The organism is Neisseria sp. Marseille-Q2251, assembly GCF_940793045.1.
Classification (GTDB): domain Bacteria; phylum Pseudomonadota; class Gammaproteobacteria; order Burkholderiales; family Neisseriaceae; genus Neisseria.
On record NZ_CALNWV010000005.1, the window covers coordinates 1 to 115,343 of the forward strand.

98 protein-coding genes, 7 tRNA genes and 1 pseudogene (1 of these 106 running past the window's edge) are annotated in these 115,343 nt (G+C 51.9%); 52 read left to right on the top strand and 54 right to left on the bottom strand.

The window, feature by feature from the left end; genetic code table 11:
• Positions 1-176: 176 nt before the first annotated feature.
• The 6 genes from guaA to AAG834_RS03270 all read right to left on the bottom strand — a co-directional run bounded on the left by guaA (position 177) and on the right by AAG834_RS03270 (position 4,791).
• On the bottom strand, positions 177-1,742 hold the full coding sequence (guaA, locus tag AAG834_RS03245; RefSeq protein ID WP_003740869.1) for a glutamine-hydrolyzing GMP synthase: 1,566 nt from the start codon (positions 1,740-1,742) through the stop codon (positions 177-179).
• Positions 1,743-1,868: 126 nt separating this feature from the next.
• On the bottom strand, positions 1,869-2,207 hold the full coding sequence (locus AAG834_RS03250) for a hypothetical protein (protein WP_003760104.1): 339 nt from the start codon (positions 2,205-2,207) through the stop codon (positions 1,869-1,871).
• 333 nt (positions 2,208-2,540) lie between these two features.
• Positions 2,541-2,996: an SsrA-binding protein SmpB gene (gene smpB, locus AAG834_RS03255; RefSeq protein WP_283118487.1), complete on the bottom strand. Its 456-nt coding sequence runs from the start codon at positions 2,994-2,996 to the stop codon at positions 2,541-2,543.
• A gap of 93 nt (positions 2,997-3,089) precedes the next feature.
• A complete protein-coding gene (locus AAG834_RS03260; protein WP_342031244.1) occupies positions 3,090-3,734 on the bottom strand; it encodes a hypothetical protein in 645 nt (214 codons plus the stop codon).
• Positions 3,735-3,822: 88 nt separating this feature from the next.
• Positions 3,823-4,308, bottom strand: coding sequence for a DUF4189 domain-containing protein (locus AAG834_RS03265; protein WP_342031245.1), 486 nt, complete (start codon positions 4,306-4,308; stop codon positions 3,823-3,825).
• A gap of 126 nt (positions 4,309-4,434) precedes the next feature.
• Positions 4,435-4,791, bottom strand: coding sequence for a winged helix-turn-helix transcriptional regulator (locus AAG834_RS03270; RefSeq protein ID WP_342031246.1), 357 nt, complete (start codon positions 4,789-4,791; stop codon positions 4,435-4,437).
• Between the two features lie 163 nt (positions 4,792-4,954).
• Here AAG834_RS03270 and AAG834_RS03275 point away from each other — a divergent pair, with 163 nt between their 5' ends.
• Together AAG834_RS03275 and tpx are read left to right on the top strand one after the other, a co-directional pair.
• Complete coding sequence (locus AAG834_RS03275) at positions 4,955-5,827, top strand: pirin family protein (RefSeq protein ID WP_342031247.1); 873 nt, start codon at positions 4,955-4,957, stop codon at positions 5,825-5,827.
• A gap of 383 nt (positions 5,828-6,210) precedes the next feature.
• A complete protein-coding gene (tpx, locus tag AAG834_RS03285; protein WP_308025864.1) occupies positions 6,211-6,705 on the top strand; it encodes a thiol peroxidase in 495 nt (164 codons plus the stop codon).
• A 69-nt stretch (positions 6,706-6,774) separates the two neighbouring features.
• On the opposite strand, the gene AAG834_RS03290 is transcribed toward tpx, so the two are convergent.
• From AAG834_RS03290 to miaA, 4 genes are all read right to left on the bottom strand, one after another.
• Positions 6,775-6,939: a hypothetical protein gene (locus AAG834_RS03290; protein ID WP_019270923.1), complete on the bottom strand. Its 165-nt coding sequence runs from the start codon at positions 6,937-6,939 to the stop codon at positions 6,775-6,777.
• Complete coding sequence (gene hemF, locus AAG834_RS03295) at positions 6,939-7,844, bottom strand: oxygen-dependent coproporphyrinogen oxidase (protein WP_342031248.1); 906 nt, start codon at positions 7,842-7,844, stop codon at positions 6,939-6,941. Before hemF ends, AAG834_RS03290 begins: the two co-directional genes overlap by 1 nt.
• Before the next feature lie 161 nt (positions 7,845-8,005).
• Positions 8,006-8,728: a tRNA adenosine(34) deaminase TadA gene (gene tadA / locus AAG834_RS03300; protein WP_342031307.1), complete on the bottom strand. Its 723-nt coding sequence runs from the start codon at positions 8,726-8,728 to the stop codon at positions 8,006-8,008.
• Positions 8,729-8,743: 15 nt separating this feature from the next.
• Positions 8,744-9,685 carry a tRNA (adenosine(37)-N6)-dimethylallyltransferase MiaA gene (gene miaA, locus AAG834_RS03305; RefSeq protein ID WP_342031249.1) on the bottom strand — a complete coding sequence of 314 codons (942 nt, stop codon included), beginning with the start codon at positions 9,683-9,685 and terminating at the stop codon, positions 8,744-8,746.
• Between the two features lie 264 nt (positions 9,686-9,949).
• Here miaA and AAG834_RS03310 point away from each other — a divergent pair, with 264 nt between their 5' ends.
• A complete protein-coding gene (locus AAG834_RS03310) occupies positions 9,950-10,531 on the top strand; it encodes a superoxide dismutase (RefSeq protein ID WP_003777725.1) in 582 nt (193 codons plus the stop codon).
• A 178-nt stretch (positions 10,532-10,709) separates the two neighbouring features.
• Here the strand turns inward: AAG834_RS03310 and AAG834_RS03315 are convergent, their stop codons facing one another.
• Positions 10,710-12,083 (bottom strand): DEAD/DEAH box helicase, encoded by a 1,374-nt coding sequence (locus AAG834_RS03315; RefSeq protein WP_342031250.1) that lies wholly within the window; start codon positions 12,081-12,083, stop codon positions 10,710-10,712.
• 337 nt (positions 12,084-12,420) lie between these two features.
• Here AAG834_RS03315 and AAG834_RS03320 point away from each other — a divergent pair, with 337 nt between their 5' ends.
• The 7 genes from AAG834_RS03320 to AAG834_RS03355 all read left to right on the top strand — a co-directional run bounded on the left by AAG834_RS03320 (position 12,421) and on the right by AAG834_RS03355 (position 22,924).
• On the top strand, positions 12,421-13,368 hold the full coding sequence (locus tag AAG834_RS03320) for a class I SAM-dependent methyltransferase (protein ID WP_342031251.1): 948 nt from the start codon (positions 12,421-12,423) through the stop codon (positions 13,366-13,368).
• Between the two features lie 166 nt (positions 13,369-13,534).
• Positions 13,535-14,374: a KPN_02809 family neutral zinc metallopeptidase gene (gene ypfJ / locus AAG834_RS03325; RefSeq protein ID WP_342031252.1), complete on the top strand. Its 840-nt coding sequence runs from the start codon at positions 13,535-13,537 to the stop codon at positions 14,372-14,374.
• A 120-nt stretch (positions 14,375-14,494) separates the two neighbouring features.
• Positions 14,495-15,877 (top strand): phosphomannomutase/phosphoglucomutase, encoded by a 1,383-nt coding sequence (locus AAG834_RS03330; RefSeq protein ID WP_342031253.1) that lies wholly within the window; start codon positions 14,495-14,497, stop codon positions 15,875-15,877.
• Positions 15,878-16,467: 590 nt separating this feature from the next.
• Positions 16,468-18,378 carry an amylosucrase gene (locus AAG834_RS03335; protein ID WP_342031254.1) on the top strand — a complete coding sequence of 637 codons (1,911 nt, stop codon included), beginning with the start codon at positions 16,468-16,470 and terminating at the stop codon, positions 18,376-18,378.
• 386 nt (positions 18,379-18,764) lie between these two features.
• Entirely contained in the window at positions 18,765-20,183 is a 1,419-nt protein-coding gene (locus AAG834_RS03340) for an MFS transporter (protein WP_342031255.1), read from the top strand.
• A gap of 255 nt (positions 20,184-20,438) precedes the next feature.
• Positions 20,439-21,962 (top strand): phospholipase D family protein, encoded by a 1,524-nt coding sequence (locus tag AAG834_RS03345; protein ID WP_342031256.1) that lies wholly within the window; start codon positions 20,439-20,441, stop codon positions 21,960-21,962.
• Positions 21,963-22,387: 425 nt separating this feature from the next.
• Positions 22,388-22,924: a C40 family peptidase gene (locus tag AAG834_RS03355; protein ID WP_342031257.1), complete on the top strand. Its 537-nt coding sequence runs from the start codon at positions 22,388-22,390 to the stop codon at positions 22,922-22,924.
• Positions 22,925-23,209: 285 nt separating this feature from the next.
• Here AAG834_RS03355 and clpP read toward each other — a convergent pair whose 3' ends face one another.
• The 6 genes and pseudogenes from clpP to AAG834_RS03385 form a co-directional block, all read right to left on the bottom strand.
• A complete protein-coding gene (gene clpP / locus AAG834_RS03360) occupies positions 23,210-23,830 on the bottom strand; it encodes an ATP-dependent Clp endopeptidase proteolytic subunit ClpP (RefSeq protein WP_003742152.1) in 621 nt (206 codons plus the stop codon).
• 87 nt (positions 23,831-23,917) lie between these two features.
• Positions 23,918-25,228: a trigger factor gene (gene tig / locus AAG834_RS03365; protein ID WP_342031258.1), complete on the bottom strand. Its 1,311-nt coding sequence runs from the start codon at positions 25,226-25,228 to the stop codon at positions 23,918-23,920.
• Positions 25,229-25,578: 350 nt separating this feature from the next.
• A pseudogene (locus AAG834_RS03370) lies at positions 25,579-27,927 on the bottom strand (DNA translocase FtsK); the annotation flags it as partial.
• Between the two features lie 271 nt (positions 27,928-28,198).
• The gene (locus AAG834_RS03375; RefSeq protein ID WP_342031260.1) at positions 28,199-29,035 is read right to left on the bottom strand and encodes a phosphatidylserine decarboxylase; all 837 of its coding nucleotides are present in this window, start codon (positions 29,033-29,035) and stop codon (positions 28,199-28,201) included.
• A 104-nt stretch (positions 29,036-29,139) separates the two neighbouring features.
• Positions 29,140-29,907, bottom strand: a complete 768-nt coding sequence (gene aroD / locus AAG834_RS03380; RefSeq protein ID WP_070514946.1) for a type I 3-dehydroquinate dehydratase — start codon at positions 29,905-29,907, stop codon at positions 29,140-29,142.
• Entirely contained in the window at positions 29,904-30,599 is a 696-nt protein-coding gene (locus AAG834_RS03385) for a TIGR02117 family protein (protein ID WP_009311526.1), read from the bottom strand. Before AAG834_RS03385 ends, aroD begins: the two co-directional genes overlap by 4 nt.
• Positions 30,600-30,978: 379 nt before the next feature.
• Here AAG834_RS03385 and AAG834_RS03390 point away from each other — a divergent pair, with 379 nt between their 5' ends.
• From AAG834_RS03390 to AAG834_RS03405, 4 genes are all read left to right on the top strand, one after another.
• Positions 30,979-32,397, top strand: coding sequence for an SLC13 family permease (locus AAG834_RS03390; RefSeq protein WP_308905590.1), 1,419 nt, complete (start codon positions 30,979-30,981; stop codon positions 32,395-32,397).
• A gap of 107 nt (positions 32,398-32,504) precedes the next feature.
• Positions 32,505-33,014: a peptidylprolyl isomerase gene (locus AAG834_RS03395; protein WP_003743061.1), complete on the top strand. Its 510-nt coding sequence runs from the start codon at positions 32,505-32,507 to the stop codon at positions 33,012-33,014.
• A gap of 238 nt (positions 33,015-33,252) precedes the next feature.
• Positions 33,253-33,591: a hypothetical protein gene (locus AAG834_RS03400; protein WP_003759680.1), complete on the top strand. Its 339-nt coding sequence runs from the start codon at positions 33,253-33,255 to the stop codon at positions 33,589-33,591.
• On the top strand, positions 33,591-33,830 hold the full coding sequence (locus AAG834_RS03405) for an NF038104 family lipoprotein (protein WP_070514942.1): 240 nt from the start codon (positions 33,591-33,593) through the stop codon (positions 33,828-33,830). Before AAG834_RS03400 ends, AAG834_RS03405 begins: the two co-directional genes overlap by 1 nt.
• Positions 33,831-33,948: 118 nt before the next feature.
• Here the strand turns inward: AAG834_RS03405 and AAG834_RS03410 are convergent, their stop codons facing one another.
• The 3 genes from AAG834_RS03410 to AAG834_RS03425 all read right to left on the bottom strand — a co-directional run bounded on the left by AAG834_RS03410 (position 33,949) and on the right by AAG834_RS03425 (position 36,673).
• Positions 33,949-34,728 carry a ferredoxin--NADP reductase gene (locus tag AAG834_RS03410; RefSeq protein ID WP_342031261.1) on the bottom strand — a complete coding sequence of 260 codons (780 nt, stop codon included), beginning with the start codon at positions 34,726-34,728 and terminating at the stop codon, positions 33,949-33,951.
• Between the two features lie 235 nt (positions 34,729-34,963).
• A complete protein-coding gene (locus AAG834_RS03420; protein WP_342031262.1) occupies positions 34,964-35,422 on the bottom strand; it encodes an META domain-containing protein in 459 nt (152 codons plus the stop codon).
• Positions 35,423-35,515: 93 nt separating this feature from the next.
• The gene (locus AAG834_RS03425) at positions 35,516-36,673 is read right to left on the bottom strand and encodes a trans-sulfuration enzyme family protein (protein ID WP_070514938.1); all 1,158 of its coding nucleotides are present in this window, start codon (positions 36,671-36,673) and stop codon (positions 35,516-35,518) included.
• 181 nt (positions 36,674-36,854) lie between these two features.
• On the opposite strand from AAG834_RS03425, the gene folE2 reads away from it, so the two are divergent.
• From folE2 to AAG834_RS03440, 3 genes are all read left to right on the top strand, one after another.
• Positions 36,855-37,628: a GTP cyclohydrolase FolE2 gene (gene folE2 / locus AAG834_RS03430; RefSeq protein ID WP_049227827.1), complete on the top strand. Its 774-nt coding sequence runs from the start codon at positions 36,855-36,857 to the stop codon at positions 37,626-37,628.
• A 392-nt stretch (positions 37,629-38,020) separates the two neighbouring features.
• A complete protein-coding gene (gene dsbD / locus AAG834_RS03435; RefSeq protein WP_342031263.1) occupies positions 38,021-39,826 on the top strand; it encodes a protein-disulfide reductase DsbD in 1,806 nt (601 codons plus the stop codon).
• Positions 39,827-39,942: 116 nt separating this feature from the next.
• Entirely contained in the window at positions 39,943-40,791 is an 849-nt protein-coding gene (locus AAG834_RS03440) for a hypothetical protein (protein ID WP_342031264.1), read from the top strand.
• A gap of 105 nt (positions 40,792-40,896) precedes the next feature.
• Here the strand turns inward: AAG834_RS03440 and AAG834_RS03445 are convergent, their stop codons facing one another.
• The 14 genes from AAG834_RS03445 to ccoG form a co-directional block, all read right to left on the bottom strand.
• Positions 40,897-41,286, bottom strand: a complete 390-nt coding sequence (locus tag AAG834_RS03445; protein ID WP_342031265.1) for a hypothetical protein — start codon at positions 41,284-41,286, stop codon at positions 40,897-40,899.
• Positions 41,287-41,674: 388 nt separating this feature from the next.
• The gene (gene pflA / locus AAG834_RS03450; protein WP_342031266.1) at positions 41,675-42,487 is read right to left on the bottom strand and encodes a pyruvate formate lyase 1-activating protein; all 813 of its coding nucleotides are present in this window, start codon (positions 42,485-42,487) and stop codon (positions 41,675-41,677) included.
• 292 nt (positions 42,488-42,779) lie between these two features.
• On the bottom strand, positions 42,780-45,065 hold the full coding sequence (gene pflB / locus AAG834_RS03455; protein WP_342031267.1) for a formate C-acetyltransferase: 2,286 nt from the start codon (positions 45,063-45,065) through the stop codon (positions 42,780-42,782).
• A gap of 394 nt (positions 45,066-45,459) precedes the next feature.
• Positions 45,460-45,549: transfer RNA gene (locus tag AAG834_RS03460), tRNA-Leu, on the bottom strand.
• A gap of 23 nt (positions 45,550-45,572) precedes the next feature.
• A tRNA-Cys gene (locus AAG834_RS03465) sits at positions 45,573-45,650 on the bottom strand.
• 10 nt (positions 45,651-45,660) lie between these two features.
• Positions 45,661-45,734: transfer RNA gene (locus AAG834_RS03470), tRNA-Cys, on the bottom strand.
• Positions 45,735-45,761: 27 nt separating this feature from the next.
• Positions 45,762-45,837 (bottom strand) — tRNA-Gly (locus AAG834_RS03475).
• Between the two features lie 22 nt (positions 45,838-45,859).
• A tRNA-Gly gene (locus AAG834_RS03480) sits at positions 45,860-45,935 on the bottom strand.
• Between the two features lie 26 nt (positions 45,936-45,961).
• A tRNA-Gly gene (locus AAG834_RS03485) sits at positions 45,962-46,037 on the bottom strand.
• Between the two features lie 39 nt (positions 46,038-46,076).
• Positions 46,077-46,152: transfer RNA gene (locus AAG834_RS03490), tRNA-Gly, on the bottom strand.
• 86 nt (positions 46,153-46,238) lie between these two features.
• Positions 46,239-46,799 (bottom strand): CDP-diacylglycerol--glycerol-3-phosphate 3-phosphatidyltransferase, encoded by a 561-nt coding sequence (gene pgsA / locus AAG834_RS03495; RefSeq protein ID WP_003744331.1) that lies wholly within the window; start codon positions 46,797-46,799, stop codon positions 46,239-46,241.
• 105 nt (positions 46,800-46,904) lie between these two features.
• Positions 46,905-47,450: a type IV secretion protein Rhs gene (locus AAG834_RS03500; protein WP_342031268.1), complete on the bottom strand. Its 546-nt coding sequence runs from the start codon at positions 47,448-47,450 to the stop codon at positions 46,905-46,907.
• A gap of 347 nt (positions 47,451-47,797) precedes the next feature.
• On the bottom strand, positions 47,798-48,367 hold the full coding sequence (locus AAG834_RS03505; protein WP_342031269.1) for a FixH family protein: 570 nt from the start codon (positions 48,365-48,367) through the stop codon (positions 47,798-47,800).
• A gap of 3 nt (positions 48,368-48,370) precedes the next feature.
• Positions 48,371-49,882, bottom strand: a complete 1,512-nt coding sequence (ccoG, locus tag AAG834_RS03510; protein WP_039408519.1) for a cytochrome c oxidase accessory protein CcoG — start codon at positions 49,880-49,882, stop codon at positions 48,371-48,373.
• A 520-nt stretch (positions 49,883-50,402) separates the two neighbouring features.
• On the opposite strand from ccoG, the gene tkt reads away from it, so the two are divergent.
• From tkt to AAG834_RS03605, 19 genes are all read left to right on the top strand, one after another.
• Positions 50,403-52,382, top strand: coding sequence for a transketolase (gene tkt / locus AAG834_RS03515; protein ID WP_342031270.1), 1,980 nt, complete (start codon positions 50,403-50,405; stop codon positions 52,380-52,382).
• 290 nt (positions 52,383-52,672) lie between these two features.
• Positions 52,673-54,685, top strand: a complete 2,013-nt coding sequence (locus tag AAG834_RS03520) for an LTA synthase family protein (protein ID WP_342031271.1) — start codon at positions 52,673-52,675, stop codon at positions 54,683-54,685.
• A gap of 244 nt (positions 54,686-54,929) precedes the next feature.
• On the top strand, positions 54,930-55,367 hold the full coding sequence (locus AAG834_RS03525) for an acyl-CoA thioesterase (protein WP_040668630.1): 438 nt from the start codon (positions 54,930-54,932) through the stop codon (positions 55,365-55,367).
• A gap of 67 nt (positions 55,368-55,434) precedes the next feature.
• On the top strand, positions 55,435-56,025 hold the full coding sequence (locus tag AAG834_RS03530; RefSeq protein ID WP_003759132.1) for a LolA family protein: 591 nt from the start codon (positions 55,435-55,437) through the stop codon (positions 56,023-56,025).
• Positions 56,026-56,342: 317 nt separating this feature from the next.
• The gene (locus AAG834_RS03535) at positions 56,343-57,251 is read left to right on the top strand and encodes a flavodoxin family protein (protein ID WP_342031272.1); all 909 of its coding nucleotides are present in this window, start codon (positions 56,343-56,345) and stop codon (positions 57,249-57,251) included.
• Between the two features lie 37 nt (positions 57,252-57,288).
• On the top strand, positions 57,289-57,708 hold the full coding sequence (locus tag AAG834_RS03540; RefSeq protein ID WP_039850824.1) for a nuclear transport factor 2 family protein: 420 nt from the start codon (positions 57,289-57,291) through the stop codon (positions 57,706-57,708).
• Between the two features lie 115 nt (positions 57,709-57,823).
• The gene (locus AAG834_RS03545; protein WP_342031273.1) at positions 57,824-58,069 is read left to right on the top strand and encodes a GNAT family N-acetyltransferase; all 246 of its coding nucleotides are present in this window, start codon (positions 57,824-57,826) and stop codon (positions 58,067-58,069) included.
• Positions 58,070-58,138: 69 nt separating this feature from the next.
• Positions 58,139-59,296, top strand: coding sequence for a beta-ketoacyl-ACP synthase III (locus AAG834_RS03550; protein WP_342031274.1), 1,158 nt, complete (start codon positions 58,139-58,141; stop codon positions 59,294-59,296).
• 27 nt (positions 59,297-59,323) lie between these two features.
• Positions 59,324-59,722 (top strand): hypothetical protein, encoded by a 399-nt coding sequence (locus AAG834_RS03555; protein WP_342031275.1) that lies wholly within the window; start codon positions 59,324-59,326, stop codon positions 59,720-59,722.
• Positions 59,723-59,924: 202 nt separating this feature from the next.
• Positions 59,925-60,917, top strand: coding sequence for a BtrH N-terminal domain-containing protein (locus AAG834_RS03560; protein ID WP_342031276.1), 993 nt, complete (start codon positions 59,925-59,927; stop codon positions 60,915-60,917).
• An 81-nt stretch (positions 60,918-60,998) separates the two neighbouring features.
• Positions 60,999-61,742, top strand: a complete 744-nt coding sequence (locus AAG834_RS03565; protein WP_342031277.1) for an SH3 domain-containing protein — start codon at positions 60,999-61,001, stop codon at positions 61,740-61,742.
• Positions 61,743-61,787: 45 nt separating this feature from the next.
• Positions 61,788-62,531, top strand: a complete 744-nt coding sequence (locus AAG834_RS03570; RefSeq protein ID WP_342031278.1) for an SH3 domain-containing protein — start codon at positions 61,788-61,790, stop codon at positions 62,529-62,531.
• 45 nt (positions 62,532-62,576) lie between these two features.
• A complete protein-coding gene (locus tag AAG834_RS03575) occupies positions 62,577-63,320 on the top strand; it encodes an SH3 domain-containing protein (RefSeq protein ID WP_342031279.1) in 744 nt (247 codons plus the stop codon).
• A 28-nt stretch (positions 63,321-63,348) separates the two neighbouring features.
• Complete coding sequence (locus AAG834_RS03580; protein WP_342031280.1) at positions 63,349-64,263, top strand: ABC transporter ATP-binding protein; 915 nt, start codon at positions 63,349-63,351, stop codon at positions 64,261-64,263.
• Positions 64,260-65,513 carry an ABC transporter permease gene (locus AAG834_RS03585; RefSeq protein ID WP_342031281.1) on the top strand — a complete coding sequence of 418 codons (1,254 nt, stop codon included), beginning with the start codon at positions 64,260-64,262 and terminating at the stop codon, positions 65,511-65,513. Before AAG834_RS03580 ends, AAG834_RS03585 begins: the two co-directional genes overlap by 4 nt.
• Positions 65,514-65,592: 79 nt before the next feature.
• Positions 65,593-65,883: a phosphopantetheine-binding protein gene (locus AAG834_RS03590; RefSeq protein ID WP_342031282.1), complete on the top strand. Its 291-nt coding sequence runs from the start codon at positions 65,593-65,595 to the stop codon at positions 65,881-65,883.
• Entirely contained in the window at positions 65,880-66,914 is a 1,035-nt protein-coding gene (locus AAG834_RS03595; protein ID WP_342031283.1) for a beta-ketoacyl synthase N-terminal-like domain-containing protein, read from the top strand. The genes AAG834_RS03590 and AAG834_RS03595 overlap by 4 nt, the downstream gene beginning before the upstream one ends.
• On the top strand, positions 66,896-67,630 hold the full coding sequence (locus AAG834_RS03600) for a hypothetical protein (RefSeq protein ID WP_342031284.1): 735 nt from the start codon (positions 66,896-66,898) through the stop codon (positions 67,628-67,630). The genes AAG834_RS03595 and AAG834_RS03600 overlap by 19 nt, the downstream gene beginning before the upstream one ends.
• A gap of 199 nt (positions 67,631-67,829) precedes the next feature.
• A complete protein-coding gene (locus tag AAG834_RS03605; protein ID WP_342031285.1) occupies positions 67,830-70,175 on the top strand; it encodes an MMPL family transporter in 2,346 nt (781 codons plus the stop codon).
• Between the two features lie 240 nt (positions 70,176-70,415).
• On the opposite strand, the gene pyrC is transcribed toward AAG834_RS03605, so the two are convergent.
• From pyrC to AAG834_RS03620, 3 genes are all read right to left on the bottom strand, one after another.
• Positions 70,416-71,450, bottom strand: coding sequence for a dihydroorotase (gene pyrC / locus AAG834_RS03610; RefSeq protein ID WP_342031286.1), 1,035 nt, complete (start codon positions 71,448-71,450; stop codon positions 70,416-70,418).
• 173 nt (positions 71,451-71,623) lie between these two features.
• On the bottom strand, positions 71,624-72,226 hold the full coding sequence (locus AAG834_RS03615; RefSeq protein ID WP_342031287.1) for an NMCC_0638 family (lipo)protein: 603 nt from the start codon (positions 72,224-72,226) through the stop codon (positions 71,624-71,626).
• Positions 72,227-72,239: 13 nt separating this feature from the next.
• Positions 72,240-72,464 (bottom strand): sulfurtransferase TusA family protein, encoded by a 225-nt coding sequence (locus AAG834_RS03620; RefSeq protein ID WP_009311572.1) that lies wholly within the window; start codon positions 72,462-72,464, stop codon positions 72,240-72,242.
• Between the two features lie 108 nt (positions 72,465-72,572).
• Here AAG834_RS03620 and AAG834_RS03625 point away from each other — a divergent pair, with 108 nt between their 5' ends.
• Positions 72,573-73,184 (top strand): CNP1-like family protein, encoded by a 612-nt coding sequence (locus tag AAG834_RS03625; protein WP_342031308.1) that lies wholly within the window; start codon positions 72,573-72,575, stop codon positions 73,182-73,184.
• A gap of 79 nt (positions 73,185-73,263) precedes the next feature.
• Here the strand turns inward: AAG834_RS03625 and fumC are convergent, their stop codons facing one another.
• The 7 genes from fumC to AAG834_RS03665 form a co-directional block, all read right to left on the bottom strand.
• Entirely contained in the window at positions 73,264-74,652 is a 1,389-nt protein-coding gene (gene fumC / locus AAG834_RS03630; RefSeq protein WP_342031288.1) for a class II fumarate hydratase, read from the bottom strand.
• A 261-nt stretch (positions 74,653-74,913) separates the two neighbouring features.
• A complete protein-coding gene (pta, locus tag AAG834_RS03635) occupies positions 74,914-76,416 on the bottom strand; it encodes a phosphate acetyltransferase (protein WP_342031289.1) in 1,503 nt (500 codons plus the stop codon).
• Positions 76,417-77,005: 589 nt separating this feature from the next.
• Entirely contained in the window at positions 77,006-78,412 is a 1,407-nt protein-coding gene (locus AAG834_RS03640; protein WP_342031290.1) for a dihydrolipoyl dehydrogenase, read from the bottom strand.
• Between the two features lie 251 nt (positions 78,413-78,663).
• On the bottom strand, positions 78,664-79,401 hold the full coding sequence (locus AAG834_RS03645) for a redoxin family protein (RefSeq protein ID WP_003740760.1): 738 nt from the start codon (positions 79,399-79,401) through the stop codon (positions 78,664-78,666).
• A 188-nt stretch (positions 79,402-79,589) separates the two neighbouring features.
• Positions 79,590-80,360 (bottom strand): 1-acylglycerol-3-phosphate O-acyltransferase, encoded by a 771-nt coding sequence (locus AAG834_RS03650; RefSeq protein WP_070514923.1) that lies wholly within the window; start codon positions 80,358-80,360, stop codon positions 79,590-79,592.
• Between the two features lie 100 nt (positions 80,361-80,460).
• On the bottom strand, positions 80,461-81,288 hold the full coding sequence (gene mutM, locus AAG834_RS03655; protein WP_049231242.1) for a bifunctional DNA-formamidopyrimidine glycosylase/DNA-(apurinic or apyrimidinic site) lyase: 828 nt from the start codon (positions 81,286-81,288) through the stop codon (positions 80,461-80,463).
• Between the two features lie 351 nt (positions 81,289-81,639).
• Entirely contained in the window at positions 81,640-82,299 is a 660-nt protein-coding gene (locus tag AAG834_RS03665; RefSeq protein ID WP_049230743.1) for a class I SAM-dependent methyltransferase, read from the bottom strand.
• Between the two features lie 209 nt (positions 82,300-82,508).
• On the opposite strand from AAG834_RS03665, the gene AAG834_RS03670 reads away from it, so the two are divergent.
• Positions 82,509-84,638 carry a LysM peptidoglycan-binding domain-containing protein gene (locus AAG834_RS03670; RefSeq protein WP_070514926.1) on the top strand — a complete coding sequence of 710 codons (2,130 nt, stop codon included), beginning with the start codon at positions 82,509-82,511 and terminating at the stop codon, positions 84,636-84,638.
• Between the two features lie 186 nt (positions 84,639-84,824).
• Here the strand turns inward: AAG834_RS03670 and yciA are convergent, their stop codons facing one another.
• Together yciA and AAG834_RS03680 are read right to left on the bottom strand one after the other, a co-directional pair.
• Entirely contained in the window at positions 84,825-85,262 is a 438-nt protein-coding gene (yciA, locus tag AAG834_RS03675) for an acyl-CoA thioester hydrolase YciA (protein WP_003759083.1), read from the bottom strand.
• Positions 85,263-85,418: 156 nt separating this feature from the next.
• On the bottom strand, positions 85,419-86,291 hold the full coding sequence (locus tag AAG834_RS03680) for an NAD(P)-dependent oxidoreductase (protein ID WP_342031291.1): 873 nt from the start codon (positions 86,289-86,291) through the stop codon (positions 85,419-85,421).
• Positions 86,292-86,837: 546 nt separating this feature from the next.
• Between AAG834_RS03680 and AAG834_RS03685 the strand changes: the two genes are divergently transcribed.
• Positions 86,838-88,127 carry a DUF2931 family protein gene (locus AAG834_RS03685; protein ID WP_342031292.1) on the top strand — a complete coding sequence of 430 codons (1,290 nt, stop codon included), beginning with the start codon at positions 86,838-86,840 and terminating at the stop codon, positions 88,125-88,127.
• Positions 88,128-88,256: 129 nt separating this feature from the next.
• Here the strand turns inward: AAG834_RS03685 and AAG834_RS03690 are convergent, their stop codons facing one another.
• The 4 genes from AAG834_RS03690 to AAG834_RS03705 all read right to left on the bottom strand — a co-directional run bounded on the left by AAG834_RS03690 (position 88,257) and on the right by AAG834_RS03705 (position 93,354).
• Positions 88,257-89,555 (bottom strand): adenylosuccinate synthase, encoded by a 1,299-nt coding sequence (locus tag AAG834_RS03690; RefSeq protein ID WP_342031293.1) that lies wholly within the window; start codon positions 89,553-89,555, stop codon positions 88,257-88,259.
• 105 nt (positions 89,556-89,660) lie between these two features.
• Positions 89,661-90,812, bottom strand: coding sequence for an ATP phosphoribosyltransferase regulatory subunit (locus AAG834_RS03695; protein ID WP_342031294.1), 1,152 nt, complete (start codon positions 90,810-90,812; stop codon positions 89,661-89,663).
• 425 nt (positions 90,813-91,237) lie between these two features.
• The gene (locus AAG834_RS03700; RefSeq protein ID WP_342031295.1) at positions 91,238-92,086 is read right to left on the bottom strand and encodes an RnfABCDGE type electron transport complex subunit B; all 849 of its coding nucleotides are present in this window, start codon (positions 92,084-92,086) and stop codon (positions 91,238-91,240) included.
• A gap of 146 nt (positions 92,087-92,232) precedes the next feature.
• Positions 92,233-93,354 (bottom strand): porin, encoded by a 1,122-nt coding sequence (locus tag AAG834_RS03705; RefSeq protein WP_342031296.1) that lies wholly within the window; start codon positions 93,352-93,354, stop codon positions 92,233-92,235.
• Positions 93,355-93,956: 602 nt separating this feature from the next.
• On the opposite strand from AAG834_RS03705, the gene AAG834_RS03715 reads away from it, so the two are divergent.
• The 9 genes from AAG834_RS03715 to AAG834_RS03760 all read left to right on the top strand — a co-directional run bounded on the left by AAG834_RS03715 (position 93,957) and on the right by AAG834_RS03760 (position 105,183).
• A complete protein-coding gene (locus tag AAG834_RS03715) occupies positions 93,957-95,093 on the top strand; it encodes a polyamine ABC transporter substrate-binding protein (RefSeq protein ID WP_342031297.1) in 1,137 nt (378 codons plus the stop codon).
• Between the two features lie 117 nt (positions 95,094-95,210).
• Positions 95,211-96,176 (top strand): IS30 family transposase, encoded by a 966-nt coding sequence (locus tag AAG834_RS03720; protein ID WP_342031298.1) that lies wholly within the window; start codon positions 95,211-95,213, stop codon positions 96,174-96,176.
• Positions 96,177-96,676: 500 nt separating this feature from the next.
• Complete coding sequence (locus AAG834_RS03730) at positions 96,677-99,037, top strand: 4Fe-4S binding protein (RefSeq protein WP_446740441.1); 2,361 nt, start codon at positions 96,677-96,679, stop codon at positions 99,035-99,037.
• A gap of 120 nt (positions 99,038-99,157) precedes the next feature.
• A complete protein-coding gene (nosZ, locus tag AAG834_RS03735) occupies positions 99,158-101,128 on the top strand; it encodes a TAT-dependent nitrous-oxide reductase (protein ID WP_070511758.1) in 1,971 nt (656 codons plus the stop codon).
• Positions 101,129-101,337: 209 nt separating this feature from the next.
• On the top strand, positions 101,338-102,693 hold the full coding sequence (locus tag AAG834_RS03740) for a nitrous oxide reductase family maturation protein NosD (protein ID WP_070859418.1): 1,356 nt from the start codon (positions 101,338-101,340) through the stop codon (positions 102,691-102,693).
• Positions 102,660-102,872: a hypothetical protein gene (locus tag AAG834_RS03745; RefSeq protein ID WP_342031299.1), complete on the top strand. Its 213-nt coding sequence runs from the start codon at positions 102,660-102,662 to the stop codon at positions 102,870-102,872. The genes AAG834_RS03740 and AAG834_RS03745 overlap by 34 nt, the downstream gene beginning before the upstream one ends.
• Before the next feature lie 96 nt (positions 102,873-102,968).
• Positions 102,969-103,865 (top strand): ABC transporter ATP-binding protein, encoded by an 897-nt coding sequence (locus tag AAG834_RS03750; RefSeq protein ID WP_070511763.1) that lies wholly within the window; start codon positions 102,969-102,971, stop codon positions 103,863-103,865.
• A complete protein-coding gene (locus tag AAG834_RS03755; RefSeq protein ID WP_342031300.1) occupies positions 103,862-104,692 on the top strand; it encodes an ABC transporter permease in 831 nt (276 codons plus the stop codon). Before AAG834_RS03750 ends, AAG834_RS03755 begins: the two co-directional genes overlap by 4 nt.
• The gene (locus AAG834_RS03760) at positions 104,689-105,183 is read left to right on the top strand and encodes a nitrous oxide reductase accessory protein NosL (protein ID WP_003759050.1); all 495 of its coding nucleotides are present in this window, start codon (positions 104,689-104,691) and stop codon (positions 105,181-105,183) included. Before AAG834_RS03755 ends, AAG834_RS03760 begins: the two co-directional genes overlap by 4 nt.
• A 251-nt stretch (positions 105,184-105,434) precedes the next feature.
• Here the strand turns inward: AAG834_RS03760 and cysE are convergent, their stop codons facing one another.
• Positions 105,435-106,253, bottom strand: a complete 819-nt coding sequence (gene cysE / locus AAG834_RS03765; protein WP_003759048.1) for a serine O-acetyltransferase — start codon at positions 106,251-106,253, stop codon at positions 105,435-105,437.
• 171 nt (positions 106,254-106,424) lie between these two features.
• On the opposite strand from cysE, the gene grpE reads away from it, so the two are divergent.
• Positions 106,425-106,988: a nucleotide exchange factor GrpE gene (grpE, locus tag AAG834_RS03770; protein ID WP_342031301.1), complete on the top strand. Its 564-nt coding sequence runs from the start codon at positions 106,425-106,427 to the stop codon at positions 106,986-106,988.
• Positions 106,989-107,291: 303 nt separating this feature from the next.
• Positions 107,292-109,223: a molecular chaperone DnaK gene (gene dnaK / locus AAG834_RS03775; protein WP_342031302.1), complete on the top strand. Its 1,932-nt coding sequence runs from the start codon at positions 107,292-107,294 to the stop codon at positions 109,221-109,223.
• A gap of 370 nt (positions 109,224-109,593) precedes the next feature.
• On the opposite strand, the gene alr is transcribed toward dnaK, so the two are convergent.
• The 3 genes from alr to AAG834_RS03800 all read right to left on the bottom strand — a co-directional run bounded on the left by alr (position 109,594) and on the right by AAG834_RS03800 (position 113,067).
• The gene (gene alr / locus AAG834_RS03785) at positions 109,594-110,652 is read right to left on the bottom strand and encodes an alanine racemase (RefSeq protein ID WP_342031303.1); all 1,059 of its coding nucleotides are present in this window, start codon (positions 110,650-110,652) and stop codon (positions 109,594-109,596) included.
• Between the two features lie 252 nt (positions 110,653-110,904).
• Positions 110,905-111,654, bottom strand: coding sequence for a hydroxyacylglutathione hydrolase (gene gloB, locus AAG834_RS03790; protein WP_070511774.1), 750 nt, complete (start codon positions 111,652-111,654; stop codon positions 110,905-110,907).
• 285 nt (positions 111,655-111,939) lie between these two features.
• Positions 111,940-113,067 (bottom strand): PilT/PilU family type 4a pilus ATPase, encoded by a 1,128-nt coding sequence (locus AAG834_RS03800; protein ID WP_003742946.1) that lies wholly within the window; start codon positions 113,065-113,067, stop codon positions 111,940-111,942.
• Between the two features lie 187 nt (positions 113,068-113,254).
• On the opposite strand from AAG834_RS03800, the gene AAG834_RS03805 reads away from it, so the two are divergent.
• Positions 113,255-113,956 carry a 5'-methylthioadenosine/adenosylhomocysteine nucleosidase gene (locus AAG834_RS03805; RefSeq protein WP_342031304.1) on the top strand — a complete coding sequence of 234 codons (702 nt, stop codon included), beginning with the start codon at positions 113,255-113,257 and terminating at the stop codon, positions 113,954-113,956.
• A gap of 141 nt (positions 113,957-114,097) precedes the next feature.
• On the top strand, positions 114,098-115,343 hold the 5' portion of the coding sequence (gene lepA / locus AAG834_RS03810; RefSeq protein ID WP_036490455.1) for a translation elongation factor 4. 548 nt of this gene lie beyond the right edge of the window; only the first 1,246 of its 1,794 coding nucleotides appear in the window; its start codon is at positions 114,098-114,100; its stop codon lies off the right edge, out of view.

A 115,343-nucleotide genomic window follows, 5' to 3' on the forward strand; every position in this document is an offset into this window, starting at 1 on the left:
GTTGGCTGCGTATGTGCAGGTAGTGGAGTACGGCTTGGTATTTGAAGTGTAATGTATATTTGGTCATAAAAAAACCGCACCTTGTGAGTTGGAGGGGGGATGCCCAACTTTTGGGGTGCAGTTCAGTCGTCTGAAACCATTTCAGACGACCTTTTTATGCGTTTATATCTTTACTTTTATTCCCACTCAATCGTGGCGGGCGGTTTGCCGCTTACGTCGTAAACCACACGGTTGATGCCTTTGACTTCGTTGATGATGCGGTTGGAGACGCGGCCGAGCAGTGAGTATGGCAGTTCTGCCCAGTGTGCGGTCATGAAGTCGCTGGTGATGACTGCGCGCAGTGCGACGACGTAGTCGTAAGTACGTCCGTCACCCATTACGCCGACGGATTTGACGGGCAGGAACACGGCAAAGGCTTGGCTGGTCAGGTCGTACCAAGATGTGCCGTTTTCGTCGGTGGTGTTGCGCAATTCTTGGATGAAAATGTCGTCCGCTTGACGCAGCAAATCGGCGTATTCTTTTTTCACTTCGCCCAAGATACGCACACCCAAACCAGGACCGGGGAACGGATGGCGGTACACCATTTCGCGCGGCAAGCCCAAAGCAACGCCCAGTTCGCGCACTTCGTCTTTGAACAAGTCGCGCAGCGGTTCGAGCAGCTTGAGCTTCATGTTTTCAGGCAGGCCGCCGACGTTGTGGTGCGATTTGATGGCGTGGGCTTTTTTGGTTTTCGCGCCTGCGGATTCGATTACGTCGGGGTAAATCGTGCCTTGCGCCAGCCATTTGGCATTGGTCAGTTTTTTCTCTTCGGCATCAAATACTTCGATGAATTCTGCGCCGATGATTTTGCGTTTTTTCTCAGGATCGGTAACGCCGGCGAGTTTCGCCATGAATTGCTCTTCGGCATCGACGTGAATCACTTTCACACCCAAGTTGCGGGCGAACATATCCATCACCATTTTGCCTTCGTTCAGGCGCAAGAGGCCGTGATCGACGAACACGCAAGTCAGTTGGTCGCCGATGGCGCGGTGAATCAGCGCGGCGGCTACGGAAGAGTCCACGCCGCCTGACAGACCCAAAATCACTTCGTCGCTGCCGACCTGTTCGCGGATTTTGGCAACGGCTTCTTCGATGTAGTTCGGCATTGTCCAGCTCGGTTGCGCGCCACAGATGTCCAGGACAAAGCGGTTCAACAGGGCGCGGCCTTGTTTGGTATGGGTCACTTCGGGGTGGAATTGGATGCCGTAGAATTGTTTTTCAACGTTTTCCATCATGGCAATCGGGCATGACGGGGTATCGCCGATAACGGCAAAGCCGTTGGGCAGTTTGGACACTTTATCGCCGTGGCTCATCCATACGTCCAGCGTATTAGGCGCGTCGTCGTAAATATCGCGGGTCAATTCGCTGTCGATGGTTTTGACTTGCGCATAACCGAATTCGCGCTGGTTGCCGGGCTGCACTTCGCCGCCCAAGTGGTGCGCCATAAACTGCATTCCGTAGCAGATGCCCAAAACCGGAATGCCCAAATCGAAGATGCCGGTATCGGCTTGATAGTCGGATTCGTAAACGGAATTGGGGCCGCCTGAGAGGATGATGCCTTTCGGATTGAAGGCTTTGATTTCGTCCAAAGGCATGTCGAAGGAATGCAACTCGCAGTAGACATGGGCTTCGCGCACGCGGCGGGCGATAAGCTGGGTAACTTGCGAACCGAAGTCGAGAATGAGGATTTTGTCTTGGGTCATGGCGGGAACTTTGCAGAGTGATAGGGAACGGTCTGACTGTTTCAAAACGGGATTCCGATAACAAAAAAGGTCGTCTGAAAACGGCGGATTATACCATTTTCAGACGACCTTTGCAGGGAGAGGGGCTTAGTTATCCTGCTGTTTATGCTGCTTATAAGGCACCATATCGCTGCGCGAAAGCAGCAGCAGGCAGCCCAGCACCATCATTCCCAAAGCAACCAGCGGCGAATAGCCGAGCCAATATTGATTGTGCAGATACACCGCCGCGCCGATATACACCAGCAGCGGGCCGGAAACGATAGACTGCTTGTTGACGCCGTCCATCACCAAAACCGCAATCCCCGCGAGCACCATACCGGCGGATACGATGGTCGAAGTTGCGGGCAGGATGTCCGTCGTTTTCAAAAACCAAACGGCACCGAAGATAATCAAAAACAGCGGCAGGAAAAGCGAAGAGCGAGACATGGCGTTACTCCGTAAAATTTCAGACGACCCTGATTATTGGGTCGCAGGGGTCATCTGAAAAGCCTGAAGAAAGCAATCTTGGGTATGTTTTTGCAAACATAGGGCTTGATGTGTAAACGGCGGGTATAGTGGATTAACTTTAAACCAGTACGGCGTTGCCTCGCCTTAGCTCAAAGAGAACGATTCTCTAAGGTGCTGAAGCACCAAGTGAATCGGTTCCGTACTATCTGTACTGTCTGCGGCTTCGTCGCCTTGTCCTGATTTAAAGTTAATCCACTATACATGTTTGCGGCAACATCGGCGTCATACGGTCAATTCAAGCTGCTATCAGCCTCAGCGTACATTTTTCATCAAACGTTGTTTTTCGCGTTTCCAGTCGGCTTCTTTCAGGCTTTGGCGTTTGTCGTGTTGTTTTTTACCCTTCGCCAAGCCGATTTCCATTTTGATTTTGCCGCGCGTGAAGTGCAGGTTCAACGGGACGATGGTATAACCCGCGCGCTCGGTTTTACCGATGAGCTTGTTGATTTCGGATTGCTTGAGCAAAAGCTTGCGCGGACGGACGGGGTCGGGTTTGACGTGTGTCGAGGCAGTCGGCAGCGCGGTAATATGGCAGCCGACCAGATAAAAAGCGTCTTTTTTCCAGTAGATATAGCTTTCTTTCAACTGCACCCTCGCGGCGCGAATAGCTTTGACTTCCCAACCTTCCAATACCAAACCGGCTTCGAGCTGATCTTCGATAAAGAAGTCGTGAAAGGCTTTTTTATTATTGGCAATACTCATTGTTTTGATTCTTCTATACTTTTCAGACGAGCTATTTTATCAGCGCGTCCTAGAAATGAAAATGTTTGAATGTGAATGGATGCGATATGCCGACCGCGCGCCCTACCCTTTATTTTTTTCCATCAATAGAAACAACATGACGGCGTTTAATATCAGGATATCGTCGCTCGAAGCCGCTTGGGTTTCTTTGTGCAAACTGAATTTACCCTCCCACAACGCCCTCAATTTCTTCAAACGGTACACCACCGTATCATCGGGTCGGGTAATCAAATAAGTCGGATTGAAGACAAGACCTGTCAGCCAACCCAAATACGGAACCTCTCCTACCATTTTATCCAAAACAGCCACCCAAGGATTTTTTTCGCGGATATGGAAGAGCAGTTGACCTTCAGCATCCGTCACCTGATAGCTCGTGCGCCAAAGCGACTTGACCCCTTCATGTACCACTTTCCCCAAAACCGTACCGGCAGCATTCTGAATGACATAGGTCGCACCAAAATCAATAACCCTGTCCGCCTGAATCGTAAACACAGGCGTATTCTGATCGCGATTGGGGAAAACCTGAATCGACTCTTTGAGCTTAAACATTTTCTGCCGCGTATAAGCGATTTCGTTCCCCGCTTCGTCTCTGACAAAAAAATCATTGGCAATGGATAAAAGTTTGAAATGGAAATTAAGCGGAAAGTTCAGACTGCTTACTTCCTTAGAAACACTCATGTTTTCATACATTTTTATATAATCAATCATCACATTTTTCCTTACCCGTTTATAGAATATCAATTGAAAGGTCGTCTGAAAGCCATTATGCGGTTTTCAGACGACCTTTTTACGCTATTTATTGCGACTTCAATCGGTTCAACAACGTTTTGACCGTACCGCCGTAATACGCGCTCGAAGTACAGTACACCGTTTCCAAGCCGCATTGACCTTGCGAACCGTATTTTTTGATGCACTGATTCAGCGCAACCTGATGCACGCTCTTAAAGCGCGGCGAAGTAATCACAACCGCATTGTTCGTCGTCAGCCCGCCTTCCGATTTCGGGTATGCGACGGCGATGCAGGTGTTATGAAGTGGAACAACGGATTTACAGCCTGTCGCCTCGCCGTTTTGCACGCCGGAAAGCGTGTCCTGCCCGCGGCAAAACGCCTCCAGCTCCGCATTTGCCTCGATTTGCGACATATTTTCTTTTGTCGTTTTAATCAGCAGCGCATCATTGCCGTCATGCGGATTCTGCCACATGGCGAGATAACCATAAGTATCCGCTGCATTCGCGCCCGCTGACAAAATGGTGGCGATAAGTGCCATTACAATTTTTTTCATTATTGATTCCAAATGCTTATGTCGTTATGTTTGACTGTCATCATTATAAAGCAAAGCCCATGGCGAATATATGCCTGCATCACTTTTCATTTCAAGTCCCTTGTTACAAGGTCGTCTGAAAAATGCCTACGCTTGCGGCGGTTTTTTGTGTTTCACACATTCTGCGGCATATTGCTCGCCCCAACGGTGCATCGCCTCGATAACGGGCATTAATGTCTGCCCGAACGCCGTCAACGAATACTCCACCTTCGGCGGAACCTGCGGATACACTTCGCGATGGACAATACCGTCGTTCTCCAATTCGCGCAGCTGCAACGTCAACATCCGCTGGGTAACACCCGCCAGCAGACGCTGCAATTCGTTGAATCGTCGGGTTTCCCCGTGTAAATAATATAAAATCAATACCTTCCATTTCCCACCGATAATATCCAAAGTATTAACGACCGGACAGCAGGCGCCGTGTGTCGGTTCTGTTTCCGCCATTATTGACCTCCGAATGACAGTATAAAAATTGTGCGTACTTGTTAATAAGTTTGTACCCCATATAATACATGCAACAAAGTATGGAAACCACGACATTATTGATTTCATTACACAAAGGTCGTCTGAAAAGGTTTAAGACGACCCCACAAGAAGGAACCTCATCATGCGCAACGTCAAACAAATCTACCGTGCAAACAGCCAACACTGGGTCGGCGACGGATTCCTCGTCCAACCCCTGTTCTCCCACATGGGCGATGACCGCGGCACCAACCCTTTCCTGATGCTTGACTACGCCGCACCCTATGAATTCTCCGCCAATGAAGCCCTCAGCCCGCGCGGTGTCGGGCAACACCCGCACAAAGGCTTTGAAACCGTTACCATCGCCTACCACGGCGAAGTGGCACACCGCGACTCCAGCGGCGGGGGCGGCATCATTCACGAAGGCGACGTGCAATGGATGACCGCAGGCTCTGGCATCATCCATGAAGAATTCCACTCCGAAAACTTCAGCAAAAAAGGCGGACTGTTTGAAATGGTCCAACTTTGGGTCAACCTGCCCGCCAAAGACAAAAACACGCCGCCGCGCTATCAGCATCTCGCCAAAGCCGGTATCCCCGTCGTCGAGTTCCCTGACGAGGCGGGCTACCTGCGGCTGATTGCAGGAGAATATAAAGGCGTAAAAGGCGCAGCCGACACCTTCACCGAAATGAATGTCTGGGACATCATTTTGAATGCCGGTAAAAAAACCGTATTGGAAATACCCGAAACCCACAATCTGTCTATGGTCGTCCTACGGGGCAACGTTATCCTAAACGGCAAAGAGCAGGCGGGCGCAGGAGAGCTGGTTGGCTTTGAACAAAACGGCGGCAACGTGTATATAGAAGCCGGCAGCGAAGAAGTCAAAATCCTTTTGCTCTCCGGCGTCCCGATTGACGAACCCGTCGTCGGCTATGGCCCGTTTGTGATGAATACCGCCGAAGAAATCCGCCAAGCTATCAGCGATTTCAAAAGCGGCAAATTCGGCAGCATCGATTGAACATCTGCACCGAAACAAAATAGGCTGTATCCACAGGCAGACTTCTCGTGCTGAAAACGGATATCACACGTTTCACTATAGTGGATTAAATTTAAATCAGGACAAGGCGACGAAGCCGCAGACAGTACAGATATACGGAACCGATTCACTTGGTGCTTCAGCACCTTAGAGAATCGTTCTCTTTGAGCTAAGGCGAGGCAACGCCGTACTGGTTTAAAGTTAATCCACTATAAAATCCAATAGACAATGGTTTCGGCTATACTGTCGGCTGTCGCGGCGTTGGCTCATTTTGCTATGCGCAATCTGCAAGCCCTCGCCCGATACCGATAACCGATTCATTTCGCTCTATTTATTTTCCAGTCAACCCCCAAAAGGAAACCCTTATGGCTCAAATTACCTTCCACGACAACCCTGTCCACACTTCCGGCGACCTGCCCGCCGTCGGTCAAACCGCGCCTGCATTCAGCCTGACTGCTGGCGATCTGTCCGACAAAACTTTGGCGGATTTTGCGGGTAAACGTAAAGTATTGAACATTTTCCCAAGTGTCGATACCGGCGTATGCGCCCAATCCGTGCGTACGTTTAACCAACGCGCATCTTCTTTGGACAACGCGGTCGTGTTGTGCATCTCCGCCGATTTACCGTTTGCCCAAGCGCGCTTCTGCGGCGCGGAAGGTTTGGACAATGTTGTGAACCTGTCCACGTTCCGCAGCAGCTTTGCCGCCGATTACGGCGTCGCCCTGACTGACAGCCCGTTGCGCGGACTGACTGCGCGCGCCGTTGTGGTTTTGGACGAAAACGACAAAGTCCTGCACAGCGAACTGGTTGCCGAAATTGCCAACGAGCCTAATTACGACGCGGCTTTGGCTGTTTTGTAAACAAGGGTTTTTAAAGCTGAAAAAGGTCGTCTGAAAAGTTTCAGACGACCTTTTGTCTTTCTTCCTAAACTATTTCGCAGGCGGCTTCAATTCAAACACTTCGGGATGCGCCTTGAAATATTCTACGGCGATAAATCCGCCGCCGATGATGATAAACAGGAACACCGCCATGACAATCATGGCAAGGATGAATTTGTCGGAAGGATGGGCGTCGGGCTTGCGTTTATCCGCCATTATCGCATCTCCGAGAGCCAGTCGCGGGCAGTGAGAAACTCGTTCAGCCGCGCTTCGGGCGAACCTTCTTCCGGCGCGTATTGGTACTCGAAGCGTACCAAAGGCGGCATGGACATCAAAATGCTTTCCGTGCGCCCGCCGCTTTGCAGGCCGAACAGCGTGCCCCTGTCCCAAACCAAATTAAATTCCACATAACGACCGCGCCGGTAAAGCTGGAAATCGCGCTCGCGTTCGCCGTACGGCGTGTTTTTGCGTTTCGCCACAATCGGCAGATACGCCCCGATATAGCCTTCGCCGACCGCCTTGATGAAATTCAGGCAGGTGTCGAAATCCCAGCGGTTCAAATCGTCGAAGAACAAACCGCCCACGCCGCGCGTTTCGCCGCGGTGTTTCAAGTAAAAATACTCGTCGCACCATTTTTTGAACTCGGGATAAACCGCTTCCCCAAACGGCGCGCATACATCCCGCGCGACCGTGTGCCAGTGCAAAATATCTTCTTCAAACGGATAAAACGGCGTCAAATCAAAGCCGCCGCCGAACCACCACACAGGCTTGCCGCCTTCCGGATACGCGATAAAAAAGCGCACGTTCGCATGGCTGGTCGGCACATACGGATTTTTCGGATGAATCACCAGCGACACGCCCATCGCTTCAAACGCCGCGCCCGCCAGTTCAGGACGGTGCGCCGTCGCCGAAGCGGGCATTTTGCTGCCTTTCACATGCGAAAAATTCACGCCCGCCTGCTCGAATACCGCGCCGTTTTTCAACACGCGGGTTTCGCCCACGCCCAATTTGCCCGTCCATTCCTCACGCGCGAACACCGCCCCGCCGTCTTCTTGCTCAAGCGCGGCGCAGATTTGGTTTTGCAGGTTTTTCAATACGGTTAAAACGGCTTCGGTGTGCATGGCGGGTTCCTTATGGATGGGGTCATCTGAAAACCGTATTTTAATACGGCGCGCCGGATATTTATCAGAATTGCTGAAAAACGGGATGAAACAAAGTTCGCAATCTCTCAAAAGGTCGTCTGAAATCTTGGATTTAAGCTTTCAGACGACCTTTTTTGCGCTTAATACTGTTTGCGCCTCGTCTGAAAAAATGCCTGCAAAACGGCTTTGCATTCGTCTTCCAAGATGCCGCCTTTGATTGCCGTGTGTTTGTTCAGCAGCGGATTGGCAAACAGATTGACTACGCTGCCTGCCGCGCCGGTTTTGGGTTCTGCCGCGCCGTAGATGACGCGGCGGACGCGGGCTTGGATGATGGCGGAGGCGCACATGGCGCAGGGTTCGAGCGTGATGTAAAGGTCGCAGCCGTCGAGGCGGTAGTTCTGAAGGGCGGCACCTGCGGCGGCAAGGGCGCGGATTTCGGCGTGGCGGCTGATGTCGTGGTCGCTGACGCAGGTGTTGTGGGCGGCGGCGATGATTTGGTTGCTGGAGACGACGACCGCGCCGACGGGGATTTCGCCGATGCTGGCGGATTGTTCTGCCTGCGTCAAGGCAGCGCGCATGAAGGTTTCCATTTCAGACGACGTGGGGAAAACGGCGACGGGCGGATGGTTTTTAAGGGCTTGTTCCAAAGCGGTTTTCTGCGTTTGCAGCAGGTCTCGCGGTTTGATGCCGAGCAGCAGGGCTTCGAGTTGCCAAAGCGTGCTGCGGGTAACGGTCAGTCCGGCGGCTTTGAGCAGTAGGAAGGCTTGGACGGAACCGGTGTCGTGCAGCTCCTCTACGCTGCGGATGCCGAGGGCTTGCAGGGCGGCTAAGGTTTGCGGGGCGACGGGCGGCGTGGTCAACAGGGTCGGCATAGCGTTTTAAATTTGGAAATGGCGGCGCACGAGTGCTAAGGTCGTCTGAACGTGGTTGCCGTCAGTGTAGGGGTCGATGCTGTGCGCCAATGGGATTTTGCGCAGCCAAGTGAGTTGGCGCTTGGCAAGCTGGCGGGTGGCGGCAATACCTTTTTCGACAAAGGTGTCGTAATCGGTCAAGCCTTCGAGGTAATCCCATGCCTGCCGGTAGCCGACGCAGCGCATAGAGGGCATATCGGCGGTCAGCTCGGGATATTTTTGGCGCAGGGCGCGCATTTCGTCGATGAAGCCTTGCGCCAGCATTTTTGTGAAACGGCGGGCGATGTTGTCGTGCAGCAAGGCGCGGTTTTCGGGAATCAGGGCGGTGGTGCAAAGGTCGAGCGGCGGGGTGTAGTCGGCTTTTTCGGCAAAATGCGCGCTTAAGGGCTTGCCGGTCAGGCGGTACACTTCCAAAGCGCGTTCGATACGTTGGCTATCGTTCGGTTTCAGACGACCTGCGGTTTCAGGGTCTATGGTTTGCAGGCTTTGATACAGATGCGCCAAGCCGTATTGTTGTTTTTCTTCCTGCAACCGGGCGCGCACGGCGGCGTCGGCTTCGGGCAGGTCGTTCAAGCCTTCGGTCAGCGCGTGGAAATACATCATCGTGCCTCCGACAATCAAAGGCAGCCTGCCGCGCGCGCGGATTTCCTCCGCCAGCCGCACGCAGTCGCCGACAAACTCCGCCGCGCTGTAAGACTCCGTCGGCGGGATGATGTCGATAAGGTGGTGCGGCACGGCATCAAGCTCGGCGGCGGTCGGCTTTGCCGTGCCAATGTCCATATCGCGGTACACCAGCGCGGAATCGAGGCTGATGATTTCAACCGGCAGGGCTTCGGCGATTTTCAAGGCAAGGGCGGTTTTCCCGCCGGCAGTCGGGCCGAGGATGGCAAAGGCTTTTGGGGTGTTCATATCAAAAGGGGCGTGGTGAAACGGACGGATTATAGCAAAAGGTCGTCTGAAATCATTGCTTCATTCATGATAAATATCTGTATCGACACTCGATTTCCCTAAATTTTTCTCAACCTGCGACAGACTCGAAATATCGGCCTGCCCTAGTTTCTTTAATCTAAAGCAGGTAAAATGGCAACCGTTGCCTGATGCGGGCGAACACCCGCACCATCCGACGAACACTACCAAAATACAATCATATATAAATAATTTAGGAGCACTAAAATGGAACATAAGCTGCCACAACTGCCTTATGAACTGGACGCATTGTCCCCACATCTGAGCAAAGAGACTTTGGAGTTCCACTACGGCAAACACCATCAAACCTACATCACCAATCTGAACAATCAAATCAAAGGTACCGAATTTGAAAACCTGCCTTTGGAAGAGATTGTGAAAAAATCTTCAGGCGGCGTGTTCAACAACGCAGCCCAAACTTGGAACCACACCTTCTACTGGCTGGGCTTCACGCCCAAAGGTCAAGGCAAACCTTCCGGCGAACTGGCCGCCGCCATCGACGCCAAATGGGGCAGCTTCGAGAAATTCCAAGAAGCATTCTCCGCTTGCGCGGCAGGTACTTTTGGCTCCGGTTGGGCATGGCTGGTGAAAACCCCTGCCGGCGAATTGGATTTGGTTTCCACTTCCAACGCGGCAACTCCGCTGACCACTGAAAACACTCCGCTGCTGACCTGCGACGTATGGGAACACGCCTACTACATCGACTACCGCAACAGCCGCCCCAACTACCTGAAAGGTTTCTGGGAAATCGTCAACTGGGACGAAGTCGCCAAACGCTTTGCTGCTTAAGTTGAACGTTTAAAATAAAAGGTCGTCTGAAATCGATTTTCAGACGACCTTTTTGTTAGGCAACGCGGTATCAAAGTTTCTTCATATAGTGGATTAACTTTAAACCAGTACGGCATTGCCTCGCCTTGTCCTGATTTAAATTTAATCCACTATATCCGCTATTGATTTGACTTTAGCATCAGCCTCTTTTCGCTGGACGGCTTGGTTTCGAGCCGAAAGAATCGTTGGCTTTACGTTTGCCTTTGAAGCCTTCGCCGCCTTTCTTAAAGCCTTCTTTTTTGAAACCTTCGCCGCGCGATTTGCCGCCGAAGCCTTCTTTACCCGGTTTCTTATCGCCGCGCCAGCCGCCGGATTTTCTATCGCCCCATCCGCCTTTGCCTTTCGGCTTGCCGCCTGCGGATTTGCGCTTGCGGGTCGGTTCCATGCCTTCGACGGTCAGCTCGGGCAATTTACGGCCGATGTATTTTTCGATTTTGTGCACTTTGACGTATTCGTTCACTTCGGCGAAGGTAATCGCAATACCCGTGCGCCCTGCCCGTCCGGTACGGCCGATGCGGTGAACGTAGTCTTCCGCCTGTTTCGGCAGGTCGTAGTTGATGACGTGGGTAATGGTCGGCACGTCGATACCGCGGGCGGCAACGTCGGTGGCAACCAAAATTTTGCAGCGGCCTTTGCGCAAATCCATCAGCGTGCGGTTGCGCCAGCCTTGCGGCATGTCGCCATGCAGGCAGTTGGCAGCGAAACCTTTTTCGTACAAATCGTCGGCGATGACTTCGGTCATGGCTTTGGTGGACGTGAAAATCACGCATTGGTCGATGTTGGCGTCGCGCAGGATGTGGTCGAGCAGGCGGTTTTTGTGGCGCATATCGTCGCAGTACAGCAGCTGCTCTTCGATTTTGCCTTGGTCATCCACGCGCTCGACTTCGATGATTTCAGGATTTTTCGTCAGTTTGCGCGCGAGTTTGCCGACCGCGCCGTCCCAAGTGGCGGAGAACAATAAAGTCTGACGGTCGGTCGGGGTGGCTTCGACGATGGTTTCGATGTCGTCGATAAAGCCCATGTCCAACATACGGTCGGCTTCGTCCAAAATCAGCACTTCCAAGCGGGCGAAATCGACTTTGCCGCTTTGCATCAAGTCCATCAGACGGCCCGGCGTGGCGACAATCAGGTCAACCGGTTTGCTCAAGGCGCGGGTTTGGTAGCCGAAAGATGCGCCGCCGACGATGCTGACGGTGCGGAACCAACGCATATTTTTGGCGTACGCCAACGCGTTTTTCTCAACTTGCGCCGCCAATTCGCGGGTCGGCGTCAATACCAACGCGCGCGGGCCTTTGCCCGGTTTTTCGCTGCGTTTGGTCAGCCGCTGCAACGTCGGCAGCAGGAAGGCGGCGGTTTTGCCGGAGCCGGTTTGCGCCGAAGCCATGATGTCGCGGCCTTCCAAAGCAAACGGAATGGCTTGCGCCTGAATCGGCGTTGGGCTTTCGTAACCCTCGCTGCGCACGGCGGACAAGATGTTTTTATCAAGGCTCAAATCGGCAAATTTAATAGACATGGCTATCCTAAAGAGACAACAACGCGCACGCCTGAACGGTTTTCAGACGACCTGAAGCAAAGGAAAGTAACGATACGGGAAATGTGAAGTTACAGGGTTGTCGCAAGCATCTTGCTTGTGGTTAACATCGACGACAACCTGCACAGAAAGGCTTGGCAAATCAGCAAGCAATAAAAGAAACGCGCCCGAAACGGCGGTTTAGGTTGGAAGACGATGGCTTCGTATAAAAAGGCGAACGGCGGATAATATCGATTTTATGGACAACGGTCAAGCAAAAAGGCATCAAGTGCGTTAAAATCCAAACCCTTCCCAATACTTATTCAGGCCGTCTGAAACCATGAACGACATCACACCCTTCGCCAACCGCATGGGCAAAAACATCAAACACCTCATGAAATGGGCGAAACGCAACGGCATCGAAGCCTGGCGCATTTACGACCGCGACATCCCCCAATTCCCCTTTGCCGTCGATGTTTACGGCGACCAAATCCACCTTCAGGAATACGATACCGGCTGGCTGATGCAGCCCGAAGAATACGAAGCGTGGCTTACCGAAGTATTGGAAGCCGTCGCCTTCGTTACCGGTTTTGCACCCGAACAAATCCACCTCAAACGCCGCGAACGCCAAAAAGGCTTACAGCAATACGAGAAAACCGGCAAAACCGGCGACGATTTCGTCATTACCGAAAACGGCCGCAAGTTTTGGGTTAACCTCGACAAATACCTCGACACCGGCCTCTTCCTCGACCACCGTAACACGCGCAAAAAGGTCGGCGAAACCGCAACGGGCAAACGCTTCCTCAACTTGTTTTCCTACACCGGCAGCTTCACCGTCTATGCAGCCACCGGCGGAGCAGCGTCCAGCGAAACCGTCGATTTGTCCAACACATATCTCGATTGGGCGAAACGCAATTTCGAACTCAACGGCATCAGCCCCGAACAACACAAAATCGTCCGCGCCGACGTGTTCCAATACCTGCAAAATGCCGCCGCCGAAGGCAAACAGTTCGACCTTATCGTCATGGATCCGCCCAGCTTCTCCAACAGCAAAAAGATGCTCGACATCCTCGACATCCAGCGTGACCACAAAAAGCTGATTGACGGCGCGATGAACCTGCTCGCTTCAGACGGCCTTTTTTACTTCTCCAACAACTTGCGCAGCTTCGTCTTGGACGACTCGGTATTGGAACAATACGCCGTCAAAGACATTTCCAAACAATCCGTTCCCGACGATTTCCGCAACAAGAAAATCCATCAGTGTTGGGAAATCAGACATAAAGTCTGACTGCCCTAGTCGTTGGTTGAAATACCCAACGGTTTATCTGCCCAAAGGTCGTCTGAAAACTCCGTTTGGTGTTTTCAGACGACCTTTTCTCAATATAGGCAGGCATCACGCCGCCCCTTCAAGGTATAATCAGCCCCATATCACTTCACAACAAGGAACACACAAGATGGATTGGAAAGGACGCGAACAGAGTCAAAACGTAGAAGACCGACGCGGCAGCAGCGGTGGAGGCGGCGGCGGTAGAACGCCCGGCATCCTCGGCATCATCGTCGTTTTGGTCGGTGCTTATTACGGCGTTGATTTGAGCGGCTTGGTCGGCACTCCTTCCATGGGTACGGGTTCAACCCAAACTTCCCAGCTCAAGCCTCAAGAAGAAGCCGAACTGAACGAACTTGCCCGCGTCGTCCTTGCCGATACGGAAAAAGCTTGGGGCAGCTATTTCAAGCAAATCGGACGAACCTACACCCCGACCACCATGGTGTTATACAACGGCGGCACATCAACCGCCTGCGGCATGGGCCAATCGGCAATGGGCCCGTTTTACTGCCCGGGCGACCAAAAAGTCTATCTCGACTTAGACTTCTATAGAGATATGCAGACCAAACTCAACTCCGCCAGCGATGCTGCGTTTGCCTATGTGATCGCACACGAAGTCGGACACCACGTCCAAAACCTGCTCGGCATCCTGCCCAAAGTCCACAGAATGCAGCAGCAGGTCGGCAAAAAAGAAGCCAACGCCCTTTCCGTCAAACTCGAATTACAGGCGGACTGCTACGCGGGCATTTGGGGGCATTACGCCGTCAACAATAATATCTTCAAAGCCGAGGACATCACCAAAGCCATGCTGGCTGCCGAATCCGTCGGCGATGACCGCCTGCAGAAAGAGGGGCAGGGCTACGTCGTTCCCGACAGTTTTACACACGGCTCGTCCGAACAGCGCATGGCATGGCTCAAACGCGGTTTGGACAGCGGCGACATCAACCAATGCAACACTTTCGGTAACTGATTGAAACCGCAGTAAATGTTATTTGATGTAACCCCCAAAGGTCGTCTGAAAGCCTTCAGACGACCTTTGCCTATGTTAGAATAAGCCCGTTTTCCATTCACAATCACAAAGGAAACCATCATGGCAAATATTGCCCGCGACATCTTCAAAGCCTACGACATCCGAGGCATTGTCGGCAAAACCCTGACCAACGAAGCCGCCTACCTTATCGGCAAAGCCATCGCCACCCGATCCGCCGAAAAAGGCATCACCCGCATCGCACTCGGACGCGACGGACGCTTGAGCGGTCCCGAACTGATGGAACACATCCAACGCGGCTTTACCGACAGCGGCATCGACGTCCTCAATGTCGGCATGGTCGCCACCCCCATGCTTTATTTCGCCGCCATCAACGAATGCGGCGGCAGCGGCGTGATGATTACCGGTAGCCATAATCCGCCTGATTACAACGGCTTCAAAATGATGCTCGGCGGCGATACCCTCGCAGGCGAAGCCATCCAAGAGTTGCTCGCCCTGATCGAAGCCGACAAACTGACCGCTTCCGACAAAAAAGGCAGCGTAACCGAAAAAGACATCTCCGGCGAATACCACAACCACATCGTCGGCCACGTCAAACTCAAACGCCCCATGAAAATCGCCATCGACGCGGGCAACGGCGTCGGCGGCGCATTCGCAGGCAAACTCTACAAAGGTTTGGACAACGAAGTGACCGAACTTTTCTGCGAAGTGGACGGCAATTTCCCCAACCACCATCCCGACCCTTCCAAACCGAAAAACCTGCAAGATTTGATTGCCGCACTGAAAAACAGCGACGCCGAAATTGGCTTGGCTTTTGACGGCGATGCCGACCGCTTGGGCGTCGTCACCAAAGACGGCAACATCATCTATCCCGACCGCCAGCTCATGCTGTTTGCCCAAGACGTTTTGAGCCGCAACCCCGGCGCGAAAGTCATCTTCGACGTCAAATCCACCCGCCTGCTGGCTCCATGGATTAAAGAACACGGCGGAGAACCCGTCATGGAAAAAACCGGCCACAGCTTCATCAAGTCCGCCATGAAAAAAACCGGCGCGCTGGTTGCCGGCGAAATGAGCGGACACGTCTTCTTCAAAGAACGCTGGTTCGGCTTCGACGACGGTCTGTACGCCGGCGCACGCCTCTTGGAAATCCTGTCCTCCTTTGACAATCCGTCCGAAGTATTGAACAACCTGCCGCAAAGCATTTCCACACCCGAACTCAACATCGACCTGCCCGAAGGCAGCAACGGCCATCAGGTTATCGACGAACTCGCCGCCAAAGCCAAATTCGAAGGCGCGACCGAAATCATCACCATCGACGGCTTGCGCGTAGAATTCCCCGACGGCTTCGGCCTGATGCGCGCCTCTAATACCACGCCGATTTTGGTGTTGCGCTTCGAAGCGGATTCCGACGAAGCCATTGAGCGGATTCAAAACCAGTTCAAAGCCGTCATCGAAAGCAATCCCGCGCTAAAATGGCCGCTGTAAATCATTGAGGTTTTAAAGTTCGAAAGATCGTCTGAAAACGAGTATTGCACGTTTTCAGACGACCTTTTGTTTCGATGTTTCCGCTCTTTAAACTCAGTCAGGGCAACGCCCTATTCTTCCAAGCCAATACGCCCAAACTTCCCCATCAAAGACCTTTGACTTCCATCAAACAAAATTATCTTCTTCAAAATATGCCCGCTTTGCTTTACCCAAGAAAATAAATGCGTTCACATCCTTATCAAATATCCAAATATTGCTTATTGGATAAATACACAGCCAACATGGCAGCGAATTAATGTTTAAAAGTCACAAATAGAGCTATTTATCTACGAAATAACCACCCAATATAATATTAAATGCCAACCATACCAACACACCCGACTTTATACGAAAAAATCCACACCGTTTTCAGACGACCCCATCCCGATTAAAAGCCTATTTTCCCAAGTATTTCAGGCTACTATGCACAAACAGCTTCTTACAGTATGATGGACTTTTCGATTTTGCCTTAAGCCTGCATGAGTTTCCGCAGCGCAGGCAGCAGGAATCAGGCTTCCAAACAAATCCAACCTCAACTCGGAGTAAACATCATGTTGACCCAGACCCAACAGGTCGATTTGACCCTGCATCATCTCAAAGAGCGCGCCTTGGCAGAATATCCCCCCAAACAGCGTGCGACCGTCGAAGCTTCCGAAGACTGGAAACAGTTTGACAGGCGTTTGAACGAGCATTTTCCCAAGCTGATGCACGAGCTGGACAACGTTTACAACGACAACGAAGCCGTCCTGCCCATGCTGGAACAACTGATTGCACAAGCATGGCAAAGCTATTCCCAACGCGACAAGTCTCTGAAAGCCGTTGATGCCGCACGCGAGAGCGATCCCGATTGGATTTTGTCTAATAAACAGGTCGGCGGCGTGTGCTATGTCGATTTGTTTGCGGGCGATTTGAAAGGCTTGAAAGCCAAAATCCCTTATTTCCAAGAACTTGGGCTGACTTATCTGCACATGATGCCCCTGTTTAAATGTCCCGAAGGCAAAAGCGACGGCGGCTATGCGGTCAGCAGCTACCGCGACGTCAATCCGGCTTTGGGTACGATAGACGACTTGCGCGATGTCATTGCCGCTCTGCACGAAGCAGGCATTTCCGCCGTCGTCGATTTCATCTTCAACCATACTTCCAACGAACACGAATGGGCAAAAGGCTGCGCCGCCGGCGATCCCCTTTACGACAATTTCTACTATATTTTCCCCGACCGCTGGATGCCCGACCAATACGATCGCACCCTGCGCGAAATCTTCCCCGACCAGCATCCGGGCGGCTTCTCCCAATTAGAAGACGGACGCTGGGTATGGACGACGTTCAATTCCTTCCAATGGGATTTGAATTACAGCAATCCTTGGGTGTTCCGCGCCATGGCGGGCGAAATGATGTTCCTCGCCAATCTGGGGGTTGACATCCTGCGCATGGACGCCGTCGCCTTTATTTGGAAACAAATGGGTACGGATTGCGAAAACCTGCCGCAAGCCCATGCCTTAATCCGCGCATTCAACGCCGTCATGCGCATCGCCGCACCTGCCGTGTTCTTCAAATCCGAAGCCATCGTCCACCCCGACCAAGTCGTCCAATACATCGGACAAGACGAATGCCAAATCGGCTACAACCCGCTGCAAATGGCATTGTTGTGGAACACCCTCGCCACCCGCGAAGTCAACCTGCTCCACCAAGCCCTCTCCTACCGCCACAACCTGCCCGACCATACCGCATGGGTCAACTATGTGCGCAGCCACGACGACATCGGCTGGACGTTTGCCGACGAAGACGCATCGCAATTCGGCATCCACGGCTACGACCACCGCCAATTCCTCAACCGCTTCTTCGTCAACCATTTCGACGGCAGCTTCGCGCGCGGCGTCCCCTTCCAATACAACCCCAACACCGGCGACTGCCGCGTCAGCGGTACTGCCGCCGCTCTCGCCGGTTTGGCGCAACACGACCCCCACGCCGTTGACCGCATCAAACTCTTGTACAGCATCGCCCTGAGTACCGGCGGTCTGCCGCTGATTTATCTCGGCGACGAAGTCGGCACGCTCAACGACGACGCCTGGTCAAGCGACAGCAATAAGAGCGACGACAGCCGCTGGGCGCACCGTCCGCGTTACAACGCCGAGTTGTACGAACAACGCCACGACCCGTCAACCGCGGCAGGACAAATCTATCAAGGCCTGCGCCACATGATAGACATCCGCCAAAACAACCCGCGTTTGAACGGCGGCCGTCTGGTGACCTTCAATACCAACAACAAACACATCATCGGCTACATCCGCAACAACGCGCTTTTGGCGTTCGGCAACTTCAGCGAACACCCTCAAACCATCAGCGCACACACCCTGCAAGCCATGCCCGCCCGCGCCAAAGACCTCATCAGCGGCGAAACCGTGACATTGAATCAGGATTTGGTGCTGCGCCCCTACCAAGTGATGTGGCTCGAAATCGCCTGATGATTGAGGCAGCTTAAAGACGCAAAGGTCGTCTGAAAACCGGTATTGCCCGTTTTCAGACGACCTTTTTGACAAAATATAGTGGATTAACTTTAAACCAGTACAGCGTTGCCTCGCCTTAGCTCAAAGAGAACGATTCTCTAAGGTGCTGAAGCACCAAGTGAATCGGTTCCGTACTATCTGTACTGCCTGCGGCTTCATCGCCTTGTCCTGATTTTTGTTAATCCACTATACATGGGCGCAAGCTCATTCCCTGACTCCCAATCCAACAAACAAATCTCTAAAAGATCGAGTCTCTCAACAGCCATCCGGTTCTCATCCCAAAGCCTGAAAGAGCAAGCCGCCTTTCAGACGACCTACTGCCAAATCAGTTACAATTCATCCCTATGAACACAACCGAATCAAACGTTTTGGAAACGCCGCCCGTCCGCCCGTCCCGCTGGCTGCCCCTGCTTTTGGCGATTGCGATTTTTATGCAGATGCTGGACGCGACGATTCTGAACACCGCCCTGCCCGAAATCGCCAAAGATTTCCAAGTATCGCCACTCAATATGCAGCTGGCGGCGATTTCCTATACGCTGACCGTCGCCCTGCTGATTCCTTTAAGCGGCTATTTAGTGGACAGGTTCGGCACTAAAAACGTATTTTTCGGCTCGGTCGGCATTTTTATGCTCGGATCGGCATTGTGTGCAGCGGCAACCAATCTGCCCATGCTGGTGATGGCGCGGGTGATTCAGGGCATAGGCGGGTCGATGTTGGTGCCCGTACCGCGCCTGACGATTTTGCGCGTGTACGACAAATCCCAACTCTTAAACGCCATCAATTATGCCGTAATGCCCGCGCTGATCGGCCCGATATTCGGTCCTTTGGTCGGCGGCTATTTGGTGGAATACGCATCTTGGCATTGGATTTTCCTGCTAAACTTGCCCATAGGGCTGCTCGGCGTCTTGCTGGGCTGGCGGATTATGCCCGATGTCAAAGGCGAAAATACCGCTCTGGACTTGAGCGGCTACCTGACTTTCGCTTCGGCGGCGTGTCTCTTGATGTTGGCAGTGGAAATGGTGTCCCACTCCGGCGCGGTTTGGTTTTCGCTCTTGCTCGCCATCGGCGGTACGGCATTCGCTCTGCTCTACTACCACCACATGAAAACCGCCGCCAACCCGATTTATGCGGTGGATTTGTTCCAAGTCCGCACCTTCCGGCTGGGTCTGACAGGCAATCTGTTCAGCCGGCTCGGCATCAGTTCCATCCCTTTTTTGCTGCCGCTATTGTTTCAAGTCGCGTTCAGCTTTGCCGCCAGCGTATCCGGCTGGCTGGTCGCGCCCGTCGCTTTCGCCTCGCTTGTTGTCAAACCGCTCATCAAGCCCCTGATGTCGCGCTTCGGCTACCGCAACGTGTTGATTTGGAACACGCGCTTCCTCGCCATACTGATTATGCTGCTTGCCCTACCCGACGCGGACACATCCTTAAGCATATGGATTGTCCTGCTGCTCCTCATCGGCACTTGCAACTCCATCCAATTCTCCGCCATGAACACCCTGACCATCGCTGACCTGCGCGCGCACCAAACCGGCAGCGGCAACAGCCTGATGGCGGTCAACCAACAACTCGCCATCAGCCTCGGCATTGCGCTAGGCGCGCTTATCCTGCAAAACTGGTCGCAAAGCAGCTTCACCGCAGGCAACCTCCACCTCTCATTCCGCCTTACCCTGCTTTCCATCGGTTTGATTACACTCATCTCCAGCATCATATTCAGCCGCCTGCACATTTCCGATGGACGCAATCTAACGACTTCAAAAAAATAGGTTAAAATGCGAACCGTATAAACATCGAACTTCTTTTCAGACGACCCTTCTAAATATAGTGGATTAACAAAAATCAGGACAAGGCGACGAAGCCGCAGACAGTACAGATAGTACGGAACCGATTCACTTGGTGCTTCAGCACCTTAGAGAATCGTTCTCTTTGAGCTAAGGCGAGGTAACGCCGTACTGGTTTAAAGTTAATCCAATATAAAAATACCGTTTCAGCGAAAAAGGTCGTCTGAAATGCCCTCAAGAATGAAAAAAATCCATCTCATCCTTATGCTTCCGGTTTTTCTGACAGGTTGCACCGGTCTCCCCTCACTGGACGAGCGCCCTGAAAGCCACTACCTCGACATCCGTTCTGCCCCACGCATGGATGCCCTGCTCAACACCGCCACAGCCAAAACCGGCGGCGATATTTCCAATGTCTATCTGCTCAACGACGCACACGAAGCCTTCGTCGCTCGCGCCGCCCTGATTGAAGCCGCCGACCACACCCTAGACCTCCAATACTACATCTGGCACAACGACATCTCCGGCAAGCTCATGTTCAACCTTATCCACCGTGCCGCCGAACGCGGCGTGCGCGTGCGACTGCTGCTTGACGACAACAACACCAACGGGCTGGACAACGTCCTGCTCGCCCTCGACAGCCATCCCAATATCGAAATCCGCCTGTTCAACCCCTTCGTCCGCCGCAAGTGGCGTGCGCTCGGCTATTTGACCGACTTCCCCCGCCTCAACCGCCGGATGCACAACAAATCCTTTACCGCCGACAACCGCGCCACCATCCTCGGCGGGCGCAATATCGGCGACGAATATTTCAAAGTCGGCGAAGACACCATCTTCGCCGACCTCGACATTCTTGCCACCGGTCGCGTCGTGCCCGAAGTTTCCCAAGATTTCGACCGCTATTGGGCAAGCCATTCCTCCTACACTGCCGCCAGCATCATCAAAAAAGGCGATATCGAAAAAGGCTTCCAAGAGCTGGGTTACAACGACAAAGACAAAAACGAAACCCTCAGCCGTTACCGCAGCAACATCGAAAGTTCCGAACTCTACAAAAAAATGCAGAGCAACAGCATAGACTGGCAAAGCGTCCACACCCGCCTGATCAGCGACGATCCTGCCAAAGGGCTGGACCGCGACCGCCACAAACCGCCCATTTTCGACCGAATGCAGGACGCCCTGAAAACGCCCGAAAAAAGCGTCTATCTCGTTTCGCCCTATTTCGTTCCCACCAAATCAGGCGTGCGCGCGCTTAACCAACTCGTCAAAGACGGCGTGGACGTCACCGTCCTGACCAACTCGCTCCAAGCAACCGATGTCGCTGCCGTCCATTCGGGCTACGTCAAATACCGCAAACCCCTGCTCAAAGCCGGTGTCAAACTCTACGAGCTGCAACCCAACCACGCCGTCCCCACCACCAAAGACCGCGGCTTGACCGGCAGCTCCGCCACCAGCCTGCACGCCAAGACCTTCATCGTGGACGAAAAGCGCGTGTTCATCGGCTCATTCAACCTCGACCCGCGCTCCGCCAGACTCAACACCGAAATGGGCGTCGTCCTCGAAAGCCCCAAAATCGCAGGCGAAATGCAGCGCACCCTCGTCAATACCACCCCCAAATACGCCTATCAGGTTACCCTCGACAAATACAACAAACTGCATTGGTACGACCCCACCACTCAAAAAACCTACTCCACCGAGCCGGAAGCCAAATTCTGGAAACGCGTTACCTCCAAAATCCTCTCCATCCTGCCGATAGAAGGATTGCTGTAAAACCCAAACAAAAGGTCGTCTGAAAACCTGTATTTCAAGTTTTCAGACGACCTCAAGACAAACTGCACAAACATCGACCCGACACAATATCAAGTTACCGCACAAAGCCACGGACTCGTTTTCAACCCGCAATATAGTGGATTAAATTTAAATCAGGACAAGGCGACGAAGCCGCAGACAGTACAGATAGTACGGCAAGGCGAGGCAACGCCGTACTGGTTTAAAGTTAATCCACTATACATTAGCCTGCCGATAAAACCGAACATTATCAAAAACAAACCAGTCTGCTCACTCATCTGCGCCAAACCGTATTTTTCGTTTTTCTCGCCCTTCCGTTCTTTACGCCCATATTCGTAGAAACAGAAAAACCTTTTTCAGACGACCTCATGCAGACCTCGTCTGAAACGCCCCTAAAAAGGAATCCCATGAAACCGATTATCCGCACCGCCCTGACCGCCGCCATCATCCTGCCCCTCGCCTCCTGCGGCCTTTTTTCCGGCAAACATCATCCAAAGACCAAAACCCACACCACCGCCCGAACCGTCCAACCCGTCCGCATCGGCAACATCGACCGCACTCAAGGCTCGCAAGAACTTATGCTGCACAGCATGGGGCTAGTCGGCACGCCTTACAGATGGGGCGGCAGCAGCACTGCCACCGGCTTCGACTGCAGCGGCATGATTCAATTCGTCTATAAAAACGCCCTCGGTGTCAGCCTCCCGCGAACCGCCCGCGACATGGCGGCAGCCAGCCGCAAAATCCCCGACAACCAATTAAAAGCCGGCGACCTCGTCTTTTTTAACACAGGCGGTTCATCCCAATATTCCCACGTCGGTCTCTACATCGGCAACGGCGAATTTATCCACGCCCCAAGCAGCGGCAAAACCATCAAAACCGAAAAACTCTCCAGCCCGTATTACGCCAAACATTATCTCGGCGCGCATACTTTCTTTACGGAATAAGGCATACAGCGGGATTCTTTATCCATTAAGACAAGACGACAAAGCAAACCAAAGTCGTTAACGTAATCTCAATTCCAATACAGCAAATCAAAAAGGTCGTCTGAAAACCTGTCTTTCAAGTTTTCAGACGACCTTTTCGTCAAATCCATTCAAACACCGTCGTCAGCAGCGTCCCAACCAAACCGCTCTTTTCCTACCCAAGCAGTTTCATCAAGAAAGCCACTGATTACATAACGCAATATCTGAATAATCAGCAGCGTCCTCTGAATCAATCCAATTAGAATCTTAAGCCTGCAAAGAAGCGCGATTTTCCAGAACTTGGTCAATCAAGCCGTATTCTTTGGCTTCTTCGGCGGACATGAAGTTGTCGCGGTCGGTGTCGCGTTCCAAATCTGCCAAGTCGCGGCCGCAGTGTTTCGCCATCAGGCGGTTGAGTTTCTCTTTGATTTTCAACAGCTCGCGGGCATGGATTTCAATGTCGGATGCCTGACCGCCCAAACCGCCGCTGATCAAAGGCTGGTGAATCATGATACGGCTGTTCGGCAGGGCGAAACGTTTGCCTTTCTCTCCTGCCGAGAGCAGGAATGCGCCCATGCTTGCCGCTTGTCCCAAGCACAAAGTGGAGACGTTGGGCTTGATGAAATTCATGGTGTCGTAAATCGACATACCTGCCGTTACTGAACCGCCGGGAGAATTGATATAGAAGAAAATATCTTTGTCCGGATTTTCACTTTCCAAAAACAACAGCTGGGCAACCACCAAATTGGCGGACTCGTCGGTTACCGGGCCGATCAAAAATACGATGCGCTCTTTCAAAAGGCGCGAGTAAATATCAAATGCACGCTCGCCGCGTCCGCTTTGTTCGATAACGGTAGGAACGAGGTAATTATTGAAATCGAAGGACATTTTTGTCTCCTGTCAATGTTGCGAAAGCACCAAAGGAACGCTTTGGTGCTTTCAAGTTGTCTGTTTCAGACGACCTTTTGAAGATGATTAGGCTTGTGCGCCCATCACTTCGTCAAAAGACAAAGCTTTTTCGGTTACTTTGGCTTTGCCCAAAACGAAATCAACAACGTTGCTTTCTACTGCCAAAGAAGTCGGACCTTGCAGGCGGGAAGGCTCTGCGTAGTACCAGTCGATCACTTCTTGAGGATCTTCGTAGCTTTCTGCGAAGTTGGCAACAACAGCTTTGATTTGCTCTTCAGTTGGTTCCAGTTTGTTTTCGTCAACCAGTTTTGCCAAAATCAAGCCCAGAGATACGCGGCGTTCGGCTTGCTCTTTGAACATGTCCAAAGGCAGATCCAAGTTGGCAGCGTCAGCCATGCCTTGGTTGACAAAGTTTTGTTTCATTTCGTTTGCCAAGCGGGCGGCTTCTTCATTTACCAAAGCCACAGGCGCTTTCAGCTCTACGGCTTTGAGCAGCGCGCTCATTACAGATTCTTTGGTTTGTTCGTTCACGCGGCGTTCAACTTCGCGGCCTACGTTTTTCTTCACTTCTTCGCGCATTTTGGCAACGTCGCCGTCGGCGATACCCAATGCTTTGGCGAAGTCGGCATCGACTTCAGGCAGAGTGGGTTCGGATACGTTGTTCAATGTGATGGTGAAGACAGCGGATTTACCGGCAACGTCTTTACCGTGGTAGTCTTCGGGGAAATTGACGGTAACGTCTTTGCTTTCGCCTGCCTTCATACCGACTACACCTGCTTCAAATTCAGGCAGCATTTGACCTGCGCCCAATACGAAGGCGTAGTTTTTGGATGCGCCGCCTGCAAAAGGTTCGCCGTCGATTTTGCCTTCGAAGTCGATGATGACGCGGTCGCCGTTTTGGGCTTCGCGCTCAACATGGTTGAAGCGGGTGCGTTGTTTGCGCAGGATTTCTACGGTTTGGTCCACTTCGACATCGCCGACGGAAGCGGTTACTTTTTCGACTTCTTGTGCAGACAAATCGCCGATAACGACTTCAGGGAACACTTCGAAAATCGCAGCGATTTTCAGGGATTCTTTATCGTCTTGTTCTTCAACGCCTTCGAAACGCGGATAGCCGGCAACTTTCAATTCTTGGGCAACGGCAACATCGTAGAAGCGGCGTTGAACCATTTCATTGATGACTTCATTTTGAGCGCTTGCACCGTACATTTGGGCAATCATTTTTAAAGGTGCTTTACCCGGACGGAAACCGTCGATTTTTGCACGGCGTTGGGTTTGTTTCAGTTTTTTATCGGTTTCTGCGTTGATTTCGGACCAAGGCAGAGACAGCACTACTTTGCGTTCCAGATTTTCTAAAGTTTCAACAGTTACGCTCATCGTAAGACCTTAATTTGTTGTGTTAAATAAAAATGGGAATCCTTTTGCCAATGATGACTGCAAAAGCGGCTCCGACCCATCAGGGCTTTTATCGTCCGTTGCTTGCAAAAGGCAGGAAAATTAGCTGGCTAGTATATCACAATGTTTGATTGACTGGATAATATAGTGGATTAACTTTAAACCAGCACGGCGTTGCCTCGCCTTGTCCTGATTTAAATTTAATTCACTATATCGTCGAAAGGCGGGCTGATTTTGCCGCGATAAAATAAGGTATTGAATCCGACATCATAAAAAGGTCGTCTGAAAACAGATATAACCAGTTTTCAGACGACCTTTGGTAATTATTGAGATCACAACTGGTCTTTTTGCGACAAAATCCTGCGGCTGCCGTTGATGTCTGCGGGGGAAACGACACCGGCGTTTTCGAGCGCTTCCATCAGGTTGGCGGCGCGGTTGTAGCCGATGCGCAACTGGCGTTGCAGGGAGGAGATGGAAGTTTTTTTGCTTTCCAAAATGTAGGCGACGGCTTGGTCGAACAATTCGTCGCTGCCCGCATTCGGATTGACGATATTGGTGGTTTCCAGCGCGGCCTCACCACTGAGCAGACCTTCGATATAGTCGGCAGGGGCTTGCGATTTGACGTAGTTGACGACTTGATGCACTTCGTCGTCTGAAACGAACGCGCCTTGCAGGCGGGTCGGCTCGGCGCTACCCGGTTGCAGGAACAGGGAGTCGCCGTATTTCAGCAGCTCGTCCGCGCCCATCTGGTCGAGGATGGTGCGGCTGTCGATTTTACTTTGTACGGTAAACGCCATACGCGTCGGGATGTTGGCCTTAATCAGGCCTGTGACGACATCGACGCTCGGACGCTGAGTCGCGACAATCATATGGATACCGGCGGCGCGCGCTTTCTGGGCGAGGCGGGCGATTTGTTGCTCGACGGCTTTGCGTTCGGTCATCATCAGGTCTGCCAACTCGTCGATAACGACCACAATCATCGGCAGTTTTTCCAGCGGTTCGGGATCGTCCGGATTCAGGCTGAACGGGTTGGGCATGGGTTTGCCCGATGCTTTGGCGGCTTCGACTTTTTGGTTGAAGCCTTCCAAGTTGCGCACGCCGGCGTGGGAAAGCAGGCGGTAGCGTTTTTCCATTTCGGCGACACACCAGTTCAACGCCTGCCCCGCTTCGCGCATATCGGTAACGACAGGGCAAAGTAAATGCGGAATGCCGTCGTAAATGCTCAATTCGAGCATTTTCGGGTCAATCATAATAAAGCGGACTTCGTCGGGCGTGGCTTTGAAAAGCATGGACATAATCATGCCGTTCACGCCGACGGATTTACCCGAACCGGTCATACCGGCGACCAAAAGATGCGGCATTTTTGCCAAATCGCCGACGACGGGCGTACCAGCGATGTCTTTGCCCAACGCAACGGTCAGCTTGGATTTGGCTTCGGTAAACACGGGCGAAGACAAGATTTCGCTCAACATCACATCTTGGCGTTTTTCGTTGGGCAACTCGATACCCATCGTGTTTTTGCCCGCAATGGTTTCCACGATGCGCACGGCTTGAAGCGACATGGAACGCGCCAAGTCTTTAGACAAAGCAACGATTTGGCTGCCTTTTATGCCTTGCGCGGGTTCGATTTCATAACGCGTAATCACAGGGCCGGAAGTGGCGGACACAACTTGCACGCCGATGCCGAATTCTGCCAGCTTGGACTCAATCAGTTCGGCAGTGCGCTCCAATTCGGCAGGATTGATGCTGACGGGTTCTCCGTTGGGCAGGCGCAGCAGGCTCATGCTGGGTTTGTGGTATTCGCCTGTCTGTTGCGACTCGTTGTCTTCAAACAAAGAAGCCTGAATTTTGGGCGGCGGCGCAACGGAGACCGCGACGGATTTGCGGTTGCTGGTGCTGCCTGCAAGCGGGGCAACGGGCGTGGCGGTGATGTTTTTGGCTTCTTTCACCATGCGGCGGGTGTTTTCCGTTTCCAATGCTTCGGCGGTCGAGCCGTCGTCTTTTCGTCTGCCCAATGTCTTTTTCAGACGACCCCAAATGCCTGAAAACAGGCTTTCGGTATTGCGTCCTGTTTTCGCCATGACTTCCAGCCAAGACACTTGCGCAAGCAAGGAAACAGAAAGCAGCAGCATGACGCACATAATCAGCAGGCTGCCTGATTTGCCCAACAGCCAAGCCAAGCCCGAACCTGCCAAAGCACCGACCAAACCGCCCGCACCGACAGGCAGGGTTTCGTCCAAGGTATTTTGAAGGGTGAAGTATTCGAGAATCGGGCTGCACACCAAAAGCAGGAACAAAGCCAGCGCGGCAACGCCGTGGTTGTAGGATTTGTAGTTTTCACGCTTTTGCAGCGGGCGGAAATTTTTATAGAGGAAAACGCACGAAGCGGCGATCCACCACCAAAACGACAAACCAAAGAGATAATAGCCGACATCGGAAACATACGCGCCGAACAGCCCGCCGAAGTTGGCGATGCCGTCCGGTTTCGGCACACTGCGCGACCATGCGGGGTCGGTCATTTTGAAGCTGGCGAGGGAAATGGCGATGAAGACCGTTACCATCAGCCCGAAGAGCCACAGCGCGTCGTTAATCAGATTAACAACGTGTTCGGGGCGCGCTTTTTTTTCTTCATTTTTTTGCAACGCTTTGGCAGCCTTCAAACGCTCGGAAACCTTGTTCGGCTCGGTCTGCGCCTTCGTTTGGCTTTGACGGCGCGTAGTCGGTTTGGCGTTTGTTTTGGCTTTCGGCTTTGATGCGGTTTTAGAGGATTTTGCGGTCATGGATGGATTTTTGATATTCGGTATAGGTCGTCTGAAAAGGGAAAACCGACGGGGAATCAATCCGTCGGGTGTAATGTGTGTTGGGTTCAAATTATACCGTATTTACCGTTTCTGATAAAACAAGGTCGTCTGAAAAGGTTTTCAAACGACCTCATTATTCAGCTTTCAGCCGTCAGTCTTTCAATGACTGCTCTACGGCATTGCGGACTTTATCGGCAGCCGCTTCGATTTCGGATTGTGCAACTTCGGAAACGGTTTGCACCGGAGCGGTTTGTGTTGAAACGGTTTGCGCTGAAACAGGCGTTTCCGTTTGTGCAGCGGCAGGCGGCGGTGTTTCAGTCGGTGCGGCAGCTTCCGGAGCTTGGAGCGGCAGGCGCGCCAAAACGGTGTTCACGCCGGTGACTTTGTCGCCGATGGCAACTTGTGCCTGCGCGTCAACCGGCAGATACATATCAACGCGCGAACCGAAGCGGATAAAGCCGTAGCGTTCTCCGCGGGTCAGTTTCTCGCCCACTTTGGTGTAACACAAAATACGGCGGGCAACCAAGCCTGCGACTTGGACGAAGGTGATTTCGCGGCCTGAAGCAGTGGTCGCCAGTACGGCGTTGCGTTCGTTTTCGGTACTGGCTTTGTCCAAGTCGGCATTTAGGAATTTACCTTTATTGTATTCGACGGCTGTCACGGTGCAGTCGGCAGGCGATTTTTGCGAGTGGACGTTGAAGACGTTCATGAACACGCTGATTTTCAACGCTTCGGTATCACGGTAAGGATCGCGCGCGCGTTCGACGACGACGATGCGTCCGTCAACGGGGCTTAAAATCGCTTCGGGGTCTTGCGGGATTTCGCGTGCGGGATCGCGGAAAAATTGCAGGGCAAATACGGTGAAAATCCAAAACGGCAGCGACCACCAGCCGCAGCAGGCGGACACCAGCAAACTCAATACCAAACCGCCGCCGATAAACGGCCAGCCCTCGCGGGCGATAATCGGGTGGGGGTACAGACGGTTCATAATTTTCCTTTTCTATTCAAATTTTGCCGCCATTATAGCGGAATATCCTACAAAGGTCGTCTGAACGCTGTTTCAGACGACCTTTTATCTTTTTGTATTTATGGTTATCCGGCAACGCCGCTGTTTTCCAAAACATCCAAGATGTTTTTCAGGCTGGCGGAATCGAGCTGGCCGGGGGCGGAGGCGGTTCCTGCAGTGCCGAACGTGATGGTGGAGCCGAAGGTTGAACCTGCGATGCGGCTGATGAGTCCGAGTTTGCCCATGGAGATGGTAACAATCGGGCGGTTTGCAGTTTGACGTGCTTCCCAAGTAGCATCCAAAAGCGTCAGGACATCGGCGGGGCTTTGGGGCATCACGGCGATTTTGCAGATGTCTGCGCCTGCCTCTTCCATTTTTTTCAGACGACCTGTGATGTCCGATTTGGCGGGCGTTTGATGGAAATCGTGGTTGCTCATCAGGACGGTGGTGTTGTGCGCTTTGGCTGCGGCAACCGCTTGGCGGACTTCGCTTTCTCCGGCGGAAAGTTCGATGTCGATGATGTCGATGATGTCTGAAGCGGCGGCTTTATCGAGCAACTCGAAATAATACGCTTTGCTGCAAGGGTATTCGCCGCCTTCCTCCGCGCGTCTGAAGGTAAACAGCAGCGGGGTTTCGGGAAACACATGGCGCACTGCGGCGGCTTGCGCAAGCAGGTATTCGGGGTTGCCTGCTTGGGCGAAATAGTCGGCTCTGAACTCGATAATATCGAAACAGGCGTGTTCGAGATTTTTCAGGGCGGCGGATAAGGCTGCTTCGTCTCGGGCAACTAAGGGAACGGCGATTTTCGGCTGTCCGCTGCCGAGCGTGAGATGGCGGATGGTCAGGGTTTTCATGGTTTTTCTGCTGTATTGGTACGATGGCTGTCGAGCAGCGGATCGGGGAACGGTGTCCAAACGACGCCGTTGATGCCGCTTTCGGTCAGGCGGCGGTTGAGCCAGCTGTTGCACGTATTGAAAAGATGGTAGCGTCCTTCTGCCTCGTAGAATGCGTCGTCAGCGCTGTAATGCGCACCGGCGACGGGGATGGCTTTGCCTGCTTTCAATTTGAAATGGCGCATCAGGTTGGCACTCAGGCGGCGGTATTGTTCGCGACTGACGGTAAATTTGACGGTATTTTCGCCTTCGCGCGGCGACTCGCGGTAGTAGATGGCGTGAATCAGCGTGCTGTTGACCCCGCTTAACGCCTGTACTGCCGTAGAGGCGGTCAAATCCGACCACTGCGGCGTGTTCAAATAGAAATTGCGCTCGCCCCAGCCTATGCCGACGTAGCGGATGGGCGCATCGCCTTGCCCTGCGGGGCTGTCGGCAGGATTGATGATGCTGGTCCAGTCGAAAAGGTCGTCTGAAAGCGGCATGACGATGTCGGCGTGTACGCCGTTGCTGTTCAGGTAAAGTGTGACGTCGCCGTCGGAGGCGGTGCCGTCTTGTGGAATTTTACCGAGGATGTAGGCGGCGGCAAAGTAAAGGATGGCGGCGATGATAAACGCCAACAGTGCTTTCAGGAAGATTTTGAATATTTTTTTCATTGACGTGACGGCGTCGTTAAAGATGCGGCATCATATCACGATAACGGCATGTTTTAGGCATTTCAGACGACCTTAACGCTTTAACTACAAAGGAGGTCGTCTGAAAATCAACAAATAGATATTTTTAGTTTCCCATCAATCCGTTTTCGTAAAAACCGCGCCCGATTGTTAACATTATATTTACACTACACGCGATTACAAATATACTCGTCGCCATGCTGCACGGCTTTTTTTGACTGAAATCCAAAGCCTGCGAACGTCCCGACGCGGGAAACAAGAAAAACCGATTCAGTGAAATCAATAAAAAAGCAATGTCAGGCGATGAGCCCAAGCATCCGCGGTTTTAGTGATTTCACGTTATGCTTCAGAGGAATACTCCATGGACTTACATGCAAAGGACAAAACCCAGCATCCTGAGAATGTCGAGTTACTCAGTGCGCAAAAGCCGATTACCGACTTTAAAGGTCTGCTGACCACCATCATCTCCGCCGTCGTCTGTTTCGGCATTTACCACATCCTGCCGTACAGTACCGATGCCAACAAAGGCATCGCGCTGTTGATTTTCGTTGCCGCGCTTTGGTTTACCGAAGCCGTCCACATCACGGTAACCGCATTGATGGTGCCGATTCTCGCCGTCGTGCTCGGCTTCCCCGATATGGACATCAAAAAAGCGATGGCGGGCTTTGCCGATCCGACGATTTACATCTTCTTCGGCGGCTTCGCGCTTGCTACCGCCCTGCACATGCAGCGTCTCGACCGTAAAATCGCCGTCAGCCTCCTGCGCCTGTCGCGCGGCAATATGAAAGTCGCGGTGTTGATGTTGTTTATCGTTACTGCCTTCCTGTCCATGTGGATCAGCAATACCGCCACCGCCGCCATGATGCTGCCTTTGGCAATGGGTATGATGAGCCACCTCGACCAAGAAAAAGAACGCAAAACCTATGTTTTCGTCTTACTCGGCATCGCCTACTGCGCCAGTATCGGTGGTTTGGGTACCGTGGTCGGTTCGCCGCCTAACATGATTGCCGCCAAAGCTCTGAATCTGGACTTCGTCGGCTGGATGAAACTCGGCTTGCCAATGATGTTGTTGATTCTGCCGCTGATGCTGTTCTCCATGTACGTCATCCTCAAGCCTAATCTGAACGAGCGCGTCGAAGTTAAAGCCGAATCTATTCCGTGGACGCTGCACCGCGTGATCGCGCTGTTGATTTTCTTGGCTGCTGCCGTGGCTTGGGTATTCAGTTCCAAAATCAAAGAAGCGTTCGGTATTTCCAACCCCGATACTGTCATCGCCCTGATTGCCGCCGTCGCCGTCGTCGTATTCGGCGTGGCGCAATGGAAAGAAGTCGCCCGCAATACCGACTGGGGTGTATTGATGCTCTTCGGCGGTGGTATCAGCTTGAGCGCGCTGCTGCAATCTTCCGGCGCATCCGAAGCATTGGGTCAGCAGGTTGCCTCCACTTTCTCCCATTCGCCTGCATTACTGGTGATTTTCGTGGTTGCCGCCTTCATCATCTTCCTGACCGAGTTCACCAGTAACACCGCTTCTGCCGCGCTGCTCGTACCCATTTTCGCCAGCATCGCCACGCAAATGGGGCTGCCTGAACAAGTTTTGGTATTCGTTATCGGCATCGGCGCATCTTGTGCCTTCATGCTGCCGGTTGCCACGCCGCCCAACGCTATTGTGTTCGGTACCGGCTTGATTAAGCAACGAGAAATGATGAACGTCGGCTTGCTGCTGAACGTCCTCTGTATCGTATTGGTTGCGCTGTGGGCTTATTTCGTCCTGATGCCGTAAACCCGTAAAACCCTAGCCAAGGTCGTCTGAAAGAATATTTTTCAGACGACCTTGAAGTTTTTCCGCCCAGCACCATTTCCAAAAAGATTCTTAACGAAAGGAAACCCATGATTATCCTGCACACTAACAAAGGCGACATCAAAATCGAACTCGATTTCGACAAAGCCCCCGTTACCGCCAAAAACTTCGAGCAATACGTCAAAGACGGCTTCTACGACGGCGTAATCTTCCACCGCGTCATCAAAGGTTTCATGATTCAAGGCGGCGGCATGGACGAGAACATGAACGAAAAAGAAACCCGCGAGCCGATTCAAAACGAAGCGTCCAACGGCCTGCCCAACGAGAAATACACCATCGCTATGGCGCGTACTTCCGACCCGCATTCTGCCAGCGCGCAATTCTTCATCAACACCGCCGACAACGCCTTCCTGAACTTCCGTTCTAAAGAACTGTACGGCAAAACCGTCGTCCAAGACTGGGGCTACGCCGTATTCGGCAAAGTGGTCGATGGTTTTGATGTAGTCGATGCCATTGAAGGCGTCGCCACCAAACGCCACGGCTACCACGACGACGTACCGACCGAACCTGTCGTCATCACCAAAGCCGAAGTGGTATAAATTTGACGCGTTACATCCCATAACGCAAAAAGCAGCCTGAAACGGGCTGCTTTTTTATTGGGTCAGTTTTATTGGTTTAGTGTTTGCACACCATCTGCCGAACTTATTTTCAGACGACCTTTTGTACAGAAACCGTTGATTCTATATTCCATCCCAAATCGCCCCATATCGAAAGACGATTTAATCCGCCATGGATTTTCGTTACAATAAAGCAGATTTTGTTCACAGAAAGCCCATCATGCAGATTCAACCCTACCAAGCCGACATTGCCGAAAGAATGCTGATCGGAACGACCGGCGAAACCATTCATCCCGATGCCCAATTCGTTCACACCGAAAACGGCTATTGGATTGCGTGGCATGACCAAACCGCCGCCCTACTCGCCCCCGATACGCCGCCCGATATTCCCTGCTTTTGGGTCGAAGGCGCGCAAAGCCTCGAAGAGCTTGTCGCGCTGGTTGAAAACGGCGAATTTGACGAAATGGAAGAATTCGACGGCGACGACGAAAGCTGGCACGAAGCGGCTTCCGGATGCAGCGGCGGACACCACGACCATCAATGCGGATGCGAACACTGATGACCATAAAAGTCCTTCTACTTCCCGTGTTCCTCAGTTTAGCACTCAGCGGCTGTATCGTCACCAGCGCCGTCAATCTGGCAGCAACTACCGTCATGACTGCAGGTAAAATCGCCGTCAAAGGCACAGGCGCGTTAATCAATGCCGCCATTCCCGACAAGGACAAAAAGAAGGACAAAGAAAAGAAATCCCGCGAACAACAAGTGGATGATTATGTAGAAGAACCGAGCGAAGAATAAGCAGCCGCGCCCACACCGACGGCTACAAAACCATTCAAACAAAAGGTCGTCTGAAACGGCAAACCGTTTTTTAGACGACCTTTTTTGCTGCTGTCGATACCTTATCAAACTGTCAGGCTTAAAACCCGTTTTCCATCATGATTTCGCCTGGTATGCGGTTGCGGTGCATGGCGAAGCCCAAGTCCATCAGGGCTTGGAATGTGTCTTTGACCATGGCGGGATTACCGCAGACCATAAAGCGCGTATCCGCTTTGGTGAACTTGAATCCCACGTATGCTTCGAGGCTGCCGTCTTTCAGCAGTTCGGGAATGCGCTTGCCGCTCAACGCGCCTTCGGTTTCCTCGCGCGTGGTGATTGGGACAAAGCGGAATTTGTGGAAATATTCGCCAATCAGCGGATGGTCTTTCAACGCTTCAACACGTCGTCTGAAAATCAGTTCATCGGCGAAAGAAACCGAGTGCGCCAAAATCAAGCGGTCGAAACGCTGCCAGATTTCGGGCTGCTCGATGATGGAAAGGAAAGGCGCGATGCCAGAACCCGTGCAGAGCATGACCAAGTCCTTGCCGTCGGGGAAACGTTCGGGCAGGAGGAAGCCGGTAGCCGTCTTATCTAGCAAAATAGTATCGCCCTCTTTCATCGCGGCAAACCGCGCGGACATGGGACCGCCCTCGATCAAAACGGCAAAATATTCAAGCGTGTCGGCGTATTCGGCGGACACGACGGAATACGCGCGCCAGATAAAACCTTCGCCGTCGCGAAACCCGAGCCGCGAAAACTGTCCTGCCGAGAAGCGGTAGGATTCAGGGCGGCTGATGGCAAAAGTCATCAGTTTGGGCGTATGGTGTTTGATCCACAGGACTTTTTCTTCGGTGAACTTTGCTTCGGGCGAGGCTGCCATAATGGGGATCCTTGTGTGTGCGGGATGGGAAACGGAAGGTATTATACCCGTTCGCTTGACGAAAAGTCGTCTGAAAACCTGATTATCCGGTTTTCAGACGACCTTTTATATAGTGGATTAACTTTAAACCAGTACGGCGTTACCTCGCCTTGCCGTACTATCTGTACTGTCTGCGGCTTCGTCGCCTTGTCCTGATTTAAATTTAATCCACTATAATTAACGGTAAACTCAAAATTTACGGCTCACGGCGCAGGCGCATGGTTTTGCCGTTTTGCTCCAAAATCAAATCATCGCCGTCGAAACGATAGTTCCACACGCTTCTCATGTTCAAGAAAGCCTCTTCCAACTTCATGTTTTCACACAACATCATTGACGTCGCAATCGGACCGAAATCGATTTTGCCCGAACCGACTTCTTTTGCTTGGAGCATCAAATGATTACAACCCATCTTGCCATGTGCCTTGGGCATTTTGCTCAAATCCAAAAAAGCCGTTCTGCCCGCCAAATCTTTTTCGGTGAATTTATCGAAAGACACCACAACCCATTTCGCCGCCAAAGCCGACGTTGACGCTTGACGCGGTTCGGATGGTTTTTCAGACGACGTGACAGGTTGGGATGATTGCGTTTTTTCAGCAGGCGAAGTACAGGCGATCAGAATGATTGCGGTCATAAGGGTGGGGATCAGGGTTTTCATGATTTTGCCTTTCTAACGTGAGGTCAGCTAAAAGGTCGTCTGAAACCGCTTTAGCAAACCCCGCTACGCACTTTTCAGACGACCTATTTGTCTTTACAGCGTCGTATCCAAAGCTTTGGAAATATCGTTCCAAATATCGTCCACCTCTTCAATGCCGATGGAGAAGCGCAGCAGGCCGACTTTGATGCCCATTTCCATTTTCACATCATGCGGCACGCCGCTGTGGGACTGGGAATAGCAATGGTTGACCAGACTTTCGACACCGCCGAGGCTGGATGCCATTTTGACCAGTTTCATGTTTTTAATCACGCTGTTTGCCGCTTCGCGCGTGTCGTTTTTGAGGTAAACCGTTACCACGCCGCCTATGCCTTTGGGCATTTGGGTTTTCGCCAGTTCGTAATGTTCGTGCGACGGCAGGCCGGGATAAAACACTTTTTCTATGGCGGGATGGGCTTCAAGGCGGCGGGCGATGTCGAGCGCGTTTTTGCAGTGCGCTTCCATGCGCAGGGCGAGCGTTTTGATGCCGCGCAACACCAGCCAGCAGTCCATCGGGCCGGCAATCGCACCGGTATGCACCATCATGTCGTGCAACGGTTTTGCCAGTTCTTTGGTTTTGACGGCGACGATGCCCATCAATACGTCGGAGTGTCCGCAAAGGTATTTGGTGGCGGAGTGAAACACGATGTCGCAGCCCATTTCCAAAGGTTGTTGCAGATACGGCGTGGCGAAGGTGTTGTCGATGCCGACGAGCGCGCCGGCGGCGTGGGCTTTGGCGGCAAGCGCTTTGATGTCCACCAATCTCAATAGCGGATTGGACGGAGTTTCCAGCCAAACCAGTTTCACATTGTACGCGGCAAGCAGCTCGTCCAAGCGGTCGGAGTTGCCCAAATCGGCAAAGACGACGTTTACGCCCCACTCTTTATAGACGTCAACCAGCAAGTCATACGCACCGCCGTAAATATCGGTGACGGCGACAATGGTATCGCCCGGGCGCAGGAATGTACGCCACACGGCATCAATGCCCGCCATGCCGCTGGAAAAGGCAAAACCCGCCGCCCCGCGTTCCAAATCGGCAACCGTGTCTTCCAAAACCTGACGGGTCGGATTGCTCAGACGCGAATAGCGGTAGGGAACCTGCTCGCCGATTTCGTGCAGCGCGAACATACTGTTCTGATAAATCGGCGGCATCAGCGCGCGGTTGTGTTCGTCGCAATCGTAGCTGGAATGGATGACTTTGGTGGCAAATTTCATCTCGGTTCAACCTTGTAAAGATGTGAATAATTCAGGATTTTATCACTATCCGAAAAATAGAAACAATCAATGCGGACACGGTTTGCAAGTGATATAATCTCGCATTTACAAAACGGACGGCATGAATCCGTTTCCAAACGACACACATCCCAGCAATCCGACAATTAAGGACAAACAACGCATGAACGCCATTGCAGACGTGCAATCCAGCCGAGATTTACGCAATCTGCCGATTAACCAGGTCGGTATCAAAGACCTGCGCTTTCCGATTACTTTGAATACCGCCGAAGGCAGCCAATCCACCGTCGCCCGCCTGACCATGACGGTTTTCCTGCCCGCCGACCAAAAAGGCACGCATATGTCGCGCTTCGTGGCGTTGATGGAACAACAAACCGAAGCTTTGGATTTCGACAGGCTGCACAAACTGACTGCCGAAATGGTTGCCCTTTTAGACTCCCATTCCGGCAAAATCAGCGTTTCCTTCCCATTTTTCCGCAAAAAATCCGCACCTGTTTCCGGCATCCAATCCCTGCTGGACTACGACGTTACCCTGACGGGCGAAATCAAAAACGGAACATACAGCCATAATTTGAAAGTTATGGTGCCCGTGACCTCTTTGTGTCCGTGTTCCAAAGAAATTTCCCAATACGGCGCGCACAACCAACGCTCGCACGTTACCGTCAGCCTGACTGCCAACGCCGAAGTCGGTATCGAGGAAATCATCGATTGCGTGGAAGCGCAGGCAAGCTGCCAGCTTTACGGCCTGCTCAAACGCCCCGATGAAAAATACGTTACCGAAAAAGCCTATGAAAACCCGAAATTCGTGGAAGACATGGTGCGCGACGTAGCCACCGCGCTCATTGCCGACGGACGCATCGAAAGCTTCATCGTCGAAAGCGAAAACTTCGAATCGATACACAACCACTCGGCTTATGCCTATATTGCTTACCCTTAAATAAGCAAAAAAAATCGAAAAGGTCGTCTGAAACCTGTGAAATCAGGTTTTCAGACGACCTTTCCCGTTCCAATCGGCTATGAAAAAGAGACAATCCGACGGGCATCATCTATCCGGCAGTCCGATAATCCCCCTCGCAACGATATAGTTGATTAACTTTAAACCAGTACGGCGTTGCCTCGCCTTAGCTCAAAGAGAACGATTCTCTAAGGTGCTGAAGCACCAAGTGAATCGGTTCCGTACTATCTGTACTGTCTGCGGCTTCGTCGCCTTGTCCTGATTTTTGTTAATCCACTATAAAAAACAATCGTTGCTTTTAATATAAATTAAGGCCTATAAACGGCTGCTGCGTTTATAATGCGCCTGTTTAACCCTTCCACAGAGAAGACGCCATGAAAAAACTCCTTTACTTCTTTACCGCCTTTTTTGCCCTGTGTTCCAGCGCGTTCGCTGTGAACGCGGATGATTTGCTGCCGCCTGAAAAAGCGTTCGTGCCGCAAGTGAACGTTACCGACAAAGGCATCAACGTCGAATTCAAAATCGCCGACGGCTACTATATGTACCAATCGAAAATCGTCGCCGCCACCGCGCCTGAAGGCGTATTGGCCGAACCGGTTTTCAGCAAAGGCGAACTCAAAGAAGATGAGTTTTTCGGCAAACAAACCGTGTTCCACCGCGCCGCTCAGGTCAACTGGCCTTACAAAAAAGCCGCGCCGACCTACAAGCTGACGCTGACTTATCAAGGTTGTGCCGAAGCCGGCGTATGTTACCCGCCCGTCGACACATCTTTTGAGATTAAAGGCAACGGCCTGTATAAGACGCAAAGCGACGAACCCATATCCGCCAAAGACCGCTTTCTTCAACCCGATTCCGCCAAACCATCCCCCGCCGCCGCGCCTAAAGCCTCGCAAAACGATGACAACAGCCGCTTCAAATTATCGTGGGACACATTAAACGCCAACCTGTTGGCGTTTTTTACCGCAGGGGTATTCTTGAGCTTTACCGCCTGTATGTATCCGCTTTTACCGATAGTCTCCAGCATCATCGTCGGCGATAAAACCGCCGGTAAAGGTCGCGCCTTCGCGCTGTCCGTAGCGTATGTGCAAGGTTTGGCACTGACCTACACGCTGGTCGGCGTCATCGCAGGCTTGACAGGCGCGCTTCTGACCGTATGGCTGCAACAGGCATGGGTCGTCCTTGCCGCTGCAGGCCTGATGGTCGTCCTCGCGCTTTCCATGTTCGGACTCTTCAACATCCAACTGCCCAACGCCGTCCAATCCTATTTCCAAAACCAAAGCAGCAAACTCTCCGGAGGCAAAATCTTCTCCGTCTTCGTCATGGGCATACTCTCCGCGCTGATCGTCGGTCCCTGCGTCGCCCCGCCGCTCGGATTCGCCTTGGGCTATATCGGACAAACCGGTGATGCCGTTTTGGGCGGACTGGCGTTGTATGTCTTAGCACTCGGCACCGGCGTTCCGCTGATCCTTATCGGCACATTCGGCGGCCACGTCCTACCGAAAGCAGGCGACTGGATGAACGGCATCAAATACGCCTTCGGCTTCATCCTGCTTGCCGTTGCCGTTTACCTCGCCACACCGCACCTGCCCTACTACCTCGTTGTCGCGCTTTACACCCTGCTCATGATCGTCCCCGCCATCATGTTGCTGATTAAATCTAGCAAACAAAAAGGTCGTCTGAAAACCGCAGCCTCCGTTTTAGGCTTCCTGCTCATCATCGGCGGCGCATGGTTCGGCTGGCAAAGCGCAAACAAACAAACCACCGCCCTGCACCACTTCCTGACACTCTCGCCCCCGTCCGAAGCAGGCAAAACGACCGACCACGGCAAAATGTTCACCGACGTCGTCGAACTTAAAGCCGCCATGGACGCCGCATTGAAAGCCAACCCCGACAAACCCGTCGTTTTGGATTTCTATGCCGACTGGTGTATTGCCTGCAAAGAAATGGCAAACTACACGCTCAACCAGCCGCAAGTGCATGAAGCCGTCGATATGGAACGCTTCTTCCAAATCGACGTAACCGCCAACACGCCCGAACATCAGGCACTCTACAAAGAATACGGAATCTACGGCCCGCCGGGCATTTTCGCCATCCACGCCGACGGCCGCCGCAGCGACCCTTTGCTCGGCTTCGCCAAACCGGACGAATTCATCAACTGGTACAAACAAAACGAAAAATAAAGACGAAAGGTCGTCTGAAAACCTGAAACAGGGTTTTCAGACGACCTTTTTAAATGGTGGTTTTTTAATCTAGCCTAAGTTTACTGTTATTAAAATAAAAATAAGGAGTTGAAGAATTGAATACGCTATTTGACAAAAATGGCATTTGGAAATTAGACGACTACATTATGCTCGATGTTGAAAATATTGACCGTGCCATAGAATATGTTTTATCAAAATTTCCTCAGGTAGATAAAATTGGTATTGCATCGAATACGAATGGAGTCTACGAAATAAATTTGGACTTCCTAAAGCAATTTCCAAATATTACTCATTTCAAACTTTCCTGTTTTTTAGCAAAATCAGCTGATATTCAACCGATATATTACTTAAAAGAATTACAGTGGTTACAATGGTGGAGTGATAATAAAGTTGATATCAGTAAATTTCCTAAATTAAACACGCTTGTATGCCATTACTCGGATAACATTATATTTAATAACAACAATCTGAGTTTTTTATATTTATCATACGCCAATAAATTATCCTTTTTAGACAAAATACCTAACCTCACAAGATTAGTATTAAGGAACTATTCAGGAATAGATTTATCAGGAATTAATCATTTGAGCAATTTAGATGAATTAACAATCAGATTAGCCAGAAAACTAATTGAGATTAAAGATATTTTAGAGTGTAAAAACTTGTGCGAAATAGAATTCGAAGGGATTAACAAACAAGTTGACTTATCAATTTTATCTAAATGTGAGAATTTAAAAGGATTATACTTACACATGAGTATACCAAATTGCTTGTTTCTTAAAGAAATGAAAAACATAAAATCATTTGTTTGTAAAGAAATAGAAGATAATGATTTATCTCCAATTTTTGAATCTACAACTTTGTCTTATGTATATTTATATAAATATAAAAGAACTTACAATTATAATAAAAAGGATTTTGAAAAAAGATTTTCAATAAAATGATCAAGCTTAAGTGGAATCACACTTCCACAAAACTAAAAGCTCGTCTGAAATAATTTTCAGACGAGCTTTTTAAATGGCGCGTTTCAACCCCATCACGGGTTACACCTACTTAATTTTCAAAATTGGAAGATTAAGATGTCTTAATTCATTTTGTTTCGGACATGAGGTCTTTAACGAGCCTTTCTTACCCTTTTCTACATCTAGGCGTATCGATATGAAGCATTGGTTTTTATCATGAATATATTCATCTACATCATAACCTAGACCCGTTTCTTCATCTGTATTAATTTCCAAATCCCCTGATTTTAATTTTGCCACGCCTTGCACCAAAGAATTTTTCCCTGAATTCCGCGGGTTATATATATCAAACTGTATATTTCCATTTTTCAAATGCTTTGTCTGAAGCAATAGACCTGTTTTGTTTACTCGATATGTCCCTGCATAGGCTGACAAAGGTATAAAAAGTAAAAACACATATAAAAACTTTTTCATCATACTGCTCTTTCCTAAGTTAATTTTTAAAGATTAAGAATGGTCTAGTAGCCCAAGTTTGAACCCATACTGCATTGCGTCACCGTAGCTCAAAGATTGCGACTAAAGGTCTAAAATGACAATAGATTTATAGTGGATTAACTTTAAACCAGTACGGCGTTGCCTCGCCTTAGCTCAAAGAGAACGATTCTCTAAGGTGCTGAAGCACCAAGTGAATCGGTTCCGTACTATCTGTACTGTCTGCGGCTTCGTCGCCTTGTCCTGATTTAAATTTAATCCACTATATATGATAAATTGATTGATGTAATGTGCTGCAACAAATGAGATAAACGGCTAAAAGGTCGTCCGAAAGCGAATATTTCTTTTTCAGACGACCTTTTTGGATTTGAACTCAATAAATGATGTTTTTACCGTAGCTTTCCAAAATCGATTTGATTTTGAGGATGGTTTCTTTGGGAGGCGGATGTACGCCGGTGAGTTTGTAGGTATCGCCGCACAATGCCCATTTGTGCGCACCCAGTTCGTGATAGGGAAGGAGTTCGACCATTTCGATATTGTCCATATCGGCGATAAATTCGCCGAGCAGGTGGGCGGAACGGTCGTCGTCGGTATAGCCTGGGACGACGACGTAGCGGACGCGTGCGGGCTGTTTGCGTTCGGCGAGGTAGTGGGCGAATTTGAGGGTTTTGGTGTTGGGGATGCCGACGAGGACTTTGTGGATTTCGGGGTCGATTTGTTTTAAATCGAGCATGACGAGGTTGGTGTGGTCGAGCAGGTCGTCAAGGATGGAGTCGTAATGCAGGGCGTAGCCGTTGCTGTCGAGACAGGTGTGGATGTCGTGTTCGTGGCAGGCGGTAAACCAGTCGCGTACGAATTCGTATTGCAGGAGCGGTTCGCCTCCTGTTGCTGTAACGCCGCCGCCTGTGGCGCGCAAGTAGTGGCGGTAGGACATGACTTGCTTCATGACTTCGGCGACGTTCATTTCTTGAGCTTGTTCGGTGTGCAAGTCCCATGTGTCGCGGTTGTGGCAGTAGAGGCAGCGCATGAGACAGCCTTGCAGGAAGAGGACGTAACGCAATCCGGGACCGTCCACCGCGCCGCAGGATTCTACGGAATGGACGATGCCTTTGCCGTTGTAATGGCGGTGTCCGAGGTCTTTGGCGGGGGCGGGTGTTTCGGGGTTGATGGCGATGGATGTCTGCATGGTGTCTGATGTACCGGATATTGGGGTCGTCTGAAAACTTGTTTTTGTGTTGCAGAGGCTTCTTCTTATTGGATTAATGCGCGGGCATTGCGTTCCCTTTTTGGGGAAGATTATGGGTTGTTTTTGAATGGCTAAAAGCGTTTTAACGATAACTCTATTGTACCGCCTTCAGTCGTCTTGATTTAAAGTTAATCCGCTGGATTTTGATATTACCAAACCATTGCTTCAGGCAAAATCAAGCCGGGTTCCGGATAATCCGTCCCCCGGCTTGGTTTACTGCAAACCCTTTGCTTTACATGGTTTGTGTAAAGGTACGGGTAATCACGTCAAGCTGTTGTTCGCGAGTTAGCGAATTGAAGCGTACGGCGTAACCGGACACGCGGATGGTCAGTTGCGGATATTTGTCCGGATTGTTCATCGCGTCTTCCAGCGTTTCGCGGGTTAGTACGTTGACGTTCAAGTGTTGACCGCCTTCCAATTCGCCTTCTTCGTGGTGGAAGTAGCCGTCCATCAAACCTGCGAGGTTGCGTTCGCGTGAGCTTTCGTCTTTACCCAATGCGCCCGGCACGATGGAGAAGGTGTAGGAAATACCGTCTTTGGCGAACTCAAACGGCAGTTTGGCTACGGAGGTCAAGGAAGCGACGGCGCCGTTGACATCGCGGCCGTGCATCGGGTTGGCACCCGGACCGAACGGTGCGCCTGCACGGCGACCGTCCGGCGTGTTGCCGGTTTTTTTGCCGTATACGACGTTGGAGGTAATGGTCAACACGGACTGGGTCGGCGTTGCGTTGCGGTAAGTTTTGTGGGTCGCCACTTTTTTCATGAAGCGTTCCACCAAGTCGCAGGCAATGTCGTCCACGTGGTCGTCGTTGTTACCGAACTGCGGGTATTCACCTTCGATTTCAAAGTCGACGGCAATACCGTTTTCGTCGCGAATCGGTTTGACTTTGGCGTATTTGATGGCGGACAGCGAGTCGGCGGCCACAGACAAACCGGCGATACCGCAGGCCATAGTGCGTTTCACATCGCGGTCGTGCAGCGCCATCAGCGCGGCTTCGTAGCTGTATTTGTCGTGCATGTAATGGATGATGTTCAGCGCGGTAACGTATTGGGTTGCCAGCCAATCCATGAATTTGTCCATGCGCGCAAAGACAGTGTCGTAGTCCAAGACTTCGTCCAAAATCGGTTCGGTTTTCGGGCCGACCTGGTCTTTGGATTTTTCGTCCACGCCGCCGTTGATTGCGTACAGCAGGGTTTTCGCCAAGTTGGCACGGGCGCCGAAGAACTGCATTTGTTTGCCGACCACCATCGGGCTGACGCAGCAGGCAATGGCGTAGTCGTCACTGTTGAAGTCCGGACGCATCAAATCGTCGTTTTCGTATTGGATGGACGAGGTGTCGATGGACACTTTGGCGCAAAATTCTTTAAAGCCTTGCGGCAGTTGTTCGGACCACAATACGGTGATGTTCGGTTCGGGAGACGGACCCATGTTGTACAGGGTGTGCAGCACGCGGAAGTTGGTGCGTGTTACCAGCGTGCGGCCGTCCAAACCCATACCGCCGATGGATTCGGTCGCCCAAATCGGGTCGCCGGAGAAGAGTTGATCGTATTCGGGCGTGCGCAGGAAACGGACCATACGCAGTTTCATCACCAAATGGTCGATAAATTCTTGCGCTTGGGTTTCGGTAATTACGCCGTTTTTCAGATCGCGTTCAATGTAGATGTCCAAGAACGAAGACACGCGACCGAACGACATGGCGGCACCGTTTTGTGATTTAACGGCGGCAAGGTAGCCGAAATAAGTCCATTGGATGGCTTCTTGCGCATTTTTCGCAGGACCGGAAATGTCGTAGCCGTAAGAGGCTGCCATTTCTTTCATTTGACCCAAGGCTTTGTATTGTTCGTTGATTTCTTCGCGGCGACGGATGACTTCTTCCAAATCCACGCCGTTTTCCAAATCGGCTTGCAGCGAGTTGAACTGGTTGAGTTTGTCTTTCATCAAGAAGTCGATACCGTACAATGCCACGCGGCGGTAGTCGCCGATGATGCGACCACGACCGTAAGCATCCGGCAAGCCGGTGATCACACCGGATTTGCGGCAACGGCGGATGTCGGGCGTATAAACATCAAACACGCCTTGGTTGTGGGTTTTGCGGTATTTGGTGAAGATTTCGCTGACTTCAGGGTTCAACTCGACGTTGTACACTTTGCACGCGTCCTGCACCATTTTCAAACCGCCAAACGGCATAATGGAGCGTTTCAGAGGCTCGTCTGTTTGCAGACCGACGATGGTTTCCAAATCTTTATCGATATAGCCCGGTGCATGGCTGGTAATGCCGGACACGACTTGAGCGTCGATTTTGTAAGGTTCGTGCGTGCGGTTTTCGACTTTGATGCCTTCCATCACGTCCGCCCACAGTTTGGTTGTCGCCTCGGTTGCAGGCGCGAGGAAAGACGCATCGCCTTCATAAGGCGTGTAGTTTTTCTGAATAAAATCGCGCACGTCGACATTGGTTTCCCAATTACCGCCGACAAAACCTTCCCAAGCGGCAGGGCGTTGCTGTACATCGGTTGACATATCAAGCTCCTAATTTGTCAGATAAATTTATAGGTAGAAGAAATTTACCTTTGCAGAATAGCACTTTAGCTCTATGAAGTGTAACGATTGACAGAGATGTGAACACTTACCCGATATTTTTTTGACTTACATCAATGAGAACAGTTATTACTTACGACTACATCTTATCTTTCAAGCTCTTAGCGTGTAAACGAGTGTAGAATATAAAATTAAGCCCTGAAAACTTGTCCGGTTTTCAGGGCTTTTTCTTGGGCTTTTGATTTCATGCAATTACATTGTGGTAAAGGTCACAAGTTGGACACAAATTGGGCACAAAGCAAAAAGACAGCCTGAATTATAAGCTGTCTTTTAGTAATTTAGAGTCTTAGATTATTCAATAAATTCATAGATTTATTGGTGCCCGGAGCCGGAATCGAACCGGCACGGCCGGTTTAGGGCCGACGGATTTTAAGTCCGTTGTGTCTACCTATTTCACCACCCGGGCGCAGACTGTTTTATATTGAAATTTGGAGGCGGGGGCGCGGATTTGAACCGGCCTATATAAGGGTTGCACCCCTTATAGCATAAACACTCTGCCACCCCGCCATGAAATGAGTGGAGGCGAGAGTCGGAATCGAACCGGCGTCCACGGATTTGCAATCCGCTGCATTACCACTTTGCTATCTCGCCAAATAAACTACTAGGTAGTGTTCAAACTGGAGCGGGAAACGAGTCTCGAACTCGCGACCTCAACCTTGGCAAGGTTGCGCTCTACCAACTGAGCTATTCCCGCATATCCAAATGTGCCTGAAATATGGAGCGGGAAACGAGTCTCGAACTCGCGACCTCAACCTTGGCAAGGTTGCGCTCTACCAACTGAGCTATTCCCGCATGGGACACATCTGAAAATTAAACTGTGGAGCGGGAAACGAGTCTCGAACTCGCGACCTCAACCTTGGCAAGGTTGCGCTCTACCAACTGAGCTATTCCCGCATCTGAGAAACTGAAGGGCAACTTAAAACAGGATTCGCTTGGAGCGGGAAACGAGTCTCGAACTCGCGACCTCAACCTTGGCAAGGTTGCGCTCTACCAACTGAGCTATTCCCGCCGAATGTCTGTTTCTTGCTGCTGTTTCTGAAGAAGACGCAATTATTATGGATTTAAAACTTGTCGTCAAGGGGTTTGTTTTATTTTTTATTTGATTTCCTGCCACGCCATTTTCAGATAATAGAACATTGACCAGAGGGTTAATACAGATGCGATAAACATCAATATGTTACCTGTCAGGTAAAAAATATTGTCAAATCGATTGGAGGCTAAGAGCAATAAAAATATGGCAACCATTTGCGCGGCAGTTTTAAATTTGCCGATCGTGGCAACGGCAACGCTGCTCCGTCTGCCCATTTGCGCCATCCATTCCCTCAAAGCGGAAATGGTGATTTCCCTGCCGATGATGATAATGGCGAAAATAACATAAGTACGGCCAAGGCTGACCAGCAGCAATAATGCGGTCGCTACCATCAATTTATCCGCAACGGGATCGAGGAATGCGCCGAAATCGGAGGTTTGCTTCCAAAGCCTTGCTAAAAATCCGTCAAACCAATCGGTTACGGCTGCGAGTGCGAAAATGATAGCAGCAGTCCAATTGACGGTTTCCGGTGCAATCCACCCTTTTGGCAGGAAAAACAGCAAAGTAAAGACCGGAATCAGCAAAACACGCATCCAAGTCAGAAAAATCGGTATGTTCCAAGGCATGATTTACCTTTGATGTGGTTATGATAGTTAATTTGCCTATTATAACGGACTTGCTTGTCTGTCTGAAAGCTTGTATTCGAACCATCTTTCAGCCAATAAAATCTCTCAAGTCTGTTTGTTTTTTCGATAAAACCTGCATTGAGGCAGCCATTCTTTTTGGCACGGGTCGTCAATAAATGACTTTAAAACGCTTTGAAAGGTTTGATTTTGGGCGTTGTATATGTTGCCTTTTAGATAACACGACGCGTAATAATGCGCCAATAAATCCGCCTGCTGCTCCATATTCAGCATACTGAAATGACAAATATCGGACAGCTTGGGATAGAGATAGGCACGACGGCGACGGTAGCCTCCGCTGACGAACAAAAACAATCCGCCCAACCAGGTTTTAAATCCTTGCTGGTACTGCCAAACATGGGTCAATTCATGAATCATCCATATTTGATGGGACTCGGAAGCAAGGGCGAAGTCGTCAGGGCAGTTATTACGCGGGAAATAGATGTTCCCATTGGGCGAAACGGCAACCCGCATGGTCGGCAGACAAGGAATGCCGCGATAGATTTTGACGCGGGCGTAATCAATGCTGTCGGCAAAAATCAGCTTTGCCATTTTGATTTCGTTGTCCGTCAGCCTGCGCCAGCGTTTACTCATATCTTGTCCTTGTTACTTTCATGACGGCCGAGGTCGTCTGAAAACGGTTGTTCTGCCTTAACACTCATTCAGCTACGTTTACAAGCGATACTGCCATATCCCCTACCCGCTTTATAGTGGATTAAATTTAAATCAGGACAAGGCAACGAAGCCGCAGACAGTACAGATAGTACGGAACCGATTCACTTGGTGCTTCAGCACCTTAGAGAATCGTTCTCTTTGAGCTAAGGCGAGGCAACGCCGTACTGGTTTAAATTTAATCCACTATATTTGCGCCAACATCATCACAAACCTTACAGCATGAAGGTCGTCTGAAATTTTTCAGACGACCTTTTGAGCCTGTCAAACTATTGTCCTGAATCTTTCGGCTTCTGATTGGCGTTCTCAAACAATTTGTTCATAGGGGTCAGATTGATTGCATTGCCTTGACTGACTATCCATTTATCCTCCACCCGCCAAACACCCGAGGTATCTTCCACACGCAGATACCAGTGGTTGGTCGGCGTCAGGGGTTTGAAAGTCGCTTCATACTCCATACGGCCGTTTTGGGCTTTCGTACTGACGGCGCGCAGTTTGACGGTTTGGTCTTCCGATTTTTTAGTCGGGTGCATCAAGAGAAGGTTCAACGGCTGCTTGGGATCGAATTCTCCGCTGACAAACACTTTGGCCGCATCCTTATCCGGACTGATCAGCACTTGCACCTGTATATGACGCTTCACCGCTTCTTCATCGCGATGAAGCTGGATGTCGATGTGTTTGCCATCTTTGTAATAGTCGTCCGTTACCAAATCGGTTGCATGTTCTTTGGCGACGAAGAACATGGCGACACTGGCAATCACGACAAAAATAGGACCCGCCATCAGCACCCACGGCCAAATGTGTTTGTACCAAGGTTTGACTTGTTTTTGCTCGGACACGTTTTATTCTCCGATAAAGGTTGCTTCTTCTTCCAAGATAGTGGGTTTGCCATCTGCTTTGCCGGTTTCGCGATAAGTGAAGGTAAACTCAATCGGATGGCTGCCCTTGTCGGCGTATTCGGGAATGGTGGAAACTTGGACGGGGATGGTCAACGTTTGGCGCGGTGCGATTTTCACGCCGCCTTCCGGCAGTCCGGTCAGGGCAATTTCTTCAAAGCCTTTGACTGTCGCAGTCATCACTTGTTCGTTTTCACTATTGTTGATAATGCGCAGGTTATATGCGTTTTCCAGCCAACCTTTGCTGTTTTCGCGCACCATCACGCCGCGGTCTTTCAGAATATCGACTTCGACCATTTTACGGGTGGAAAGTCCGACCAAGAAAGCGATGATGACCACCAGCAAAACAGCGCCGTATCCCGCCACACGCGGACGTTTCAAGCGTTTTTTGATGTCGCTTTCAGGATATTCATGTTCCAACGCGCCTTCGGTCGTATAGCGTATCAAACCGCGCGGGTAGCCCATTTTGTCCATAATTTCGTCGCAGGCATCAATACACGCCGCACAGCCGATACATTGGTATTGCAAACCGTCGCGGATATCGATACCGACGGGACAGACCTGTACGCACATAGTGCAGTTGATGCAGTCGCCCAATCCGCTGTCTTCTTTGTTGGCGGTTTTCTTGCGTGCGCCGCGCGGTTCGCCGCGTTCGGTATCGTAAGAAATAATCAGCGTGTCTTTGTCGAACATCGCGCTTTGGAAGCGTGCATACGGACACATATGCAGGCACACTTTCTCGCGCATAACGTGGGCAAAGAAGAAGGTCATGAAGCCGTAAAACGCTGCAGCAAACATCGCGCCGCCGCCTGCTGCTCCGGCAAACAAGTCTGGAACGAACTGGCGGATCGGGACAAACCAGCCCGCAAAGGTAATGCCTGTCCACGCGCAGACAAGGAAAATCAGCAGGGCTTTAGTTGCTTTAATGCGGATTTTAGTGAAATTCCACGGCGATTTTTCCAGCTTCAGGCGTTTGTTGCGGTCGCCTTCGACCAAGTTGTCGATCCACAGCATGATTTCGGTGTAAACCGTCTGCGGACAGGAATAGCCGCACCACAAGCGTCCGGCAATCGTCGTCCACCAAAAAAGTCCGAAAGCGCAAATCATCAGCAGCAGGGCAAGGTAAATCAAGTCGCCCATACCCAGTGACAGCCCGAAAATGAAGAAATGCCGGTCCGGAATATTGAAGAGTACCGCCTGGCGGTCGCTCCAGTTAAACCACGGAATCACATAAAACACAAACTGCGTCGCCAATACGGCGGCTATACGCAACTTGGCGAACCGCCCTTCCGCTTTTTTCGGATGGATGCGTTCGCCTTCGGGATGGATTTGGATGACGCTGGATTTGGGTTTTGAGGGTTTGGGCGGAGCGGTTTTTGCCGGTTTCTCGGACTGCTCTTTCGGGACAGCGTTTTTTTCTTCTGACACAGCGTTTTCGGCTTGGTTTTCTGTTGACATTTTTCAGTGTTCCTTCGTGTGTTTGCGCGCAGGTCTTTTATTCTGATTACTGGTTTGATTGGTTTTTCAGACGACCTTTTATATGCGTCGGAATCATATCATTTGAGCTTGACCAAAGCAAAAAGCCCTACTTGGCTTTTATATGCCACCCGTTTTGATTTTTCCGTTGCCCAAGTCTGAAATCGGCGATATTCAAGCAGTTGCATATAACCGATGACGCTATGTTTATAGCGAATCGCTATATCTCCGATAAAAATTTATAAACTACTGTTTCAAAACGGAATAACAGTTAATCTCATCTGCTTTGCCTGTTTCAGACGACCCCTTAATGCGGACAATTTTTAAAACAGGACAACGCGAAACCGATGCCGTACCGGTTTGAAGTTGCCTTCCCGATAGGCGGAAAGGTCGTCTGAAAGACGCCCGCATCCTTGAAAGCCTGCCCGAATCGGGCGATAATCAACGGGATTTTCTTTACCGTTATTACCGTTTCAAACCAATACAGCAAGGAAGGTACAAAATGTCTCAACTGGCAAACGCAATCCGTTTCCTCTCGGCCGATGCCGTTCAAAAAGCAAATTCCGGCCACCCCGGCGCACCCATGGGTATGGCGGAAATGGCGGAAGTATTGTGGACGAAATTCCTGCGCCACAACCCTGCCAACCCCAAATTCTACAACCGCGACCGCTTCGTCCTCTCCAACGGCCACGCGTCCATGCTGTTGTACAGCCTGTTGCACCTGACCGGCTACAACCTGAGCATTGAAGACCTGAAAAACTTCCGCCAACTGCACAGCAAGACCCCTGGTCACCCCGAATACGGCTACACCGACGGCGTGGAAACCACGACCGGCCCGTTGGGACAAGGCATTGCCAACGCGGTGGGCATGGCATTGGCGGAAAAAATCCTTGCCGCCGAATTTAATAAAGACGGTTTGAACATCGTCGATCACTACACTTACGTCTTCATGGGCGACGGCTGCCTGATGGAAGGCGTATCGCACGAAGCCTGTTCGCTCGCCGGCACTTTAGGCTTGGGCAAACTGATTGTTTTATATGATGACAACAATATTTCCATCGACGGCAAAGTGGACGGCTGGTTTACCGAAAACATCCCGCAACGCTTTGAAAGTTACGGCTGGCACGTCGTTCCCAACGTAAACGGCCATGACACCGCCGCCATTCAAGCCGCTATCGAAGCCTCACGCGCCGAAACCGGCAAACCGTCCATCATCTGCTGCAAAACCTTAATCGGCAAAGGCAGTGCCAACAAAGAAGGCAGCCACAAAACCCACGGTGCACCTTTGGGCGCGGACGAAATCGAAGCCACACGCAAACATTTGGGCTGGACTTACCCCGCCTTTGAAATCCCGCAAAAAATTTACGACGCATGGAGCGCGAAAGAACAAGGCGCGAAACTGGAAGCCGACTGGAACGAACTGTTCGCGCAATACCAAGCCAAATATCCTGCCGAAGCCGCAGAATTCGTGCGCCGCATGGATAAAAAACTGCCGGACAATTTCGATGCATACGTTCAAGCCGCATTGAAAGAAGTGTGCGCCAAAGCCGAAACCATCGCCACCCGCAAAGCCAGCCAAAACAGCATCGAAATCCTCGCCAAAGCGCTGCCCGAACTGGTAGGCGGTTCTGCCGACCTGACCCCGTCCAACCTGACCGACTGGTCAAACAGCGTCTCCGTTACCCGCGAAAAAGGCGGCAACTACATCCACTACGGCGTGCGCGAGTTCGGCATGGGCGCCATCATGAACGGCCTTGCCCTGCACGGCGGCGTTAAACCGTTCGGCGCGACCTTCCTGATGTTCAGCGAATACGAACGCAACGCCTTGCGCATGGCGGCACTGATGAAAATCAACCCCGTCTTCGTCTTCACCCACGATTCCATCGGCCTCGGCGAAGACGGCCCGACCCACCAACCCATCGAGCAAACCGCCACCCTGCGCCTGATTCCGAATATGGACGTATGGCGTCCGTGCGATACCGCCGAATCCTTGGTCGCATGGGCGGAAGCCACAAAAGCCGAAGACCACCCGTCCTGCCTGATTTTCAGCCGTCAAAACCTGAAATTCCAAGCGCGCAACGAACAACAATTGAACGACATCAAACGCGGCGGCTACGTCATCAGCGAAGCCCAAGGCAACGCTCAAGCCGTCATTATTGCGACCGGTTCCGAAGTCGAGCTGGCTTTGGAAGCGCAAAAAGCACTCGCCGCGCAAAACATCACCGTCCGCGTCGTTTCCATGCCGTCCACCAACGTGTTCGACCGCCAAGACGCCGCCTATAAAGCCGCCGTCCTGCCCGAAGGCCTGCCGCACATCGCCGTAGAAGCCGGACACGCCGACGGCTGGTACAAATACGTCGGACTGAACGGCGCAGTCGTCGGCATCAACCGCTTCGGAGAATCCGCCCCTGCCGAACTGCTGTTCAAAGAATTCGGCTTTACCGTGGAAAATGTGGTGGATACTGTGAAATCAGTGCTGTAAACGACTGCCATCGCATCAAAGGTCGTCTGAAAACGGAAGATAAGGTTTTCAGACGACCTTTTTCCTTTAAAGCCGCCCAAACCGGTTTAACAGAAATCCAACCCATACAGTGGCGCAACTCTTCCTACGCCAACGAAGTTGCATAGAAACGCCGAATAAAGCAGCATCTGAAGCCCCTCCTATTCCTGATAATCTTTTGCCATATCTTGAAAGCCGCACCGCCAAACCGTAAAATTACACCTTACTAAATTTGATATAAATTTACATCTAACCCATCTTACCCGCCAATTATGATGACTCGCCTTGCTACCTATCGGAAAACCCTCCTCATCTGCCTGATTTTATGGGCATCCATCGTCGCCGTTTTCTCTGCCGAACGTTTCTTCATGCTGCACCATTTCGTTTCAGACGACATCCGCAGCCGTTACGCGGGCGATTTGGCGGCTTTGTTTGTCAAAGGGCTGTTGTTCGACATCAAAATCGCCTCCGTTGCCGCCGCCTTCCCCTTCCTGATCGGGCTGTTCGGACTGGCTACGCAGAAAACCGCCGCCTTTACCCTACGCCTCCTGCCTACCGTCGCAACCGTCCTTTCCCTGACCGCCTTTGCCGCCGCGCTGGGCAACTGGTTCTATTACAGCGTTTACGACCGTCAATTTGACGTCTTTGTCTTCGGACTGGCGGACGAAGATACCCGCGCTGTCCTGAAAACCGTCTGGTCGGACTATCCCGTCATCCCCTGTCTTGCCGCCTTGATTGCCGCAGCTTTCGTTTTCGGCAAAATCTTCAGCCTCATCCGCCACCGTACCCGCTTTCAGACGACCTCATGGGGGAAAACCGCTTGGATTGCCGCCGTCCTCTTACCCGTCCTCGCGCTTGCCGCAGGCATACGCGGCTCGTTCGGCAAATTCCCCCTGCGTCAGACCGCCATGCAGATTTCCGCCGCACCGCAAATCAACAAACTCGTTCCCAATGCCCTGACTTCCCTAAGCTGGGCAGTCAACGAATACCGCAACAGCAATAATTTCCATCCCGTCTCCGACGAAGACGGCAGCCGGCTCATCAGTACTCTGCTCGATAAAAAAACCGACGCCGACTTGACGCAGCTCTTTGCCCAAACCGCTGCAAACGCCGCCGTCGAAAAACACCGTCCCAACGTCGTTCTCACCGTCATGGAAAGCATGAGCGCTCATCTCTTGAACATGGACAATCCCGAACGGGACCTCTTGGGCGAACTGGGCAAACACTGGCAGCAAGACTGGGTGTACCGCAAATTCGTTTCCGAGGGAGACGGCACCAGTGACACCTTGCACCGCTTCTTCGTCCGCAGCCCGCGTCTCAACCTCAGCCAATCCCTTGCTAAAAACAAAATCTTCCCCGGCAATATGTTCAAACCCTATCTCGATGCCGGCTACCGCGTCGTCTATATTACGGCGGGTAACGGCGGCTGGCGCGATTTCGACACCTTCCTGCGGCACTTGGGCGTCAACGAAATCATCGATGAAAACACCCTCAAAACCCACTATCCTGAAGCCAAATCCGAAACATGGGGCGTACCCGACGAATTCATGTTCCGTTATGCCGAAGAAGAACTCGCGCGCGCCGAAAAAAGCGGCACGCCCGTATTCATCATGATGATGTCCGTGACCAACCATCCGCCCTACCGCCTGCCCGCGCCGCATCAGGCGAAAAACTTCCGTTTGGACGAACAAGAGCAAAAACGCCTTGCCAACCTCGCCTCAGGCAAAGAGCTGAATGAAATCTTCAACACTTTCCGATACAGCAACGACCAACTTGGCCGCTTTATCGGCAAAGTGAAAACCATCGCGCCCGACACCATTATCGCCGCCACCGGCGACCACAATATGCGCGCCATCGGCTATCCCGAATCCGCCGATGCCGCACTCGGCCACAGCGTCCCCTTCTACCTTTACGTCCCGCAAGCCTACCGCGGCAGCGCCGAATACCATCCCGAACGCGCAGGTTCGCACAAAGACATCCTGCCGACCCTCTACAACTTAAGCCTGTCCAAATCGCGCTACTACCAAACCGGCTGCAACCTCACCGCCCCGCAACCTGATTCCGCGTGGTGCGGCTACGGCTACAACCCCGAAGTCATCATCACGGAACGCGGTTTCTATCATCAACACAGCAAAGCATTCCACAAATGGGACAACAAAAACATCCAAACCGCCGAAAGCCGCCCAAGCACGCCGGATAACGAAGACCAAGCCATTATCCGTCGCGCCTCGGCATATACGCCGTTTCTTGAATGGCAGATCAACCGGATTGTCAGCACCCAATAAATCCGTTTATAGCCAAAGGTCGTCTGAAAAGTTTCAGACGACCTTTTTGCAAATAAGCCATATCCAATACCTTCCTGCCTTAAAGCAAATGCCAAACTGCCTAACAATACCGTCATAGTGTAGTAAAATAAAACGCGTTTTAGGCAGCGTGCCACATTACATCCGCGCAACACAACGCCTTACCGTTTGGCGGCAAATCCACTATATAATCTATGCCGCTTGCGCCCGTCACACAAGGAAACTCATGAAAAAACACATCTACTGCCGCCACAGCTTTGAAATCGAAGTCCCATTTTTCGATGTGGACGCCATGCACATCGTCTGGCACGGCAACTATGTGAAATACCTCGAAACCGCCCGCTGCGCCTTTTTGTCCGCCATCGGTTACGACTACAATGAAATGGCGCGGCAGGGATACAGCTGGCCGATTGTGCAGATGAACCTCAAATACATCCGCCCCGCCCGCTTCAGCCAAAAAATCCGCGTTGATATGGAAATCGTCGAAATAGAAAGCTGCCTGCGCATCGACTATACGATTTATGATGCGCAAACCAACGAAAAGCTCAACCGCGCTTCGACTACCCAAGCCGCCGTTTCGCTGGCAGACGGCCTGATGCAGTTTCAGACTCCGCAAAGCTGGCTGGATGCCGTGCAAACCCATCCGACCTTTACTCCTGCCTGACACTTTACGTTTTCAGACGACCCCGACCCTTCAGGTCGTCTGAAAAACAAACCTGAAAAGGAACAACATGAAAAAGACACTTACCGCTCTCGTGCTGACCCTTGCCAGCCCTGCCTTATGGGCGTTTTCCACCGCCGAACTCGCCCAAACCCTGCAAAAACCGTCCAACGTACAAGGTGCGTTTACCCAGCAGCGTCAATTGAAATCCCTGAGCAAACCGATGGTTACAGGCGGGAAATTCGTCCTCGTCCCGAAAAAAGGCCTGTTGTGGCAAATGCAAAAACCGTTTGAAACCACCCTGCGCGTGCGCTCGGACGGCATCATGCAGTGGAACGGCAGCGCATGGACCAACCCCAACCAAGGCAAATTCGGACAAACCCAGCAAATCAAACTCTTCCTCGACCTGCTCGGCGGCAACACGCAAGGTTTGGAAAAACAATTCAACCTCGCCCTCTCTGGCAGCGAAAAACAATGGACGTTGAATTTGACGCCGAAAACCGCCGTTACCCGCCAAATTTTCAACCACATCGTTATCAGCGGCGACAGTGTAGTACGCAAAATCGAGTTGGACGAAAAACAAGGCGACAAAACTGTGATGCAGTTTAGAGAAGTGCAAACCGGCAAACCGTTAGACGACTTTGCCAAAAAAGCCCTGTAAACAAACCATCCGACAAACCCGCAAAGTCATCCTGTCGGCTTTTGAAGAACCTGCCTGACGGCTTGCCGCCCGCGTTTTCCTCTCCGCATGAGAGGTTGAGCGAGGGTGGCAAGCCGCAGGTTCGCATTTTATTAGGCACATATTTTTGCCCTAAGCCCAGTGCTTTCAGGATATGCCATTTGCCTCCACTTTCACGCCTACCGCCCTTTTCAGACGACCTCCATTTATCCCACCCTATTGTTCTTTAAATAATTTTACAAAAAAGCTATAATAGCCGTTCATCGAATAATTTTTGTTAATAGATAATGGGAAGCGACGTGAAAAAAGTGCTGCTGGTGTATTACTCGCAGACCGGACAATTGGCAAAATTGGCGCGGAATTTCGCCGAGCCTTTGCAGCAGGGCGGCGTCCATGTGGATTGCGTTAACCTTGAGCCGCAAGAACCGTATCCGTTTCCGTGGTCGTTTTGGCGGTTTTTCAACACCTTTCCCGAAACCGTCCACCTGAAACCCGCGCCGATTCTGCCGCCCACCATTCCCGCCGACGATTACGACGCCGTGGTTATCGCTTATACCGTCTGGTTCCTCTCGCCCGCCCAGCCGATTACCGCCTTCCTGCAACGTGAAGAAACCCGCCGCCTGCTCAACGGCAAACCCGTGGTAACGCTTATCGGTTGCCGCAATATGTGGTTGGGCGCGCAGGAAAAAATGAAGTCGCTGTTGACACAAAACGGCGCAAAACTCATCGGCAACATCGTCAAAATCGACGCGTGCAACAGCGCCGCCAGCTTCATCACCACCCCCGCATGGCTGCTGTCGGGCGACAAACAATACTTCCGCGCCCTGCCCTCCGCCGGCATTGCAGACGGAGAGCTGGCTGACGCGACGCGCTTCGGCACAAAAATGCGGGATACCCTGTTGCAAAACAAAACCTTGGACGAAACCCTGTTTCAAAACATGGGCGCGGTCAAGGTAAACGAAAAACTGATTTTCAGCGAAAAAGCCGCCGGACGCAGCTTTTTCCTGTGGGGCAGGCTGCTGATGGCCGCCGGACGTGTGTCCCCGCTGCTGCGCCGCGCCCTGCTGTGTTTTTATATCCTGTTTCTGCTGGCGATGATTCTGGTGTTGGTACCGGTAAGCGTATTGGTGAAAAAACTGCTGCATCCGCTGCTCAAAGGCCGTCTGAAAAAACTGGCCGATTATTACGGCCAACCCTCCGGCGGATGAATCGGATTGCGGGCGGCAACCTGTAAGGAGACTGTATATGGACGATTTTGAACGCATTTACCGCGACTGGCACGAATATGCCAAAAACCGCGACACCGACGCGCTGATTGCGCTGTATGCCGACGACGCCGTATTTGAAAGCCCGCTGGTGCCCGCGATTATGGATACCGACAGCGGCATCCTGTGCGGCAAGGCCGAAATCCTGCGTTTCTTACAGGAAGGCACGCGCCGCCGTCCCAACGATTTGGTGCGCTGGTATCGGGACGGCCGCTATTTTGTTGCGGGCGATACGCTGGTGTGGGAATACCCGCGCCAAACGCCCGACGGCGATCAGGTGGATATTTTGGAAGTGATGCGGCTGGAAAGCGGCAAAATCAAGCACCACCGCATTTATTGGGGCTGGTTCGGCACGCAGATGCTGACAGCTTCGGCACTCGCCAAAGCGGTTAAGGCTTGACGCCGGAAGCCGCACCGACGTTGGCAGAGGCCGTCTGAAAACGACCAAAATGTTTTACAGCAACGGCCGACGACAGTCCTGTTTTTCAGACGGCCTCAAATACAGAAAGCACTCCATGCACGAAGTGATCCATTACCCCGAACGCCGCCGCTTCCAAATCGACATCAACGGCTTAGAAGCAGGCTACATCAGTTATACCGAACACAACGGAGGCTGGGACGTGGACCATACCGAAGTTTCGCCCAATTTCCGCAATCAGGGCATCGCCCGAATGCTGGTGGATGCGTTAACGGCATATGCCGAAGCACACGGCATCCCGCTCACCGCAAGCTGCGATTACGCGGCGCGGTTTATCGGCTGACCACTTACCATAGTGAGACAAAATAGCGCCGTAATATCCCTATTTTGTTTCGCCATATAACCCAAAACCATGATTCCAAATAACACACTCAAAAACGTTTACCTCAACCACATCGCCGCCTTCCTGCCCAACGCGCCCGTCGGCAATGACGAGATGGAAGCCGTTCTCGGCATGGCGGGCGAGCTGCCCTCGCGCGTTCGGCGCATGATTTTGCGTTCCAACGGCATCCAAACACGGCATTACGCCATAGACCCCGACAGCCGCCGCGCCACGCATACCAATGCCGAACTTGCCGCCGAGGCAGTCCGTCGGCTGTTCGCACAAGGCATCAAGCCCGAAGACATCACCAGCCTGTCCTGCGCTACGTCCTACCCCGACCAAACCATGCCCGGACACGGCGTGATGGTACACGGTCTTTTAAATATACCCTCCTGCGAAGTGTTGAGCATGGCGGGCGTTTGCGCGGCAGGTATGGCAGCGATGAAACACGCCTACAACGCCATCCGCACCGGCGAACACGCCCACGCCGTCGCCGCCGCGTCGGAAAACGCTTCGGCGGTGATGCGCGGCGAAGTGTTCCAACACGAAACCGACTATAAAAAGCTGGAAAACGCCTCCCCCGAAATCGGTTTTGAAAAAGACTTTTTACGCTGGATGCTGTCGGACGGCGCGGGCGCGGCATACTTGTCCGACCGCCCCAATTCAGACGGCCTCAGCCTGAAAATCCGCTGGATAGAGCTGCTCTCCTACGCCAACGAAATGCCGCCCTGCATGTATGCCGGCGCAGAATTCCGTGACGGCGTGTTCGAAGGCTGGAAACACGCCGACCCCGAATACAGCCGCCGCCACAGCCTGATGGCGGTCAAGCAGGACGTAAAACTATTGAACGAAAACATCGTCCGATACACGGTGGAAAAACCGCTCGCGCAAATCGCCGCCAAACACGGCATCCGCGCCGACGAAATCGACTGGTTCCTGCCGCACTACTCTTCCGGCTTTTTCCGCGACCGTCTTTCAGACGGCCTGAAAAACATCGGCTTCGACATCCCTCAGGAAAAATGGTTTACCAACCTCTATACCAAAGGCAACACCGGCTCGGCATCGATTTACATCATCCTTGAAGAATTTATGCGCACCTTCCCATTGGAGCGCGGTCAAAAAGTTTTGTGCTACGTTCCCGAAAGCGGGCGTTTCTCAACTTGCTTTATGCTTTTGGAAGCGGTATAGCAAACTGAAAAAAGGTCGTCTGAAACTATGGAAATCAAAGACATCCCGCAAGATGACAGCGAAAGCTACCACGGACATCTGAAAGTCATTTACGGCACGCGCGACGGGCGTTACGAAGCCGGTACCAGCAGCGGCTGGCAGGACGAAGCCTACGCCACCGAAATGGCGGTCGCCGAACTCGACGAACAAACCCGCGCCGCCCGCGAAGCAGTGGCACGGGGCGAATATTCGCCGCTGTATTACCATATGTTCCGCTTCCGCCACGACGAAGCCGGTTTGGCAATGGCCGCGGGCGTATGGAAATGGCAGCTCCGCCGCCACCTGCGTCCCGAAATCTTCGCTAAACTGCCCGACAAAACCCTGCAAAAATACGCCGACGCGCTGCAAATCAGCATAGGCGAATTGAAGCGGACGGACGCGGATTAAGGCGAACCGACCTGATTTTTCAGACGACCTCCTATAGAGTCTGAAACGGCCGCCTAATCATATAGTGGATTAACTTTAAATCAGGACAAGGCGACGAAGCCACAGACAGTACAGATAGTACGGCAAGGCGAGGCAACGCCGTACTGGTTTAAAGTTAATCCACTATAAAAACACTCCCAAACAAATATCCGATTGACACCCCATGACCGAATTCCCACACCAGCATACCGCCCACTGCGAAAGCGGCGTAATGTCCACACTGCTCAAATACCACGGCCACGATTTGGACGAAGCCATGATTTTCGGCATCGCCCATGCGCTGACCTTTGTCTGGCTGCCCGTCGTCAAACTGGGCGGCATGCCGCTGGTTTCCTACCGTATCGCACCGCGCGGCATCATCAAAAACACCTGCAAGGCATTGGGGCTGAAATTGTCCGTACGCAAATTTTCCAATGCCAAAAAGGGACAAGACGCACTGGATGCCGTGCTTTCATCGGGCAAACTGGCGGGTTTGCAGACCTCCGTATTCTGGCTGCCGTATTTCCCGCCGCAAATGCGTTTCCATTTCAACGCACACAATCTCTTGGTGTACGGCAAAGACGGTGGCGACTACCTGATCAGCGACCCCGTATTTGAAACGGTGCAACGCTGCGCCGCCGAAGATTTGCAGCGGGCGCGCTTCGCCAAAGGTGTGCTGGCGGCAAAAGGCATGATGTATACGCTGGAAAACGACAGGTCGTCTGAAAAAGTTCAGGCAGACTTGCCCACCATCATCTGCAAAGCCATACGCAAAAACGCCAAACAAATGCTCCCCCCCGTTTTTTTCGCCGGCGTAAAAGGCATACGCACGTTGGCAAAAAACATCGAAGCCCTGCCCACTAAACGAAATGCAAAATACCAAAAGCTGTTCCTCGGTCATCTCGTGCGGATGCAGGAAGAAATCGGCACCGGCGGCGCGGGTTTCCGCTATATCTACGCCTATTTCCTCGAACAGGCCGCCCGTATCTGCGACAATCCCGCGTTTCAGACGGCCTCAGAACAAATGACCGCCATCGGCGACCAATGGCGGCAGTTTGCAGCGATGTGCGTGAAGCAGTGCAAAAAGCCGTCTGAAAACGGCTGCCGCGAAATCGCCGCATTTTTGCGCAAGATTGCGGATGATGAAGAAGCGTTGTGGCGGGGATTGTTGAAATAATGGGGAATCATGCGGCTTAACTTAAACCGCCGCGTACAGTTTTGAAATTAGGTCGTCTGAAAACTAAAAGAAAAGATAAAAATGCGTTACTTAGCTGCTCTCCTATTATTGTGTTCCGCCCTAACCCATGCCGCGCCGCCGAACGGCTTTGCCTTAGTGCATGATGCCGACGGACACACCAACTTACGCGAAAGCCCCGATTTGAATGCCCGAGTCTTGGCAAAAATCCCCAACGGCACACCGTTGAAATGTTTGGGTGATGGTGGCGAAGGCAGTTTGAGTTTCTGTACTGCCCAGCTGCAACAACCTGCCGCAGAAGACTACGGTTTCATCCATTACAGCCGTCTGATATTTCCCGCCTCCGACAAAAGCTTCGTCCGCCTGCGCGAACAATCCGGTCGCGACGATACGCTGACTTTGTCCGGTAGCGGACAAACGGTACACATCGTTGCCCGCCGCATCCATCCAAAACTCAGCGACTTCTCGGGCATCAACAAAGACAAATACACCGCGCGGCTCTATCGAGGCAAACCTTTCTATGGTACAGACTATGACATTCCCAAAAGCGTGTTCGCGCTTGAACGCATCACGCTAAACGGTCAAGCGGTTCCCACTGCCGAACTGCAAGGACTGTTCTCGCCCGATTTTGCCTCCACTGCCCGCGGCAGCAATGTATATCAACGCTGGGAAGCTTATTACCGCCACACCGACAAGACGCTTTATCTGTTCGGCAGACAAAGTTCGGGAGCCGGTAGTTTCGATGTCTGCTTTATATTTAAGGACGGTAAATTCCAGCGCCGCTATTTATGGAATGCTGCGCTATAAATATCGCTCGAAAAGGTCGTCTGAAAACTCAAAGAAATGGTAAAAATGCGTTACTTAGCTTCCCTCTTATTATTGTGTTCCGCCTTAACCCATGCCGCGCCGCCGAACGGCTTTGCCTTGGTTCATGATGCCGACGGACACACCAACTTACGAAAAAGACCCGATTTGAATGCCAAAGTTTTGGCAAAAATTCCCAACGGCACACCGTTGGAATGTACGGAAGAACTCAGTGAAAACAAGCCAGACTTCTGTTTTGTTCAGCTCCAACAGGCAAACGCCGATGATTCCGGCTTTATCCATTACAGCCGTCTGATATTTCCCGCCTCCGACAAAAACTTCGTCCGCCTGCGCGAACAATCCGGTCATGACGATACGCTGACTTTATCCGGCAACGGTCAAAAGGTACACATCGTAGCCCGCCGCATTCACCCAAAACGCAGTGATTTCTCGGGTATCAGCAAAGACAAATACACCGCGCGGCTCTATCAAGGCAAGCCGTTCTATGGCATGGACTCTATGATTTCCAAAAGCGTGTTCGCGCTTGAACGTATCACGCTAAACGGTCAAGCGGTTCCCGCTGCCGAACTGCAAGGACTCTTCTCGCCCGATTTTGCCTCCACCGCACGCGGCAGCAATGTATATCAAGGCTGGGAAGCTTATTACCGCCGCAGCGATAAGACGCTTTATCTGTTTGGCAGACAAGGTTCGGACGGCGCTCCTTTCGATGTCTGCTTTATATTTAAGGACGGTAAATTCCAGCGCCGTTATTTGTGGGATGCTGCGATTTAAATATCGCTCGAAAAGGTCGTCTGAAAACTCAAAGAAATGATAAAAATGCGTTACTTAGCTTCCCTCTTATTATTGTGTTCCGCCTTAACCCATGCCGCGCCGCCGGACGGCTTTGCCTTGGTTTATGATGCCGACGGACACACCAACTTACGCGAAAGCCCCGATTTGAATGCCAAAGTTTTGGCAAAAATTCCCAACGGCACGCCGTTGGAATGTGTAGGCGAAGCCAGCAAAGACAATCCGAATTTCTGTACCGCGAAGTTGCAACAGACAGCCACCGGCGGTTACGGCTTTATCCACCGCAGCCGTCTGATATTTCCAGCCTCTGACAAAAACTTCGCTACACTGCGTGAACACTTCGGTCGCGACGACACACTGACTTTGTCCGGCAACGGTCAAACGGTACACATCGCCGCCCGGCGTATCCACCCCAAACGCAGCGACTTTTCAGGTACAGCCCCAAATAGTGACACCGCGTCTCTTTATCGGGGCAAACCGTTTTACGGTACAGACGACTCCATTCCGAAAAGCGTATTTGCCATAGAACAGATTACGCTGAACGGTCAAGCAGTTCCCGCTGCCGAACTGCAAGGGCTGTTCTTGCCCGATTTTGCCGCCACTGCACGCGGCAGCAATGCGTATGATGGCTGGGAAGCCTATTACCGCCGTACCGACAAGACGCTTTATCTGTTTAATTCGGTGAATAATGATGCCGGTTCTTTCGGTATGTGTTTCGTATTTAAAGACGGCAAATTCCAGCGCCGTTATGTGTGGACTGCATTACTATGAATATTCATTAAAGGGCAATTTGGAAGCCATGATTCAAATCCAATCCCTCTCCCACCGTTATCCCAAAGCCGAAACCGCCGCGCTGGACAATGTGTCGTTCGATATTGCCGACGGCGAATGTTTGGGGCTGCTCGGCCACAACGGTGCGGGAAAAACGACGCTGATGTCGCTTTTGGCAGGCTTGCAGGAAGTGCGGCAGGGCGAAATTTTGTTTGACGGCAAGCCATTGCGTCTGTTAAGCCGTAGCGAGCGGCAGAAAATCGGTTTGGTGCCGCAGGATTTCGCGTTTTATCCGCAGCTTTCTGTGTGGGACAACCTGTTGTTTTTCGCCTCGCTTTACAAAGTGCGCGACAAGGGTCGTCTGAATGCGCTGTTAGAACAGACCGACCTGACCGCCCACAAGAACAAAGCGGCGAAGCATCTTTCGGGCGGGCTTAAACGTCGTCTGAATTTTGCCATCGGCCTGATTAACACGCCGCAACTGGTGTTCCTCGACGAAATCACGGTCGGCATCGACCCGCAGTCGCGCCGCTTTATCCTCGACAGCGTGGCGGATTTGACGCGGCAGGGGGTAACGGTGGTTTACACCTCGCACTATCTGTCGGAAATCGAGCAGCTTTGCGGCAAAATCGCGCTGCTGCAACACGGCAAACTGGTGTATCACGGCGGTTTGGACGAGCTTTTAAGCACGCAAACCGGTGTCGTGCGTTTTACCGTCGAACCGCCGCTGCCGCCTCAGACGCTGACCGCTTTGGGTGCAAAGCAAGTGGACAGCCGCGGCATGATGGAAACGACACACGATGCCGCCGCCGTTTACGCCGCCCTGCAACAAAGTGGCGCGCAAATCCGCTACTTCCAGCAGGGACACGGTTCGCTGGAAACGTTTTACCTTGATTTCCTGCGCAAAGACGAACCGGCAACAGATAAGCAAAATCCACAATGACGACTTCCTCCCTCCTCAAAGAACTCAAACTGCTCTGCCGCGACCTGCACGGTTTGGCAGTGTTGTTTGTGATGCCCATCGCCTTCATGCTGATTATGTCGTTGGCGCTGAGCCGCGACCAAGATCCGCACACCGACAGCCGCATCGCGCTGGTCGGCGCGGCAAACGACAGCGTCAATACCGCGCTGGCCGCCGCGCTGGAAAAAGAGCAGATTCATGTCACGCTGATGTCGTCTGAAAAACTGACCGACGCGCAAAACGGCCTGCACGACAAGCGTTTCCAACTGGTGCTGTACAACCCGAACGCCGCTTCCGACAAAATCGCCGACAACAAAGCCTTGCAAATCTATGTACCACCCGATACCGAGCCTTCGTGGCTGGCGGCGGTTAAAGGCGTTTTGCAGCAGCACTACACCCAAACGCGGCTGGACGCCTATTTCGACAACAACGACGGCATCAAAATCAACAATAAAAAACTGCCCCGCGCCATCCGAAAAGACATCCAGAAAAAAGTCGATGAAAAAAACGACGAACAATTCGCCGCCGTGCAAACCTTTTTAGATAAAAAAATGTTGGAAGAACACTATTTGAGCGCAGGCAGCGGCACAGTGGAAAAACCCAACGCCGTACAGCACAGCGTTCCCGCATGGCTGATTTTCGGTATGTTTTTCATCATGATACCGCTGTCGAACGTCATGGCGCTGGAACGCCAGACCAACACCATCACCCGCCTGCGTCTCGCCCGCGCCTCCGCGTCCGGCCTGATTGCCGCCAAACTCGTCCCCTATTTCCTGATTAACCAGCTTCAGTTTGTCGGAATGCTGCTGCTCGGCCGCTACCTGCTGCCCGAAATCGGCGTGCCCGCCCTCATACTCAACGGCAGCCTTGTTCCCTACGCGCTGCTGTCCACCGCCGTCAGCGCCGCCGCACTCGGCTACGCGCTTTTGGTCAGTGTCTGCGCCAAATCCACCGAACACGCCGTCGTCCTCGGCGGCGGCGGCATCATCCTGATGGCGGCAATCGGCGGCATTATGGTCCCCGCCCACGTCATGCCCGAAACCATGCAGCAACTCACTTGGATTTCCCCAATGGCATGGGGCCTGAAGGCTTTTCAAGAGCTGCTGCTCAACCGCAGCGGACTGGACGGAATCGGCCGCTACCTCATCCTGCTGTCCGCCTTCTCCGCCACCACCCTGACCGCCGCCGTGCTGGTTTACCGCAGGCAGTTGCAAACGCAGGTGCGGTTTTAGTTCGTCTGAAAACGAGTGTGGCGGGTTGCACTAAAACACAAGCCAACATCCAACCCTACCCCAAACACGAAAGCAAAAAATGTCCTACACCTTTACCTTGGCAGAATACGCGCTGGAAGCGGAATTGAAAAAGCTGATTCTGCAAGAAGCCGACAAGACCGATGATGTTGCCGCCGAAGACTTTACCGACGATGCGCCGTTGTTCGGCGACGGCAGCCCTGTCGATTTGGATTCGCTCGACGCGCTGCAAATCTGCGTCGCGCTGCAACAGTATTTCCAAGTGCGGCTGCAAGGCGACCGTATGGTGCGCAAACATATGATGTGCGTGCGCGATTTGGCGGCGTTCGTCCGCGCGGAGCATGGAGCGTGAGCTGGGTTTGCGGTACAGCGGCCACCTCCGCGCTGAATCCGCAGGCGGATTTCAGACAACCCGATGCGGTGTCTTATACGTTTTTAAACCAGCCGCAGCAGGCCGCTTATTTCCGCGCTTTTGCCGACGACAGCTTGGGGAGCGCCGCTTTTGCGGATATTGCCGAACAACATTTGCGCCGCGCCGCCGAAGATGCCGGATGGCCGTCTGAAAGCTGGCACGACGCGCCGGTTTTTATCGGTTCGAGTTCTTACGCCATCGCCGAATACGAAAACCGCCGCCGCGCGGGCGATACGGACATTGCGGAACACGGCCTGCTCTATCTTGCCGAAGATTTGCGCAAACGCAGCGGCAACCGGCAGATTTTCAGTTTGGCGACCGCCTGCACCTCCTCCGCCCATGCGCTGATTCAGGCAGACAATTGTTTGCGCGGCGGGACGGAACGCGCCTTCGTCCTCGGCATTGAAAACCTCAACCGTCTGACCCTGCTGCATTTTCACAGCTTGGGTTTGTTTACCGAACGCTATCGGCCCTTCGGCGGCAACGGTCTGATTTTGGGCGAAGGTGTCGCCGCACTCGCCCTGTCTGCCACGCCGCCCGACTGTGCAGGTCGTCTGAAACTCGTCGGCCACGCCGCCAATACCGGCAATGACCTGATTCAAAGCAACAGTAAGGCGTTGGAACAGGTTATCCGCCGCGCCTTAAACATCGCCGCTGTTTCACCCGAAAACATCGCCGCCGTCAAAACCCACGGCATCGGCACCGCCGACAGCGACGCCGCCGAATTGGCTGCGCTGGAAAACGTGTTCGGCACCCTGCCGCCGCTGATGGCATTCAAAGCGCAAATCGGCCACACCCTCGGCGCAACCGCCGCCCTCGAAACCGCGCTGCTCTTGTCCGCCCTGAAACAAGGCGGCGGCATCGATTATCAAGGACGCGAAATCCAGTTTTCAGACGACCTTTTCTGTCTTGCCAACCATTTCGGTTTCGGCGGCAGCAACACAGCTATGGTATGGCAATGGCAATCATAAACCCCGACATCCGCATCACTGCCGCCGCGCGTTTCGATACCGAAGCCGCCGTCGGCAACAAAATCCTCAAACAAACCTTGCAGCAGCAAAGCGGCACGGACGCCCGCCGCCTCAGCCGCCTGAGCCTGATTGCCGCACTCGGCGCAGGCCTGCTGCGCGGACAAAGCGAAATCCGCCCCGATTGCGCCGTCTTCCTCGGCACGCCGTTTTCCTCGCCTTCCGTGTTTGAAAAAATGGCAGACAACGTGCTCAACCACCATGCCGCCATGCCTTTCGACTTCATCGCCAACCTGCACAACGCCCCCGTTTTTCATGCCGCGCAAACTCTAGGCACGCACGGCGCGACGTTGGCGGTTGCCACCGAACGCCATTTGGAAACCCGTTTCCACCCCCTGCTGCTCGCCGCACAATCCTTGCAAAGCGGCGGACAGGCCGCGGTCGGCTGGGCATACGAACACCAAGCCACCCACGCCGATACGCGCGAAGGCAGCATTTGGATTTTGCTTGGACACGGCGCGGAACACGGCGTTCCCGTTACCTTGGGCGGACAAACTAAAGAAGCTGAAAGGCCGTCCCGTCAGGAGGCTGCGCACTCTGAAACGCAAGGATATTACTGGCAGGATGTTGCCGATATTTTAGAAACATTGTGCCTTGCCGACGATTTATCATCTGACAAACCCAACCCAATCATGATGGCGCGCGCAGAAATTCTATGAGGTCGCAAACGCGAAACGTGTTCCGAAATACGTCGCTGCCTCCGCGCCGACAGGTCGTCTGAAAATCCGAAACTGTCTTCTGTTTCAAACACATTTTCAGACGACCTGTTTCTTTCCCCTGCCGATTATCCATTCGGATTGTCAATGCACCCGACTTCCCCATAAAATGCCGTAGACACACTTCAAACCCATTTGAAAAATGATGACTACCTACCGCCGCGCCTACACCGTCCTCACCGCCCTGCTGACCCTGTTCCTCATCTATACCGTCTCCACGAAAAACTGGCTGCAAACCGACCTGACCGCGCTGCTGCCGAGCGAACAGCAGCCAGACGCGCTTTTGACGGCGGCAGACAAAGCGGGCGAAGAGCAGTTGAACACGCAGGTGATTTTGCTGGCGGGCAGCAAAGACGCGGAAACGGCGTTTCAGACGACCTCTGAGATTGCCGCTTTGTGGCGTAAAAGCGGCGTGTTCGAGCAAGTGGACAGCAGCGTGACGCCCGACTTGGACAAGGTGCGCGCGGATATCGGCAAGCTGGGACTCGCCCTGCTGCCGGATGAACAAGTGCGCCTGCTGTTTGAGCATCCGCAAGCCTATTTCCAAGCGCGGGCGGAAGCGGCGGTCAACCCGTTTGCCGCGCCCTCGCCTTTGTCTTTGGAACAAGACTGGCTGGGCTTCGGGCGCTTTGTCGCGGGCAAGGCGAATCCGCAAAGCCGCTTGCAGTGGAACATGGACAACGGCATGTTGTTCACCGAAGGCGATGACGGGAAAACTTGGGTCTGGCTGCGCGGAAAACTGGCGGCGGGCGACAATTTTTCAGGCAACAACGCCCTTCTGCCGCTGATAGCGGAAAGCCGCAAACTGGCAAAAGCCAAAGGCGCGGACACGCTGACAGCAGGCGGCGCGCTGTTTGCCGCCGCGTCTAAAACCGAAGCGGAGCAGGAAAGCCGGACGATGAGTACGGTGGGGATGCTGCTGACGTTCGCGCTGCTGCTGTGGGTATTCCGCAGCGTCCGCGTGTTCTGGCTGACGCTGCCTTTAGCGGCGGGTATGCTGACCGGGCTGGCGGCGGCTTTGCTGTTCTTCGGAGAGGTGCATATCCTGACCATCGTCATCGGCACGAGTTTGGTCGGTATGCTGGTGGATTTCCCGCTGCACTGGCTCGCGCCTTCGGTATTCGGCACACGGGCGAAAAACGGCAAAACGGCTTTTTCAGACGACCCCGTCTGGCAGGCAGAACCCGCCATGAAACACGTTTTGCCGAGCTTTACCGTCAGCCTGCTGATTACGGTCTTGGGCTACGCGCTCTTGTGGTTCACGCCGCTGCCCGTATTGCGGCAGACCGCCGTGTTTTCAGGGTTTGCGCTGGCGGGCGCTTTCGGCGCGACGGTGTTGTGGCTGCCGCCGCTGTTTCAGCGTTACCGCGCCAAAACCGTGCCGTTTGCCGCGCTGACCGAACGGCTCTACGCGCTGTCGGGTCGTCTGAAAATCCGTCTGCACAAACGCGGCTGGCTGATTGTCGGCGGCGTGTTGCTGGCGGTCGGGCTGTGGCGCAGCGACTGGCGCGACGACATCCGCCAGTGGGTCAACATGCCGTCTGAAATGCTGGCGGAAGTGCAACGCATCGGGCAGTTGAGCGGCGCAGATTTCGGCGGCAAATACTTGGTTGCCGAAGCGCCGAGCGAAGACGCTTTGTTGATGAAAACCGCCGAACTCGGCCGCGCGCTGCAACCTTTAGTTGCGCAAGGCAAGCTCGTCAGTTTCCAATCTCCTGACCAGCTCCTGATGCCCGTATCCGAACAGAAAAAACTGCAAAACCGCCTGCGCGAGCTGTCCAAGCTGCCTGAAAGCCGCCAACCGCTTGTCGATATCGGCATTCCGCACAAAACCCTACGCAACGCGCTGCTGCAAGCCGCCGATGCGCTGCCGCTGACGCTTGCCGATGCGCTGAAAACCGATTTGGCGGAAGCCTGGCGGCCGCTTTATTTGGGTGAAGTCGAAAAAGGCCGTTTTGCCGCCATCGTGCGCCTGAACGGCATGACCGACGACACCGCCGTCCGCTCCACCGCGCAAAGCGTAGCGGGCGTACATTGGGCGGACAAACGCGCCCACCTGAACGACCTTTTCCACCACACGCGCAATCAGGCGGCGTGGTTGAAACTGGCATCCTATGCGCTGGCATGGTTGGTTTTATGGCGTATGTTCGGCATGAAACGCGGCACCAAAATCCTTGCCGTACCGCTTGCCGCCGCCGTCTGCACCGTCGCCGTACTCGGTCTGGCAGGCATCCCCGTCAGCCTGTTCGCCATGTTCGGCCTGCTTTTGGTGTCCGCCATCGGCGTCGATTACGCCGTCTATGCCCTCACCGCGCGACACAGCGCACCCGCGCGGCTGGGCGGGATGCTGCTTGCCGCCGCTACCACCGCCATCTCCTTCGCCCTGCTCGCCCTAAGCGGCACGCCCGCCGTCGCCGCCTTCGGCATTACGGTCACGGTCGGCGTAGCGTTCAATATTTGGCTGGCGGGGGCTTTGTTGAAAGATTGATGTTTAAAATTTAAAAAACAAAAAGGTTGTCTGAAAACGGGTTGGCGGATTTTGCGCCAACCCGTTTTCAGACGACCTTTTTGACAATATCAAACGTAATCAAGCTGCTGTCTTCTTGCAGAACGTAAATCCATTTGCGAGACTATCCTAGGACAAACCTTATCCGCTCCCTCATCAAACCAAAATGCCTGCCCTCTTTTCGGGCAGGCATTTTCATACGTCAGTTCAATCAAGTTCGGCTCAATATTCCACCGTCCAGCCTATCTCGCCGCCCGCGCGCATCGGGACGAGTTCGCCGTCGCCGTAAGGGACGCTTGAGGGGACGGTTTGGCTTTGTTTGACGAGGGTGATCGTGTCGGCGTTTTCGGGAATGCCGTAGAACCTTGCGCCGTTTTTCGAGGCGAAGGCTTCGAGTTTGTCCAATGCGCCTGCTTTTTCAAACACTTCGGCGTAAAGCTCGATGGCGGTCATGGCGCTGAACATGCCGGCACAGCCGCAGGCGTTTTCTTTGGCGGATTTGGCGTGCGGCGCGGAGTCGGTGCCGAGGAAGAATTTGTGCGCCTTCTCGCCGGTAACGGCGGCAACCAATGCCTGACGGTGAGTCTCGCGTTTGAGTACGGGCAGGCAGAAATGATGGGGGCGCACGCCGCCGACCAAGAGGTCGTTACGGTTGAGCAGGAGGTGTTGCGGGGTAACGGAGGCGGCAACGTTGTCGCCTGCTTCCAAAACCAGGCGGGCGGCTTCGGCGGTGGTGATGTGTTCGAACACGACTTTGAGATTCGGCACTTGCGCTAAAACGGGTTTCATCACGCGCTCGATAAAGGCGGCTTCGCGGTCGAAAATGTCAATTTCGGGGTCGGTTACTTCGCCGTGAACGAGGAACAAAATGCCCTGTTTCGCCATTTCTTCCAAAACGGGAATGAGTTTGAACAGGTCGGTTACGCCGGAATCGGAATTGGTGGTCGCGCCTGCGGGGTAGAGTTTGAAGGCGACGATGCCGGCGGCTTTGGCTTCGCGCACCAGCTCGGGCGTGGCTTGATCGGTCAGGTAAAGCGTCATCAACGGCTCAAACGCGCTGCCTTCGGGCAACGCCGCCATGATGCGCGCTTTGTAGGCAAGCGCGTCGGCTACGCTGACGACGGGCGGCTTGAGGTTGGGCATGATGACGGCGCGACCCATCTGGCGGGCGGTATAGGGGGCAACGGCTTGGAGCGCGTCGCCGTCGCGCAGGTGCAGGTGCATATCGTCGGGGCGGATGATGGTCAGGGTTTGCATGGGTGTTCCTTTTTAGATTTTGGGTTTCAGACGACCCCTTGATGTTCCCTAGGATCTGTCAACATTTCATTTTCCAAGTGGATTTTTGTTCACAAAGCGGAAGATGACGATTTGGAGATAAAAAGACACGGAAACTATTGAATGCCGACAGTCCCTAAGGTCGTCTGAAAAGGCTATTGCACAAGAACAGGCTTGCCGTTGTAGGACTGATGCGTCAGGTAAAACACCGCCTGCACGGGCAGCTGGTCGGATGGGGTGGTTTTGACGGTCAGCAGGGTTTCTTCCGAGCTGCCCGACGCGCGCCACGCGTAGGACAACTGGCGGATCGGAATCGGCGATTCGGAGGCTTGATCGGTGCGCAATTCGTTGTTCAAACCCTTCGGCGGGTTTTCCACCAATACCATAAACTGCTTGCGTATCAGGGTTTCGTCCGCCCGCGCCGTCTTCACGCTGCAACTGTCGCCGGTCAGGCTCAAATAATAATCCGCGCCGTCCTGCGTTTTCTTCCAAACGGCAAGCGCATCCGGCTCGATGAAACCTGCGGGCAGCCTGCCGATTTCTTCCGCATTCAAAGCCGTCAGCTTTTCATTATCGGCAAAAGAGCGCACCTTATCGGCAGCCCCGTCAAAAGCGACGCAGCCTTGACGGAACAATTCCGCTGCCGCGTTCGCACGATCCGCCATTTGCTCGGGCGGCACTTCTTCCCTGCCGCACGCCGCCAATAAAACGGAGAAAGCGGCAAGCGTCAAAAGCCTTGAAATCGGACGTTTCGCCATTTTCAGACGACCTTTATTTGTGTTTCACAACCAGCGTGAACACGCCGTCTTCTTCACGCGATTCGAGCAAGACATGCCCGGTCTGGCGGCAGAAAGCCTCAAAATCGCCGGGCGCACCGCCGTCGGTCGCCAACACGGTCAGGACTTCGCCTGCCTCCATTTGCGCCAACGCTTTTTTGGTTTTCAAAATCGGCAAAGGGCATCTGAGCCCCTTCAAGTCTAAGGTGTGTGCGTTCATATTTTCCGATGTTCCGTTAACAGGATTAACATGAATTATACCGTACTTACTTGCACCCCACCCCGACGAACCCATAAAATAAAGCCGTTTTTCACTTTGGAGCACACCATGCGCCGTCTCGCCCTCCTGACCCTCTGCCTCGCCGCCACGGCAGTCAACGCCGCCGGATTCAGCGAAAAAGATACCCCCTTCAACACACGCTACAAAGAAAGCCCCGAAGAAGCCGCAGCCCGCGAGTTCGCCGAACAAAAAACCGCGCTCCCGCCCCTGCCCGACACCCAATCCGGCGACTGGTTCGACCTCTACGTCAGCGAAGACTACGGCAAACAGCCCAAAATCCTCTTCAGCAGCCTGCAAATCATGCCCTCTCCCGACGGCAGCATCCGCTACATCCTCAACGTGCGTTCCGACAAAGGCCATGACAACCTGACCGTCGAAGGCCTCTTCTGCGCCCGTTCGTCCTTCACATACGGCAAAGACAAACGCTCGTCTTATAAAGTGTTCGGCTACGGCGACACCGTCAACCGCCGCTGGATCGAGCCGCGCAAAGCCGAATGGAAACCCATAGGCTCGACCTTCAACAAAAACGACGAGATGCGTGCCGTCCTCTACCAAGCCTTCTGTGTCGACGGCGTACCGAACACCACCGAAGGCCTGGTCAAACGCCTCAAAGAACGCGCCGGACGCTACGCGCCGAAAATGGTGCGCCACGACAAATAAGCCGTTTGACGGTTTCAAACATCAAAAAAGGTCGTCTGAAATATTTTCAGACGACCTTTGCCGTATTTCAAACCGTCAATCAGCGCGGATGAACCATATCGGCGGGGACAACCAGTTCGTCAAACTCTTCGCCTGTCAGCAAGCCCAACTCAACGGCGGTTTCGCGCAGCAATTTGTCGTTCTTATAGGCGGTTTTGGCGACTTTGGCGGCGTTTTCGTAGCCGATTTTGCGGTTCAGCGCGGTAACGAGCATCAGGGAATGGTGCAGGAAATAGTCGATTTTTTCCGGTACGGGTTCGATGCCGGCGGCGCAGTGTTCATTGAAGCTGTTGCATGCGTCGCCCAACAGGCGGATGGATTGCAAAAGGTTGTAGGCGATAACGGGCATATAGACGTTCAGCTCGAAATTACCCGACGCGCCCGCCATGCCGATGGTAACGTCGTTGCCGAACACTTGGCAGCACACCATGGTCATCGCCTCGCATTGGGTCGGGTTGACTTTGCCCGGCATGATGGACGAACCCGGCTCGTTTTCGGGGATTTTGATTTCGCCCAAACCGCAGCGCGGGCCGCTTGCCAACCAGCGGATGTCGTTGGCGATTTTGTTCAGGCTCGCCGCCAGCGTTTTCAGTGCGCCCGAAGCGGCAACGGCGGCATCGCGTCCGCCCAAGGCTTCAAATTTGTTCGGCGCGCTGACAAACGGCAGACCGGACAGTTCGGCGAGTTTAGCGGCGGCTTTTTCGGCGTATTCGGGATGGCTGTTCAAGCCCGTGCCGACTGCCGTACCGCCCAAAGCGAGTTCGTATAAACCTTTGAGCGCGTCGTTCAGACGGCCTAAGCCGTGGTCGAGCTGGGAAACGTAGCCGGAAAATTCTTGTCCCAAAGTCAGCGGCGTCGCGTCCTGCAAGTGGGTGCGGCCGATTTTGACGATGGGGGCGAATTCTTTGGCTTTTTTATCCAATGTGTCGCGCAGTGCTTGGACGGCGGGGATGAGGTGACGGTTGATTTCAATCGCGGCGGCGACGTGGATGGCGGTCGGGAACGCGTCGTTGGTCGATTGCGCATGGTTCACATGGTCGTTGGGATGGACGGGCTGGTACGCCGCCAAACCCGTACCGGCGATTTCGTTGGCGCGGTTTGCCAGCACTTCGTTCATGTTCATATTGGACTGCGTGCCGGAGCCGGTCTGCCAAACCACTAAGGGGAACTGCCCGTCGAGCTTGCCGTTCAACACGTCGTCCGCCGCCTGCGTAATCAAATCCGCCTGCTCAGGCTTAATCCTGCCGAGGGAAACATTGGTGGCGGCTGCGGCTTTTTTCACCAGCGCCAAAGCATAAATCAACGGCTGCGGCAGGGTTTCGCCGCCGATTTTGAAATTGTTGCGGCTGCGCTGGGTCTGCGCGCCCCAATAGGCTTCGGACGGGACTTCGACATTGCCCATGGTGTCGTGTTCGGTACGGGTGCTCATGCGTTTCTCCTAAGTTAAATGATAATGCAAATAATTTGCAAGCGTATTATAGCGGGCAGGAGGTCGTCTGAAAAGCGGGGGAAGGAGGTTTGAACAAGCAGTTTCGGACGGCGTTTTGAAAGCTGAAAAGAAGATTGAGACAGACAAGGAATTGTGTTTAACCTGTTTGGGCTATGCCAAAATGAAAAAAGGTCGTCTGAAAACCTTATTGATATTGATAGGTTTTCAGACGACCTGTGTTTACTTTAAAAATTCAAGTAATCAGTTTGCCATTTGTTTTGCCTGAACCGCTGTCAGGGCGATGGTGAAGACGATGTCTTCTACCAATGCGCCGCGGGAAAGGTCGTTGACCGGTTTGCGCAAACCTTGCAACAGCGGGCCGACGCTCAGGACGTTGGCGCTGCGTTGTACGGCTTTGTAGGTGCAGTTGCCGGTGTTGAGGCTTGGGAAAATCAGGACGGTTGCCTGACCGGCGACGGTGCTTTCAGGGGCTTTGGTTTTGCCGATTTCAGGCACGGTAGCCGCATCGTATTGCAGCGGGCCGTCGATTTCCAAATCCGGGCGTTTTTCTTTTGCCAGTTTAGTCGCTTCAATCACGGCATCGACATCAGGGCCGCTGCCTGAGTTGATGGTGGAGTAGGAAATCATGGCAACTTTAGGCGGGATACCGAAGGCTTTGGCGGTATCGGCGGATTGGATGGCGATATCGGCAAGCTGTTCGGGCGTCGGGTTCGGGTTGACCGCGCAGTCGCCGAAGACGAGGACTTGGTTGGGTAGCAGCATGAAGAATACGCTGGACACGAGGCTCGCGCCCGGTGCAGTTTTAATCAGCTGCAAGGCGGGGCGGATGGTGTTGGCGGTAGTATGAACGGCGCCGGATACCAAGCCGTCCACGTCGTTTTGCGCCATCATCATGGTGCCGAGGACGACGGTGTCTTGCAATTGTTTGCGGGCGTCTTCAGGCGTCAGACCTTTAGATTTGCGCAATTCACACATCGGCTCAACGTATTGTTCAATCAATGTAGCGGGATCGACGATTTCCAAAGAGTCAGGCAGGCTGATGCCGCGTTCTTTGGCAACGGCTTCAACTTCTTCGCGTTTGGCAAGCAGGACGCAGCGGGCAATGCCTTTTTCGTGGCAGATGGCGGCTGCGGCGACAGTACGCGGCTCTGCGCCTTCGGGCAGAACGATGCGCATATCGGCTTTGCGGGCAAAATCAATCAGGTTGTAACGGAATTGGGCGGGAGAAAGGCGGGAGGCTTCGCGTTTTGCCAAAGCAGATACGTCTTTGAGCGCGCTGCTTGAGCCGTAGAACGTCAGTCCGGTCAGACGGGCAACTTCTTCGCCTACGGATGCTGCCGCGCCTTCAATAATGAAGCCTTCCAAAAGACCCGGTGCGTTGGTGTAAAGCTGTTTGGCAAGGTTGATTCGGTGTGCCGCTTCGGCTGCGTCGGCATTGTCGGATTGCAATGCCAAGACTACGCCTGCATCCAAAGACAGTGCCAGCTCGACGTTTTTGCCGGAGAGGAAGAGTTTGTCCGCATCGGGGGCGATACCTTCGATAACGAGTTTATCGGTATTGAGTGCGACGGCTTTGCCGACCACAGCGTCAAACCAGTCGTCGCTTTTGCCTTGTGCCAACAGGATTTCGGCGGATGCGTCGAGCGGTTGGAAAACTTGCGCGCCCAAAGCTTGGGCAAAGGCTTTGCTTGCTGCTGCCACGTCCAAACCGGCGGATACCGGAGCGACCAATAATTTAGCCATGATATGTGTCCTTTCTATTTGGAGGTTGTCCGTCGCCGCCGTGATGCGGACGTAACGGCAATGGCTTAATACTAACAAACAAACTGCGTTTCCAACAAGGTTAAATGTTAATGGATTGAGCGAAAATGCAATGGATTTTTAAGAAACGCATAAAGAATGGGCTAAAATCGAAACCAGCCATCCCCTTCCTTTTAATCTTTACTGATTACCGCGAACAATACCGTTTGAAATGAAAAAAAGCTGAGTCCTGTAACATACAGAACCCTGCTGATATCAACCATCTGAACAGGCTTTGATGAATAGTTAAGATTGAAAGGATTTCCACCTTTAAGCCCAAGTTTCAGACGACCTCTCGTTTCGGCAGCTAAGTCTGCCGTAGGTCAGATTCTTGAATCTGACATCTCCATCTGCCACAACGCGTAAAGGAAACAGAAGCATTAAATATTCGTCGGATACAGGTATCCGAACTACACATTACCCAGCAACTGATTTTATTCCGCAATGTAAAGACAAAAAAGTCGTCTGAAAACCTTAAATCATCAGGTTTTCAGACGACCTTTCATTTCGGCTGATTGATTAAGTCAACCTATCAAGCCTGTTTCAGCTTCGCATCAGCATCGCGCAACGCGGTACGCAAACCTTCCTCGATAACGGGATGGTAGAACGGCATATCCAGCATTTGCTCAACGGTCATCTTCATTTGATGCGCCCATGCCAACAGGTGCGCCAAATGTTCGGCGGCCGGGCCTAAGATTTCCGCGCCGATGAAGCGGCCGGTGGCTTTTTCGGCATACAGGCGCATATGGCCTTTGTTTACCAGCATCACGCGGCTGCGGCCTTGGTTTTTGAACGATACTTCACCGATGACAAATTCGTCGGGTTGATATTGCGCGGCAACCTGCGCGTATTTCAAACCGATAAAACCGATTTGCGGATTGGTGAACACCACGCCGATGGTACTGCGGCGCAAACCACCACCGATATTCGGATAGCGGCCCGCGTTGTCGCCGGCAATCTTGCCTTGGTCGGCAGCTTCGTGCAGCAGAGGCAGTTGATTGGATGCGTCGCCCGCGATGAAGATATGCGGAATGCTGGTCTGCATGGTCAGCGGATCGGCAACGGGTACGCCACGCGCGTCTTTTTCGATATTGATGTTTTCCAAACCGATATTGTCAACGTTCGGACGGCGGCCTACGGCTGCCAGCATATATTCGGCAACAAATACGCCTTTTTCGCCATCCTGCTCCCAATGGACTTCTACATTGCCGTCTGCATCGAGTTTGACCTCGGTTTTAGCATCCAAATGCAGTTTCAATTCTTCGCCGAACACGGCTTTCGCCTCGTCTGAAACGACGGGGTCGGAAATACCGCCGATGATGCCGCCCAAGCCGAAAATCTCGACTTTCACGCCCAAACGGTGCAATGCCTGACCCAGTTCCAAACCGATAACGCCCGGCCCGAACACGGCAACGCTCTTAGGCAGCGTATCCCATGAGAAAACATCGTCGTTGATAATCAAACGGTCGCCCAAAGACTGCCACTGCGGCAGGATAACGGGACGCGAACCGGTAGCAATCACGAAACTTTTTGCCGTGATTTGGGTATGGTCGTCGATTTGGACGGTATTCTCGTCGATAAATTTAGCCGAACCCATAATGCGCTTGTCGGCAGGCCACTCTTCCACATCGGCAACGACAAAGCCGACAAAACGGTCGCGCTCGGATTTGACGCGGTGCATCACTTCTTCGCCGTTGACGACAATGCTGTCTTTGTCCAAATGCACGCCGAACGGGTCGGTATGCAGTGCGTGATGGCGCGCTTCTGCGGCGGCAATCAAGAGTTTGGAAGGCATACAGCCCACGCGCGCGCAGGTCGTGCCGAACACATTGTTTTCAATCAGGTAAACATTATCCGAATGTAAACGGGCATTGCGAAACGCGCCCATGCCGGCAGTACCGCCGCCGATTACGACGACATCTGCTTGAATTTTTTTCATAATCTTTGTCCTTTTTTGTTGAGCGTCCGAAGCGGTATCAGCGTGATGCGTATCGGGTTTTCAGACGACCTTTTAATAAACTATCGATAATATAAAATCAATAGCCATTTTAAAAATCTCGATTTAAAACAATAATCTCAAATTCTACTTGTAAATATAGAGCTATTCAGAACGACCATGTAGCGTATCGTCTGAATAACTCTATTTTTCTGTTCAGACGGCTTTTTCAAACCGTCTTAAGCATCAAGCAATTAGTTTTTAGCCAAGTAAGCTTCCAAATCTTCGCTGCCGCCGATGTATTTGCCGCCGATGAAGACTTGAGGAGCAGTCATCTTGCCGGTAATGGCGCGAACGGAAGTAACAGTTGCATCTTTGCCCAATACGATTTCTTCGTAAGACAGACCTTTGTCTTGCAAAGCTTTTTTAGCTTTAGCGCAGAATTGGCAGCCGGGTTTGGTGAAGATGGCAACAGACTCTTGAGCTTTCCAGTCAGGGGCGATGAATTTCAACATAGTGTCAGCGTCAGACACTTTGAAAGGATCACCCGGCTCTTCAGGCTCGATGAACATTTTTTCAACCACTCCGTCGTTAACCAGCATGGAGTAACGCCAAGAGCGTTTGCCGAAGCCCAAGTCTTCTTTGCCGACCAGCATGCCCATGCCTTCGGTAAATTCGCCGTTGCCATCAGGAATCATGTAGATGTTGTCAGCTTCTTCTTCGGCAGCCCAAGCGTTCATCACGAAAGTATCGTTTACAGATACGCAGTAGATTGCGTCAACGCCGTTTTCTTTGAACGCGCCGAACAATTCGTTATAACGTGGCAGGTGGGAAGAAGAACAAGTCGGAGTAAATGCGCCGGGCAGAGAGAATACGACTACTTTTTTACCTTTGAACAAGTCATCAGTGGAAACATCTTTCCAAGTGTCGCCCACGCGGGTACGGAATACGACGGAAGGTACTTTTTGACCGGTACGATCTTGCAAAGCCATTTTGGATCTCCTTGAAATTTTAGGTTTAGGGAATGATACGAGTGAATGTGTGCATTCTAGCGCAGGTAGTTTGATTTGTATAATTTATAGTTCAAATAATATTAATTACCTGAAACTATGAAACCCAACCTGCGAACGTTTCATTTAAATAGAGGTCGTCTGAAAGAAAACAAGCCCCTGGCTTGGAATTATTTTTCGGAATCGTGTGCATCGGACAATACGACTTCACGGATGCTGCTTTCCACTTTGTCTTTCAACATAAAGCGGTCTTCTTCTTTGCCGGGGCGAATCGGGGTGGCAAAATCAATACGGATGCGCAGCTTTTTCATGGAAACGATGCGCCAGAGCGAGCGCACCAAATCGACTTGCGCATAAGACGGCACAGTCGTCCTTTTACCGGCATCATCATAATAGCGCAGCGTAACCGCCTGAACAGGCGCGTCGGCATCGATGGCGGATTGAAAGAGTGCGGCTTTAAATGACAAAATGTCCAAGCCCAAAGAAGTCCGTGCCTCGGGGAAAAAGCTGACATTCTGCCCTGCTTTCAACGCAGCGCAAATGGCTTGGTTAATCGGCTCGACATCGCGACGGGAATTGCGGTTGATAAACACCGTACCTGCGTTTTGCCCCATTTTGCCCAACACCGGCCAGTCTTTGATTTCCTGCTTGGCGATAAAGCTGCTCGGATACACTGCGCTCATGGCGAAAATATCCAGCCAAGACACATGGTTTGCCGCCACCAAAACACCCTTCACATTATCCGCGGGCGGCGTGCCGATTTCCAATTCGATATCCAAGGCTTCCAGCGCGCCTTTTCCCAGAGTAATGACCGCATGATCGCGTTCGGCAGGATTGCCGGCATCGATACGGCGCAAATGCCTTCCGGTTCGGAATAACCACCCTGCCAAGCGGAACAATCTGCCCAAACGGGTAAAAAACGGGGCTTTTTGTGAGTGCATAACTGTTTTTCTTTTCGTCTTAAATGTGTATCAAATCATAGTAATAACGCTTTCAGACGACCAAGATGACAAAGAGGTCGTCTGAAAACAGGTTCATACATTATTTTTGGCAGTTCGGACAATAAAACGTCCCGCGCTGCCCCAAAACTTCCTTCTGCACCAAACCGCCGCAACGGACGCAGGGTTCGTTGTGCCTGCCGTACACCGTATATTCCTGCTGGAAATAGCCGCTTTTGCCGTCGCTGTTGACAAAGTCGCGCAACGTACTGCCGCCGGTTTCAATCGCGCGCTGCAATACCGCTTTAATCGTTTCCACCAAGACGGCGCATTCTTTTTTCTTAACCTTGTCCGCAGGGCGGTGCGGCGAGATGCCCGATTTAAACAGGCTTTCGTTCGCATAAATATTGCCCACGCCGACCACGACGGCATTGTCCATCAGAGCCAGCTTGACCGCGCGTTTTTGTGTTTTAAATTTTCGGTACAGATACTCGGCGGAGAAGTCGTCTGAAAGCGGCTCGGGGCCCAGTTTTTCAAGGAGCGGATGATGCTCGGCAATGCCTTCATACCACAAAATCGCGCCAAACTTACGCGGGTCGCGATAGCGCAACACCGTTCCGTCCGCAAACACAATGTCCACATGGTCGTGTTTATCAGGATGTTCAACCCGCGCATCGCCGTCCGTAAAAATCCGTAAGCTGCCCGACATACCCAGATGAATCAACAAAATACCCGTTGCAAAACCGATAATCAGATATTTCGCCCGCCGACGGCAATTCAATACCTCCTGCCCCGCCAAAAGCTCCGCCAACTGCGGATTGACCTGCCAACGCAGCTTGGTTTGGCGCAACACGACATCCGCCACCTTTTTACCTTGAATATGCGGGCTGATACCGCGCAAAGTCGTTTCCACCTCGGGCAATTCCGGCATTTTTCTTTATCCTCAAGCTAATACAGTCAACATCGACTTTTCAGACGACCTGCGATTCTACAGATGCCAAAGCAGCCTGACAATTTGCAACCAATCGGTTTTATAGGAAGAATGCAGCAAATTCAAGGCAGAATGACAAATATAGAAGAAACTATTTTTATGGAGTCAAACCTACCGTTTTCAAATATAGTGGATTAACTTTAAACCGGTACGGCGTTGCCTCGCCTTGCCGTACTATTTGTACTGTCTGCGGCTTCGTCGCCTTGTCCTGATTTAAATTTAATCCACTATATTCCGCCTCGAAAGGTCGTCTGAAACCCGGCCATTCCGGTTTTACCAACGCCGCATTTCTCAATCCGAAATCCGCGCCGCACCCAAAGCCACCGTCTGCGTTCCCAATATTTTTTCAAACTCCGGCAAAGGCGTAACTCCCGCCATACGTTTGACCAAAACCAAACCGTACACCGCCGCGCACTGTGGCCACCACCTGTCCCCTGCCTTCTCCATAAAACGCCAAAACTGCAGCCCCTTTTGCGAATTCACAGCAGGCAGGTACACCATAAACTTTCCAAATTCCACTTCAAAATCCAAATCCGCCAGCCGCTGCTTCAAAGCCGGCAAAGTCAGGCAATGCTCCTTTTTAGGCAAGTGCGTTCCATCAAACCACTTGCTGAAAAACCACAAAGATTTCGGATTAAATCCCGTCAAAACCAACCGCCCTTCAGGTTTCAACACCCTAGACGCCTCATGCAGCACTTGCGACAGTGCGGCAGTTTCGTGACTGTGCGGCATCAGCAGCACATCAATAGAATGACTTTCCCAAGCCATAGCATCCGCCGTCATCAATACATCGCAGGGCACGACAACCACGTTTTCAGACGACCTCAACCATTCGCCACCTTGCTGGACGACGGTTTGTCCGTCGAAATATTGTAAATGCTGCTCAAAAAAAGCAGCTTCGTTTTGAGCAACATAACGCCCCATAGCCGTATTTTCAAACCATACATCCATAGTCGTTATCCTATTAACTGTTTCATGCGTTCATTTCTACTGTCCGATAGAAAAATACAATGCAATCGCCGTATTTATGCCACAGATTTTAGCATTAAGACTCAAGCATATGTAAATTTCACCCCCATTACCTTGACGGCTACATCTTCAAACAGTACCATCGGGTAGACTAAATTTAACCTTATATCATTGATAATTATTGATTCATCATGGCAAAACTGAAAACCATCGCACTTACCATTTCAAGTTTATCCGCAGCTTCAGGCGCAGCATACGCTCAAAATGCCACACCAGATCAAGTAGGTATGGCAATGATGCGCCTCAATTCCTCTCTTTTGGATCAAGCCAAAGCGCAAACTTTCGGAACGGGCAGCCTTTGGGCATCATTGCGCAAGGATTTCCGTATTAACGAGGTCAATTCCGAACTTGTTCGCCGCCATGAGAGCAAATTCGCTGCCAATAGCGCCTACTTCGACCGCACCATTACCCGCAGCAAACCTTATATGTACCATATTGCCAACGAAGTCAGAAAACGCAATATGCCTGCCGAAATCGCATTGCTGCCGTTTATCGAAAGCGCATTCGTTACCAAAGCGAAATCACATGTCGGCGCATCCGGTCTATGGCAGTTTATGCCTGCAACGGGTCGCCACTACGGCTTGGAAAAAACCCCTTTGTATGATGGCCGTCACGATGTCTACGCAGCAACTGACGCAGCATTGAATTACCTGCAATACCTGCACGGATTATTCGGCGACTGGTCTCTTGCACTGGCTGCCTACAACTGGGGCGAAGGTAATGTCGGTCGCGCCGTCAATCGGGCGCGTGCGCAAGGCTTAGAGCCGATTTACGAAAATCTGCGTATGCCTGACGAAACACGGAATTACGTTCCCAAACTCTTGGCCGTACGCAATATCGTTGCAAACCCGCAAACTTTCGGCATGAATATCACCGAAATTAACAATCAGCCGTATTTCAAATCCCTGAGCATCGACAAGCCGATTGACAACAGCACTATCGCCCGCTTCGCCAACATCAGCGAAAGCGAATTGCTGACACTCAATCCGGGATTCAATGCGCCTGTATTCATCCCGAAAAACAATCGCCGCCTGTTGCTGCCTGTTGATTCTGTGGCTTCTTTCGAGAAAAACTACCGAAACGCAAATCCCGATACTTTGTTGTCTTGGAACGTATACACATCTCGAAACAATACCAGCTTGAACGCCATCGCTGCAGAAACCGGCATGAGCGTTGCCGAAATCAAACGACTGAACGGATTGGGTAATAACTCCCTGTCTTCCGACCGCAGTATTTTGGTAGCCAAGAATCAAGCAACTAATTCGACAACATCTAATACGCTCGCGTTCATCGATGTCGATAACAGACCGGATACTTACCGTTCCAATATGCCGGAAATGGCGCCTATTCAAACGACAAAAGCAAATATTCCTACGACGAATTTTGCAAACATCAAGCCCGTTGCCGCAACACCTACTGATTATGTAGCTCTAGGCAAAAAAGCAGTATCCGAAACTTTGGTTGCACAATCAGCCCCTGCTATCGAAGAAAGCAAAGTCACTTCCGCAGCTTCTACGGTTGTCGCCAAAGCAGATATCACTGCCGCACCTGCAGCCGTTCAAACCAACTCTTCTGCAGATTTGGCATCAGCAAATGTCAAAGAAGAACGTATTCCTGAAATATTTGCCCAATTGGCTCAAGCTGAAAGCAAGCCTGCCGTTGTCGAGCAAACTGCTGCGAATACAACTACTGAGTTGACTACTGCTCAAGCCACTCCGGCGCAAGCTACTGAAACAGCTGATGAACTGATGGCATTGGTGGACTCTAATCTTCGCACTCAAACTGAAAATACAGTAGTCGCACAAGCTGCGAGCGAGCAAAATGTTGCGTCTGACGCAGTCAAAGCACGTAGCGAGCGCATTGCCGCCAATACTGCCAAACAACAAAGCCGTACTGAGGCACGTTTAGCTCGTGCGGGCAATCAGCAGCAATCTCAAACTGCAGGTGCCGGTATGCACCGTGTAGCCGATGGTGATACGCTGTTTAATATCTCCCGTCGTTACAATTTGAGCGTTGCTGATTTGATTATTGCCAACAACATCAAAGGCAATAACATCCGTAAAGGTCAGCTGTTGCGTGTTACCGCAGCACCTGCTAAAACTCGAAACAGCATCCGAAACGTTTCTTATACCGTTCGCAGAGGCGATACTTTAAATACCATCGCCAACCGCTTCAATGTTGATGTAAACGATATCCGCCGCTGGAATCGAAATACCAATGGCGTGACACCCGGTCAACGTTTGAAATTAATCGGCAGTTAAGATCATTGTTCATCAAAAAGTCGTCTGAAATTTTTCAGGCGACTTTTTATTTGCCAAGAAACTTAATTTACCCTACATCATCACCACACTTCCCTTTAAAGAGAAAGTTTTTATAGTAGATAAAATTTAATCCCAATACCAAATTAAAAGGTCGTCTGAAACCCGTTTTCAGACGACCTTTTTTGCTTAAATCAAGCCTTCCAGTTTTGGATTACCCTCTTTCGGAATCGGGCGTTTGTTACCTTCACTATCAATGGCAACATAAGTGAAGACAGCTTCCGTAACAAGTTGGCGATCTTCAGTAAGATGATCGTTCATCAATGTTTTTACCCAAACCTCGATTTTCAGTTGTAACGAAGTATTACCCACGCTCACGCAGCGGCCGTAGCAACAGACGACATTCCCCACTTTCACAGGGCGGATGAAATTCATTTCCTGAACAGCTACGGTAACAATGCGGCCTTGTGCGATTTCCGCCGCCAAAATACCGCCGCCCAAATCCATTTGCGACATAATCCAGCCGCCGAAAATATCTTGGTTTGGATTGGTGTCGCGCGGCATAGCAACGGTGCGCAGCAAAAGCTCGCCTTGTGGTTTAGTGTGTTGTTTTTCATTTTGCGTCATGGGAAATATCCTTTTTAGAGGTGCAGCTTTCGTATGAAGTTGAGAAGCCGATTGAAGCAGTATTTATTGGGGGTTGCCTGCGATAACAAGGTCGTCTGAAAACTTCTATACGGTTTTCAGACGACCTTGAACCCATATTCTGAGACAACGCTATTTCTAACGTTCTTCCAATTTCAAATAAACTCCGGCAACGTCTTGCTCTCCGTAACCTGCCGTTACCGCTTGGCGGTAATTTTCAGCAACCGTTTCAACGGCAGGCAGCGACTTACCGACTTGCTCCAGCTCTTTGACCGCCAGATTAAGGTCTTTGGAAGCGTGTTTGAGTGCGAAGGCAGGTGGGAATTCACGGTTTGCCCACAGCGATTTTTTGGTTTGGAACATAGGCGAATCCATTGCGGAATTGCCGATGGCTTCGATAATGGTACCCGTATCGACACCAAACTGTTGGGCCATCAGCATAGCCTCGCTGTATGCTTCGCCGAAAATACCCAGCAGGGAGTTGAGCACGAGTTTTGCACCCGAACCTTTCCCTACCCCGCCGAAATGGAAAGTTTGTTTGCCGACAATGGAAAACACTTTTTGCAGAGGCGTTAAAACACTTTCTTCTCCACCAAACAAAATCAGCAACGTACCGTTGGTAGCAGGACCGACCGAACCGGAAACAGGCGCTTCTGCAAACTGACCGCCCGCAGCTTCGACCAATTCTTTAACGGCAAGATTTTCAGAAGGAGCAATAGTGCTCATGTTGACAATGATTTTGCCCGCAAGCTCCTCGCGAACCTCTTCACTCAAAATATCGCGCACAGCCGCGAAGTCGGAAACCATCAGAAAAATAACGGGATAAGCGCGGACAAGATCGATGGTGCTTGCGTACACTTTCGCGCCTTTATTGGCAAGGTCGGCGGTTTTATCGGGCGAGCGGTTGTAAACACCGACTTCAATACCGGCGTTCAAAAGCCGCGTTACCATCGGATTGCCCATTTGACCTAAACCTATCCAGCCGATTTGCGTGTATTCGTTTGTTGACATTGAATTTGCTCCTTTGTTTGTATCGCCGTGCAATCATATAGGTTTACAGGTCGTCTGAAAAGTTTTTCAGGCGATTGGATAAGATGCTTGTATTGATATGAACAAAATCGCCTTTCGTTTAATAATGTATAATGCATCTATTTTTCATACAAACGCTGTCAATCAGGTCTAATGATAGAAAAAAGTCGTCTGAAAAACTGAAATATCGTTTTCAGACGACCTCACTCATAGGGTTCAATCACTGCTAACAGCAACATGGAGATAATTTTTAAATTTGATAATGAAAACCTTGAAAAAATTTAAACGGGTGGAGATATGGGATATTGGGTGTTAGCGCTTCAGGTATTTTGGGAAGAAATTGGCAAATATGCGTTTTTTCTAATTATCAATGCCTACTGCATCATCAGAATGTATCAAAACCGTCATTGGAAATATTGCGCAGTTATTTTTATTTTGCTCAATGGCTGGGTAATTTACAGATATTGGATGGAAATCATTAACTCTTATCTATATTGGAATCAATAGATTAGTCAACAGGTCGTCTGAATGAAACACAAGAAAACAAATATCCTTTTAGGAATAGTAGCAGCAGGCTATCTCAGTATTGCATTGGCAAATACAGGCTTAAACAGAATGATTGAAGGCAACAGCAATTCTGAGCAAGTAAAAGGCATGGTTTGGGGAATTACGATGGCAGATGCAATATTGGTTAACGCCACACCAGAAAATTCCTCATATTTAACATTGGATGCAGAAGCAATAGATGTATCAAATAAGTACAGTTCTGATTTTTATTTGCAGAACGGAACAGTATTGCGAAATTTCTTTGGTACGGGTTCTATATGGGGAAGAGGAGGGTATTTGGGAAGAACGGCAGAGTTTGATTTACTTCCCGAAAGGCTGACTTTTACCTATTCCTCTCAGTTTGAAAATAAATTTTATCAGTTGGATGAAGCCATTCCAACCGACAAGATACGTCCTATGATGGCAAAAAGTTACAGGGTATTCAATAATGCAGTAGAGGACACAGAAACTCCGCAATATGAATCTCCCAATGATTTTGAATTGGCTGTTGCTCCTGACGGCTGGGTGACGCTGAACCTTGCCAATGTATTTATTCGCAAGGAATTGATGTCCTGGCAGGCAAAAGAAATCATGCCTTCTGTGGAAGAGGCTGCCAAACATCATTTCAATGAAATATGGTATTACAGAGTCGCACGTTTTCACAATCTTGAAGAACGGAAAGAATATTTAGACAGAGTCCGTAAAGAATACCCCAATTTCTACCACTCTTATATTGATGGGCCCAAAAAGGTCAGTGCGGAGTGGTACAAACAGATGCAAACGAAATATCCATGGAATTTGGAAGTTGAAGTGGATGGGGGAGAATGGAATGGCGAATATTATATGGAATTCGCCAATACAGAACGCTGGACAGCCATAGGTAAGGAGAGAATCGAAGAAGAGAAGAATACAATGAAGGCGATGCCAACTTACATCAAGATATGGTTAATAGACAAAGAAACGGGTAACCGGTGGGGTATCAGATTGCATCCATTTAAGACTGAAGAACAAGAACAGAATGATTATAAAATCATATACGATGATGCCCGACTAAACGGGTTATACAAAATATTTCAACAGGCATTCCCCGGAAGGACTCGAGCGCATAATATCAGTACACCTTCAATAAATGAGTTTGCCACGTTGAAATTGAAATTTGATGATCATTTTGAATTGACCGAAGCATATCTTCAAAAAGATGGACAAAAATTTGTATTGCCAGATGCTGAAATCCATCAACGTTACGAAATCAACAATACTGCTTATTACTAAGGAAATCATAAATATAGGAAAATGATTGGCAAAAGAAACCTCTTTTCATGACTGCCGATTGACGTCAGACCTATACAAAAAGGTCGTCTGAAAACCCAAGTTTTCAGACGACCTTTTACAATCAAACCCTTATGCGAACGGATGATGCAAAACGATGGTTTCTTCGCGGTCTGGACCGGTGGAGACGATGGCTACCGGTGCGCCGCAGACTTCTTCAATGCGTTTCAAATATGCTTTGGCATTGGCAGGCAATGCGTCGTAGCTTTTCACGCCGAAAGTGGATTCGCTCCAGCCGGGCATAGTTTCGTAAATCGGTTGGCAAGTTTCTACCGCATCGGAACCGCAAGGCAGGATGTCGGTTTTACTGCCGTCGGGCAATTCGTAGCCGACGCAGATATTGATGGTTTCAATGCCGTCCATCACGTCCAGTTTGGTGATACACATACCGGAAATACCGTTGACTTGGATGGAGCGTTTCAACGCGGCGGCATCAAACCAACCGCAACGGCGTGCGCGGCCGGTTACGGAGCCGAATTCGTGTCCGCGTTCTGCCAAACCTGCACCTACTTCGTCAAACAATTCAGTCGGGAACGGACCTGAGCCGACGCGCGTGGTATAGGCTTTGACGATACCCAAAACATAATCCAGCATTTGCGGACCTACGCCCGCGCCTGCAGAAGCGGCTCCTGCCAAGCAGTTGGAAGAGGTAACGAAGGGGTAAGTGCCGTAGTCGATGTCCAACAGCGTGCCTTGTGCGCCTTCAAACAGCAGTTTTTCGCCGTTTTTGTTTTTCTCGTTCAACACGCGGGATACGTCGGTAATCATCGGCGTAATGAGCGGAGCGACTTTTTCGATAACCGCCATCACGTCTTCCGCTTTCACTGGCTCGGCATTGTGCAGATGTTGCAGTTGAACATTGTAATAGGCAAGGACGGCATCCAGTTTTTCACGCAGTTTTTCAGGATGCAGCAAATCGACGACGCGGATGGCGCGGCGTGCCACTTTGTCTTCGTAGGCTGGACCGATGCCGCGACCGGTCGTGCCGATTTTGCCTTTGCCGCGCGATGCTTCGCGGGCTTGGTCAAGCGCGATGTGGTAAGGCAGGATCAGCGGGCAGGTCGGCGCGATTTTCAGACGACCTTCAACGTTTTTCACGCCTGCTGCGTTCAATTCGTCAATTTCGCCCAACAATGCTTCAGGGGAAACTACAACGCCGGAGCCGATAAAGCAATCCAGGTTTTCATGCAGGATGCCGCTCGGAATCAGGCGCAAAATGGTTTTCTTGCCGCCGACGACCAAAGTGTGTCCAGCATTGTGTCCACCTTGGAAACGCACAACACCGCTGGTTTCTTCCGCCAGCCAGTCAACGATTTTACCTTTGCCTTCATCGCCCCACTGGGCGCCGATTACTACAACATTTTTAGCCATAGCCATATAACCTATTAATATTAAAAAATTATTGTGAATCAACTTCAAACCAAGACGGCTTTTCGCCCTACCCTGATTTGCCTTTAATCCGCTATGAATGGGTATTTAAAGTTTCTCAACCTGCCAAACGCCGTCCGACTTTTTCAGACGACCTGTAATCTCTTCCGAAGCGTTGTGTCCGATACCGTAATCAATCACGACACACTGCCCTTGTTCACGCAAGGCTTCGACTGCTTCGCGTGCCGCTTCGGCATCGTCCGCATCGACCAACACGACGGGCTGCCGCTCAATGGCGGGCAAACGTCCGATAAAGCTGCGCAAGTCGAAACTGAATCCCGTCGCAGGACGTGCGCGGCCGAAATATTCGCCCAATCCGTCATAACGCCCGCCCCGAGCGACCGCGTCATGGGAATTGGAGCCGTATGCCGCATACAGCAAGCCTGTGTGGTAATTGTCGACGCGCAGTTCGGACAAATCGATATGGACTTTCTGATTCGGGAATGCGTCGCACACTGCCTGCAATTCGTCCAAGGCGCTGCCGACCACAGACAAATCCGGCAATCGTTCGCGTGCGGCGGACAACACTTCCCGTCCGCCATACAGACGCGGCAGCAGCGAGAATGCTTTTGCCCACATACCGTCCAGCTTCCAAGCCTTGACCTGCGCTTCGACCGCCTCGGTATCTTTATCCTGCATCAAAGCAAGCAGCGTTTTGGACTGCTCCGCATTTAAATGCGCCGCATCGGACAAAGCGCGGAATACGCCGATATGACCCAGCGACAGCAAAACCTCGCCCATATCGGCAATCTTCATGCTCTTGAGCATCAAGTCAATCAGTTCGATATCCGCTCTGATGTCGGCGAAACCATACATCTCCGCCCCTGCTTGCAAAGGTTCGCGCATATTGAGCAAACCCTCCGGCCGTGCGTGCAACACAGGGCCTGCGTAACACAATCGGTTAATCCCTTGATTGGCAGACAAAAGATGCGCATCGATACGCGCCACTTGAGGCGTAATATCGGCGCGGATGCCCAACTGCCGACCGCTCAGCTGATCGACCACCAAAATGGTTTTCAAAGACAAACCCGCGTCAATGTGCGTCAGCAGGGAATGGCTGTATTCCATCAGCGGAGGCTGTACCAGCTCGTAACCGTGCACTCGGAACAAAGTCAACAACTGCTCTCGCGCGCTTTCCAACTGTCGGGCGTTGGTCGGCAACACATCGGCAACATGTTCGGGAAGCTGCCAAGATTGCATGGGAATCTACCTTCTATCTGTTTTTGCAAACGCAAAGGGCTGCTTGAATTTAAAACCAGACGGACACACAGCCCGCTTCTCGAAATACGCCGCGCAAATGATGCAGCGTTTCCAATAAATCTGATTTTAAATTCAAACAGCCCCTGAATGACGGCTTTAAACCGCCGAGTTATTAAAAGCAAACTTTACCATACAAAACAGTTTTGTGCAGCCTGTTTTCATACACGACAACCCGAGACTTTGGCGTAAATCAGGTTTTGTGTGCGAGAAATGATAAGTTTAGGAAGCGTATCTGACAATCGGGGATTTCAAAGTAAAGACACTGTTTGCACTATCCCCAACATATCATCAATCCCATATTCGATTTAGCTTAAAGGTCGTCTGAAAACCTATTTCAGACGACCTTTAAAGTCTCTCCACCAAAATCATCGTATTTCTTTGGCTGCTTCCTGCTCCGCTTTATAACGGCGCAGATAGGCAAGCGCGGCGGCTTTTTCTTCTTCGTTGCCATATTTGACATCGCGTTGGGCACGGCGCAATTCGGCGCGCTCTTTGGCTTCTTCGATTTGTCGGTTTTTGAATGCTTCGCGGTTGTCGGAAGCAACCAGTTTGTCTTGTTGGGATTGGGCTTTCGCCATGGCTTTGGCAATCAAATCCATGGGATTGAAGGCAGGTTTGGCAGCAGCTTTGGTTTCGGCTTGAATTTGCGCCTGCTTGGCTTTAACGGCGGCTTCGCGCTCGGCAAGCATGGCTTTGCGTTCTGCCTCATCACGCGCTTTGCGCTCGGTGTGCCAATCAAAGCGGCTTTGCGCGTGTTCGGCGGCGGCGAAACGCGCTTCGGAAGAGTGGCTCAGGCTGCGCGCGGCGGGGAGGTAGTCGTGTTCGGAAGGTATCATGTCGATACAATCCACCGGACAAGGCGGAAGGCAGAGTCCGCAGCCTGTGCATTCGTCGCTGATAACGGTGTGCATGAACTTGCTTGCGCCAATAATCGCATCGACAGGGCAAGCGCGGATGCAGGCGGTACAGCCGATACAGGCGGCCTCGTCTATCAGGGCGATGGCTTTGGGCTGAGTTTTGACCGGCGCGACACACGGCTTACCCAATAAGGCGGCAATGTCTACCATCACCGCTTCTCCACCGGGCGCGCACAGATTAACAGGCGCATCCTCGTGCAACAAAGCTTGTGCATAAGGCAGGCAGCCTTGATAGCCGCATTCTCGGCACTGAGTTTGCGGCAGCAGGCGGTTGATGGCTTGAAGGTCGGTCGGCATGGCAGATAGAGTCAAAATCGAAAGCGTGTATTTTATCGGGAAACGGAATGTAGGGAAACCAAAGACCAAACTAAAAAGGTCGTCTGAAAACCCAAACTGAGTTTTCAGACGACCTTTTATATTTTCTGACTATTTGTCCTACTTAATCAGAATTTATGTGCCAAGCCGAAAGAAACGGCTTTTTGCTCAACAGAGCCTGTGTAATCAGGAGTCAGGCGGGTTTTGCTGCCCAGTTTCATATAGCCGGCATGAGCAAGCATGGAAGTGCGTTTGCTGAATTTGTATTTAGCACCAACCACAACTTGGTCGAATTTATCAACCAGTTTCTCGCCGCTGTTCACGCCTTTTGCCGCCCAACCGTGAGCATAGCTGAGTTGCGGGGTCAAGTTACCGAAGGTATAGCCCACGGTAACGGCTGCATCTACAACCTTAACAGCTTCTTCTTTGCCTGAATCTTTAGTGATGTCAACACCTTTGTAGGTATTGAAATCATCGGTAAAGTGCGCCAAATATTTGTTCGCGCTTTCATGGCCTTTGGCATATTGCGCACCTACGCCGACAAACAGGTTGTCTTTGTCGTAGTAGCTTTCAATCTTAGCGATTTGGGCAGCTTTGGCTTTGCCGTCTTTGTTGGTGTACGCGCCTTTATAATGACCGTAGCCCAGTTTGGTGGCGAAACCGTTGTTTTCGTAGATCAAACCGGCAGTATATTGCTCTTTGCTCGGTTTTTCGTGTACGTGTCTGTCGTCCGGATTGCGGTTGTCGCGCGGAGCGTAGGAGGCATTGAACTTGAATCCGCCGAACGAAGGGCTGTCATAACGCAAAGAGGTCGTACGTACGCCGGTGCGGGTGTTGATACCCAAACCCATGGCGTCGGTTTTATACATCCATGGATCAATGGTATCCATTTCGTTGAGCATGTTGTCGATGTTACCGGCGCGAACTTTACCGAAGTTGCCTTCCAAACCGATGAAGGAATTGCGGTTGCCGAAACGTTGGCTGTTGGATTCGCCCAAAATGGAAGTGCGCTGTTCAATTTGCCAGATGGCTTTGAGGTCGTCTGAAAGTTTTTCATTGCCTTTGAAGCCGATACGCGAGGTATTGTCATTGATACGGGTCGCGGTCGCGCTTTTTTCCGTACCTTCGCTACCTTTGATTTTCACCTGTCCGGAGGTGATGGTGCTTTTAACTTGTCCGTACAGGACAACTTCGGCGGATGCTGCAAAAGGTAGGGCTGCTGCGGTTAAAGTAATCAATATTTTCTTCATGAGTCCTCCTCGAATTTTAAAATTGAGTAAAAATACCAAACTCAATCATAATGATTTATGGATTATTAGACAACTCTTTTTATCTTGATAAAAATTATTATTTATTTCAAATATAATTTGCATTTCAACAACACGATATCGTTGGAATCTTTAATATTCATCCTTTCTGCAATTTTGTTGGCACAATCCCTATTTTTCCCTTGCCTCAAGATTGAAAATAAGGCAATTGCAACTTTTTTCAGACGACCTTTTCGGGTCGTCTGAATATTTTTTTGTTTATGAAGAAAACCATAGCGGAAAGCAATGAAAAAACGAAGAAATTTTCCTGTCTAAACTATTGCGCCGACAGGGATTTTGCCGTTTAATGCGAACCTGCTGAATCAAGGGCCTGAGGCATATGCCGGCCGCCCCCACAGTTAACCTTTTGCATGTGGTCAGTTTGTATAGTGGATTAACTTTAAACCAGTACGGCGTTGCCTCGCCTTGCCGTACTATCTGTACTGTCTGCGGCTTCGTCGCCTTGTCCTGATTTAAAGTTAATCCACTATATTACCCGCTGCCACCGCTGCAATGTTTTCCTCTTTCGCAAAAGGACTGTATCCATGAAAAAAACTTCAATGGCGGCGGCACTCATCGGCCTCGTCTTGACTGCATGTAGCGGCGGACAACAAACCGCCGCAGAATCTTCCGCCCACTCTTCGCATACTTCGTCTGACAAACTCAATATCTACAACTGGTCGGACTACGTCGATCCCGCCACGCTTGAAGCGTTCGAAAAAAATACGCATATCAACGTCCGCTACGACTACTACGACAGCAACGAAGCCCTGGAAGCCAAACTTTTGACCGGCAAATCCGGTTACGATCTCGTTGCCCCGTCCATTGCCAACGTCGGACGCCAAATCAAAGCCGGAGCGTATCAAAAAATAGACAAAAGCCAAATCCCGAACTACGCTAACATTGATGCCGACCTGCTTGCCATGATGGCAAAAGTCGATCCGGGCAACCAATACGCTGTCCCATATTTTTGGGGCATCAATACGCTCGCTATCAATAAAAAACTGGTTCAAAAAGCCTTGGGGACGGAGCAGCTGCCCGAAAACGAATGGGATTTGGTGTTCAATCCCGAATACACCAAAAAGCTGAAATCCTGCGGCATCAGCTATTTTGACAGCGCCATCGAACAAATCCCTCTCGCGCTGCATTATTTAGGCAAAGACCCGAATACCGAAAACCCCGACGACATCAAAGCCGCCGTCAACATGATGAAAAAAGTGCGTCCCGACATCAAACGCTTCACTTCGTCAGGCTATATTGACGATATGGCGGCGGGCAACCTTTGCGTTTCAGTCGGTTACGGCGGCGATTTGAACATCGCCAAAACACGCGCGCAAGAAGCGAAGAACGGCGTCGAAATCGAAGTGTTAGCACCCAAAAGCGGCGTCGGCATCTGGGTGGATTCCCTGATGATTCCGCGCGATGCCCAAAATACCGCCAATGCGCACAAATACATCAACCACACGCTCGCTCCCGAAGTCGCGGCGCAAAACGGCAATTTCGTTACCTACGCCCCCGCCAGCCGCCCTGCCCGCGCATTGATGGACGAGAAATATACCGGCGATGTGTCTATTTTCCCAACCAAGGAATTGATGGATAAAAGTTTCATCGTATCGCCCAAATCAACAGATGCGAGCCGCCTGAGCGTCCGCCTGTGGCAATCGTTGAAAGCAGGCAAATAGCCGTTTGATGCGTTGGAAAACTAAAGGTCGGCGGATTCGCATTTGAAGTGCAACTTTCCATAACAGAAAAAGGTCAGTATGCGGTAGCATACGGCCTTTCCTGCAAGAAAGATTGCCATGAGCTACACACAACTGACCCAAGACGAGCGATACCACATCCAATACCTGTCACGCCACTGCACCATCGCCGAAATCGCCAAACAGCTTAACCGCCACAAAAGCACCATCAGCCGCGAAATCAGACGGCACCGCACCCAAGGGCAGCAATACAGCGCCGATAAAGCCCAGCGGCAAAGCCGGACTATCAAACAGCGTAAGCGAAAGCCCTATAAGCTCGATTCGCAGCTGATTCAACACATCGACCCCCTTATCCGCCGCAAACTCAGTCCCGAACAAGTATGCGCCTACCTGCGCAAACACCACCAAATCACACTCCACCACAGCACCGTTTACCGCTACCTCCGCCAAGACAAAAGCAACGGCGGCACTTTGTGGCAACACCTCAGAATATGCAGCAAACCCTACCGCAAACGCTACGGCAGCACATGGACCGGAGGCAAAGTGCCCAACCGCGTCGGCATAGAAAACCGACCCGCTATCGTCGACCAAAAAGCCCGCATCGGCGATTGGGAGGCCGACACCATCGTCGGCAAAGATCAGAAAAGCGCATTATTGACCTTGGTCGAACGCGTTACCCGCTACACCATCATCTGCAAATTGGATAACTTAAAGGCCGAAGACACTGCCCAGGCAGCCATTAGGGTATTAAGGGCACATAAAGCCAGAGTCCACACCATCACCATGGATAACGGCAAAGAGTTCTACCAACACACCAAAATAGCCAAAGCATTAGCAGCGAAAACCTATTTTTGCCGCCCCTACCATTCTTGGGAGAAAGGGCTGAATGAGAACACCAACGGACTCATCCGACAATATTTCCCCAAACAAACCGATTTCCGAAACATCAGTGATCGGGAGATACGCAGGGTTCAAGATGAGTTGAACCACCGGCCAAGAAAAACACTTGGCTACGAAACACCAAGTGTTTTATTCTTGAATCTGTTCCAACCACTGGTACCCTAGTGTTGCACTTGAAATCCGAATCCAAGGTCGTCTGAAAATCAAATTTGGTTTTCAGACGACCTTTTTTACTGCTATCGAACGAATTTAAAGATTACTCAATAAACTGCAACTTGAAGATATAGTGGATTAACTTTAAACCAGTACGGCGTTGCCTCGCCTTGCCGTACTATTTGTACTGTCTGCGGCTTCGTCGCCTTGTCCTGATTTAAATTTAATCCACTATATTAAACAAATCAGCACCGCATTACCTGCGCTATGTACAGATTGCGATTGCCCTATATCGAAAACATATTAATACACCACAAAACCCAAAATTATTTAATTACCCGGTTTTCTATTCCATTAGCAACAAAAATAGAGCCATCCCCATATAATCACAAAGTATTACTTACCGTTAAAACCAGGTTTTAAGATTTGTAAATTTGACATAGGTCAAATTATTGCAAATAATGGATTCATATAATGTTAATGTTTAGAGTATCGAATAATCGGGAACAGCCATGTCCTGCCTAAAAATGAAACACACATCAGGCATCTTGAATACGATGCTGGCGATGTTTGCCGTATTTGTCCTATTGTTTTCGACACTGCCCGCTTACGCCGAGCGTTTGCCTGACTTCCTGTCAAAAGTCCAGCCTTCGGAAATTTTTCCGGGTGCAGACCGTTATGGCAAGCCTGAAGGCAAGCCTATGGTTGCCCGTGTTTATAAGGGCAACGAGCAGTTGGGTTTGGTGTATATCACGACGGACGTGGTCAATACGCGCGGCTATTCGAGCAAACCGATTGATACGATGATGGCTTTGGCCAACGACGGAACGATTGCCGGTGCGAAGCTGGTCGATCACCATGAGCCGATTATGCTTATTGGTATTCCGCAATCGCGTGTGGATAAATTCATCAATAAATATATCGGTTTGAATTTTATTAAAAACCCACCTACTCCAGGTGTCGCCCCCGGGGACATCATCAGCGGCGCGACTGTTACGCTGATGGTGATTAACGACAGTATCCAGCGTTCGTTCAAAGTTGTTGCCGGCAAATATGGTTTGGGTACTGACAAAGCCGTTCAGACGACCTCCGCCAATGCTGCGGATACACAACAGGCTGCTGCCCCTGCGGCTCAAACCCGACCTCGCCGCGCTGTCAATCCTGACAAACAGGACATTCAATCTTGGAATGCGCTGCTGGAACAAAAAGCCATCGGTCATCTGCACATTACAGTTGACGAAATCAACAAGCTGTTTGAAAAAGGCGGCAAAGCAGGTGTTGCCGAACACGCCGAACAAGGTGCAGGCGACGATACCTTTATCGATTTGTACACTGCCGTAGTCAGCCAGCCTTCCATCGGCAAAAGCCTGTTGGGCGAGGAAGGTTGGAAAAACCTGCAAAACCGTCTGCAACCGGGTCAACAAGCTGTCTTGGTTGCCGGTGAAGGCCGTTATTCTTGGAAAGGTTCGGGTTATGTCCGCGGTGGCATTTTCGACCGTATCGAGATGATTCAAGGCGAAAACAGCTTCCGCTTCACCGACGCGCAACACGAACGCTTGGTTGATTTGGCAGCCGAAGGCGCGCCCCACTTTAAAGAAGTATCTTGGTTTACGATTCCCGAAGGTGTGGAATTCGATGCTGCCGAACCTTGGCGTTTGCAGTTGATGGTTCAACGCGTATTGAGCGTAAACGACAAAGCGTTCGTAACCGCCGATTTGGATTACGAACTGCCTCAAGGTTACTATGTCGATGACCCGAAAGCACCTCCCGTCGAAATCAGTGCACCAGTCGAACCGGCAGCCGCTCCTACCGCCGACCAAGCCTCAGACACCAAAGGCATAGCCGAAGAAGCCTCTGAAGCCTCTTCAAACGATGGTGCATCCAACCAACTCTGGAAACAGGTGTGGAAAGCGAAACAGGGACAAATCGCCGTAGTCGGCATCGCCTTGACCATCCTGCTTTTGGTCTTCCTGTTCCAGGACTGGATTGTCCGCTATGAGAAATGGTACGACCGCTTCCGCCTGGTATTCCTGACATTTACCCTGTTCTATATCGGCTGGTACGCTCAGGCGCAACTGTCGGTCGTCAATACGCTGACGCTGTTCTCCGCCATCCTGACCGAATTCCGTTGGGACTTCTTCCTGATGGATCCGATTGTGTTCATTTTGTGGCTGTTTACCGCCGCAACCATGCTGCTGTGGAACCGCGGTACATTCTGCGGCTGGCTCTGCCCCTTCGGTTCACTGCAAGAGTTGACCAACCGTATCGCCAAAAAATTGGGCGTGAAACAGATTACCGTGCCGCACCTGCTGCACACGCGCCTGACTGCGATTAAATACGTCATTTTCTTCGCACTGTTGGCAATTTCCCTGTACGATTTGGGCACGGCGGAAAAATTCGCAGAGGTAGAACCCTTTAAAACGGCGATTATTTTGAAATTCGTCCGCGAATGGTGGTTTGTCGCGTTTGCCGTTACCCTTTTGGTTGCCGGCCTGTTCATCGAGCGCTTCTTCTGCCGCTATCTGTGCCCATTGGGCGCGGGCATCGCCCTACCCGGCCGATTCCGCGTATTCGACTGGCTTCGCCGCTACAAAATGTGCGGTAACCCTTGCCAAATCTGTACGCACGAATGCCCCGTTCAGGCGATTGCACCGGAAGGCGACATCCATCCGAACGAATGTATCCAGTGCCTGCACTGCCAAGTCATGTATCACCATGACACACGTTGTCCGCAAGTTGTGGCAACCAACAAGAAAAAACAAAAACAGGCGGCGGCAAAAGCCGACCCCGAAACCGCATCTGCAAAACAGCAGCCTGAGGAGCAGGTTGTGCAGTTTGTGAAAAAAGAAACCGCCCCTAAAGCCGGCGAATAATCTGAAACCCTAAAGAAATACTGGGTCAACCGTACCCACACTTATAAACATAAATACGTTTTTTCAATCGGCAGGTCGTCTGAAAACGCCGGCTGCCGAATTTTATCCAAGGAGTGTTGTATGTCAGACGAAAAATTAGAACAAAACGGCTTAAGCCGTCGTTCATTCTTAGGTACTGCCGCCGTTTCAGGCGCAGGTATTGCCGGCGCCGGTCTGTTGGGTTTGGCGGGCTGTTCCAAAGAGGGTGGCGATAAATCCGCTGCTTCAGGTGCTGCACCTGCCGCCAAAACCGAGTCTCATGCCTCTGCCGAACCGGGTAAACAGACTTCCGAAGTCGGTCCGGGCGAACTCGACCAATACTACGGCTTCCTCTCTGGCGGCCAATCGGGCGAAATGCGCTTGATCGGCGTACCTTCCATGCGCGAACTGATGCGTATCCCCGTGTTCAACATGGACAGCGCGACCGGTTGGGGCCGTACCAACGAGAGCCTGCGTATTTTGAATGAAAAAAATACGCCGGAAACCAACCAGTTCCTGAAAGACAGCGGCCTGCGCTGCTACCCTAACGGCGACTTGCACCACCCTCACTTGTCGTTTACCGACCAAACTTACGACGGTCGCTACGCGTATGCCAACGACAAAGCAAACAACCGCGTTTGCCGCGTCCGCCTAGACTTCATGAAAACCGACAAAATCACCGAAATCCCTAACGTTTCCGGTGTACACGGTCTGCGTCCGCAACGTTATCCGAAAACCGGCTACGTCTTTGCCAACGGCGAACACATCGTACCGGTAAGCGGCGTGGGTACTTGGAACGACGCCAAAACTTGGAATGCCGTTTATACCGCCATTGACGGTGAAACCATGGACATCGCATGGCAAGTATTGGTGGACGGCAACTTGGACAACGGCGATGCCGACTACCAAGGCAAATACTCCTTCTCCACCTGCTACAACTCCGAACGCGCCCTGACCGTACAAGGTGCTTCTTCCAACGAGCAAGACTGGTGCGTGGTCTTCAATCTTGCCGCCATCGAAGAAGGCATCAAAAAAGGCGACTTCAAAGAAGTCAACGGCGTGAAAATGCTGGACGGCCGCGCAGAAGCCAATTCCCCTTACACCCGCTACATCCCCGTGCCGAACTCTCCGCACGGCTGTAACGCTTCCCCTGACGGCAAATACATCATGCTCAACGGCAAACTGTCTCCGACTGTTACCGTATTGGACGTCAGCAAACTGGACGATTTGTTCGCCGGCAAAATCAAAGAGCGCGACGTGGTTGTCGCCGAACCCCAACTGGGTCTCGGTCCTTTACACACCGCGTTTGACGGCCGTGGCAACGCCTACACTACGCTGTTTATCGACAGCCAAATGGTCAAATGGAACATCGACGACGCCATCAAAGCCTACAAAGGCGAAAAAGTGGATCCGATCAAACAGAAACTCGACGTCCACTACCAACCCGGCCACAACCATACGACCATGGGCGAAACCAAGGAAGCCGACGGCAAATGGCTGGTATCTTTGAACAAATTCTCCAAAGACCGCTTCCTCAACGCCGGCCCGCTGAAACCGGAATGCGACCAGTTGATCGACATTTCCGGCGACGAAATGCGCCTGGTACACGACAACCCGACCTTTGCCGAACCGCATGACCTGTGTCTGGTTGCCGCTTCCAAAGTCAACCCGAAAAAAACCTGGGACCGCAAAGACCCATGGTTCTGGCAAGACGCTGTGGAACAGGCGAAAAAAGACGGTGTCGAGCTGGAAAAAGCCGCCAAAGTCATCCGCGAGGGCAACAAAGTCCGCGTATACATGACTGCCGTTGCGCCTGCGTACAGCATCCCGCAATTCGAAGTCAACCAAGGCGACGAAGTAACCGTATATGTGACCAACGTCGAAACCATCGAAGACTTGACCCACGGCTTCACTTTGGAAGGCTACGGCATCGCTATGGAAATCGGCCCGCAAGCTACCCAATCGGTAACCTTCAAAGCCGTCCGTCCGGGCGTACACTGGTACTACTGCCAATGGTTCTGCCACGCCCTGCACATGGAAATGTCCGGTCAAATGATCGTTAAACCCCGATAATCGGGTTTGACGGTTTATCACTGACTTAACGGAAAGGTCGTCTGAAAAAACTTTCAGGTCTTAGCGAAACCCGCTGCCCTCGTTTTCAGACGACCTTTTATAGCAGAACCGTTTGGACGCAACAGACTGTTCCGCTATAAAACAAAAACACGGCCCTCACAGGCAGGCATTACCGTGCCGACGCACACCGCACGAATCAGAGGAACTCCATGCACACACCCCAATTCAAAACATGGCGACGCGCTGTCCTGGCATTTATGTTCGGCGGCATGATTCAGACGACCTTTGCAGCCACCATCGACGTTTCCCCGACCGACAACCTCCCCGAAGTCATCGCGCGCGCGCAGGCAGGCGATACGCTCAAGCTCGCCTCCGGCACTTACAAAACCAAACTGCTTATCGACAAACCCATCACCATCGAAGGTCCTGCCGACCGCTCCGCCAAAATCGAAGGCGACCGCACCGGCCGCACCATTGCCGTCATCGCCCCCGACGTTACCCTGCGCAACCTCACCGTCACCCGTTCCGGCATGAGCCTGCCCGCCATGGACGCCGGCATCTACCTCGAAGAAACTGCCCCCCGTGCCTTAATCGAACACAACAACATCCTCGACAACTCCGTCGGCGTGTATATCCACGGTTCTGCCGATTCCATGGTGCGCGAGAACAAAATCGTTGGCGACTCCACCCTGCGCGTCAACGAACGCGGCAACGCCGTCACCGTCTGGAACGCCCCCGGCGCTCAAGTTATCGGCAACGACATTTCCAAAGGCCGCGACGGCATTTTCTCCAACACCAGCAAAAACAACACCTACAAAAACAACCGCTTCAGCGACCTACGTTTCGCTGTCCACTACATGTACACCAACGACAGCGAAGTCAGCGACAACATTTCCGTCGGCAACAACATGGGTTACGTTTTGATGTTCTCCGACCGCCTCAAAGTACACGGCAACATCGCCGTCGGCAGCCGCGACCAAGGCATCATGCTCAACTACGTCAACTATTCCGAAATCAACGACAACATCATCAACAAAGCCGGCAAATGCGTTTTTGCCTACAACGCCAACTACAACAAAATCGTCGCCAACCATTTTGAAAACTGCGAAATCGGCATTCACTTCACCGCCGCCATCGAAGGTACTTCCCTTTCCGACAACGCCTTCATCAACAACGAAAGCCAAGTCAAATACGTCAGCACACGTTTTCTTGACTGGGGCGAAGGCGGACGCGGCAACTACTGGAGCGACAACAGCGCATTCGACCTCGACGGCGACGGCTTCGGCGACAGCGCGTACCGCCCCAACGGCATCATCGACCAAATCATCTGGCGCGCGCCTGTTTCCCGCCTCCTGATGAACAGCCCCGCCATCAGCATCGTCAAATGGGCGCAATCGCAGTTCCCCGCCATCCTCCCCGGCGGCGTGATCGACAGCAAACCGCTGATGAAGGCAGGCAGCAACAAAACCACCACCAAATACGAAGCCATGAAAGAACAACTGTTGCAAGAAGCCAAAACCCATCAGTCCGAATGGAGCGATGCCGAAAACGGCTCATTGAACTAAGCGGAACCGGCAAACACGCCCCGCAAGGTCGTCTGAAAAGTTTTCAGACGACGTTGAAACCCCGCCGCAGCAAGGTTTTGCCCCTCATTACCGTACTGACGGGCATCCGCCGCAAATACGGTGTAACCCGCAACGCAGGCAACAGTCGAAAACGCCGCCCCATAACAAACGTCGTCTGAAACCCTTCTCCCTTTTTCAGACGACCCCATACAAAGAACGCCCTTTTCAGACGACCCTCAACGTCGTCTGAAACCCATCCACACAAGGAAGCACTCATGAGCGCACACCATGTCGAATTGAGAAACGTAACCAAACGCTTCGGCGCACAAAAAGCCGTCAACCAAGTCGATTTAGTCTTGAAGGCGGGCGAAAGTGTCGGTCTTGCCGGACACAACGGCGCAGGCAAGTCCACGCTCATCAAATTGATACTCGGGCTGATTACCCCCACCGAAGGCGAAGTCATGCTGCTGGGCGAGCGCACCGGAAGTAAAGCGGGCGCGCAGTTGCGCAGCCAAATCGGCTATCTGCCCGAAACCGTCGCCCTGCACCCTTCCCTTAGCGGCATCGAAACCCTCAATTTCTACGCCAAACTCAAAAAACAGCCGCTCACCAAAAACCACGAACTCCTCGAACGCGTCGGCATTTCCCAAGCCGCCCGCCGCCGCGTCGGCACCTACTCCAAAGGTATGCGCCAACGCCTCGCCCTCGCCCAAGCCTTGCTCGGAGAACCCAAAGTATTGCTGTTTGACGAACCCACCACAGGCCTCGACCCCGCCTCGCGCCAAATGTTTTACGAAGTCGTGCGCGAACTCAACGGACGCGGCGCCACCGTCCTTCTCAGCACCCACGCCCTCGCCGAACTCGACGGCCACGCCGACCGCATCGTCGTCATGAAAAACGGCGTCAAAGTCGCCGACGGCAGCATGGACGAGTTGCACGTCCAAAGCGGACTCCCCCTCACCGTCAACATCCGCCTCAAAGCCCCGCGTCCCTTAAGCGAACGCTGGCAGCCGCTTTCAGACGACCTCAGCTATCGGGCGCAATGTCAGGCTGAAGAACGCATGGCATTACTCAGCGAATTGGGCAACCTGTCCGACCTCGCCTACCTCGACATCCACACACCCACACTCGACGACATGTACGCACAATTCTTAAAAAGGGAGGACGTATGAACCCCATTTGGATTATCACCGGAAAAGAAGTCCGCGACAGCCTGCGCAACCGTTGGGTACTCGCCGCCTCCGTCCTGCTCGCCGCCCTCGCCCTCTCATTGGGCTTCCTCGGCAGCTCGCCGACAGGCTCGGTTAAAGTCGATCCGCTGACCGTAACCGTCGTCAGCCTCTCCAGCCTGTCCATCTTCCTGATCCCGCTCATCGCCATGCTCCTCTCCTACGATTCCCTCATCGGCGAAATCGAACGCGGCACCATGGCGCTGCTGTTGAGCTACCCCGTTTCTCGCAACCAAATCCTTGCCGGGAAATTCATCGGCCACCTCATCATCCTCGCCCTCGCCACCACCGCAGGCTACGGAATTGCAGGCATCACGCTCCAACTCGCCAACGGCAGTTTCGACATCGCCGCGTGGAAACCCTTCGCCCTCCTGATTGCCGCCAGCGTCATTTTGGGTGCCGCATTCCTGTCCATGGGCTATCTCATCAGTGCGAAAGTGAAAGAACGCGGCACCGCCGCCGGTATCGCCATCGGCGTTTGGCTGTTTTTTGTCGTCATCTTCGACATGGCGCTTTTGGGCATCCTCGTCGCCGATACACAACAAGCAATTACCGCCCCCGTCGTCGAAACCGTCCTCCTTTTCAACCCCACCGACATCTACCGCCTGTTCAACCTGACCGGTTACGAAAACACCGCCATGTACGCAGGCATGGCAGGCTTAAGCGAACAAATCAGCCTGACCATGCCCGTATTGCTGACCGCGCAGATATTATGGGTTATTATTCCCCTTATCTTGGCAGCAAGAATTTTTGGAAAGCGACAAATATGAAAAAGATTTTACCTGCGCTCCTCGCCGCCCTGCTCCTGAGTGCCTGTCCCAAAGAGGATGACACCCCGCCGCCTGAACCTCAGCAAATCAGCGACCGCGCCGTGGGGCACTATTGCAGCATGAACCTGACCGAACACAACGGCCCCAAAGCCCAAATCTACCTCAACGGCAAACCCGACCGCCCCGTCTGGTTCTCCACCATCAAGCAGATGTTCGGCTACACCAAGCTACCCGAAGAGCCTAAAGGCATCCACGTCATCTATGTTACCGACATGGGTAAAGTCAAAGACTGGAGCAAACCCAATGCCGACACCGCATGGATAGACGGCAAAAAAGCCTACTACGTCATCGAAAGTGGCTTCATCGGCGGCATGGGTGCGGAAGACGCCCTCCCCTTTGCCGACAAAGCCCAAGCAGAGAAATTTGCCAAAGAAAAAGGCGGCCGCGTCGTCAGCTTCGACGAAATGCCCGATTCCTATATCTTCAAATAATCCCTTCACATCAAAAAGGTCGTCTGAAAACCTGATCCATCAGGTTTTCAGACGACCTTTTTATATAGTGGATTAACAAAAATCAGGACAAGGCGACGAAACCGCAGACAGTACAGATAGTACGGAACCGATTTACTTGGTGCTTCAGCACCTTAGAGAATCGTTCTCTTTGAGCTAAGGCAAGGCAAGGCAACGCCGTACTGGTTTAAAGTTAATCCACTATATCTGCGGTCTTAATCAGGCGATTCAGTTCAAATCACAAAATCCATCGCCGTACCCTGCAAACTCTGGTCCATGTCCGCCGACGGGGTTTTGACCGAACGCCCCACCGGTTTGGCAGGCACGCCGACGACGGTGATTGACGACGGCACGTCCGCAACGACCACGCTGCCTGCGCCGATTTTGGAATTGTCGCCGATGCGGATGTTGCCCAATATCGAAGCGTTCGCGCCGATCATCACGCCGTCGCCGATTTTCGGATGGCGGTCGCCGCCTTCCTTGCCCGAGCCGCCGAGCGTTACGCCGTGCAGGATGGAAATATTGTTGCCCAACACAGCGGTTTCGCCGGCGACGAAACCGGTGGCGTGGTCGAGCATCAGCCCATGACCGAAACGGGCGGCGGGGTGGATATCGACGCCGAACACTTCCGACATGCGGTTTTGCAGGAAATACGCCAGCGTTTTGCGGCCGTTTTGGTAGAGCCAGTGGTTGATGCGGTGCGCCTGAATGGCGTGGAAACCTTTGAAATACAAGAGCGGCAGCGAATATTCGTCGCAGGCGGGGTCGCGTTCGTAAATGGCTTTCAAATCGGCTTCGACGCAGTTGCTGATACGCGCGTCGCTGCCCAATGCCTGCTGGTAGATTTCAAACAGGGCGCGCACGTCCATAATCGGGCTGCCGAGTTTGCTGGAAAGATGATAGGCAAGGACGGAATCGAGCGAGTCGTGGCGCAACACGGTTTGATGCAGGAAGCTCGCCAACATCGGTTCGGCTGCGGCTGCGGCTGCGGTTTCTTCGCGGATGGTGTGCCAGAGGTTGAAATCGGTTGTGTTCAGGTGGTCTTTTTTCATGTCGGGGGTCATCTGAAAATAGGATGGTGTCGGCGTATCTTACCTTTTATCAACGATTTGCGATAGCGCATTGCGGAATATGCTTATGATGGTTTCCGTGTGCTTGAAGTTTTTTCAGACGACCTTATATAAAGTAGCATTCGATTCAAACCATTCCAAAGGATACATGAAATGAGCGAACATCACGAACAATATCAACACGAAACCGAAGAGGCGGCAAACGCAGAAGCTGCCCAAACCCCCAATACCGAACAACCCGAAGCTGCCGAACCGCCGACTTACGAAGAATTGCAGGCGCGTATCGCCGAGCTGGAAGGACAGTTGAAAGACAGCGAACTGCGCGGCCTGGCGAACGAGCAAAACCTGCGCCGCCGCCATCAGCAGGAAATCGCCGATACGCACAAGTTTGCCGGACAAAAATTCGCCGCCGAAATGCTGCCGGTCAAAGACTATCTCGAAATGGCGCTACTCGACCAAAGCGGTAATTTCGACGCGCTGAAAATGGGTGTGCAGATGACGCTGAACGAATTGCAAAAAGCGTTCGACACCACGCATATCAAAGAAATCAACCCGCAGCCCGGCGACAAACTCGACCCGCACCAACATCAGGCGATGCAGACGGTCGTCAGCGAGCAAGAGCCGAACACCATCGTCAGCGTCATGAAAAAAGGCTACACCCTGTCTGACCGCGTACTGCGCCCCGCGATGGTTATCGTAGCGAAAAAAGAAGCCTGAAGGCACCGCTTGATGAAGTTTATCAAGCATAAAATTTTCAGACGCCCCTTCTCCGTCCCTCAAGCCTCAATCCCGCTTTTGGAAAATCATTCCGATGATGCCCAATCGGAAAACAAAGACTAGGTCGTCTGAAAAATAAAATACCGACCTGTGGATAAATAGTTTAGATTGTTGAATTTTATATAAAAAAAATTTTAACAAAGCCCTTGAAAAAATATCGGGCAACCTTATTTACAGGTCAACGGAACAAAATGTTCCACACAATTATTAATTTAGAAAAATCTTTTTAGGAGCAACATCAATATGGCAAAAGTAATCGGTATCGACTTAGGTACAACCAACTCTTGTGTATCCATCTCTGAAAACGGTCAAACCAAAGTTATTGAAAACGCAGAAGGCGCACGCACTACGCCGTCTGTCGTCGCTTATCTGGACGGCGGCGAAGTCCTCGTCGGCGCACCGGCGAAACGCCAAGCCGTAACCAACGCTAAAAACACCATCTACGCTGTCAAACGTTTGATCGGTCATAAATTTGAAGACAAAGAAGTCCAACGCGACATCGAATCCATGCCTTTCGAAATCATCAAAGCCAACAACGGCGACGCATGGGTAAAAGCGCAAGGCAAAGAGCTGTCTCCGCCGCAAGTTTCCGCAGAAGTCCTGCGTAAAATGAAAGAAGCCGCCGAATCTTACTTGGGCGAAAAAGTAACCGAAGCCGTGATTACCGTTCCGGCCTACTTCAATGACAGCCAACGTCAAGCCACCAAAGACGCAGGCCGCATCGCCGGTTTGGACGTAAAACGCATCATTAACGAGCCGACCGCAGCCGCGTTGGCATTCGGTATGGACAAAGGCGACAACAAAGACCGCAAAGTAGCCGTATATGACTTGGGCGGCGGTACCTTCGATATTTCCATCATCGAAATCGCCAACCTCGACGGCGACAAACAATTCGAAGTATTGGCAACCAACGGCGACACTTTCTTGGGCGGCGAAGACTTCGACCAACGCCTCATCGACTACATCATCGCCGAGTTCAAAAAAGAACAAGGCATTGATTTGAAACAAGACGTGATGGCATTGCAACGCCTGAAAGAAACTGCCGAAAAAGCCAAAATCGAATTGTCCAGCAGCCAGCAAACCGAAATCAACCTGCCGTACATCACCATGGACGCAACCGGCCCGAAACACTTGGCAATGAAAATTACCCGCGCCAAATTCGAGAGCCTGGTTGAAGACCTGATTGCCCGCTCTATCGAACCTTGCAAAATTGCATTGAAAGATGCCGGCTTGAGCACCAGCGACATCGACGACGTGATTTTGGTCGGCGGTCAGTCCCGTATGCCGAAAGTACAAGAAGCCGTTAGAGACTTCTTCGGCAAAGAACCGCGCAAAGACGTGAACCCTGACGAAGCTGTTGCCGTAGGCGCAGCGATTCAAGGCGAAGTATTGAGCGGCGGCCGCAGCGATGTATTGCTGCTGGACGTAACGCCCCTGTCTTTGGGTATCGAAACCATGGGCGGCGTGATGACCAAGCTGATTCAGAAGAACACCACCATCCCGACCAAAGCGTCGCAAGTGTTCTCTACCGCTGAAGACAACCAAAGCGCAGTAACCATCCATGTACTGCAAGGCGAACGCGAACGCGCCTCCGCCAACAAATCTTTAGGTCAGTTCAACTTGGGCGACATCGCACCCGCACCACGCGGCATGCCGCAAATCGAAGTAACCTTCGACATCGACGCCAACGGCATCCTGCACGTTTCCGCCAAAGACAAAGGCACAGGCAAAGCAGCCAACATCACCATTCAAGGTTCTTCAGGCTTGAGCGAAGAAGAAATCGAACGCATGGTGAAAGATGCCGAAGCCAATGCCGAGGAAGATAAAAAACTGACTGAATTGGTCGCTTCCCGCAACCAAGCCGAAGCCCTGATTCACTCCGTGAAAAAATCTTTGGCCGACTACGGCGACAAACTCGACGCAGCCGAGAAAGAAAAAATCGAAGCCGCGTTGAAAGAAGCCGAAGAAGCCGTGAAAGGCGACGACAAAGCCGCTATCGATGCCAAAGCCGAAGCACTAGGCACAGCCAGCCAAAAACTGGGCGAAATGGTTTACGCACAAGCGCAAGCCGAAGCCCAAGCAGGCGAAAGCGCACAAGCCGAACCGTCTTCCGCCAAGAAAGACGACGACGTCGTAGATGCCGACTTTGAAGAAGTAAAAGACGACAAAAAATAATTGAGGCCGTCTGAAAAAGCGCGAATCGCAAGGTTCGCGCTTTTTGGTTTTTTGCTTGGTGTTTAGTAGAAGATATAGTGGATTAAATTTAAATCACGACAAGGCGACGAAGCCGCAGACAGTACAAATAGTACGGCAAGGCGAGGCAACGCCGTACCGGTTTAAAGTTAATCCACTATAAAACTTAATAAGCCAAACCCGCCCCACCTTTTTAAAGCTCTCGATGTTTTCAGACGACCTCTTGAGATGCGGCATTTGCATTTAAGAGCAAAACACATCCAACATCCTGCCTTACTGCCTTAAAAACCAAAAGGTCGTCTGAAACCAAATACCATGATTTCAGACGACCTTTAAACAAAACAATCTGGTCTTATTCCGAGTATGTAAACTTCGCGCGCTTGACGTTGCAAAAAATTTCATACGGAATCATACCGGCAGCTTCGGCGACTTCGTTGATATTGACAACGTCACCCCACAATTCGACTTCCGCACCCAAACCTTCTTTGGAAGCATCGAGTTCGACAGTAATCATATCCATAGACACCCTGCCGATGATGCGGCTGCGTTTGCCTTCGACGGCAACGGGCGAGTTGGTCGAGGCTCGGCGCGGATAGCCGTCGGCGTAGCCGCAGGCAATCAAGCCGACGCGGGTGGACTTGCTGGTGTAAAACGTCGCGCCGTAGCCGATGGGAGAATGAGGTCGCAGAACGCGTTCGCCGAATACGCGGGAAGTCAGGCGCATGACGGGCTTCAGGCGTTCGTCCACGCCGCCGAACGGAGAGATGCCGTAAAGCGCCAGTCCGGCACGACCCCAGTCGCGGCGCGCTTCGGGAATATTCAAGATAGCGGCGGAGTTGGCAAGACTTTCTTCGCCTTCCAAGCCTTCACACGCCAAATCAAAGGCTTCAAGCTGCATTTCGGTCATGCCGTTGTCGGGTTCGTCGGCACAGGCGAAGTGGCTGAATTTAACAATGCTGTCAACGTGTTTGCATTGTTTCAGAGCGGTGTAGGCGGAAGTGTAATTGTGCGGAAAGAAGCCGGCGCGGTGCATACCGGAATCCATTTTGAGCCAGACTTTAACGGGATTCTGCCAATGATGGACGATTAAGGCTTCGAGTTGCCATTGGCTGGCGACGCCCGGCCACAGATTGTATTTATCGACGGTAGCGTATTCCGACGCCTCAAAGATGCCTTCGAGCAATACGATGGGATTGGTAATGCCGTTTTCGCGCAATTCGACGGCTTCGTCCACGGTGGCGACGGCAAACCCGTCAGCAAGGTCGGACAATGCGTGGGCGCACCGTACCGCGCCGTGTCCGTAAGCGTCTGCTTTGATAACGGCAAGCATTTTGCCGCCGTGAATCTGTTTCAGGGTTTGATAATTGTGGCGCAGATTGTCCAAGCGGATTCGGGCATTTAATGGACGCATGATTTGTTCTTTCCGTTAATGAAGGTCGTCTGAAAATGGATATTCACGTTTTCAGACGACCTTAAAATATGGCTAATGCTTATAATTATAGGCTTAAAGACGCATTTTTTAAATATCCGATGCGTCCGCCCAATTAATTATCTTATTAATGGACAAGCATCAAGCCGACAGATTGGGATAAAAACTCCAAGCATTGGATGCTTGAACGTATTGCCTAGGCGGAGTTCCTAAAAAACCTCATCCAATCCCCGTTTAAAACCGGTTTTTTAATTCCCGCAACGCGGCAAATACTTCCAAACCGCTGTTCAACCGCTTCCCTACCAAATCTTCAACCCGTTCGCGGACATGGGGCAAATCGACCCGTAAAAACGGATTGATTTTGCGTTCATGCGCGAGGGTAACGGGCAGGGTCGGCGTATGTTCCGCCGCTCGTAAAGCCGCTTGAATATCGGCATTTTCCGGTTCGATAAATTCGGCAAAACGCAGATTAGAGGCGGTATATTCATGCGCAGGATAAAACAGCGTATCTTCGGGCAACTGATTGAATCTTTGGAAACTGTCGTACAAATCTTCTATCGTTCCCGTAAACAACCTGCCGCAGCCGGCAGAGAATAATGTGTCGCCGCAGAAAACGTGCAAACCTTCGGCGTTTTCCAAAAGATAACTGACGTGGCGGTCGGTATGGCCGGGCGTCGCCCACACGGTAACCAACTCGTCGCCGAATGGAAACTGCGTACCCGCCGTAACTGTGTGCGTTGCCAAGTCAATATCCGCCTCGCCGTACACGGGCGATTCCATAAAGCCGTTTTTGAGGGATTGGACTCCGCCGATATGGTCGTGATGCAAATGGGTAATCCACGTTTGCGCCAGCATCAGGCGGTTGCGGACGAGAAATACCAAAACGGGCGTGGCATCGGACGGATCGACACAGGCGGCGTGGTTGCCGGCTTGAATCATCCAGATGTAGTTGTCGTTTAAGGCTTTGACGGGGGTAATTTTCATAGGATTTCTTTTGTAGGTAGTGATTTGGATGCGGCTGAACCATGAAGCCGTATGGTGTAGTGGATTAACTTTAAACCAGGACGGCGTTGCCTTGCCTTGCCTTGCCGTACTATCTGTACTGTCTGCGGCTTCGTCGCCTTGTCCTGATTTAAATTTAATCCACTATATTTATAAAACAGTTTAACAGAAATCGCTTGAACCTTATTGGTATGCTTTGTCGGCACAGACAAAAAAGGTCGTCTGAAAAGTGGTTTTCAGACGACCTTTGTTCATTTCCGACAACTTTTAAATCAGTTCCAAATCCGGACCGGCGTTTTGGGCGCGGCGGCTGCGCAGTTGGATGTCCAAACGCAGGTCGTGGGCGGAGTCAGCGTTTTTAATAGCGTCTTGGAAGCTGATGTCGCCGCGTTCGTACAGCTCGTAGAGCGCTTGGTCGAAGGTTTGCATACCCATGGCGGTAGATTTTTTCATCATTTCTTTAATGCCGTGGATTTCGCCTTTTTGAATCATCTCAGAAATAATCGGCGAATTGAGCAGGATTTCCACTGCGGCTACGCGGCCCTTGCCGCCTTCGCGGGGAATCAGGCGTTGCGAGATGAAGGCTTGCAGGTTGAGCGACAAGTCGGTCAAAAGCTGGGTGCGGCGCTCTTCTGGGAAGAAGTTGATGATGCGGTCGAGCGCCTGGTTGGAGTTGTTGGCGTGCAATGTGGCGAGACAGAGGTGGCCAGTTTCGGCAAACGCCAAGGCGTAGTCCATGGTTTCGCGGTCGCGAATCTCGCCAATGAGGATGACGTCTGGCGCCTGACGCAGGGTGTTTTTCAGTGCGGCAAACCAGTTTTCTGTATCCACGCCGACTTCGCGCTGGGTAATGATGCTTTTTTTGTGTTGATGGACGAACTCAATCGGGTCTTCGATGGTGATGATGTGGTCTTGGCAATTTTCGTTGCGGTGGTCAACCATCGCGGCGAGCGAGGTCGATTTGCCCGAGCCGGTACCGCCGACGAAAATCACAAGGCCGCGTTTTTTCATCACCACGTCTTTCAAGACGGGCGGTAGATTGAGGCTGTCAAAATTCGGGATTTTGCTGGTAATGGAGCGGAACACTAACGCCGTCGCGCCGCGCTGCACCATCGCATTGACACGGAAGCGGCTGGTGTCGGGCAGGCTGATGGCGAAGTTGCATTCGTTGGTAGAGGAAAACTCTTCGATTTGTTTGGTGGACATAATCGAAAAAGCGATTTCCATACATTTTTCAGAGGTCAGCGGCTCATCGGTAATCGGTGTGATTTTACCGTCCACTTTCATAGCGGGCGGAAAATTGGTGGTGATAAAGAGGTCGGAGCCTTTGTATTTGTTCATATGGCGCAGCCAAGTGAACAATTCGTCTTTTGCGCTGGGAGGATTGGTCATCATGATATTTGATAATTTCGGTGGTTATTTTATTAAAATGGATTATATCAAATAAATCATGATACATAAAAATAGCATGATTACCGTATCGAATAATAAGACAGGCGTGCAATACGGCGGATTCAATACGGGTATGGAATGCCGCCGCTGCTGTTATAATACCGCCCACAATTTCATGAAAAGGTAAAAAATGTCTGTACAAACAGTAGCAGTCATCGGCGCGATGGAACAGGAAATCGAGCTTTTGCGCGAAGCAATGGATAATGCCAAAAGCGTGTCTTTCGGTAAGTTTACCGCTTACGAAGGCGAAATGGCGGGCAAGCGCATGGTGTTGGTATTGAGCGGCATCGGCAAGGTCAACGCCGCGGTTTCAACGGCTTGGGTTATCCATCAATTCGCGCCTGACTGCGTCATCAATACCGGCAGCGCGGGCGGTGTGGGCAAGGGTTTGAAAGTCGGCGACGTAGTGGTCGGCACGGAAATCGCGCACCACGATGTCGATGTAACGGCGTTCGGCTATGTTTGGGGACAAGTGCCGCAACTGCCCGCCGTATTCGTTTCAGACGACCTCTTGGTCGGCAAGGCGAAACAGGCAGCGGAAGTGTTTGAAGGTGCGGCGGTAGAGCAAGGCTTGATTGTCAGCGGCGACCGCTTTGTCCACAGCAGCGAAGGCGTGGCAGAAATCCGCAGCCATTTCCCCGAAGTCAAAGCGGTGGAAATGGAAGCGGCGGCGATTGCGCAAGCCTGCCACCAATTAAACACGCCTTTTGTCGTGATCCGCGCCATGTCCGACTCGGCGGACGAAAAAGCGGACATCAGCTTTGAAGAGTTTTTGAAAACGGCGGCGGCAAGCTCGGCGAAAATGGTGGAAAAGATTGTCGCGTCGCTGTAAAACACGCATAAAATCATGCGGAAACAGTAAATTTCCGCTAGAATGTCAGGCTATTTCACTTTACCTGAAGGTCGTCTGAACGGTCTATTTGATTTTCAGACGACCTTTTCAGAATCACTGCTTATCTTTCAAAATAACAATATGAAAAATATCCGAAATTTCTCCATCATTGCCCACATCGACCACGGCAAATCGACGCTTGCCGACCGCTTCATCCAATACTGCGGCGGCTTGGATTTGCGCGAAATGAGTACGCAGGTGCTCGACTCCATGGACATTGAAAAAGAGCGCGGCATTACCATTAAAGCGCAAACCGCCGCGCTCAACTACAAAGCACGCGACGGACAGGTATATCAACTCAACCTGATTGACACGCCGGGACACGTCGACTTCTCTTACGAAGTCTCCCGTTCGCTGTCCGCCTGTGAAGGTGCGCTTTTGGTCGTTGACGCATCGCAAGGCGTGGAAGCGCAAACCGTGGCGAACTGCTATACCGCGATTGATTTGGGCGTGGAAGTCGTGCCTGTCTTGAACAAAATCGACCTGCCCGCCGCCGACCCCGAGCGCGTGGAACAGGAAATCGAAGACATCATCGGCATCGATGCCGTCGGCGCGGTGCAATGTTCCGCCAAAAGCGGCATCGGCGTGGAAGACGTTTTGGAAGAAATCGTTGCCAAAATCCCCGCGCCGACCGGCGATGAAAACGCGCCGCTGCAAGCCGTTATCGTCGATTCGTGGTTTGACAACTACGTCGGCGTGGTCATGTTGATTCGAGTGAAAAACGGCACCATCAAGCTGAAAGACAAAGTGCGCTTTATGAGCACCAAAGCGGAAACGCAGGTCGAACAGTTGGGTGTATTCACACCGAAATCGGTTCAAAAACAAGAACTCAAAGCCGGCGAAGTGGGCTTTTTGATTACCGGTGTGAAAGAATTGGGACAGGCAAAAGTCGGCGACACGGTTACTTTGGTTGCCAACCCCGCCTCTGAGCCGCTGCCCGGTTTCCAAGAGGTGCAAAGCCAAGTATTTGCAGGTCTCTACCCCGTGGAAAGCCACGACTACGAAGCTCTACGCGACGCTTTGGAAAAATTGCAGCTTAACGATGCTTCGTTGAAATTCGAGCCTGAAGTTTCCCAAGCATTGGGCTTCGGCTTCCGCTGCGGCTTCTTGGGCCTACTGCACTTGGAAATCGTGCAGGAACGCTTGGAGCGCGAGTTCGACATGGATTTGATTACCACCGCGCCGACGGTGGTTTACGAAGTCGTGTTGAAGAGCGGAGAAAAAATCGAAGTCGAAAACCCGTCCAAACTGCCCGACATCGGCAGCATCGAAACCATTCTCGAGCCGATTATCACCGCGACCATCCTCGTGCCGCAGGAATACGTCG

Excerpts from the sequence above, each read along its gene's own strand:
- guaA (WP_003740869.1), bottom strand. The coding sequence starts at position 1,742 with ATGACCCAAGACAAAATCCTCATTCTCGACTTCGGTTCGCAAGTTACC.
- AAG834_RS03250 (WP_003760104.1), bottom strand. The coding sequence starts at position 2,207 with ATGTCTCGCTCTTCGCTTTTCCTGCCGCTGTTTTTGATTATCTTCGGT.
- AAG834_RS03260 (WP_342031244.1), bottom strand. The coding sequence starts at position 3,734 with ATGATTGATTATATAAAAATGTATGAAAACATGAGTGTTTCTAAGGAA.
- AAG834_RS03265 (WP_342031245.1), bottom strand. The coding sequence starts at position 4,308 with ATGAAAAAAATTGTAATGGCACTTATCGCCACCATTTTGTCAGCGGGC.
- AAG834_RS03270 (WP_342031246.1), bottom strand. The coding sequence starts at position 4,791 with ATGGCGGAAACAGAACCGACACACGGCGCCTGCTGTCCGGTCGTTAAT.
- AAG834_RS03275 (WP_342031247.1), top strand. The coding sequence starts at position 4,955 with ATGCGCAACGTCAAACAAATCTACCGTGCAAACAGCCAACACTGGGTC.
- tpx (WP_308025864.1), top strand. The coding sequence starts at position 6,211 with ATGGCTCAAATTACCTTCCACGACAACCCTGTCCACACTTCCGGCGAC.
- AAG834_RS03290 (WP_019270923.1), bottom strand. The coding sequence starts at position 6,939 with ATGGCGGATAAACGCAAGCCCGACGCCCATCCTTCCGACAAATTCATC.
- hemF (WP_342031248.1), bottom strand. The coding sequence starts at position 7,844 with ATGCACACCGAAGCCGTTTTAACCGTATTGAAAAACCTGCAAAACCAA.
- miaA (WP_342031249.1), bottom strand. The coding sequence starts at position 9,685 with ATGAACACCCCAAAAGCCTTTGCCATCCTCGGCCCGACTGCCGGCGGG.
- AAG834_RS03310 (WP_003777725.1), top strand. The coding sequence starts at position 9,950 with ATGGAACATAAGCTGCCACAACTGCCTTATGAACTGGACGCATTGTCC.
- AAG834_RS03315 (WP_342031250.1), bottom strand. The coding sequence starts at position 12,083 with ATGTCTATTAAATTTGCCGATTTGAGCCTTGATAAAAACATCTTGTCC.
- AAG834_RS03320 (WP_342031251.1), top strand. The coding sequence starts at position 12,421 with ATGAACGACATCACACCCTTCGCCAACCGCATGGGCAAAAACATCAAA.
- ypfJ (WP_342031252.1), top strand. The coding sequence starts at position 13,535 with ATGGATTGGAAAGGACGCGAACAGAGTCAAAACGTAGAAGACCGACGC.
- AAG834_RS03330 (WP_342031253.1), top strand. The coding sequence starts at position 14,495 with ATGGCAAATATTGCCCGCGACATCTTCAAAGCCTACGACATCCGAGGC.
- AAG834_RS03335 (WP_342031254.1), top strand. The coding sequence starts at position 16,468 with ATGTTGACCCAGACCCAACAGGTCGATTTGACCCTGCATCATCTCAAA.
- AAG834_RS03340 (WP_342031255.1), top strand. The coding sequence starts at position 18,765 with ATGAACACAACCGAATCAAACGTTTTGGAAACGCCGCCCGTCCGCCCG.
- AAG834_RS03345 (WP_342031256.1), top strand. The coding sequence starts at position 20,439 with ATGAAAAAAATCCATCTCATCCTTATGCTTCCGGTTTTTCTGACAGGT.
- AAG834_RS03355 (WP_342031257.1), top strand. The coding sequence starts at position 22,388 with ATGAAACCGATTATCCGCACCGCCCTGACCGCCGCCATCATCCTGCCC.
- clpP (WP_003742152.1), bottom strand. The coding sequence starts at position 23,830 with ATGTCCTTCGATTTCAATAATTACCTCGTTCCTACCGTTATCGAACAA.
- tig (WP_342031258.1), bottom strand. The coding sequence starts at position 25,228 with ATGAGCGTAACTGTTGAAACTTTAGAAAATCTGGAACGCAAAGTAGTG.
- AAG834_RS03375 (WP_342031260.1), bottom strand. The coding sequence starts at position 29,035 with ATGAACCGTCTGTACCCCCACCCGATTATCGCCCGCGAGGGCTGGCCG.
- aroD (WP_070514946.1), bottom strand. The coding sequence starts at position 29,907 with ATGAAAACCCTGACCATCCGCCATCTCACGCTCGGCAGCGGACAGCCG.
- AAG834_RS03385 (WP_009311526.1), bottom strand. The coding sequence starts at position 30,599 with ATGAAAAAAATATTCAAAATCTTCCTGAAAGCACTGTTGGCGTTTATC.
- AAG834_RS03390 (WP_308905590.1), top strand. The coding sequence starts at position 30,979 with ATGGACTTACATGCAAAGGACAAAACCCAGCATCCTGAGAATGTCGAG.
- AAG834_RS03395 (WP_003743061.1), top strand. The coding sequence starts at position 32,505 with ATGATTATCCTGCACACTAACAAAGGCGACATCAAAATCGAACTCGAT.
- AAG834_RS03400 (WP_003759680.1), top strand. The coding sequence starts at position 33,253 with ATGCAGATTCAACCCTACCAAGCCGACATTGCCGAAAGAATGCTGATC.
- AAG834_RS03405 (WP_070514942.1), top strand. The coding sequence starts at position 33,591 with ATGACCATAAAAGTCCTTCTACTTCCCGTGTTCCTCAGTTTAGCACTC.
- AAG834_RS03410 (WP_342031261.1), bottom strand. The coding sequence starts at position 34,728 with ATGGCAGCCTCGCCCGAAGCAAAGTTCACCGAAGAAAAAGTCCTGTGG.
- AAG834_RS03420 (WP_342031262.1), bottom strand. The coding sequence starts at position 35,422 with ATGAAAACCCTGATCCCCACCCTTATGACCGCAATCATTCTGATCGCC.
- AAG834_RS03425 (WP_070514938.1), bottom strand. The coding sequence starts at position 36,673 with ATGAAATTTGCCACCAAAGTCATCCATTCCAGCTACGATTGCGACGAA.
- folE2 (WP_049227827.1), top strand. The coding sequence starts at position 36,855 with ATGAACGCCATTGCAGACGTGCAATCCAGCCGAGATTTACGCAATCTG.
- dsbD (WP_342031263.1), top strand. The coding sequence starts at position 38,021 with ATGAAAAAACTCCTTTACTTCTTTACCGCCTTTTTTGCCCTGTGTTCC.
- AAG834_RS03445 (WP_342031265.1), bottom strand. The coding sequence starts at position 41,286 with ATGATGAAAAAGTTTTTATATGTGTTTTTACTTTTTATACCTTTGTCA.
- pflA (WP_342031266.1), bottom strand. The coding sequence starts at position 42,487 with ATGCAGACATCCATCGCCATCAACCCCGAAACACCCGCCCCCGCCAAA.
- pflB (WP_342031267.1), bottom strand. The coding sequence starts at position 45,065 with ATGTCAACCGATGTACAGCAACGCCCTGCCGCTTGGGAAGGTTTTGTC.
- pgsA (WP_003744331.1), bottom strand. The coding sequence starts at position 46,799 with ATGCCTTGGAACATACCGATTTTTCTGACTTGGATGCGTGTTTTGCTG.
- AAG834_RS03500 (WP_342031268.1), bottom strand. The coding sequence starts at position 47,450 with ATGAGTAAACGCTGGCGCAGGCTGACGGACAACGAAATCAAAATGGCA.
- ccoG (WP_039408519.1), bottom strand. The coding sequence starts at position 49,882 with ATGTCAACAGAAAACCAAGCCGAAAACGCTGTGTCAGAAGAAAAAAAC.
- tkt (WP_342031270.1), top strand. The coding sequence starts at position 50,403 with ATGTCTCAACTGGCAAACGCAATCCGTTTCCTCTCGGCCGATGCCGTT.
- AAG834_RS03520 (WP_342031271.1), top strand. The coding sequence starts at position 52,673 with ATGATGACTCGCCTTGCTACCTATCGGAAAACCCTCCTCATCTGCCTG.
- AAG834_RS03525 (WP_040668630.1), top strand. The coding sequence starts at position 54,930 with ATGAAAAAACACATCTACTGCCGCCACAGCTTTGAAATCGAAGTCCCA.
- AAG834_RS03530 (WP_003759132.1), top strand. The coding sequence starts at position 55,435 with ATGAAAAAGACACTTACCGCTCTCGTGCTGACCCTTGCCAGCCCTGCC.
- AAG834_RS03540 (WP_039850824.1), top strand. The coding sequence starts at position 57,289 with ATGGACGATTTTGAACGCATTTACCGCGACTGGCACGAATATGCCAAA.
- AAG834_RS03545 (WP_342031273.1), top strand. The coding sequence starts at position 57,824 with ATGCACGAAGTGATCCATTACCCCGAACGCCGCCGCTTCCAAATCGAC.
- AAG834_RS03550 (WP_342031274.1), top strand. The coding sequence starts at position 58,139 with ATGATTCCAAATAACACACTCAAAAACGTTTACCTCAACCACATCGCC.
- AAG834_RS03555 (WP_342031275.1), top strand. The coding sequence starts at position 59,324 with ATGGAAATCAAAGACATCCCGCAAGATGACAGCGAAAGCTACCACGGA.
- AAG834_RS03560 (WP_342031276.1), top strand. The coding sequence starts at position 59,925 with ATGACCGAATTCCCACACCAGCATACCGCCCACTGCGAAAGCGGCGTA.
- AAG834_RS03565 (WP_342031277.1), top strand. The coding sequence starts at position 60,999 with ATGCGTTACTTAGCTGCTCTCCTATTATTGTGTTCCGCCCTAACCCAT.
- AAG834_RS03570 (WP_342031278.1), top strand. The coding sequence starts at position 61,788 with ATGCGTTACTTAGCTTCCCTCTTATTATTGTGTTCCGCCTTAACCCAT.
- AAG834_RS03575 (WP_342031279.1), top strand. The coding sequence starts at position 62,577 with ATGCGTTACTTAGCTTCCCTCTTATTATTGTGTTCCGCCTTAACCCAT.
- AAG834_RS03580 (WP_342031280.1), top strand. The coding sequence starts at position 63,349 with ATGATTCAAATCCAATCCCTCTCCCACCGTTATCCCAAAGCCGAAACC.
- AAG834_RS03585 (WP_342031281.1), top strand. The coding sequence starts at position 64,260 with ATGACGACTTCCTCCCTCCTCAAAGAACTCAAACTGCTCTGCCGCGAC.
- AAG834_RS03590 (WP_342031282.1), top strand. The coding sequence starts at position 65,593 with ATGTCCTACACCTTTACCTTGGCAGAATACGCGCTGGAAGCGGAATTG.
- AAG834_RS03600 (WP_342031284.1), top strand. The coding sequence starts at position 66,896 with ATGGCAATGGCAATCATAAACCCCGACATCCGCATCACTGCCGCCGCG.
- AAG834_RS03605 (WP_342031285.1), top strand. The coding sequence starts at position 67,830 with ATGATGACTACCTACCGCCGCGCCTACACCGTCCTCACCGCCCTGCTG.
- pyrC (WP_342031286.1), bottom strand. The coding sequence starts at position 71,450 with ATGCAAACCCTGACCATCATCCGCCCCGACGATATGCACCTGCACCTG.
- AAG834_RS03615 (WP_342031287.1), bottom strand. The coding sequence starts at position 72,226 with ATGGCGAAACGTCCGATTTCAAGGCTTTTGACGCTTGCCGCTTTCTCC.
- AAG834_RS03620 (WP_009311572.1), bottom strand. The coding sequence starts at position 72,464 with ATGAACGCACACACCTTAGACTTGAAGGGGCTCAGATGCCCTTTGCCG.
- AAG834_RS03625 (WP_342031308.1), top strand. The coding sequence starts at position 72,573 with ATGCGCCGTCTCGCCCTCCTGACCCTCTGCCTCGCCGCCACGGCAGTC.
- fumC (WP_342031288.1), bottom strand. The coding sequence starts at position 74,652 with ATGAGCACCCGTACCGAACACGACACCATGGGCAATGTCGAAGTCCCG.
- pta (WP_342031289.1), bottom strand. The coding sequence starts at position 76,416 with ATGGCTAAATTATTGGTCGCTCCGGTATCCGCCGGTTTGGACGTGGCA.
- AAG834_RS03640 (WP_342031290.1), bottom strand. The coding sequence starts at position 78,412 with ATGAAAAAAATTCAAGCAGATGTCGTCGTAATCGGCGGCGGTACTGCC.
- AAG834_RS03645 (WP_003740760.1), bottom strand. The coding sequence starts at position 79,401 with ATGGCTTTGCAAGATCGTACCGGTCAAAAAGTACCTTCCGTCGTATTC.
- AAG834_RS03650 (WP_070514923.1), bottom strand. The coding sequence starts at position 80,360 with ATGCACTCACAAAAAGCCCCGTTTTTTACCCGTTTGGGCAGATTGTTC.
- mutM (WP_049231242.1), bottom strand. The coding sequence starts at position 81,288 with ATGCCGGAATTGCCCGAGGTGGAAACGACTTTGCGCGGTATCAGCCCG.
- AAG834_RS03665 (WP_049230743.1), bottom strand. The coding sequence starts at position 82,299 with ATGGATGTATGGTTTGAAAATACGGCTATGGGGCGTTATGTTGCTCAA.
- AAG834_RS03670 (WP_070514926.1), top strand. The coding sequence starts at position 82,509 with ATGGCAAAACTGAAAACCATCGCACTTACCATTTCAAGTTTATCCGCA.
- yciA (WP_003759083.1), bottom strand. The coding sequence starts at position 85,262 with ATGACGCAAAATGAAAAACAACACACTAAACCACAAGGCGAGCTTTTG.
- AAG834_RS03680 (WP_342031291.1), bottom strand. The coding sequence starts at position 86,291 with ATGTCAACAAACGAATACACGCAAATCGGCTGGATAGGTTTAGGTCAA.
- AAG834_RS03685 (WP_342031292.1), top strand. The coding sequence starts at position 86,838 with ATGAAACACAAGAAAACAAATATCCTTTTAGGAATAGTAGCAGCAGGC.
- AAG834_RS03690 (WP_342031293.1), bottom strand. The coding sequence starts at position 89,555 with ATGGCTAAAAATGTTGTAGTAATCGGCGCCCAGTGGGGCGATGAAGGC.
- AAG834_RS03695 (WP_342031294.1), bottom strand. The coding sequence starts at position 90,812 with ATGCAATCTTGGCAGCTTCCCGAACATGTTGCCGATGTGTTGCCGACC.
- AAG834_RS03700 (WP_342031295.1), bottom strand. The coding sequence starts at position 92,086 with ATGCCGACCGACCTTCAAGCCATCAACCGCCTGCTGCCGCAAACTCAG.
- AAG834_RS03705 (WP_342031296.1), bottom strand. The coding sequence starts at position 93,354 with ATGAAGAAAATATTGATTACTTTAACCGCAGCAGCCCTACCTTTTGCA.
- AAG834_RS03715 (WP_342031297.1), top strand. The coding sequence starts at position 93,957 with ATGAAAAAAACTTCAATGGCGGCGGCACTCATCGGCCTCGTCTTGACT.
- AAG834_RS03720 (WP_342031298.1), top strand. The coding sequence starts at position 95,211 with ATGAGCTACACACAACTGACCCAAGACGAGCGATACCACATCCAATAC.
- AAG834_RS03730 (WP_446740441.1), top strand. The coding sequence starts at position 96,677 with ATGTCCTGCCTAAAAATGAAACACACATCAGGCATCTTGAATACGATG.
- nosZ (WP_070511758.1), top strand. The coding sequence starts at position 99,158 with ATGTCAGACGAAAAATTAGAACAAAACGGCTTAAGCCGTCGTTCATTC.
- AAG834_RS03740 (WP_070859418.1), top strand. The coding sequence starts at position 101,338 with ATGCACACACCCCAATTCAAAACATGGCGACGCGCTGTCCTGGCATTT.
- AAG834_RS03745 (WP_342031299.1), top strand. The coding sequence starts at position 102,660 with ATGGAGCGATGCCGAAAACGGCTCATTGAACTAAGCGGAACCGGCAAA.
- AAG834_RS03750 (WP_070511763.1), top strand. The coding sequence starts at position 102,969 with ATGAGCGCACACCATGTCGAATTGAGAAACGTAACCAAACGCTTCGGC.
- AAG834_RS03755 (WP_342031300.1), top strand. The coding sequence starts at position 103,862 with ATGAACCCCATTTGGATTATCACCGGAAAAGAAGTCCGCGACAGCCTG.
- AAG834_RS03760 (WP_003759050.1), top strand. The coding sequence starts at position 104,689 with ATGAAAAAGATTTTACCTGCGCTCCTCGCCGCCCTGCTCCTGAGTGCC.
- cysE (WP_003759048.1), bottom strand. The coding sequence starts at position 106,253 with ATGAAAAAAGACCACCTGAACACAACCGATTTCAACCTCTGGCACACC.
- grpE (WP_342031301.1), top strand. The coding sequence starts at position 106,425 with ATGAGCGAACATCACGAACAATATCAACACGAAACCGAAGAGGCGGCA.
- dnaK (WP_342031302.1), top strand. The coding sequence starts at position 107,292 with ATGGCAAAAGTAATCGGTATCGACTTAGGTACAACCAACTCTTGTGTA.
- alr (WP_342031303.1), bottom strand. The coding sequence starts at position 110,652 with ATGCGTCCATTAAATGCCCGAATCCGCTTGGACAATCTGCGCCACAAT.
- gloB (WP_070511774.1), bottom strand. The coding sequence starts at position 111,654 with ATGAAAATTACCCCCGTCAAAGCCTTAAACGACAACTACATCTGGATG.
- AAG834_RS03800 (WP_003742946.1), bottom strand. The coding sequence starts at position 113,067 with ATGATGACCAATCCTCCCAGCGCAAAAGACGAATTGTTCACTTGGCTG.
- AAG834_RS03805 (WP_342031304.1), top strand. The coding sequence starts at position 113,255 with ATGTCTGTACAAACAGTAGCAGTCATCGGCGCGATGGAACAGGAAATC.